This is a genomic window from Trichococcus sp. TS_SC_9, assembly GCF_056156325.1.
The window spans coordinates 1,426,875-1,542,217 of the sequence record NZ_CM149591.1; the positions used below are offsets into that span (position 1 = coordinate 1,426,875).

General features: G+C 49.3%; 105 protein-coding genes, 1 pseudogene and 1 other annotated feature (2 of these 107 cut by a window edge). Of the genes and pseudogenes, 76 read left to right on the forward strand and 30 right to left on the reverse strand.

Features of this window, described 5'->3' with window-relative positions; all coding sequences use genetic code 11:
• The 16 genes from AC0J5I_RS06950 to AC0J5I_RS07025 form a co-directional block, all read left to right on the forward strand.
• Window positions 1-90, forward strand: the 3' portion of a protein-coding gene (locus tag AC0J5I_RS06950) for a hypothetical protein (RefSeq protein WP_475305137.1). Its footprint begins 246 nt before the window's first position; 90 of the gene's 336 nt are visible here — the last part of the coding sequence; the start codon falls outside the window, past its left edge; it ends in the stop codon at window positions 88-90.
• 4 nt (window positions 91-94) lie between these two features.
• The gene (locus AC0J5I_RS06955; RefSeq protein WP_475305139.1) at window positions 95-766 is read left to right on the forward strand and encodes a DUF3159 domain-containing protein; all 672 of its coding nucleotides are present in this window, start codon (window positions 95-97) and stop codon (window positions 764-766) included.
• Window positions 767-796: 30 nt separating this feature from the next.
• Window positions 797-1,498 carry a molybdopterin-dependent oxidoreductase gene (locus AC0J5I_RS06960; RefSeq protein WP_475305143.1) on the forward strand — a complete coding sequence of 234 codons (702 nt, stop codon included), beginning with the start codon at window positions 797-799 and terminating at the stop codon, window positions 1,496-1,498.
• Between the two features lie 198 nt (window positions 1,499-1,696).
• On the forward strand, window positions 1,697-2,290 hold the full coding sequence (locus AC0J5I_RS06965; protein WP_475305147.1) for an anthranilate synthase component II: 594 nt from the start codon (window positions 1,697-1,699) through the stop codon (window positions 2,288-2,290).
• The gene (gene pabB, locus AC0J5I_RS06970; protein WP_475305150.1) at window positions 2,290-3,669 is read left to right on the forward strand and encodes an aminodeoxychorismate synthase component I; all 1,380 of its coding nucleotides are present in this window, start codon (window positions 2,290-2,292) and stop codon (window positions 3,667-3,669) included. Before AC0J5I_RS06965 ends, pabB begins: the two co-directional genes overlap by 1 nt.
• Window positions 3,666-4,478, forward strand: coding sequence for an aminotransferase class IV (locus AC0J5I_RS06975; RefSeq protein WP_475305154.1), 813 nt, complete (start codon window positions 3,666-3,668; stop codon window positions 4,476-4,478). Before pabB ends, AC0J5I_RS06975 begins: the two co-directional genes overlap by 4 nt.
• Window positions 4,479-4,643: 165 nt before the next feature.
• Window positions 4,644-5,507, forward strand: a complete 864-nt coding sequence (locus AC0J5I_RS06980) for a tRNA 2-thiocytidine biosynthesis TtcA family protein (RefSeq protein WP_107994752.1) — start codon at window positions 4,644-4,646, stop codon at window positions 5,505-5,507.
• A 47-nt stretch (window positions 5,508-5,554) separates the two neighbouring features.
• Window positions 5,555-6,019, forward strand: coding sequence for a hypothetical protein (locus AC0J5I_RS06985; protein ID WP_475305157.1), 465 nt, complete (start codon window positions 5,555-5,557; stop codon window positions 6,017-6,019).
• 30 nt (window positions 6,020-6,049) lie between these two features.
• Window positions 6,050-6,610, forward strand: a complete 561-nt coding sequence (locus tag AC0J5I_RS06990; protein WP_475305159.1) for an NUDIX hydrolase — start codon at window positions 6,050-6,052, stop codon at window positions 6,608-6,610.
• A gap of 185 nt (window positions 6,611-6,795) precedes the next feature.
• Complete coding sequence (locus tag AC0J5I_RS06995; RefSeq protein WP_475305162.1) at window positions 6,796-7,680, forward strand: VOC family protein; 885 nt, start codon at window positions 6,796-6,798, stop codon at window positions 7,678-7,680.
• Between the two features lie 41 nt (window positions 7,681-7,721).
• The gene (locus AC0J5I_RS07000) at window positions 7,722-8,927 is read left to right on the forward strand and encodes a DUF8173 domain-containing protein (protein WP_475305164.1); all 1,206 of its coding nucleotides are present in this window, start codon (window positions 7,722-7,724) and stop codon (window positions 8,925-8,927) included.
• A gap of 101 nt (window positions 8,928-9,028) precedes the next feature.
• Window positions 9,029-9,283, forward strand: coding sequence for a DUF6718 family protein (locus AC0J5I_RS07005; protein WP_475305166.1), 255 nt, complete (start codon window positions 9,029-9,031; stop codon window positions 9,281-9,283).
• A gap of 209 nt (window positions 9,284-9,492) precedes the next feature.
• Window positions 9,493-10,404, forward strand: a complete 912-nt coding sequence (locus AC0J5I_RS07010; RefSeq protein ID WP_107994759.1) for a LysR family transcriptional regulator — start codon at window positions 9,493-9,495, stop codon at window positions 10,402-10,404.
• Between the two features lie 200 nt (window positions 10,405-10,604).
• Window positions 10,605-11,504 carry a methylenetetrahydrofolate reductase [NAD(P)H] gene (metF, locus tag AC0J5I_RS07015; protein WP_475305169.1) on the forward strand — a complete coding sequence of 300 codons (900 nt, stop codon included), beginning with the start codon at window positions 10,605-10,607 and terminating at the stop codon, window positions 11,502-11,504.
• Window positions 11,501-12,166, forward strand: a complete 666-nt coding sequence (locus AC0J5I_RS07020) for a vitamin B12 dependent-methionine synthase activation domain-containing protein (RefSeq protein ID WP_107994761.1) — start codon at window positions 11,501-11,503, stop codon at window positions 12,164-12,166. Before metF ends, AC0J5I_RS07020 begins: the two co-directional genes overlap by 4 nt.
• A gap of 16 nt (window positions 12,167-12,182) precedes the next feature.
• Entirely contained in the window at window positions 12,183-14,564 is a 2,382-nt protein-coding gene (locus tag AC0J5I_RS07025) for a homocysteine S-methyltransferase family protein (RefSeq protein ID WP_475305173.1), read from the forward strand.
• A 52-nt stretch (window positions 14,565-14,616) separates the two neighbouring features.
• Here AC0J5I_RS07025 and AC0J5I_RS07030 read toward each other — a convergent pair whose 3' ends face one another.
• A complete protein-coding gene (locus AC0J5I_RS07030) occupies window positions 14,617-15,858 on the reverse strand; it encodes an OFA family MFS transporter (protein ID WP_199902967.1) in 1,242 nt (413 codons plus the stop codon).
• A gap of 246 nt (window positions 15,859-16,104) precedes the next feature.
• Here AC0J5I_RS07030 and AC0J5I_RS07035 point away from each other — a divergent pair, with 246 nt between their 5' ends.
• Window positions 16,105-17,244 (forward strand): Maf family nucleotide pyrophosphatase, encoded by a 1,140-nt coding sequence (locus AC0J5I_RS07035; protein WP_475305175.1) that lies wholly within the window; start codon window positions 16,105-16,107, stop codon window positions 17,242-17,244.
• Between the two features lie 77 nt (window positions 17,245-17,321).
• On the opposite strand, the pseudogene AC0J5I_RS07040 reads toward AC0J5I_RS07035, so the two are convergent.
• Window positions 17,322-17,870, reverse strand: a pseudogene (locus AC0J5I_RS07040) (sugar O-acetyltransferase); the annotation flags it as partial.
• Window positions 17,871-18,126: 256 nt separating this feature from the next.
• On the opposite strand from AC0J5I_RS07040, the gene amrS reads away from it, so the two are divergent.
• The 4 genes from amrS to AC0J5I_RS07060 all read left to right on the forward strand — a co-directional run bounded on the left by amrS (window position 18,127) and on the right by AC0J5I_RS07060 (window position 21,650).
• Window positions 18,127-18,999 carry an AmmeMemoRadiSam system radical SAM enzyme gene (gene amrS, locus AC0J5I_RS07045; protein WP_475305180.1) on the forward strand — a complete coding sequence of 291 codons (873 nt, stop codon included), beginning with the start codon at window positions 18,127-18,129 and terminating at the stop codon, window positions 18,997-18,999.
• 16 nt (window positions 19,000-19,015) lie between these two features.
• Window positions 19,016-19,636, forward strand: a complete 621-nt coding sequence (amrB, locus tag AC0J5I_RS07050; RefSeq protein WP_475305184.1) for an AmmeMemoRadiSam system protein B — start codon at window positions 19,016-19,018, stop codon at window positions 19,634-19,636.
• Window positions 19,637-19,729: 93 nt separating this feature from the next.
• Window positions 19,730-20,962, forward strand: a complete 1,233-nt coding sequence (gene metK, locus AC0J5I_RS07055; protein WP_475305596.1) for a methionine adenosyltransferase — start codon at window positions 19,730-19,732, stop codon at window positions 20,960-20,962.
• Window positions 20,955-21,650, forward strand: a complete 696-nt coding sequence (locus tag AC0J5I_RS07060) for a methyltransferase family protein (RefSeq protein ID WP_475305189.1) — start codon at window positions 20,955-20,957, stop codon at window positions 21,648-21,650. The genes metK and AC0J5I_RS07060 overlap by 8 nt, the downstream gene beginning before the upstream one ends.
• An 88-nt stretch (window positions 21,651-21,738) precedes the next feature.
• Here the strand turns inward: AC0J5I_RS07060 and queC are convergent, their stop codons facing one another.
• From queC to AC0J5I_RS07075, 3 genes are read right to left on the reverse strand one after another with little or no spacing between them, the layout of a single operon-like run.
• Window positions 21,739-22,407, reverse strand: coding sequence for a 7-cyano-7-deazaguanine synthase QueC (gene queC / locus AC0J5I_RS07065; protein ID WP_475305191.1), 669 nt, complete (start codon window positions 22,405-22,407; stop codon window positions 21,739-21,741).
• Window positions 22,408-22,908: a preQ(1) synthase gene (queF, locus tag AC0J5I_RS07070; protein ID WP_475305195.1), complete on the reverse strand. Its 501-nt coding sequence runs from the start codon at window positions 22,906-22,908 to the stop codon at window positions 22,408-22,410.
• A gap of 18 nt (window positions 22,909-22,926) precedes the next feature.
• The gene (locus AC0J5I_RS07075) at window positions 22,927-23,424 is read right to left on the reverse strand and encodes a QueT transporter family protein (RefSeq protein ID WP_475305199.1); all 498 of its coding nucleotides are present in this window, start codon (window positions 23,422-23,424) and stop codon (window positions 22,927-22,929) included.
• A gap of 346 nt (window positions 23,425-23,770) precedes the next feature.
• Between AC0J5I_RS07075 and AC0J5I_RS07080 the strand changes: the two genes are divergently transcribed.
• The 3 genes from AC0J5I_RS07080 to mnmH all read left to right on the forward strand — a co-directional run bounded on the left by AC0J5I_RS07080 (window position 23,771) and on the right by mnmH (window position 27,066).
• Window positions 23,771-24,247: an SRPBCC family protein gene (locus AC0J5I_RS07080; RefSeq protein ID WP_475305203.1), complete on the forward strand. Its 477-nt coding sequence runs from the start codon at window positions 23,771-23,773 to the stop codon at window positions 24,245-24,247.
• 167 nt (window positions 24,248-24,414) lie between these two features.
• Entirely contained in the window at window positions 24,415-25,863 is a 1,449-nt protein-coding gene (locus AC0J5I_RS07085; RefSeq protein ID WP_107994772.1) for a DEAD/DEAH box helicase, read from the forward strand.
• A 153-nt stretch (window positions 25,864-26,016) separates the two neighbouring features.
• Entirely contained in the window at window positions 26,017-27,066 is a 1,050-nt protein-coding gene (mnmH, locus tag AC0J5I_RS07090; RefSeq protein WP_475305209.1) for a tRNA 2-selenouridine(34) synthase MnmH, read from the forward strand.
• Between the two features lie 143 nt (window positions 27,067-27,209).
• On the opposite strand, the gene AC0J5I_RS07095 is transcribed toward mnmH, so the two are convergent.
• From AC0J5I_RS07095 to selD, 4 genes are read right to left on the reverse strand one after another with little or no spacing between them, the layout of a single operon-like run.
• Window positions 27,210-28,370: an aminotransferase class V-fold PLP-dependent enzyme gene (locus AC0J5I_RS07095; RefSeq protein WP_475305213.1), complete on the reverse strand. Its 1,161-nt coding sequence runs from the start codon at window positions 28,368-28,370 to the stop codon at window positions 27,210-27,212.
• Window positions 28,363-28,635: a putative Se/S carrier protein gene (locus AC0J5I_RS07100; RefSeq protein WP_475305217.1), complete on the reverse strand. Its 273-nt coding sequence runs from the start codon at window positions 28,633-28,635 to the stop codon at window positions 28,363-28,365. The genes AC0J5I_RS07095 and AC0J5I_RS07100 overlap by 8 nt, the downstream gene beginning before the upstream one ends.
• Window positions 28,632-29,237 (reverse strand): sulfurtransferase-like selenium metabolism protein YedF, encoded by a 606-nt coding sequence (gene yedF, locus AC0J5I_RS07105; RefSeq protein WP_475305221.1) that lies wholly within the window; start codon window positions 29,235-29,237, stop codon window positions 28,632-28,634. Before yedF ends, AC0J5I_RS07100 begins: the two co-directional genes overlap by 4 nt.
• 43 nt (window positions 29,238-29,280) lie before the next feature.
• On the reverse strand, window positions 29,281-30,312 hold the full coding sequence (gene selD / locus AC0J5I_RS07110) for a selenide, water dikinase SelD (protein ID WP_475305225.1): 1,032 nt from the start codon (window positions 30,310-30,312) through the stop codon (window positions 29,281-29,283).
• Between the two features lie 266 nt (window positions 30,313-30,578).
• Here selD and recQ point away from each other — a divergent pair, with 266 nt between their 5' ends.
• The 3 genes from recQ to AC0J5I_RS07125 all read left to right on the forward strand — a co-directional run bounded on the left by recQ (window position 30,579) and on the right by AC0J5I_RS07125 (window position 35,696).
• On the forward strand, window positions 30,579-32,768 hold the full coding sequence (recQ, locus tag AC0J5I_RS07115) for a DNA helicase RecQ (RefSeq protein WP_475305227.1): 2,190 nt from the start codon (window positions 30,579-30,581) through the stop codon (window positions 32,766-32,768).
• A 219-nt stretch (window positions 32,769-32,987) separates the two neighbouring features.
• Entirely contained in the window at window positions 32,988-34,646 is a 1,659-nt protein-coding gene (locus tag AC0J5I_RS07120) for a L,D-transpeptidase family protein (RefSeq protein WP_475305229.1), read from the forward strand.
• A gap of 51 nt (window positions 34,647-34,697) precedes the next feature.
• Window positions 34,698-35,696, forward strand: a complete 999-nt coding sequence (locus AC0J5I_RS07125; protein ID WP_475305231.1) for an asparaginase — start codon at window positions 34,698-34,700, stop codon at window positions 35,694-35,696.
• 118 nt (window positions 35,697-35,814) lie between these two features.
• On the opposite strand, the gene AC0J5I_RS07130 is transcribed toward AC0J5I_RS07125, so the two are convergent.
• The 4 genes from AC0J5I_RS07130 to AC0J5I_RS07145 all read right to left on the reverse strand — a co-directional run bounded on the left by AC0J5I_RS07130 (window position 35,815) and on the right by AC0J5I_RS07145 (window position 40,679).
• Window positions 35,815-36,378: a DUF6512 family protein gene (locus AC0J5I_RS07130; protein WP_475305234.1), complete on the reverse strand. Its 564-nt coding sequence runs from the start codon at window positions 36,376-36,378 to the stop codon at window positions 35,815-35,817.
• A 188-nt stretch (window positions 36,379-36,566) separates the two neighbouring features.
• On the reverse strand, window positions 36,567-38,453 hold the full coding sequence (locus AC0J5I_RS07135; RefSeq protein WP_107994782.1) for an ABC transporter ATP-binding protein: 1,887 nt from the start codon (window positions 38,451-38,453) through the stop codon (window positions 36,567-36,569).
• A complete protein-coding gene (locus tag AC0J5I_RS07140; RefSeq protein WP_107994783.1) occupies window positions 38,443-40,182 on the reverse strand; it encodes an ABC transporter ATP-binding protein in 1,740 nt (579 codons plus the stop codon). Before AC0J5I_RS07140 ends, AC0J5I_RS07135 begins: the two co-directional genes overlap by 11 nt.
• A gap of 56 nt (window positions 40,183-40,238) precedes the next feature.
• Entirely contained in the window at window positions 40,239-40,679 is a 441-nt protein-coding gene (locus AC0J5I_RS07145; protein ID WP_107994784.1) for a MarR family winged helix-turn-helix transcriptional regulator, read from the reverse strand.
• A 182-nt stretch (window positions 40,680-40,861) separates the two neighbouring features.
• On the opposite strand from AC0J5I_RS07145, the gene trxA reads away from it, so the two are divergent.
• The 4 genes from trxA to budA all read left to right on the forward strand — a co-directional run bounded on the left by trxA (window position 40,862) and on the right by budA (window position 43,847).
• On the forward strand, window positions 40,862-41,176 hold the full coding sequence (gene trxA / locus AC0J5I_RS07150) for a thioredoxin (RefSeq protein ID WP_107994785.1): 315 nt from the start codon (window positions 40,862-40,864) through the stop codon (window positions 41,174-41,176).
• Between the two features lie 90 nt (window positions 41,177-41,266).
• The gene (locus AC0J5I_RS07155) at window positions 41,267-41,950 is read left to right on the forward strand and encodes a helix-turn-helix domain containing protein (protein ID WP_475299477.1); all 684 of its coding nucleotides are present in this window, start codon (window positions 41,267-41,269) and stop codon (window positions 41,948-41,950) included.
• Complete coding sequence (locus AC0J5I_RS07160; protein WP_475299478.1) at window positions 41,947-42,849, forward strand: IS3 family transposase; 903 nt, start codon at window positions 41,947-41,949, stop codon at window positions 42,847-42,849. The genes AC0J5I_RS07155 and AC0J5I_RS07160 overlap by 4 nt, the downstream gene beginning before the upstream one ends.
• Before the next feature lie 284 nt (window positions 42,850-43,133).
• Window positions 43,134-43,847: an acetolactate decarboxylase gene (gene budA / locus AC0J5I_RS07165; protein ID WP_107994786.1), complete on the forward strand. Its 714-nt coding sequence runs from the start codon at window positions 43,134-43,136 to the stop codon at window positions 43,845-43,847.
• 104 nt (window positions 43,848-43,951) lie between these two features.
• On the opposite strand, the gene pfkB is transcribed toward budA, so the two are convergent.
• The gene (pfkB, locus tag AC0J5I_RS07170; RefSeq protein ID WP_107994787.1) at window positions 43,952-44,866 is read right to left on the reverse strand and encodes a 1-phosphofructokinase; all 915 of its coding nucleotides are present in this window, start codon (window positions 44,864-44,866) and stop codon (window positions 43,952-43,954) included.
• A 235-nt stretch (window positions 44,867-45,101) separates the two neighbouring features.
• Here pfkB and AC0J5I_RS07175 point away from each other — a divergent pair, with 235 nt between their 5' ends.
• Window positions 45,102-47,492, forward strand: coding sequence for an AAA family ATPase (locus AC0J5I_RS07175; protein ID WP_475305239.1), 2,391 nt, complete (start codon window positions 45,102-45,104; stop codon window positions 47,490-47,492).
• Between the two features lie 54 nt (window positions 47,493-47,546).
• Here AC0J5I_RS07175 and AC0J5I_RS07180 read toward each other — a convergent pair whose 3' ends face one another.
• Complete coding sequence (locus AC0J5I_RS07180) at window positions 47,547-48,413, reverse strand: DegV family protein (protein WP_107994789.1); 867 nt, start codon at window positions 48,411-48,413, stop codon at window positions 47,547-47,549.
• A 135-nt stretch (window positions 48,414-48,548) separates the two neighbouring features.
• Here AC0J5I_RS07180 and AC0J5I_RS07185 point away from each other — a divergent pair, with 135 nt between their 5' ends.
• On the forward strand, window positions 48,549-48,887 hold the full coding sequence (locus tag AC0J5I_RS07185; protein WP_475305242.1) for a hypothetical protein: 339 nt from the start codon (window positions 48,549-48,551) through the stop codon (window positions 48,885-48,887).
• A gap of 47 nt (window positions 48,888-48,934) precedes the next feature.
• On the opposite strand, the gene rlmN is transcribed toward AC0J5I_RS07185, so the two are convergent.
• Window positions 48,935-49,999 (reverse strand): dual-specificity RNA methyltransferase RlmN, encoded by a 1,065-nt coding sequence (gene rlmN, locus AC0J5I_RS07190; RefSeq protein WP_107994791.1) that lies wholly within the window; start codon window positions 49,997-49,999, stop codon window positions 48,935-48,937.
• 240 nt (window positions 50,000-50,239) lie between these two features.
• Window positions 50,240-51,517: an Nramp family divalent metal transporter gene (locus AC0J5I_RS07195; protein WP_107994792.1), complete on the reverse strand. Its 1,278-nt coding sequence runs from the start codon at window positions 51,515-51,517 to the stop codon at window positions 50,240-50,242.
• A gap of 240 nt (window positions 51,518-51,757) precedes the next feature.
• Between AC0J5I_RS07195 and AC0J5I_RS07200 the strand changes: the two genes are divergently transcribed.
• From AC0J5I_RS07200 to AC0J5I_RS07215, 4 genes are all read left to right on the forward strand, one after another.
• The gene (locus AC0J5I_RS07200; RefSeq protein ID WP_475305245.1) at window positions 51,758-52,138 is read left to right on the forward strand and encodes an iron chaperone; all 381 of its coding nucleotides are present in this window, start codon (window positions 51,758-51,760) and stop codon (window positions 52,136-52,138) included.
• Window positions 52,139-52,181: 43 nt separating this feature from the next.
• Entirely contained in the window at window positions 52,182-52,517 is a 336-nt protein-coding gene (locus tag AC0J5I_RS07205) for a DUF1622 domain-containing protein (RefSeq protein WP_475305247.1), read from the forward strand.
• Between the two features lie 145 nt (window positions 52,518-52,662).
• Window positions 52,663-53,205, forward strand: coding sequence for a DUF2202 domain-containing protein (locus tag AC0J5I_RS07210; protein WP_475305249.1), 543 nt, complete (start codon window positions 52,663-52,665; stop codon window positions 53,203-53,205).
• Window positions 53,206-53,307: 102 nt separating this feature from the next.
• Window positions 53,308-54,027, forward strand: coding sequence for a 16S rRNA pseudouridine(516) synthase (locus AC0J5I_RS07215; RefSeq protein WP_475305251.1), 720 nt, complete (start codon window positions 53,308-53,310; stop codon window positions 54,025-54,027).
• A gap of 36 nt (window positions 54,028-54,063) precedes the next feature.
• Here AC0J5I_RS07215 and AC0J5I_RS07220 read toward each other — a convergent pair whose 3' ends face one another.
• On the reverse strand, window positions 54,064-54,450 hold the full coding sequence (locus tag AC0J5I_RS07220) for an MmcQ/YjbR family DNA-binding protein (RefSeq protein ID WP_107995068.1): 387 nt from the start codon (window positions 54,448-54,450) through the stop codon (window positions 54,064-54,066).
• A 154-nt stretch (window positions 54,451-54,604) separates the two neighbouring features.
• On the opposite strand from AC0J5I_RS07220, the gene AC0J5I_RS07225 reads away from it, so the two are divergent.
• The 6 genes from AC0J5I_RS07225 (at window position 54,605) to AC0J5I_RS07250 (ending at window position 63,742) form a co-directional block, all read left to right on the forward strand.
• Window positions 54,605-55,084: a MarR family winged helix-turn-helix transcriptional regulator gene (locus AC0J5I_RS07225; RefSeq protein WP_475305253.1), complete on the forward strand. Its 480-nt coding sequence runs from the start codon at window positions 54,605-54,607 to the stop codon at window positions 55,082-55,084.
• A gap of 24 nt (window positions 55,085-55,108) precedes the next feature.
• On the forward strand, window positions 55,109-57,337 hold the full coding sequence (locus tag AC0J5I_RS07230) for an ABC transporter ATP-binding protein (RefSeq protein ID WP_475305257.1): 2,229 nt from the start codon (window positions 55,109-55,111) through the stop codon (window positions 57,335-57,337).
• Window positions 57,334-59,199, forward strand: coding sequence for an ABC transporter ATP-binding protein (locus AC0J5I_RS07235; protein WP_475305262.1), 1,866 nt, complete (start codon window positions 57,334-57,336; stop codon window positions 59,197-59,199). The genes AC0J5I_RS07230 and AC0J5I_RS07235 overlap by 4 nt, the downstream gene beginning before the upstream one ends.
• Before the next feature lie 426 nt (window positions 59,200-59,625).
• Window positions 59,626-61,149 (forward strand): MFS transporter, encoded by a 1,524-nt coding sequence (locus tag AC0J5I_RS07240; RefSeq protein WP_475305266.1) that lies wholly within the window; start codon window positions 59,626-59,628, stop codon window positions 61,147-61,149.
• A gap of 250 nt (window positions 61,150-61,399) precedes the next feature.
• Entirely contained in the window at window positions 61,400-62,875 is a 1,476-nt protein-coding gene (locus AC0J5I_RS07245) for an MFS transporter (RefSeq protein ID WP_475305270.1), read from the forward strand.
• A 12-nt stretch (window positions 62,876-62,887) separates the two neighbouring features.
• Window positions 62,888-63,742, forward strand: coding sequence for a creatininase family protein (locus AC0J5I_RS07250; RefSeq protein ID WP_475305273.1), 855 nt, complete (start codon window positions 62,888-62,890; stop codon window positions 63,740-63,742).
• A 137-nt stretch (window positions 63,743-63,879) separates the two neighbouring features.
• Here AC0J5I_RS07250 and AC0J5I_RS07255 read toward each other — a convergent pair whose 3' ends face one another.
• On the reverse strand, window positions 63,880-64,212 hold the full coding sequence (locus AC0J5I_RS07255) for an iron-sulfur cluster biosynthesis family protein (protein WP_475305276.1): 333 nt from the start codon (window positions 64,210-64,212) through the stop codon (window positions 63,880-63,882).
• Between the two features lie 515 nt (window positions 64,213-64,727).
• Between AC0J5I_RS07255 and AC0J5I_RS07260 the strand changes: the two genes are divergently transcribed.
• Window positions 64,728-66,008 carry an O-acetylhomoserine aminocarboxypropyltransferase/cysteine synthase family protein gene (locus AC0J5I_RS07260; protein WP_107994803.1) on the forward strand — a complete coding sequence of 427 codons (1,281 nt, stop codon included), beginning with the start codon at window positions 64,728-64,730 and terminating at the stop codon, window positions 66,006-66,008.
• Window positions 66,009-66,328: 320 nt separating this feature from the next.
• Entirely contained in the window at window positions 66,329-67,555 is a 1,227-nt protein-coding gene (locus tag AC0J5I_RS07265; RefSeq protein WP_475305280.1) for an MFS transporter, read from the forward strand.
• Window positions 67,556-67,664: 109 nt separating this feature from the next.
• Here the strand turns inward: AC0J5I_RS07265 and AC0J5I_RS07270 are convergent, their stop codons facing one another.
• Window positions 67,665-68,183 carry a DNA-deoxyinosine glycosylase gene (locus AC0J5I_RS07270; protein WP_475305282.1) on the reverse strand — a complete coding sequence of 173 codons (519 nt, stop codon included), beginning with the start codon at window positions 68,181-68,183 and terminating at the stop codon, window positions 67,665-67,667.
• 161 nt (window positions 68,184-68,344) lie between these two features.
• Window positions 68,345-68,587 (forward strand) — a binding site (T-box leader).
• A 51-nt stretch (window positions 68,588-68,638) separates the two neighbouring features.
• Between AC0J5I_RS07270 and trpD the strand changes: the two genes are divergently transcribed.
• From trpD to gpmA, 6 genes are all read left to right on the forward strand, one after another.
• Entirely contained in the window at window positions 68,639-69,706 is a 1,068-nt protein-coding gene (gene trpD / locus AC0J5I_RS07275; RefSeq protein ID WP_234402542.1) for an anthranilate phosphoribosyltransferase, read from the forward strand.
• On the forward strand, window positions 69,703-70,485 hold the full coding sequence (gene trpC / locus AC0J5I_RS07280; protein ID WP_475305285.1) for an indole-3-glycerol phosphate synthase TrpC: 783 nt from the start codon (window positions 69,703-69,705) through the stop codon (window positions 70,483-70,485). Before trpD ends, trpC begins: the two co-directional genes overlap by 4 nt.
• Window positions 70,485-71,096, forward strand: a complete 612-nt coding sequence (locus AC0J5I_RS07285; protein ID WP_475305288.1) for a phosphoribosylanthranilate isomerase — start codon at window positions 70,485-70,487, stop codon at window positions 71,094-71,096. The genes trpC and AC0J5I_RS07285 overlap by 1 nt, the downstream gene beginning before the upstream one ends.
• Complete coding sequence (trpB, locus tag AC0J5I_RS07290) at window positions 71,093-72,274, forward strand: tryptophan synthase subunit beta (protein WP_475305292.1); 1,182 nt, start codon at window positions 71,093-71,095, stop codon at window positions 72,272-72,274. The genes AC0J5I_RS07285 and trpB overlap by 4 nt, the downstream gene beginning before the upstream one ends.
• Window positions 72,267-73,043, forward strand: a complete 777-nt coding sequence (gene trpA / locus AC0J5I_RS07295; protein ID WP_475305295.1) for a tryptophan synthase subunit alpha — start codon at window positions 72,267-72,269, stop codon at window positions 73,041-73,043. Before trpB ends, trpA begins: the two co-directional genes overlap by 8 nt.
• 74 nt (window positions 73,044-73,117) lie before the next feature.
• The gene (gpmA, locus tag AC0J5I_RS07300) at window positions 73,118-73,804 is read left to right on the forward strand and encodes a 2,3-diphosphoglycerate-dependent phosphoglycerate mutase (protein ID WP_107994809.1); all 687 of its coding nucleotides are present in this window, start codon (window positions 73,118-73,120) and stop codon (window positions 73,802-73,804) included.
• A gap of 48 nt (window positions 73,805-73,852) precedes the next feature.
• On the opposite strand, the gene AC0J5I_RS07305 is transcribed toward gpmA, so the two are convergent.
• Entirely contained in the window at window positions 73,853-74,629 is a 777-nt protein-coding gene (locus AC0J5I_RS07305; protein ID WP_475305302.1) for an NRDE family protein, read from the reverse strand.
• A gap of 229 nt (window positions 74,630-74,858) precedes the next feature.
• On the opposite strand from AC0J5I_RS07305, the gene AC0J5I_RS07310 reads away from it, so the two are divergent.
• Both AC0J5I_RS07310 and AC0J5I_RS07315 read left to right on the forward strand, forming a co-directional pair.
• Entirely contained in the window at window positions 74,859-75,581 is a 723-nt protein-coding gene (locus AC0J5I_RS07310) for a hypothetical protein (protein ID WP_475305306.1), read from the forward strand.
• Between the two features lie 43 nt (window positions 75,582-75,624).
• Window positions 75,625-76,623: a sodium:calcium antiporter gene (locus AC0J5I_RS07315; RefSeq protein WP_475305310.1), complete on the forward strand. Its 999-nt coding sequence runs from the start codon at window positions 75,625-75,627 to the stop codon at window positions 76,621-76,623.
• Between the two features lie 40 nt (window positions 76,624-76,663).
• On the opposite strand, the gene AC0J5I_RS07320 is transcribed toward AC0J5I_RS07315, so the two are convergent.
• Entirely contained in the window at window positions 76,664-77,935 is a 1,272-nt protein-coding gene (locus AC0J5I_RS07320; protein WP_475305314.1) for an AI-2E family transporter, read from the reverse strand.
• Between the two features lie 201 nt (window positions 77,936-78,136).
• Between AC0J5I_RS07320 and AC0J5I_RS07325 the strand changes: the two genes are divergently transcribed.
• The gene (locus AC0J5I_RS07325; protein WP_475305318.1) at window positions 78,137-78,742 is read left to right on the forward strand and encodes a cob(I)yrinic acid a,c-diamide adenosyltransferase; all 606 of its coding nucleotides are present in this window, start codon (window positions 78,137-78,139) and stop codon (window positions 78,740-78,742) included.
• Between the two features lie 308 nt (window positions 78,743-79,050).
• Here AC0J5I_RS07325 and AC0J5I_RS07330 read toward each other — a convergent pair whose 3' ends face one another.
• On the reverse strand, window positions 79,051-80,598 hold the full coding sequence (locus AC0J5I_RS07330; RefSeq protein WP_475305322.1) for an NAD(P)H-hydrate dehydratase: 1,548 nt from the start codon (window positions 80,596-80,598) through the stop codon (window positions 79,051-79,053).
• A gap of 249 nt (window positions 80,599-80,847) precedes the next feature.
• On the opposite strand from AC0J5I_RS07330, the gene AC0J5I_RS07335 reads away from it, so the two are divergent.
• Both AC0J5I_RS07335 and AC0J5I_RS07340 read left to right on the forward strand, forming a co-directional pair.
• Window positions 80,848-81,768 (forward strand): peptidase U32 family protein, encoded by a 921-nt coding sequence (locus AC0J5I_RS07335; protein WP_475305600.1) that lies wholly within the window; start codon window positions 80,848-80,850, stop codon window positions 81,766-81,768.
• Between the two features lie 36 nt (window positions 81,769-81,804).
• Window positions 81,805-83,043, forward strand: coding sequence for a peptidase U32 family protein (locus AC0J5I_RS07340; protein ID WP_107994817.1), 1,239 nt, complete (start codon window positions 81,805-81,807; stop codon window positions 83,041-83,043).
• A gap of 96 nt (window positions 83,044-83,139) precedes the next feature.
• Here AC0J5I_RS07340 and AC0J5I_RS07345 read toward each other — a convergent pair whose 3' ends face one another.
• Window positions 83,140-84,330 (reverse strand): MFS transporter, encoded by a 1,191-nt coding sequence (locus AC0J5I_RS07345; protein ID WP_159072118.1) that lies wholly within the window; start codon window positions 84,328-84,330, stop codon window positions 83,140-83,142.
• A 214-nt stretch (window positions 84,331-84,544) separates the two neighbouring features.
• Here AC0J5I_RS07345 and AC0J5I_RS07350 point away from each other — a divergent pair, with 214 nt between their 5' ends.
• Window positions 84,545-85,567, forward strand: coding sequence for a serine hydrolase domain-containing protein (locus AC0J5I_RS07350; RefSeq protein ID WP_475305328.1), 1,023 nt, complete (start codon window positions 84,545-84,547; stop codon window positions 85,565-85,567).
• A 363-nt stretch (window positions 85,568-85,930) separates the two neighbouring features.
• Here the strand turns inward: AC0J5I_RS07350 and AC0J5I_RS07355 are convergent, their stop codons facing one another.
• Window positions 85,931-87,049, reverse strand: a complete 1,119-nt coding sequence (locus AC0J5I_RS07355) for a 5-methyltetrahydropteroyltriglutamate--homocysteine S-methyltransferase (protein WP_107995071.1) — start codon at window positions 87,047-87,049, stop codon at window positions 85,931-85,933.
• A gap of 561 nt (window positions 87,050-87,610) precedes the next feature.
• Between AC0J5I_RS07355 and AC0J5I_RS07360 the strand changes: the two genes are divergently transcribed.
• The 13 genes from AC0J5I_RS07360 (at window position 87,611) to AC0J5I_RS07420 (ending at window position 99,875) form a co-directional block, all read left to right on the forward strand.
• Window positions 87,611-87,901: an ArsR/SmtB family transcription factor gene (locus tag AC0J5I_RS07360; protein ID WP_107994820.1), complete on the forward strand. Its 291-nt coding sequence runs from the start codon at window positions 87,611-87,613 to the stop codon at window positions 87,899-87,901.
• Between the two features lie 22 nt (window positions 87,902-87,923).
• Window positions 87,924-88,157: a thioredoxin family protein gene (locus tag AC0J5I_RS07365; protein ID WP_107994821.1), complete on the forward strand. Its 234-nt coding sequence runs from the start codon at window positions 87,924-87,926 to the stop codon at window positions 88,155-88,157.
• A gap of 198 nt (window positions 88,158-88,355) precedes the next feature.
• On the forward strand, window positions 88,356-89,360 hold the full coding sequence (locus AC0J5I_RS07370; RefSeq protein ID WP_475305334.1) for a permease: 1,005 nt from the start codon (window positions 88,356-88,358) through the stop codon (window positions 89,358-89,360).
• A 34-nt stretch (window positions 89,361-89,394) separates the two neighbouring features.
• The gene (locus AC0J5I_RS07375; RefSeq protein WP_068559151.1) at window positions 89,395-89,628 is read left to right on the forward strand and encodes a thioredoxin family protein; all 234 of its coding nucleotides are present in this window, start codon (window positions 89,395-89,397) and stop codon (window positions 89,626-89,628) included.
• A gap of 173 nt (window positions 89,629-89,801) precedes the next feature.
• On the forward strand, window positions 89,802-90,353 hold the full coding sequence (gene arsD / locus AC0J5I_RS07380) for an arsenite efflux transporter metallochaperone ArsD (RefSeq protein WP_475305341.1): 552 nt from the start codon (window positions 89,802-89,804) through the stop codon (window positions 90,351-90,353).
• A gap of 13 nt (window positions 90,354-90,366) precedes the next feature.
• Window positions 90,367-92,118, forward strand: a complete 1,752-nt coding sequence (arsA, locus tag AC0J5I_RS07385; protein ID WP_475305602.1) for an arsenical pump-driving ATPase — start codon at window positions 90,367-90,369, stop codon at window positions 92,116-92,118.
• Window positions 92,119-92,211: 93 nt separating this feature from the next.
• Window positions 92,212-92,556: an ArsR/SmtB family transcription factor gene (locus AC0J5I_RS07390; protein WP_475305345.1), complete on the forward strand. Its 345-nt coding sequence runs from the start codon at window positions 92,212-92,214 to the stop codon at window positions 92,554-92,556.
• Window positions 92,557-92,607: 51 nt separating this feature from the next.
• Window positions 92,608-93,693 (forward strand): ACR3 family arsenite efflux transporter, encoded by a 1,086-nt coding sequence (gene arsB, locus AC0J5I_RS07395; protein WP_475305349.1) that lies wholly within the window; start codon window positions 92,608-92,610, stop codon window positions 93,691-93,693.
• Window positions 93,694-93,722: 29 nt separating this feature from the next.
• Window positions 93,723-95,390, forward strand: a complete 1,668-nt coding sequence (locus AC0J5I_RS07400; RefSeq protein ID WP_475305354.1) for an FAD-dependent oxidoreductase — start codon at window positions 93,723-93,725, stop codon at window positions 95,388-95,390.
• 144 nt (window positions 95,391-95,534) lie between these two features.
• The gene (locus AC0J5I_RS07405) at window positions 95,535-96,734 is read left to right on the forward strand and encodes a MalY/PatB family protein (protein WP_475305358.1); all 1,200 of its coding nucleotides are present in this window, start codon (window positions 95,535-95,537) and stop codon (window positions 96,732-96,734) included.
• A 381-nt stretch (window positions 96,735-97,115) separates the two neighbouring features.
• A complete protein-coding gene (locus AC0J5I_RS07410; protein ID WP_475305362.1) occupies window positions 97,116-97,814 on the forward strand; it encodes a zinc metallopeptidase in 699 nt (232 codons plus the stop codon).
• Between the two features lie 215 nt (window positions 97,815-98,029).
• On the forward strand, window positions 98,030-98,635 hold the full coding sequence (locus tag AC0J5I_RS07415; RefSeq protein WP_475305366.1) for a TetR/AcrR family transcriptional regulator: 606 nt from the start codon (window positions 98,030-98,032) through the stop codon (window positions 98,633-98,635).
• Between the two features lie 49 nt (window positions 98,636-98,684).
• Window positions 98,685-99,875: a YcjF family protein gene (locus AC0J5I_RS07420; RefSeq protein WP_475305371.1), complete on the forward strand. Its 1,191-nt coding sequence runs from the start codon at window positions 98,685-98,687 to the stop codon at window positions 99,873-99,875.
• A 75-nt stretch (window positions 99,876-99,950) separates the two neighbouring features.
• Here the strand turns inward: AC0J5I_RS07420 and AC0J5I_RS07425 are convergent, their stop codons facing one another.
• Both AC0J5I_RS07425 and AC0J5I_RS07430 read right to left on the reverse strand, forming a co-directional pair.
• A complete protein-coding gene (locus AC0J5I_RS07425; RefSeq protein ID WP_475305373.1) occupies window positions 99,951-101,189 on the reverse strand; it encodes an MFS transporter in 1,239 nt (412 codons plus the stop codon).
• 248 nt (window positions 101,190-101,437) lie between these two features.
• The gene (locus AC0J5I_RS07430) at window positions 101,438-102,595 is read right to left on the reverse strand and encodes an ROK family transcriptional regulator (protein WP_107994834.1); all 1,158 of its coding nucleotides are present in this window, start codon (window positions 102,593-102,595) and stop codon (window positions 101,438-101,440) included.
• Between the two features lie 435 nt (window positions 102,596-103,030).
• Here AC0J5I_RS07430 and AC0J5I_RS07435 point away from each other — a divergent pair, with 435 nt between their 5' ends.
• Window positions 103,031-103,771 carry a sulfite exporter TauE/SafE family protein gene (locus tag AC0J5I_RS07435; RefSeq protein ID WP_475305380.1) on the forward strand — a complete coding sequence of 247 codons (741 nt, stop codon included), beginning with the start codon at window positions 103,031-103,033 and terminating at the stop codon, window positions 103,769-103,771.
• 73 nt (window positions 103,772-103,844) lie between these two features.
• Here AC0J5I_RS07435 and AC0J5I_RS07440 read toward each other — a convergent pair whose 3' ends face one another.
• Window positions 103,845-105,185: a DUF1576 domain-containing protein gene (locus AC0J5I_RS07440; RefSeq protein WP_475305384.1), complete on the reverse strand. Its 1,341-nt coding sequence runs from the start codon at window positions 105,183-105,185 to the stop codon at window positions 103,845-103,847.
• Window positions 105,186-105,542: 357 nt separating this feature from the next.
• Between AC0J5I_RS07440 and AC0J5I_RS07445 the strand changes: the two genes are divergently transcribed.
• Window positions 105,543-106,559, forward strand: a complete 1,017-nt coding sequence (locus tag AC0J5I_RS07445; protein WP_475305387.1) for a Gfo/Idh/MocA family oxidoreductase — start codon at window positions 105,543-105,545, stop codon at window positions 106,557-106,559.
• Window positions 106,560-106,918: 359 nt separating this feature from the next.
• Here the strand turns inward: AC0J5I_RS07445 and AC0J5I_RS07450 are convergent, their stop codons facing one another.
• Window positions 106,919-107,737, reverse strand: coding sequence for an aldo/keto reductase (locus AC0J5I_RS07450; protein ID WP_475305391.1), 819 nt, complete (start codon window positions 107,735-107,737; stop codon window positions 106,919-106,921).
• A gap of 198 nt (window positions 107,738-107,935) precedes the next feature.
• Here AC0J5I_RS07450 and AC0J5I_RS07455 point away from each other — a divergent pair, with 198 nt between their 5' ends.
• The 3 genes from AC0J5I_RS07455 to AC0J5I_RS07465 all read left to right on the forward strand — a co-directional run bounded on the left by AC0J5I_RS07455 (window position 107,936) and on the right by AC0J5I_RS07465 (window position 112,937).
• Entirely contained in the window at window positions 107,936-110,797 is a 2,862-nt protein-coding gene (locus tag AC0J5I_RS07455) for a DUF3427 domain-containing protein (RefSeq protein WP_475305394.1), read from the forward strand.
• A 205-nt stretch (window positions 110,798-111,002) separates the two neighbouring features.
• The gene (locus AC0J5I_RS07460) at window positions 111,003-112,166 is read left to right on the forward strand and encodes a M20 family metallopeptidase (RefSeq protein WP_475305397.1); all 1,164 of its coding nucleotides are present in this window, start codon (window positions 111,003-111,005) and stop codon (window positions 112,164-112,166) included.
• A 273-nt stretch (window positions 112,167-112,439) separates the two neighbouring features.
• Complete coding sequence (locus AC0J5I_RS07465) at window positions 112,440-112,937, forward strand: hypothetical protein (RefSeq protein WP_475305401.1); 498 nt, start codon at window positions 112,440-112,442, stop codon at window positions 112,935-112,937.
• 208 nt (window positions 112,938-113,145) lie between these two features.
• On the opposite strand, the gene AC0J5I_RS07470 is transcribed toward AC0J5I_RS07465, so the two are convergent.
• The gene (locus AC0J5I_RS07470) at window positions 113,146-113,742 is read right to left on the reverse strand and encodes a helix-turn-helix domain-containing protein (RefSeq protein ID WP_159072121.1); all 597 of its coding nucleotides are present in this window, start codon (window positions 113,740-113,742) and stop codon (window positions 113,146-113,148) included.
• A gap of 254 nt (window positions 113,743-113,996) precedes the next feature.
• On the opposite strand from AC0J5I_RS07470, the gene AC0J5I_RS07475 reads away from it, so the two are divergent.
• A protein-coding gene (locus AC0J5I_RS07475; protein WP_475305405.1) for a phosphoenolpyruvate carboxykinase (ATP) crosses the window boundary here: on the forward strand, window positions 113,997-115,343 show its 5' portion. Its footprint extends 297 nt past the window's final position; the window shows 1,347 of its 1,644 coding nt (coding positions 1-1,347); it begins with the start codon at window positions 113,997-113,999; its stop codon lies beyond the right edge, outside the window.

Sequence of the window (115,343 nt, forward strand, 5' to 3'; positions counted from 1 at the left end):
GGATTCGAAGATTTTGTCGGTTTTGCGGCAGGCATCGCTTATGGTGTCATCATTGAGTATGTCGCCTACAGATTCGCTGATAGGGGCTGATGATTTGAAATCCAGAATCAAGGAAATTTCGGAAGAATTGAAATTGGTCATCTCAGGAAAGACTTTCGATGCTTTATTGCCTCCCTTGTTGTTTGCCGTCGTCAACGGCAGCTATCAGTTGACTGTCGCAAGCATCTTGGCGATTGCTTTGGCTGTAATCTTGGGAATCATCCGTTTGGCACGGAAGCAACCGTTGCGTTATGCCGTGGGTGGTTTGCTGGGGGTTATGTTTGCTTCCGGAATCGCGTATTTCTCGAATAATGCCGCCAATTATTATCTTCCCAAAATAGCGAGCAGCGCGCTGCTCGTATTGGCGGCGCTAGTGAGCATCATCCTGGGGAAACCGCTGGCCGCGTTGACGAGCCATTTGACGCGCGGTTGGGATTTGGATTGGTATTGGCGCAAAGACGTGAAACCGGCCTATCAGGAAGTGACGGTCCTTTGGTTTCTGTTTTTTCTGATGCGCTTGGCTTTGCAAATCATTCTTTTCAGGCGCGGCGACATTGTCGAGTTGGCTTGGACCAATACGCTCCTGGGGCTTCCGTTCACGATTGCAGGATTGATCCTCAGCTATCTCTACGGCATTTGGCGCCTCCGCAACCTCAATGGACCAAGCGTGGAGGAACACAGGGAAGGAAAACCGCAGCCGTGGGAAGGGCAGACACGTGGATTTTAATCGGAAGGATTTCGGAAAGAAGGCATTTTGATGGATAAAAAGAGAACAACCGCAGTGAACGGCCGCCATGCCAATCGCATTCCCAGTAAATGCCTCTTTTTATTGATGAGTCTGTTGCTCTTTGGTTGTGGGACCTCCAATGATGGCGATACAAGTGAAACGGATCTGGAAGAGCTGACCAAAATCGAGGTGACCGAATACGAAGGACAAGATTTGTCTTCTTTGACCGATTTTCGGGAAAACTCAATCAAGGGCCCCCAATACATAGACAGTGATGCCTATACGCTGACGATCGACGGCTTGGTCGAACAGCCGGTTGCCTTAACCTACGATGAAGTGCTGGATAATCAGAAGTACACAAAGGTTGTGACGTTGCATTGCGTGGAAGGATGGAGCGTCGACATCCTTTGGGAAGGGGTTCTGCTTGCGGACCTGTTCGAAGGAGTGGACGTTCAGGCAAGCGCCGATACGGTCATTTTTTATTCAGAGGATGGCTACAGCACAGCCCTGCCGCTGCAGACAATCATGGACAGGCAACTGATGATCGCCTACAAGATGAATGGGGTTGTCCTGCCACCCGAAAGAGGCTTTCCGTTCCAGCTGGTAGCGGAAGATAAGCTGGGATACAAATGGATCAAATGGATCACCCGCATCGAACTGTCCGATGACGCGGACTATAAAGGCTATTGGGAACAGCGGGGGTTTGACAACGATGCGGATGTCGAACCCTAAGCAGAATGGCCGGGGCGGTTGTCCTGGTCATTTTTTCGTCCCAACTGAGTTTCTTCAAAACTATAGGCTGGAGTCCCGGCATTTGGTATGATGGGCTTATCATTTTCAGAAGGTCTGACGGGCTTGCTGGAAAGAGCGAACGACCTATGCAAAAGGCTACATGATCGAGAAAAAATAACAGTAATGATGAGGATACGTATGATACTTGTAATAGATAATTATGATTCCTTCACCTACAACCTCGTCCAATACCTGAGACAATTGGATGAGAACGTTGTGGTGAAACGGAACGATGAAATAACAATAGAAGAGATAGCGGCACTTAATCCGCTGATGATCCTGATTTCCCCGGGTCCGAAGACGCCAAATGAAGCAGGCATCAGTCTGGATGTCGTCAGACATTTCTCAGGGACTGTCCCGATTCTGGGAATCTGTCTGGGGCACCAGACGATCGCCGGGCTGTTCGGCGCGGCAATCGTGAAGGCGAAAGAGCCTGTCCATGGGAAGGTTCACGCCATTCAGCACACAGGGAAAGGCGTCTTCCAGGGATTGAAAAGTCCGCTGAATGTCACAAGATACCATTCCTTGATCGTGGAAAAGGAGAGCCTCCCGGAAGCGCTTGAGGTCACGGCTTGGACAGAGGATGGCGAAATCATGGGCTTTCTTCATCGGGAAGAGTTGATCGAGGGGGTCCAGTTCCATCCCGAGGCGATACTGACGGAGCATGGGCTGGATATGTTGCGCAATTTTTATGAGCGCGCCAAAAAAAAGCGGGAAGGGGGGCGGTTTTGATGAAAAAAAGCAAGACTGACATCGTGATCAAGGAAATCGTTACCGGACTTTCGAGCTTCGAACTGTTTTCTTTGTTCCGCGAACGCAAGCATTGTTTTTTCCTTGACAGCGGGATGGATCCGGAAAAGTTGGGACGCTATTCCTTCATCGGATTCGATCCTGAAATGACGCTGACTGTCAAAGCGGGCGTGGATGCTTTTGCAGAACTGAAAGCACTATTGGAAGAATATCAGCTGGACTATGCAGGCGAGCTTCCTTTCATCGGCGGAGCTGTCGGTTACTTCGGCTATGAGTTGCGCCATCAGGTGGAACGGTTGCCGAAGGAAGCGCACGATGATGTCCAGATTCCGGACAGCTTTTTTGGCATCTATGATGGGGCGATTGTGGTGGATCATCTTTTGGGAAAAGTCCATCTTGCCTCGCCGGGGTTCTTCGGCGATCCGGAAAAGTGGGTTACCGAGGTGGAAAAGGCTATTACGGCAGCGGAAGGGATGCATTTTCCGGCTGCGGACTTTGAATTGACAAGCGAAGCCAGACCGAAGCTCACTGCGAACATGACAAAGGATTACTATTTGACGGCAATCGCGCGCATCAAGGAGTATATCCGGTCCGGCGACATCTATCAGGTCAACATGACCCAACGCTTCCAATGCCGTACGGAAGCATCGCCCTACGAGCTGTACACGCGCTTGCGCAACATCAACCCGGCTCCCTTCGCCGCGTACATCGACTTCGGTATGGGGCAGCTGTTGAGCAGCTCGCCGGAGCGGTTCCTGCAGATCCGCAACGGCAAGGTGCAGACGAGGCCGATCAAAGGCACCCGTCCACGGGGCGCCACCGAACAAGAGGATAGCGCCAATCGCCAGGAGCTGCTGGAAAGCGAGAAGGACCGTGCCGAATTGCTGATGATCGTCGATCTGATGCGCAATGATTTGGGCCGTGTCTGCAAAACCGGCAGCGTCGAGGTTACGGAAATGTACCATATCGAGGAATACAGCACTGTTTTCCAGCTTGTTTCGACTGTCGAAGGGGAGCTGGAGGAAGGCATCCATGCGCTCGATTGCATCAAAGCCGCCTTTCCGGGCGGATCGATAACGGGTGCGCCGAAAATCAGGGCGATGGAAATCATCGATGAAATCGAGCCGACCCAGCGCAACGTCTATACCGGATCGATAGGCTATGTCGGCTTCAACGGCGATGCCGATCTGAACATCGTCATCCGGACGATCCTGCAGAAAGGCGACACCGCCTATTTTCAGGTCGGCGGCGGAATCGTCTGGGATTCGGATGCGGAAATGGAATACGAGGAGACGCTTGTGAAGGCAAAGGCACTCATCGAGGCGCTGCAGGCGGAATTGCCGGAAGGGGAAAACGAATGAAAGTATTTTTGAATACGGCCTATCTTGAGGAAGATGCAGCGCTGATCAGTCCGCTGTCCCCAGGCTTCATGTACGGATACGGAGTTTTTGAGACGATCCGCGTTTCCGGTAAACAAGCGCTGTTTCTGGACCAACATTACACACGCATGGTCCGTGCGCTGTCGGTTCTGGGGATGACTTGCCCCTATCAAGAAACCGACCTCCAGCCGATCATCGAAAAATTGCTGAAGCTGAATGGCGTTTCCGAAGGTTTCGTAAAGGTCGTCTGCAGCAAACCGACCCCGGAAAAACAGGCGCATCAGGAAGCGGATATCCTGATCCTGACAGGAATGAAAACCTACAAAGAGGAATACGCGACAGGCTTGAAAGTATGCCTGGCCGATGCGAGAAGGAACGAATTCTCCAAGCTTGTCAGCATCAAAAGCATGAACTATGCGGAAAACATCCTGGAAAAGGAGGCGGCCGTCCAGAGAGGCTTTGATGAAGCTCTTTTCTTGAATACCCAAGGACAGGTTGCCGAGGGATGCGTCGCCAATATTTTTTGGGTCAAGGCTCGCGAGGTTTACACACCCGCTGCGGCCTGCGGCATCCTTGAGGGGACAGCCAGGGCAAGGGTCATCCAACAGTGCCTGGAGTTGGGTATGCCGATTCATGAAGGCAGCTATCTTCAGGAAGAACTGTTTGACGCGGACGAGGTTTTTTTGACCAATGCGTTGATGGGGATCATGCCGGTCAGCCGTTTGGAGGACAAGTACTTCGGCCTAAGGGAATATCAAGTAGTGCCCCAGCTCCGGGGAAACGGGCGCTAAGCGGAGCACACCGTTGATTCCTAGCCGCAACTCCGATGAAGTTGTTTTTATCGGAGAAGGCATGCAAACTGTCGGGTGAACTCCTGCGAAGGCTCCGTTCACCGGAGCAAAAGAAAAAACCACAGTAACCACTCAGACAGCCCTCAAGAAAGGAAAATCGATTAGATGGAAAAATGCGATCAAATCGAAAGAAGCCTCATCAAAAAATACCGGAAATCCTTATGGCGGCCCTTCATCAAAGCGATCCAGGAATATGAACTGATCCAGAACGGCGACAAAATAGCCGTCTGCATCTCCGGCGGGAAGGATTCGATGCTGATGGCCAAACTGATGCAGGAGCTGCAACGGCATGGCACGATACGATTCGAGCTGGTCTTTTTGGCGATGAATCCGGGATACAGTGAACAGAACCAGCAACAGATTTTGGATAATGCCGCATTGATGGACATCCCGCTGACCGTTTTCGAGTCCTCCATTTTTGATGTCGTTGAGAATGTGGACTCGTCCCCCTGTTATCTTTGCGCGCGCATGCGCAGGGGCAGTCTGTACCAAAAAGCCCAGGAGCTCGGCTGCAACAAGATCGCTTTGGGCCATCATTTCGATGACGTCATCGAGACGATCTTGATGAATATGTTCTACGGCGGGACCATCGAGACGATGATGCCAAAGCTACACAGCCGGAACTTCGAAGGGATGGAGCTGATCCGGCCGCTTTATCATGTGAAGGAAGCGGATATCATCGCCTGGAAGGACTACCATCAATTGACATTCCTCCAGTGCGCCTGCCGTTTCACGGAAATGTACGATAATCAACCGAGCGATATCGGAGGTTTCAAGCGCAAAGAGATGAAGGCATTGATCGGCCAACTGCGCGAAACGAGTCCGCTCATCGACGCGAATATCTTCCAGAGTGTGCAGAGCGTGAACCTCGAAAAAATCATTTCTTCCCGAGATCGGGACGGAAGGCATCATTTTCTGGAAAAATACGCGGATGGGGCTGAAAGGCCGCAGCAAGATATGGTAGAATGAGTCGAACCTCCGCAAAATCGGAGAACATTATTAGGGAGTTGAAAGAAATGACCTTGTCATTCGAAGAAAAAAAAGCGATATTTGATGATTATAAAGAACTGACGGCTGTTCCGGTCTCGATGAACCGGATCAATTATCATTTCAATCCGAGTGCGGTGGACCACAAAATCGCTGTCCGCTTCCTGCATCCAAACGGCAATGCCTTCATTTATGCAGGCTACCTGCCGAAAGAAGAGACGGATAAAGGCTATATTTCCGTATTGGAAAGCGATGAAGGAAGGATCCGTTTCCTGTTGGAAAAGGCGATTTCCTTTCTGAAAAAAACCGAAGACGGCTATGAGGAGGGCTACTCGGAAAAATGGGTGGATCGGTCTGGAGATGTTCTGTTGCTGATCTACGATAATCCGATGTGGTCGGTTGCGTTGAAGAACGGTCAAATGGAAGGGATTTTCAAAACCCGTGATGCAGCTGTCGGTTATCTGAATGATGAAGGTTTCTCGCGAACCAATTAACCGCTAAAAGCATGCGAAAGGAAGGCTGGCATGGGAATCAGAAAAATGCTTGCGGACTATTTTCCCTTTAATGAACAGGAAGAAAAGGACCGTGAGCTGATGCTTCGCTATCTGGATCAATTCGATGATTTGTTCAAGCGTGAGAATGCGTTCGCCCACTTCACCGCTTCGAGTTGGGTCGTGAATCGCGACCATACCAAGGTGCTGATGGTCTACCATAACATCTACAGGTCCTGGTCCTGGATCGGGGGCCACATGGATGGCGAAACCGATTTTTTGGCGACGGCCATCCGGGAAACGATGGAAGAGACGGGTATCGAGCAGGTAAAGCCGATTTCGCAGAAGCTCTTTTCGCTCGAAATATTGAGTGTGGATGGGCACGTCAAAAACGGCAAACAGGTAGGGACGCATGTGCATCTGAATCTGACCTACCTGCTGGAAGCTGACGAGACGCAACAGACGAGCGTCAAACCTGACGAAAACAGTGGGGTCGCTTGGATGGGATTGGAAGAGGCGCTTTCCAAGTGCAGCGAACCTTACATGAAGGGCATTTACGCCAAGCTGAACGATAAATTGAAGACAATGCAATAACGAAAAAAATAGCCGCTCGGCGCCGATGGTTCTCATTTTCCATCGCCAACAAAAAGTGGCATAATGACAGGGGAGAGCATCGACTGCGCCGAATAACGGCTTCGGCGGGTCGGTGCAGCCGCTGTTTTTTTTGTCCATTTGCACTGTAGAGGCCGGCATGAAAGAGATCAAGGGGGAATTCAAATATGCAAAAAATTGTTCCGCATTTTTGGTTTGATACGCAAGCAGCAGAAGCCGCCGCATTCTATACCTCACTGTTCGATAATTCCAAAATCACAAACGTCAGCCAAATCCAGAATCCACCACCATATGGAACGGCCGATATTGTTTCGATGACGTTGGCCGGTCAGGATTTCATGGCGATCGCGGCAGGCCCATATTTCCGCTTCAATCCGTCCATTTCCATCCGGATCGATTGCACATCAATGAAGGAAATCGATTTTCTTTGGGAAAAACTTTCGGAAGGCGGCGCGGTGCTCATGCCGTTGGATGCTTATCCCTTCAGCAAAAGGTATGGCTGGACGGAGGACCGTTACGGCCTGTCTTGGCAAATCATGCATGTCGGCGAACGGAAGATAGAACAGAAATTGACTCCGACGCTGATGTTCACCAAAAAACAGTGCGGCAAAGCAGAGGAGGCAATCCTTTTCTATGAGGCTGTATTTTCAGATACCTCAATCGATGCAATGGATTACTACGGAGTGGGGGAGGAACCGGATGCGCCCGGGACGGTAAGGTTCGCTTCTTTCAAATTGGAAGACCAATCGTTCGCAGCCATGGACAGCGCTCAGGCCCATGATTTTGAATTCAATGAAGCCATCTCTTTCATCGTCAATTGCGAAACGCAGGAAGAAATCGATTACTATTGGGAAGCCCTGTCTTTCGTCCCGGAAGCGGAAAATTGCGGATGGCTGAAGGATAAATACGGGGTATCTTGGCAGATCGTTCCAACGGACATGAACGAGATGCTGCAGACCGCGGATCCTGAAAAATTGGCACGCGTCACAGAGGCGACTCTGAAAATGAAAAAATTGGATCTTGCGGAACTGAGAAGAGTTTACGAAGCCTAGTCACTGTTTTTTTGCATGGTTGTATGAAAGAAGGATGCAGGATGAAAAGAGTTAAAAAGACGGTTTGGTGGAAAGGTGTTTTTTGGAGCATCAACTTGTTATTTTTGGCGATTTTGTTGGGATTTTCTGGAGTAGCTTCGGCCACGACCCTAAATGAGGAGAATCTGGATCATTTGGCTGCCGGTGAGACGATTGAAGGACCGGGGTTCTTTGCGGGTAATGTAGTGAAGGTAGACGGAAATGTGGAAGGGACGACTTTTGTTTCCGGGCAGGATGTGCGGATCAATGGCAACATCAACGGTGATCTTTTTGTGGCTGCCCAAACAATTTCCATCAAGGGAACGGTGACCGGCAATATTTATGGAGCGGGGCAAGCGCTCACCTTTGATGGGCAATCGGAAAGCGATGTTTTCTTCGCCGGTCAGAATATTTCTATCGGACAGGATGCTTCTGTTGGCAGGGATCTCTTCGTGGCGGGTGCAACCATCCTGCAGGAAGGGATTATCCAACGCAACCTCTTCGGGGGCGGAGCCGAGGTTGTGCTCAGCGGACAGATTGGCGGGGATGCCAACTTGCAGACGGACAGCCTGAAACTCCAGGACGGCGCCAACATAGAGGGCGACCTCAACTACAAGGGTGAAAATGAAGCTGACATCGGGGCCGGCGCAACGATTGCCGGAGACACCGATTGGGAATTTGCCGAAACGATGGATAAGGGAACAACTGCCGTGAGGGAATCCAATAGGCCGTACATGAAGGTTGTCGGGTTCCTCTGGAGCTTGGCGAGCGCTTTGCTGATTTGGTTCCTGATCAGGATTTGGCGCCCCGCTTTTTGGCAAAACACAACCCGTCCCTTGGCTGAACAGCCGCTGAAGACGTTGGGTGTCGGTCTGCTGACATTGTTGGTGGTGCCGCCGATGATCATCTTGGCGATGGTCACCGTCATCGGGATTCCGATCGCGCTCATCCTGGGCGCCGTTTATCCGATTGCTTTGTATCTGTCGCGGATCATTGTGGCAGTGTTCCTCGGACAGTGGTTGGCGAATCGTTTCAAGTGGCCCGAGCTGCATAAAGGCGTCTGGCTGGTGCTTTTGGGATTGATCATCCTGGGTGTTTTGCGGATGCCTCCGTTCATCGGCTTCCTGAGTTCCTTGCTGATCGTGATGGCAGGGTTGGGATCGCTGGTGATGGCCTATCATCGGGCTACGCCTGAAACAGCAAGTGTGCAGACCGAATTGGATCTGTAGCCGGAACAGCAAAATGGAAGTCCGGGATGGAAATACGAACGCGTCATTTTCTTTTACCAAGAACGCGCTCCATTTGTTATAATGGACTTTGAGGTGAATGCATGAAATTCGTAGTGGCAAGGACATTCAAAAAGAACGGCAGTGCAGCGGTCGCAATCGATGCAGTACCATCCATTATGGGCTATTCGGAAGAGTTGGAGCAACGATTCGGCCGAAAAATCGAGGTGCTCCTCCTGAGCGGGGACTCCGCGGAAGCCCTTGAAGAGGCGTGGCCGGAATACGCGCCCATCGCGGTGGTTGACAACAAAGAAACATTCGAACGCACGATTGAAGAAAAAGTCAGCCGGAAAAAATAGCATCGGATCGGCGCGGAAGCATATGGGAATGCTGCCGCGCCGGTCTTTTTTTGTTTTAATTCTCCGTTGAACCTCAGTCTGGTATAATCGATTCAGAAGCAAAAAAGCCCAAACACAGGACCGCTTCGGTGGTCAAAGCAGCGAGAGGAGGGGGCCTTTTACCGCGCGTATCCGCCATTCAGGGGATCCGGACAGGTAAGGCAAGAAACATGACATTAAAACAATTAAGATATATGCTGGCAGTCGCCCAATACAAATCGATCAACGAAGCCGCCAAAAAATGCTTCATTTCGCAACCTAGTCTCTCGAATGCCATCAAGGATCTTGAGGAAGAAATCGGCCTGGAGCTGTTCATCCGGACCGCCAAAGGCATCACTTTGACCGCGGAAGGCAGTGAATTCCTGAAGTATGCCCAACAGGTGATCGAGCAAGCGGAGTTGCTGGAACAGCGCTACCTCGACAAGAAACCAGCCAAGCAATTGTGTTCCATTTCGACCCAACATTACGCGTTCGCCGTTAGTGCCTTCGTCAACATGATCAAAAAGAGCGGAGCCGATGAATACAAGTTCACCTTGCGCGAGACGCGCACGCATGAAATCATCGAGGACGTCAAAAGTTTCCAGAGTGAAATCGGCATCCTCTATCTGGATTCGTTCAACCGCAATGCGCTGAAAAAAATCCTGCAGGAGAGCCAATTGGAGTTCCATCCTTTGTTTGAAGCGGCACCGCACATCTTTGTTAGCGTCCGCAATCCGTTGGCGACCAAACAAAGCGTTACCTTAGCGGATCTCGAGGATTATCCCTACCTGTCGTTCGAACAGGGCGAGCATAATTCCTTCTATTTTTCGGAAGAAATCCTCAGCACCGTCTTCCATAAAAAAAGCATACTGGTCAGCGACCGCGCCACTTTGTTCAACTTGGTGATCGGTTTGGATGGCTATACCATCTCCACCGGCGTACTTAGTGAAGAGTTGAACGGCACGGATATCGTTTCCGTACCTTTGGATGTCGAAGACCGGATGGTGATCGGTTGGATCGCCAACAAGAAAGCCGGAATCAGCCGGCAGGCAGCAGCCTACATCAAGGAGCTGAAGGCAGTGATCCGAACCTATGGCAATTAATAGGTTCGGTCTGCTTGGGATATAGCCTGTTGCTATAACTAAATATATTTTTTTGGTGTTACTCTATATCTTCATTCCATGTCATACTATTGGAAATAAATGACTTCTTGCGGGAAGTCATCAACTAACATGATCAATTGTACACAAAGTAAGTGCGCTTGGAATTGGCCACTTTGAACAAATTGAAGGAGGACATGATTATGAAGATTAGAGATATGATCAGCAAAGGGGAACCAACCGTTTCGTTTGAAATTTTTCCGCCGAAGAGCAGCTATTCCCTCGACACCGTGTTCGATACTTTGCATGACCTGAAGGGCCTGCATCCCGATTTCATTTCCGTGACCTACGGCGCTGGCGGGACCGCCCAAAGCAACACGGTCGAAATCGCATCGCGCATCAAAAAGGATTTCGGCATCGAATCGATCGCCCATTTGACTGGCTGCACCTCGACAAAAGAGGGCATGAAACGGACGCTGGCATCGATCAAGGATAGCGGCATCGAAAACATCCTGGCTTTGCGTGGCGATATCCCGCAAGAAAAATTGGCGGACAAGAATTGGAATCCGGAATACCGTTATGCTTCCGAGCTCATCGACGACATCAAAGCAGCAGGCGATTTTTCGATAGGAGCTGCCTGCTATCCGGAAGGGCATGTCGATTCCATCAACAAAGTGGATGACCTGAAAAATCTGAAAAGGAAAATGGACCATGGTGCGGACTTCATGATCACGCAGCTTTTCTACGACAACGATCTATTTTATCAGTTCAAAGAGAAATTGGATCTTGTCGGCATCGAACAGCCGGTCATCGCCGGGATTTTGCCGGTGCTGAACATCAAACAGGTGAAACGGATCCAGGAAATTTCCGGCTGCAATCTGCCGCCGAAATTTCTGCGGATACTTGATAGATACGAACACGATCCGGCATCGCTGCAGGAAGCCGGCATCGCTTATGCAGTCGATCAGGTCATCGATTTGCTTTCTTCCGGGGTGGATGGCGTCCATATCTACACGATGAATAAGCCAGATGCGACAAGAAGAATCATGGAGAACATCTCCTGTGTCCGCAAGGCGGTCTGCCGAAAAGAGCCGCAAAGATGAAGACGGATCTGAAACTGGTCGCGAAGTACCTTGGCTTCGGCAACAAACAACCGGACGAACGGACAAGGAACGATATGGAGGCCATCGCCGCCCAGTTTGAGCAGGCAGTCAATGGGAAATGGACTTATGGACACTATCTCCTGGACCACTCAGTTGAGGGATTGATCACGCTGGAGGGGACCGCTGTGGTGCTGGAAGGGAAAAGCATCACCCGCACGCTTAAGCGATGCAAGGAGGTCTACATCATGGTCTGCACGTTAGGCGCGCAGGGGGACCTCCTCATCGAGCGCAATAAGATGATGTCGCCTACCTTAGGCATGATCGCGGATGCCTGTGCATCTGCATTCGTCGAGACGATCGCGGACAGTTGCCAGCAGGAAATCGAAAGCCAATTGCCAGCGGGAGCCGCATTGACTTTCCGGTACGCGCCCGGATACGGGGATCTTCCTTTGGCCACCAACAAAACGCTGCTCGGGGAATTACAGTCCGACAAGCGGATTGGGGTCCATCTGACGGACTCGATGCTGATGACGCCAAGAAAGTCAATCGTGGCGATTTTGGGCGTTCTGGAGGAAGGCACCTCCAAAGGCAAGAACCATCGCTGCGGAAACACCAGCTGCAGCGCGTGCGATCTGAACGACAGCTGCACAGCCAGAAGTTAAGCTAGGAGGCAAAGGAATGGATATCAGGAAACAAGTTGGAGAAGAGCTGCTTCTCTTTGATGGAGCGATGGGCACGATGCTCCAGACATACGGGATGAAAGCCGGCCAAAATCCGGAAGCGTTGAATGTGGAGGATCCCGAGCTGATCGGCCGGATCCATAGGGAATACGTCGAAGCCGGCGCGCGGTTCATCACGACCAATACTTTTGGTGCGAATGCCTACAAACTCAAGGAAACGGGCTACTCCGTCACGGAAGTGATCACTGCGGCAGTCGAAATCGCCAAAGCGGCAACGGCAGGGACCGTGGCGCAAGTGGCGCTTGATATCGGACCGGTAGGGAAGATGATGAAACCGATCGGATTGCTTGATTTCGACCAGGCTTACGATTATTTCCGCGAACAAGTGACGATTGGAACAGCGGCCGGAGCTGATCTGGTCCTCATCGAAACGATGTCGGATCTGGCAGAAATGCGCGCGGCCGTTTTGGCTGCGAAAGAACACAGCGACCTGCCGATCTTCGCGACGATGACCTTTACGGATGACGGCAATACGCTGACCGGAACCGAGCCGGAAATCATGGCGCTCTCCTTGGATGCATTGGGTGTGGATGTGCTGGGCGTAAACTGCTCATTGGGGCCAAAGGAACTGATTCCCATCATCAAAAGGATTCTGGCCTTCACGAACACGCCGGTGATGGTGCAGGCAAATGCCGGTATCCCTGTGACGGAAGCGGGCGTCGCCAAATATTCCGTCACTTCCGCGGACTATCTTGAGGTCGCGAAGGAGCTTGCCGGTTTGGGGGTTTCTGTGATTGGGGGCTGCTGCGGCACGACACCAGAGTATATTCGCGATCTGCAGCAGGCATCAACTTCTTTTGCGAAAAGGGAAGTCAATCATTTGAAACGGTACGTTTGTTCCGCGCAGAAAAAAGTTTGCCTGGACGGCCAGATCACCCTCATCGGTGAGCGGATCAACCCGTCAGGCAACAAGGCTTTGAAGGAACAATTCGTGGCAGGCAATCCATTGGCGGCCATCAAAGTCGCTTTTGAACAGGTCCAAAAAGGTGCGGATGTTTTGGATGTCAACACCTCTTTGCCGATGATCGACGAAACGGACTACATGACAAAAATCATCGATGGGATGAGCGGACTGGTGGAAGCACCGTTGCAATTCGATTCGACCAAACCGGAAGTGCTTGAAGCAGCTTTGAGGCGCTACAGCGGTGTTGCGATCGTCAATTCGGTCAATGGGAAAGAATCCTCGATGGCCGAGATTTATCCGATCGTCCAGAAATACGGCGCCTTTGTCGTGGCCTTGTGTCTGGATGAAGCCGGCATCCCGGATGACGCGGACGGCCGGACCAAGGTCGCCCAAAAGCTGATCGATCGAGCGGGAGAGTATGGTATCGGCTCTGAAAGACTGTTGGTGGATTGCCTTGTGCTCACTGCGGCTGCCCAACAGAAGGCGGTAATGGAGACGCTGAAGGCATTGCGCTGGGTCAAGGAAAACACGCAAGCGTTGACCACTTTGGGACTGAGCAACGTTTCCTATGGACTTCCTTTCCGAGCCTTGATCAACCGTACCTATTTTGCGATGGCCCTGACTTCGGGATTGGATACGGTCATCATCAATCCGGGAGCAGACGGAATCGTCGACACGATGCGCGCCTTCAATGTTCTGTCAGGACAGGACGAAGGTGCCATCGACTATATCGACTACAACAACAAAAAAGCTGTGGTCAAATCCGATGGGCCCAAGCAGGAAAACGTGGTCCGTTCCTACCGGGAAATGCTCTTGGAGGGCGACGAAACTGGGATCATGAAGGCGACCAACGCGCTGCTTAAAGACAATACGCCATTGGCTGTCGTTGACGATCACATCGTGCCGGCATTGGATGAAGTCGGCAAACTCTATGAGCAGAAGAACATCTTCCTGCCTCAGCTGATCCGCGCCGCCGAAACGGCCGGTAAGGCCTTCGAGACGATCCGGGCAAAACTTGCTGCAGGCAATGAGAAGCTGGAATCGAAGGGAACCATTGTGATGGCCACCGTAAGAGGGGATATCCATGATATCGGGAAGAATCTGGCGAAAGTGCTGCTTGAAAACTATGGCTACGACGTCATCGATCTGGGCAAGGATGTTCCAATCGAGGAGGTTGTGGCGGTCGCCAAGCAACATCAAGTCAAATTGGTCGGACTGTCTGCGTTGATGACGACGACCGTCACTGCGATGGAGGACACGATCACAGCCTTGCGCGAGGCTGGTTTGCCTGTGAAGGTGTTCGTCGGTGGAGCCGTACTGACTGAAAAGTACGCCAAGGCCATCGGTGCGGATTACTACTGCAAAGATGCCCGAGCCGGCGTCATGGTAGCCGAAGAAGTTTTTAGTAGAATGTAAAAAATCCCGGAAGAGACTCCATTCAAAATGGATCTCTTCCGGGATTTTTCTGTTAGGCTGGATGTCTCGTCTTATTCATGGCATCCGGTTTTGATCTTAAGATAACAGCACTGATAAGGAGCGCGACCGCATAAAGAGCCAACACAACGTAAAGTACGGTGTTATAGGAACCTGTCCTCGCAATGATGAAGGCACTCAATTGGTTCCCGGAAAGTCCGGCAAAAGCCCAAGCCGATAAAGCCAGTCCGTGGATGGTGCTGATGCTCGCCATCCCGAAGCGGTCGGCAAGCAATGGCGGAAGGCTGGAGAAGCCGCCACCGTAGCCGGCGTTGATGACACAAAGCGTGATGATGACTAAAGGAGCGATTGCGTTGTTGATGCCGTTCGCCAAAAGCGTCATTGCCGTAGCAGCGATAGACAGACTGAAAATCCAGATATAAATGGTGTTCCTGTCTTTCAACCGGTCACCGAACGATGCAAAGCCAAGCCTGCCGCTTGCGTTGAAGAGCGCCGTCAATGAGCTTATCGCTCCGACTGCACCGAAGCCGATGAAGTGCAGCAAATCCTTCTCCTGCGAGATGAGCGCCAAGCCGCAAGTGATGTTGATGAAGAACATCAACCAGATGCCGATGAAGGTTTTGTTCTTGAAGATGTCGAGGATATTCTCACCCTTCTTCTTCTGAATGGGCACTTCCACCCAATCTGCCGGTTTTTTCAACAGTAGATGGCCTAGGAACATCATGATGAAATAGACAACCGCCAGGATATAGAACAGTTTGTAAAGCCGAGTCGGGTCAACGAGCGTACCATCCGCGTTTGTCGTACCCAAAAGCATCTCGATGATCGGGCTGGCGATGACTTTTGCTAATCCGAATCCGGCCACCGCTATACCTGTGGCCAAGCCTTTATTGTTTTTGAACCACAGCATCAGGGTTTTGACTGGCGAGAGATAGCCGATGCCGCAACCGATACCCATCAGGACACCGTATGTCAAAAAGATGCCGATCAGCGATTTCTGTTGGATGAAAAATCCGGTTCCGGCCATCCCGGCGGCAAAACAAACGGCCGCAATCAGCGAAGATTTGTGGATATCCTTTTCCACGACCCTGCCCGCGAAGGCAGCCGACATGCCAAGGAAGAAGATGGCGATACTGAAAGCCCATTCGACCTCGCCTTTCGGCCTGCCGATGTATTCGGCGATGCCCCCCTTCAGCAAAGACCAGCAATAGACTGTACCGATGCTGCAGTGGATCAGCAGTGCCGGAACCGCGGCACGCATCCATTTATTTTCGATATTGTTCATTTTTAAAGCCCCCCTTTAGGATATATTATGATGGAATTAGTGAATATTCATTCAATCTATCGTCATCATACTATCGAATTGCCGTTTGTGCAATCGCTTTCTGACACAGCCGGGGAGAGGCAGTTTGTCTAATCCGGACAATGTTTTCCCCTGGGACGCTACGCAGACGGAATTTTCTGGAAAAATCGAAGATTTGTCGGTAATATGAACTATGGAAAGTAAAGGAGGCATCAGAAGATGCAAGTGAATATTAGAAAAGCTGAACTGCAGGATTTAACTGCATTGAAAATAATAGAGGATGCTTGTTTTCCGGAAGCCGAGGCGGCAACGCTCGAATCACTCAGCGAGCGGCTGCATCTGTTCCCTGATAGCTTCCTGGTTGCCGAAGTCAAGGGTGAACTGGTGGGATTCGTGAACGGCGCCGTCATCGATGAGCCGATCATCCGGGATGCCCACTACCATGATGCCGCCCTGCATAATCCAGAGGGTGCTTATCAAAGCGTATTCGGCTTGGATGTGGGTCCGACCTTCAGAAGGCAAGGAATCGCTGAAAAGTTGCTGACGGCATTGATCGATGCGGCCAGGCAAGCAGGCAGAAAAGGCGTGACGCTTTGCTGCAAAGAAGAAAAGATTCCTTACTACGAGAAGTTCGGGTTGGTGAACAGCGGCAAATCGAGCTCCACGCACGGGAATGCCGTCTGGTATGACATGATTCTGCATTTTGAAGGGGAATTGAATAGGGGGAAACGGATGGAGCCGAAAATCATATTGGCAAGTCAATCGCCAAGGCGCAGCGAATTGCTGGCCTTGTGCATCAAGGACTTCACAGTCCAGGCTGCGGATATCGACGAAAAAGCGATCGAAGAACGCATCCTGGCCGAGGCGGGCCAAAAAACGTTCCTGGACACTGCCACAGAGTTGGTCGAAACATTGGCGCGGGAAAAAGCGGCGGTCATCCATCGCGAAAACAGAGAAGCCATGGTCATCGGTTCGGACACTGTGGTCGTGTTGGACGAAAAGATCCTGGGCAAACCGGTTGATGAAGCCGATGCCTATGCGATGCTGCGCGCAATGGCAGGCAAGATCCATTCGGTCCTGACCGGCGTCAGCATTTTATGGGGCGAAAAGGAAGAGACCTTTGCTTCCGAGACGAAAGTCAGCTTCTTTGAGTGGGACGATCGGATGGAGGTGGAAGTGAAAGCATATGTGGCATCGGGCAAGCCGATGGATAAAGCCGGAGCATACGGCATCCAAGAGGAAGCAGCACTCTGGGTTTCCAGTATCGAAGGCGATTACAACACGATCGTCGGGTTTCCGGTCGCCTTGGTCGATAAAGCCATCCACCGCTTGCTGATAAAAGCACAGACAGAGAAGTAGTTGTTGAAAGCAAGAAAAAACGATCACGGTCAGCTGGATGCTGAGTGCGATCGTTTTTATTGTTACCGGTCGGTAAGTTCGATCTGGCGGATGACGCGCGCCGGATTCCCAGCAATCACGACATTGTCTGGGAAGGATTTGGTCACGACGCTGCCCATACCGACGACGACATTGTCCCCCAGCGTGACACCTGGACCAATCACGGAAGAGCCGCCGATCCAGACATTGTTCCCGATCGTGATCGGTTTGCCGTATTCCCAGCCGCTGTTCCGTTCGACAGGGTCAAGCGGATGGGTGGCGGTATAGAGGCTGACATTCGGCGCAATCATCACGTTGTCCCCGAAAGTGACCGGGCACGTATCGAGTATCGTGCAATTGAAGTTCGCATAGAAATTCTCGCCGACAAAAATATTGAAGCCGTAGTCCAGCGAAAATGTCGGTTCGATATAGATATTTTCCCCGGTTTTTCCGAACCAATTTTTCAACAGTTCACTGCGCTTGCGGGCATCCGTTTCGTTGTTGAAAAGGTGCATCTTTTCCCGGGAACTGTGTCGCATCGAGGAAAGCTCCGGATTGCTGGAAAAATAAAGTTCACCGGCGATCATTTTTTCTAGTTCTGATTTCATTTTATAGTCTCCTTACGTATAGGATGGTAAATTTTTTTGGTTATATTTACTAATTATAACCAAACATTTACTGATTTGATATACGAAATGAATCAGGTGCTATTTTATTTTTGCGTTAAAAAAAATCTTTTAACTGGAATAAGTCATTTTGAGTTTTTCAGAGATCCTTCTCATTTATTTTGGATTGTGGAACAAAAATGCAGTAAGATATGTGTAAGCGATAACATTTGCGAAGTGGATGATTGGGGTTGATGAGATGAAGGAAGCTATGTTGTACGAAAAACTGGGGGACGGCAGGGTCAGATGCGGCGTCTGTCCGCATCATTGCGTCATCGCGGAAGGCAAGCGGGGTATCTGTGCAGTCAGGGAGAATCGGGATGGGACGCTGTATGCTTTGAACTACGGGAAAGCTATCGCGGTCGCAATCGATCCCATCGAGAAGAAGCCGCTCAATCATTTCCTTCCCGGCACCACAGCCTATTCGTTTGCCACGATTGGTTGCAATCTGCGCTGTCTCTGGTGCCAGAACTGGGCGATTTCGCAGGCATCAAAACCGAATCGTCCGATTTATGGGGAGGACATCAGCCCGGAAGAGCATGTGCAGCGGGCTTTGGCTGCCGGCTGTCCTTCCATCGCCTATACGTATACCGAACCAATCATCTTTGTCGAATACGCGCTCGACACCATGAAGCTGGCCCGTGAAGCGGGATTAAAGAATATCTGGAAGACTGCCGGCTATGCGACGAAGGAGACATTGGATGCCATCATCCCATATCTGGACGCCGTCAATGTCGATCTGAAAGGGACCGATGACGAGGTCTACAAAGAATATTGCGGCGGAACGGCACAGCCGGTGCTGGATACGATCATACGATTTCATGAATCCGGCGTGCATCTCGAAATCGCTACGCTCGTCGTCCCTGGCGTGAATGACCGCGTCGATCAACTCGAACGGATGGCGCGTTTCATCGCCGAGGAGGTCGGCAAAGAAGTGCCTTGGCATATCAACCGCTTTTTTCCTGATTGGAAAATGATGGACACAGCCATCACGCCGATGGAGACTCTGGAAACAGCCGCAGCGCTAGGGAGAAAATTCGGTTTGCAGCACGTGCACATCGGCAACATCTAGAAAAGGGGGAAAACTCATGTTGGTTTTTGGCGTCATCAGTCCGCATCCACCGCTCATTATTCCTGAAATAGGCGGGAAGGACATCGAAAGGGTAAAACGCACAGTGGCGGCTTTGGAGATGGCAGCCGAAAGACTCGCAGCCGCAAAGCCGGACCGTCTGCTCATCATCTCGCCGCATGAAGGCCACGGTTTTGAAGTGCCAATGCATTATCTCGGCAAAAAACTGCCGCCCAACCTGGAAACGGAAAAGATTTTGGTGACGGTGCCTTCCTATGAGCACTACTATGAATGGGGAAAACGATATGGAGAAGCCTGCGATCAGTCGGATCTGCGCACAGCCATCATCGCCTCTGCGGACTTGTCGCACGTGCTGAAGCCGGAGGGGCCCTACGGCTACCATTCGGCGGGGCCTTTGTTTGATAAATTAGTGATCAAAGCCATCAAGGAAAAGGAAGCCGGGCAGCTGTTGCGGTTGGATGCCGGGTTCCTCGAAAGGGCGGCGGAATGCGGGCTGCGCTCCATCCTGTTTCTGATGGGAGCTTTCGAAGGCAGGGAATACGAAGCGGAAATGCTCTCCTACGAAGGGCCTTTCGGGGTCGGTTACCTTGTCGCAACCTTCACGCCTTCTGAGGCCTAGTCCAAAGCTCAAATAAAGCTCACATGAAGTTGATGAGAGAGCTTGTGCAGGGTTGCAAAAATAATTTTGCCAATCAATAAGAAGAGGCGATAGATTATGAAAAAAACATTTTTCACCTCAGAATCGGTCATGGAGGGGCATCCAGATAAACTCTGCGATCAGATAGCCGACGGGATTTTGGATGCCATTCTGGAAGATGATCCATTCGCGCGGGTGGCATGCGACGTTTCCGCCAGCACCGGTTTGATCACGGTTTTCGGCCAGATCACGACGGTCAGCAAGGTAGACATCCCGGCTATCGTCCGGACGATCATCCAGGATGTCGGCTATACGGACAGCGACTATGGCATCGATGGGAAGGCTTGTTCCGTTCTGATCGGTTTGGACAGGCAATCAGCGGATATCGCGGCAGGAGTCGGCTCTTCATTGGAAAAACGGCTCGGTTCAGTTGATGAAACGGACCAATTGGGCGCCGGCGATCAGGGGCTGATGTTCGGCTATGCCTGCAAGGAAACGCCGGAGTTGATGCCGCTGCCGATCACGTTGGCGCATAGGTTGGCCGAGAAGGTGGCGGAACTGCGGAAAACAGGGAAGTTGCCTTATCTGAGGCCGGACGGCAAAACGCAGGTGACTGTGGAGTATGCGGGCGACCGTGCCAAACGGGTCGAAGCGGTCGTCATCGCCTGTCAGCATGACGAATCGGTCGATCAGGAACAAATCAAAGAGGACATGCTCCGGAAAGTGATTCCGACGGTCATTCCGGCGGAGCTACTGGATAATCAGACGAAATATTTCGTCAATGCGACCGGCCGTTTCGTCATCGGCGGACCGGCCGGCGACTCGGGATGGACCGGCAAAAAGATCATCGTCGATACTTATGGCGGTTATGCGCGGCACGGCGGAGGCTCTTTTTCCGGGAAAGACCCGACCAAAGTAGACCGTTCCGCAGCCTATGCTGCCCGATATGTGGCGAAGAACGTCGTGGCAGCTGGCTTGGCCGACAGCTGCGAAATCCAGCTGGCCTATGTCATCGGGGTGGCCAGGCCCGTTTCCGTCCGCGTTGAAACGTTTGGGACGGCCAGCATCGCTGAAGAACAGATCGAAGAACTAATCGGAAAACACTTTGACCTGCGCCCAGCTGCAATCATCCGCGATTTTGACCTGCGGAAACCGATCTACCGAAAGCTTGCTTGCTACGGTCATTTCGGCAGACCCGAATTGGCTCTTCCATGGGAGCGGACCGATAAGGCCGCTTTGCTGGCGGAAGAAGCGATGGATTTGAAACGATTGCCGAAACGTCAGACAGGGGATGAGTTTCATGGATAGAAAGCAGCTTCGGCAGGAAAGGAGCAATTTGCTAAGGTTGGTCATTTACCGTCTTTTTTCAGGTTTGCTTGTGATCGGAGGCATCCTGTTCGCTTTGGCGGGCACCTTCCGTTATTGGCAGGCTTGGCTTTTTCTGGTGGCAATGATGATACCGCTTGTCGTGACGCTCATCTTTTTGTTGCGGAAGAATCCCTCTTTGCTGGAAAAACGGATGAACCTTAAGGAACCACGCAAAGCGCAACGCAAAATTGTCGAAATTTCAGGGATGTTCATGCTCTTGGGCTTTTTTCTGCCGGGATTGGACTACCGTTTTCAGTGGTCCGATGTCCCGATTTGGCTGATTGTTGGCAGCGTCATTGTGTTCGAATGCGCCTACTCGATGGTGGTCGCTGTATTAGCCCAGAACAGCTATGCCTCCCGGGTCGTGGAAATCCAGGAAGGCCATCAGTTGATTGACACCGGGCTCTATTCCATCATCCGCCACCCGATGTATTTGGCGTCCATCATCCTTTATCTGTCGATTCCGCTAATACTCGGATCCTACTATGCTTTGATTCCGATGGCATTGAGCTGCCTCGAAATCATCGCGCGGATCAAGGACGAGGAAGAAATGCTGAAGGAAGGGCTGCCGGGCTACACTGCCTATACCCAGCGAGTCAAATATCGTTTGCTTCCGCGTATATGGTGATCCGGAGAGTGGGCAGCTTGCCTTTAGCAAAAATAAATGACCCTCCGGCTGATCCGCAACAGCGGAACAGCCAGAGGGCTATTTTTTCTCATTTGTTCAGGTATTCGCCCAGTCCGGCGTTGCGGAGCTTGCAGGATGGGCACTCGCCGCAACCGCCGGGGGTGCCCATATAACAAGTATGGGTATGTTCCTCGATGTAGGCGAGGCAACCCAGCTGATCCGCCAGCTCCCATGTCTGCGCTTTGGTCAGGTACATCAACGGCGTTTCGACGTTGAAATTGTAATCCATGGCCAGGTTCATGGTCACGTTCATCGATTTGACGAACACGTCCCGGCAGTCCGGATAGCCGCTGAAGTCCGTTTCGCATACGCCCAGGATGATGATGCGGATGCCTTTTGACTTGGCAAAGATGCCGGACAACAGCAGGAACAGGGCGTTCCGGCCGTCGACGAAGGTGTTCGGGTAGTCTTCGGCATCGGCTTCCTTGATTGTCTGCGACTCGTCCATCAAGGCGTTCGTCGTGACTTTGCCCATGACACTCGCTTCAAGTGTGTGGTGTTCGACCCCAAGATCTTTGGCGATCCACGCCGCCCGTTCCAGTTCGATGCTGTGGCGCTGGCCATAGCTGAAGGAAAGGGCCACTGTGTTTGCCGCACCGTACTTTTGGATGGCTTGGATCAGGCAAGTCGTGGAATCCTGGCCGCCTGAAAAGACGACCAAGGCTTGTTTTTGTGTTGTCCCGTTTCCATTTTCCATCTAGCGGTTGTCGACTTTCTCAGGATAAAGATCGTGCTGCGACAAACGTTGCCAAGCCACGTCTGCCCACTTGGTGTCAGGCTTTCCGTAGTTGCAGTACGGATCGATCGAGATGCCGCCTCTCGGTGTGAATTTGCCCCACACCTCGATGTATTTCGGCGCCATCAACGCGATCAGATCCTTCATGATGATGTTCATGCAATCCTCGTGGAAGTCGCCATGGTTGCGGAAGCTGAAGAGATAGAGCTTCAGCGATTTGCTTTCGACCATGATTTCTCCCGGGACGTAGGAAATGTAGATGGTCGCAAAATCGGGCTGTCCCGTCATCGGGCATAAGCTTGTGAATTCAGGGCAGTTGAATTTCACAAAGTAATCATTGTCCGGATGCTTGTTCGGAAAAGTCTCGAGTACTTTCGGATCGTAGTCCTGCGGATATTTTGTCTGTTGGTTGCCCAATTGGGTGATGCAATTCAAATCGGCTTCATTTCGGCCAGCTGTCATTGTTGTTCCTCCTTGCGCTCAGGATTTCAGAAGCGCGCTTTTATAGAATCGTTTTTCCAGCGCCTGCACCAAAAAGTAGCCGACGAAAGCCGGTACCGATTGGCCAATGCAAAGGCTGACGACAAGCGGCAGGAATGGGATTGCTAACAGTTGTGACAGGTAAATCGGCACAATGATTCCAGGAATGAAGATGATCGGCAGAATCAGACACCACTTCGGCAAGTTGTATTTGCGGACAGCGTAGACGAGTGAAGCCGTAATGAAGCCTACGAGGGTTCCACCAAGCATGTCGATGATCCCCAGTCCGCCGAAGAACAGGTTCGACATAAGATTGGCGAGGCCTGCCGGGATGATCAGGAACGGGTTAAAATAAGCTAGGGCGTAAAGAGTTGTGGCGATGCGGATTTGATATTGTCCAAAAGCGAAAGATTGCGTCAGAGCCATGATGACGATGTACATAGCGATATACATTGCTGAGAAAGTCAATTTTTGTGTTTTTGTGAATGTTTTTTGCATCGGTCCACCTCCTAATATTTTTTTCAACGCCTTACAAGAATATGCACAAAAAAAGACGCACGGATGCCGAGAAGGTTGTCTCTAAGGAGAGAACAAGCCAACTCAAAAAACATTCCTGCGTTTTGATTGCATGATTCTATTACCCTAGTTTTATTTTACGACAGGATGGTTACGAACTGTCCCGAACAGTTTATCAGAGAATGGCGGAATTGCCAAGGGTGGTTTTCGAAGTTTATCAAGCCAAGTTTGTCTAAGGGAATTTATTTTATTATAATGAAGATAAAGATAACGCTATCACAGTCGCATATAAGGGCAGTAGGTTCAATCAGCAGGAAGGATGAATAAAATGGACTACATCAAGAGCCACATCAAGAAAAGCATTTTTATCGAAGCACCGTTGGGCAAGGTATGGCAATATGCCGCCAATGTGGGGAACTGGCAAGACATCCATGAGGGTTTGGAAATCGTCAAGCAGGTCAGTGGGGACGGCGGCCTGTCCAGTGTCTACAAGGCAGAATACGACATGTTCGGGAAAATGGTGCCGGTGAACATCGAAGTGCAGCAGGCGGAACTGTTCCCCGAGGAATTCGTCATGCGTGCGGCCATCCGGGTGGACACGGTCGATCCGGCCGAAGATTCTTTCGTGCGGCAAAATTACACGGCCAAAGCGGAGGAAAGCGGAACGACCTTGAATTTGGAAAGCATCCAGAACATCCCTTATGTCGATAATCATAAATCGTTCGACAAGGAAGCTTACCAGGAAAAACGGGATGAGATGGCGCAGCAAGCAATCGAGCGGATCAGGCTGTTCTGCGAAGAATGAACTGACGCAAACGATGATGGTGGAACTGGAAGCGGAACCCTTTGCGGGATTCAGATCCGGTTCCGTTTTTAATTCCGTTCCGCACACTCGTTTTCACAAAAACGCGGATTTATTAATGTTTTCCTGTTATACTGAGACGACAAATCAAAAAGTGAAAGTAGGACAAGATGAATTATACAACATTTGAAGACTTCGCAATCAGCGAAGAAATCGTTACGGCACTAAAGGCATTGCGTTATTTCAAACCGACGCAAGTACAACAGGAGGTCATCCCGATGACCTTAAAGGGCAAAGATATCATTGTCGAGTCGCAGACCGGCAGCGGCAAGACCGTCAGTTTCGGCGTACCATTGTGCGAAAGTGTAAGTTGGGAAGAGAACCGTCCGCAGGCGCTGATTTTGGTTCCTACAAGGGAACTGGCATTGCAGGTGAAAGAGGACATCACCAACATCGGAAGGCTGAAGCGGATCAAGGCCACTGCTGTCTTCGGCAAGACTTCCTTCGATACGCAAAAATCGGAATTGAGACAGAAAAGCCATATCGTAGTCGGCACACCGGGCAGGGTATTGGATCATCTGCAAAAAGGGACAATGAAATTTGACAAGATACGCTACCTGGTCCTTGATGAAGCGGATGAGATGCTCAATATGGGCTTCATTGAGCAAGTGGAAGCCATCATCGATTTCCTTCCGAAACAAAGACAAACGCTGCTGTTCTCCGCGACCATGCCGAATGAAGTGGTGCGTTTGGCCAGCTTCTATATGAAGAACGACCGCGTATCTGTGAAAATGGAAAGCGACGAGGCATCCAAGCCGAAGATTCTGCAATCCTTCATCCGTGTCCAAGAGTCGGGTAAACCCAAGCAACTATTGGATCTGCTGACCGTTGAGAATCCGGACAGCTGCATCATCTTCTGCAATACGCAGGAAGCCGTAAACGGACTGTACACATTCTTGAGCAAAGCCGGTTTGCCGATCGATAAGATGCACGGTGGGATGGTGCAGGATGACCGCACAGCCGTCATGGAAGATTTCCGCAAAGGCAGGCTGCGTTATTTGGTGGCTACGGATGTAGCTGCGCGCGGGATTGACGTCGATAACGTGACGCATGTCGTCAATTATGACGTTCCCGAGGAGAAAGAAAGCTTCATCCACCGTACCGGTAGGACCGGCCGCGCCGGTAAAACAGGGATAGCCTTGACCTTGGTTACGCCTAATGAGGAAAGAAGCTGGCAGGCAGTGAAAGACTTCGCTCAGCAGGACATCACCGAAATTAATCCGCCGAGCGCCCGCTTCGTGCAGCATCATAAAGCGACTTTCGAAAAGAAACTCCAGGAACGCCCCGTCATCAAACAGGCACGCAACCGGGAATTGAACAAGGACATCACCAAAGTCTATTTCAACGGCGGCAAGAAGAAAAAACTGCGCGCCATCGATTTTGTCGGCACGCTGACCAACCTTCCGGACGTCGATGCGGATGACATCGGCATCATCACAATCCAGGAAAACGTGACTTACATCGAAATCCTGAACGGCAAAGGGCCGCATGTGATTTCCGAGATGCAGAACCGCACCGTCAAAGGCAAAGCGTTGAAAGTGCATAAAGCAAAGAAATAGCTGGAGCAAATTTGAATGATTGAATGATTGAATGTGAAACGACCCGCATGTCTCCGTTAAACGAGGAGCTTGTCGGGTCGTTTTCATACGCTTGCCTCAAGATTTCGGGTGGCATTCCTGCCCGGCAGCGGCTATACTAAGAAGCAGAAAGTGGTGAACCAATTGAAACCAGTCGCAACATATGAAGAAATAGAACAGCAACGCGGAGACAAATCGATTCTGTATGTGGATGTCAGAAGTCCTTCCGAATTTGCGAAGTCAACCATACCGGGCGCCGTAAACGTGCCCGTCCTGGATGATGAGGATCGGAAAACTGTGGGAACGCTTTACGTCGCCGGCAAAATCGACGATGCAAAAAGCTATGGCATCCAAACCATTTCCCCAAGATTGCCGGAAATGTTCAGCCTCTTCCAGGACTACACGAAGGCCTACGACCAAGTCGTCATCTTCTGCAGCAGGGGAGGATTCCGCAGCAATTCGATTTTTTCCTTGCTCAAATCTCTGGGGATGAATGTTTACCGGATGGAAGGCGGCTACAAAAACTACCGCAGCACGATCAACAACCTGATTCCCGTATTGTTCGAAAAGGTCCAATTTGTGACCCTCTACGGCAATACCGGGACCGGGAAAACAGCCATCCTGGAGGAACTGAAGAAGCGCGGCGCCAATGTGCTTGATCTGGAAGCCTGCGCCAACAACAGAGGTTCTGTCTTCGGAGGCGTCGGCCTTAAGAAGAAACAACCGCACAACCAAAAAATGTTCGAAAGTCTGTTGGCCGAGAGCGCCGCTGGCTGGAAGGAGCCGCTGATCGTCTTTACAGAAGGCGAAAGTAAGCGGATCGGACAGGCCGTATTGCCGCCTTCTTTGGTGGATGCGATGAATAAAGGTCTGAACCTGAACATCGAAGCTTCGTTGTATTACCGGATCGGACAGATCAAAAAGGATTATCTCCACAGCAATGAAGCGGAGCTCCTTGCAGCGTTGGACCGATTGAAATCCTATTTGAACGAAGCGCGTGTCGAGGGATACAAGGAGCAAGTGCGCCAGCACGATTTCGATGCGGTCATCGAAGATTTGTTGGTGAAATACTACGATCCCCGCTACAACTTCAACAAGAAGGAATTTTCCGCCACCTTCCGGAACGAAGACGCCGCAGCAACAGCCGAAGCCATTCTGGAATGGATGAAGAACAGCAACGATTGATAAACAAAAAAAACAGAGCAGCAGCCCTTGATCGGGTTGGCTGCTCTGTTTTTTTGGATATTCTGCAAGAAGGCACTTATCATATCAGGCCGCTCGTGCTCTGGTTGTCCGATTCTTCCCGGTAATCGGACAATGATTTGGTTTTATCCTTCTTCCGCTAAAATTCTCAGCGCTTTGGCTGCATAGTCGATCTCCTCCACCGTGTTGAAGCTGGAGAAGCTGAAGCGGACCATGCCAGTTTTTTCTGTGCCGAAAGCTTGATGGATGAGCGGTGCGCAATGGGCGCCCGGGCGAACCGCGATCGCGTAATCCATGAAGAGCGCATCGCTGAGGTCGCCTGAGGACCAGCCCGCCAGATTCAGCGAAACGACAGGTGCGCGCTCCACATTTTCAGCGAAACTGCCGTAGAGGGTGATTCCCGGGATATCTTTGATCTGGTCATGGAAGCGGAAAGTCAGTGCCTGCAGTTGCCTACAGATTGTATCCAGACCTTTTTGCTGGATGTAATCCAAACCGGCGGAAACGCCCGCCAAGCCATGGACATTCTGCGTGCCCGGCTCGAACAAAGTCGGCATCTGCGCAGGATAATGCTTGTCGAAAGAATGGAAGCCGCTGCCGCCGGTGAACACCGGCACGAACGCCAATGGCCTGTCGCCGAGGCAGATGCCCCCGGTTCCTTGCGGGCCGTAGAGTCCTTTATGGCCGGTGAAACAGAGGACATCGATGTGCTGCTTCATCATATCGATGGCGAGGATGCCTGCGCTCTGGGAAGCGTCGACGATGAAAATCAGGCCGTGCTCCCGACAGAAGCTGCCGATCCGTTCCAAATCCACCGCATTTCCGGTGACATTCGAAGCATGGTTGACCACGACGGCACGGGTATCGGGTCGCAACAGTTGTTCGAAATCGGGATAGCGGAGCGTGCCAAATGCATCGACGCCGACAAAGGACAGGACAGCGCCTTGGTCTTCGAGTTGGTAAAGCGGACGCAGGACAGCGTTGTGCTCCGTCACAGTGGTAATGATGTGGTCTGCCGGCTTCAGCAAGCCCTTCAGGACCATGTTCAGCGAGGCGGTCGCGTTGGCCGTAAAGGCGACGTTTGCCGCATCCGGCACACCAAATAGTTTTGCTGTTTTCTGACGCAGCGTTTCCGTCAACCGCAATGCGTTCAGGGAAGCGGTATGGCTGCCGCGAGCCGGGTTGCCCAACTGACCGTCGGCGATGGCGTGATAGACAGCTTCAGCCACCGTAGCCGGCTTCTTCAGCGTAGTTGCGCTGTTGTCGAAATAATAGAGTTCAGTCATGCCAGACCTCCACGGATTTTTTCCGGTTCTCAAAACGGACCTCGTAGCAACCATCATTGGAAATGGAACGCTCCGACAGCAACAAACGGACAGCGTTCAGTTCATCGAGATGCGTCTGCAGCACCAATCCGCAACCGGCCGAAATCTGTTCCGGCATGGGGATCAAACGGCATTCCCGACCGGCATCCAGGACAGCGGCTTCCGCGGCTGCGGCGGCCTGGGAAGTCGGAAACGCGACGATGCCGTAATGTTTGCGGTCGATCATGGCGATACGGTCTTGGATGTGCGCAGGATTTCAACGATGCGGTACATGTTCGTGAAAGTGCCCACCGCCAATTTGTCCTTCATGCCGTAGAATTCCCCGCAGATGCCGCAAGTGAGGACCTCGACGCCGTCTTCCTCCAGCGCTTTTAGGTCGTCCAGGACGGCCGAGCCTTCCGTCGTCAGCAGCGCGCCGGCATTGTAGCAGAGCACTTTTTCGGGCAGGACTTCCTGCTCCGTCAGGGAGAAGAGGAAGCTTTTCATCAGCGTACGGCCCAATTCTTCGCTGCCGTTGCCGATGAAATCGCTGTTCAGTACGACGACATAGCTTGCGTCGGCGGCTTGCTCCGGAAGCGCGGGGTGTTCAGCGGCCGCGGGTTCATTGCCGGCGTTTGGATCGGAAAGCTGCACTTCATAAAGGGACTCATTGATTTTTTCGACTTGGACGGAAAGCTTCAGCTGCTCCGCCATCTTGGCAAGGTTCTGCGTCGCGATCTCATTGTCCACGCTGATGAGCACGGTCTCCCCCTTGCTCTCCTTCAAAGCCCGTTTGGTCAAAATGACCGGCATGGGACAAGCTTGTCCGACTGCATCTATTTTTTTCATGCTCTTTTCCTCCTGGTTAAATCATATTTTTGTCATTCTTTGCTCAATGGACGACCGTGATTTTCTTGGTGTCCTTTTCGGTCACCTCGCCGATGATGCCGCAGGGCAGGCCCAATGCTTCGATTTCGGCAAGCAGAGCGGCCTCCTCTTCGACAGGGACACTCACAAGCAGGCCGCCGGATGTCTGCGGATCGAAAAGGAGCTCCTCCATCGCGTAGTCAGCGATCTGGAAATCCACATCGACTTCCAGGTGATTCCGGTTGCGCTGTCCGCCGGCTGTGATCAGGAATTCCTGGGCTCCCTGATAGGCTCCGCTCAGGCAAGGCACGCTGTCGGCATAGACCGTTGCGGAACAGCGGTCGCTGACCATTTCCGAGAGATGCCCCAACAGGCCGAAGCCGGTGATATCCGTGCAGCTGTGGACGGTATATTTTTTCAGGACTTCCGCCGCATAACGGTTCAGCGTCGTCATTGAGACAACCGCCTGATCGAAGGCTTCCTGCGCCATTTCACCGGCGCTGTAGGCGGTCGTGATGATGCCTGTCCCCAATGGTTTCGTCAACAGCAGGACATCACCCGGGATGCACGTGTCATTCCGGTAGATGCGATCGGGATGGACTCTGCCCAATACCGATAGGCCGTATTTTGGCTGAGGGTCGTGGATCGAATGCCCGCCGACCAGCACGCCGCCTGCCTCCTGGACTTTCTTGAAGCCGCCCGCCAAGATTTTCCCGAGTGTATCGGTGCTTTTTGTTTCGGGCCAGCAGACGATGTTCATGGCCGTCAGCACTTCGCCGCCCATCGCAAATACATCGCTCAAGGCGTTGGCCGCGGCGATTTCCCCGAAAAGCGAAGCATCCGCAACCATCGCGGGAAAGAAGTCCAACGTCTGAATCATGGCCGTCTCGGCGTCTATCCGGAAAACAGCCGCATCATCGGACGAATCGAAACCGACCAAAAAATTCGGGTTCTCCTGTTTCGGAAACTGGCTGAGCAGATCGCCCAGAACGCCGGGGCCGATCTTCGCATTGCACCCCCCGCAGATAAATAGTTCATTTGATAATTCCTGTTCCATATTTCTCACTCCTGTAGGTCATGACGTGTTCACCTTACAATTATATACCACACGTCAAAACATAAGGCGGATAATCTGCATATTTAATAAGTAGGGGATTCAATCAGGTGCGCGGCGTACTATTTTTCTGTGAAAAAATAGGCCGCGGATGTGATATGATGAGGAGGTCATTTCTGACGGTTTGCCATGGCCTAATTGAGTGCAGGCAAGCCCGTCCAGGAATATTCGGTTCATAAGAAAAGATAAACAATTAAGGATGGATGCAAGTGGAGGCTAAAGAATTACTGTACGCGACGCTAAAAAAATATTTCGGATATGACAGTTTCCGGGAAGGCCAAGAGGAATTGATCACGAATACCCTGCAAGGGAAGGATGTGCTCGGGATCATGCCCACGAGCGGAGGCAAGTCGCTCTGCTACCAACTGCCGGCCTTGCTGCTGGACGGCATGACGATCGTCGTTTCCCCGCTCGTGTCCTTGATGAAGGATCAGGTGGACAGCCTGCGGGAAATGGGGATCCCCGCGGCCTACCTGAACAGCACGCTTTCCAGAGAAGAGTTCCTGCAATTGATGGACGACATGCGCTCCGGCCAGCTCAAACTGCTCTACATCGCGCCGGAACGGATAGACAACGAGTCATTCATGAATGCTTTGCGCTTTGTGAAGGTGCCGTTGTTGGTGGTCGATGAGGCCCACTGTATCTCACAATGGGGCAGCGATTTCCGTCCTGCCTACCAAGGCGTGGCCCGACTGTACGATCTGTTCGACAGACGTCCGATGGTTGCCGCCTTCACCGCAACGGCAACCGAACCGGTCCAGGACGATATCCTGGTCCAATTGCGCCTGCAGCATCCGTTCCGCTTGGTGACCGGTTTCGACCGCAGCAACCTGGCCTTCAGCGTGGAAAAGCCCGCCGACAAGTTCAAGTTCCTCGTGAAGGACCTCAACCCGAAGGAAGCGAGCATCATCTATTGTTCGACCAGAAAAAATGTGGAATCGGTCCAGAAGAAATTGGAACAAAAAGGCTTTGCCGTGACGCTTTACCATGCCGGGCTGCCGGAACACGAGCGCCAGCGGAACCAGGATGATTTCCTGTTCGACCGCAAACCGATCATGGTCGCAACGAATGCTTTCGGCATGGGGATCGACAAAAGCAATGTGCGGACCGTATACCATTACAACATGCCCAAAAACATCGAAAGTTATTACCAAGAAGCCGGAAGGGCGGGGCGTGACGGAGAGGAAGCGCGTGTCATCCTGCTGTTTTCGACGCAGGACATCATCATCAATCAGTTGCTGAACAGCAAGACCAATGACAGCGAAGCGACCAATAAATTGAACAAGATGATCAATTATTGTTACACGAACCAATGCCTGCGCCGGTACATTTTGGAATATTTCGGCGAAACGACAGCGGAGCTGAATTGCCAACACTGCTCCAATTGCCTGCGCCGCACGGAGCAGATAGACATCACGGAAGAAGCCCAAAAAATCCTGTCCTGCGTTGTGCGGGTGCGCGGACGTTACGGCGTCCAGAAAATCATCGGTATCCTGACGGGGAGCAAACAGAAGGGTATCACCGATTTCGGGCTGGATAAGCTGAAGACATACGGCCTCATGAGCGCCTATAATGATGGGGAAATCCGCGAAATGATCGGGGTATTGATTGCTGATGAATACCTGCAGGTGACGGGCGATCAGTATCCGTTGATCCAAGTCACTCCAAAAGCGCTGGAAGTCCTGAAGGAAGGGAAAAAAGTCGGGATGTCCTATGCGGTCGAAACCGGCAAGCGCACCGCGAAACAGAGTGGAGGCGGGGTGTACGATACCGAGCTGTTCGACCGGTTGCGCAGCTTGCGTACGGAAATGGCGAATGAGCATGGGATTCCTTCCTATATCGTCTTTTCGGACAGCACACTACATGAGATGGCCCGCAACTTTCCGACTGACGATGATTCCTTCTTGCGTCTATCTGGGGTTGGCGAATCGAAGCTGGAACGCTACGGCGAAGTATTCATGGGCGTCATTTCCGATTATCTGAAGGAATTTCCTGATGCCGAATCGGTTCTGCAGCAAAAACGAGTGGAGCAGAAAGAGCAAGCAGGCAGTCCGGAAACCGCGGAAAAACGCCCGAAACCGGCGCAGAAAAATTACGCCGGTACCACCTTTGAGGAAACCTATCGTCTGTATCAAGAAGGCAAGACGGTCGAGGAAATCATCGCCATCAGAGGCCTTGCCAGAATGACCATCGAAAACCATTTCCGCCATTTGGCCGAACTGTCGACCTACGAAATTCGTTTGACGGATTTCGTCACGGATGAACAGGCGGAAGCCATCGCCAGAGCGATCGAGGAAGCGGAGGATCAGCACCTGAAACCACTCAAGGAAAAGCTGGGTGACGAATACAGCTATTTCCAAATCGGGATGGTGCTGGCTTTTCGGAAAAGAGCACAGTAGAAAAAGTTTGGAGCCACTTCATTTTTTGAGGTGGTCCCAATCTTTTTTCAGTTATCCGGGAATTCCGGATTCTCGACGGAGGATTGCCTAAAGAAATCGCAATCCGCGCTGCTTGTGTTTTTTTTAACGGGGTATTGTTTGGTATAATGGAGGAAAGAGAGCGGTTACGAATGGATGCTCCATTATCTGTCGCTTACAGTCCTGCCGGGAGGGATTACCATGAGAAGGAACATTTTGTTTATTCTGTTGGGGTTGTTCATTGTTGCCGGATTAGCCCCTGCCCGCATTGCGGCTCCAGCATACTCATTGGAGAACGGTGCAATTGTCCAGAAAAGTTTGCTGGAACTTTACGATCCAGCGTACCTAAATATAGATGGAATTCGTGCCGAAACCGGCAAAAATTATGTCGCGCTGCAGACAAGAAGCGTTGCTGCCCTTTCGGGGGCGCAGGAAATCCCGCTATCCCCGACAACAGCCGGCAGCGCGGAATTGATTTATACGACTTACGTTCAGGACAGCGGGTGGCAGTCCGAAGTCCTGGAAGGCGCAATCAGTGGCGGAGCGGCATTGCCGCTCGAAGCCATCCAGGTGCGCTTGACCCACTTGGCCGAAGCGGGCAGCGTTTCATACCGGACCTACAGGCAGGACATGGGTTGGTCAAGCTATGTCTCCAATGGCGGGACGGCGGGAACGATAGGAACCAGCGAACCGATCGAAGCTGTGCAATTCAAACTGACTGGCGCTTTGGCCGCTCAGTACGATCTTTATTACCGGGTCCAAACGAGCCGCTTCGGTTGGCTGGATTGGGCCGGAAACGGCGAGACAGCCGGCACGGACGGTTTCCGCTATCCGATTGAAGGAGTTGAAATCGTTCTGATGAACAAGGAACAGATTTTCTTAGGCAAGCGTGAGCAAAGCTTCATCGAACGCATCGAGCCGGTCCTGTCCTACGGTAGCTATCTGACGGATTCGGGCTGGCAGGAGCCGGTCCTCAATCCAGCGCAAAGCGGCTCCCCGGATTCCTCGCAATCGCTGGAGGGTTTGCAGGCGAAATTGGACTCCCAGCCTTATCCGGGATCGGTCTCCTATCGCGCCGCCACAAGTGACAGTGGTTGGTTTGAATGGACGCAGGACGGATTGGAAGCGGGACTGCCAGGAACAGGTCAACGCATCGAGCGGATCGAGATGCAGTTGACGGATGAACTGGCTACGCATTATGATATCTATTATCAGGTACATGTGCCCGGAGTGGGCTGGCTGGATTGGGCCAAGAATGGCGAAACGGCAGGAACGCAAGGATACGACTATGAAGTCAGCGCCGTCCAGATGCACTTGGCTCAAAAAGACGGACAAGCACCAGGAAACACGGCTGTTGCCTTCATGAAATACGTACCGAAACCGCCGCCCGCTCTGGTTGTCCCGCCTGTCCCAACCTATCCGACAGGACCCGATTGGACGGTCCAGGAGGGCACCTTCAGGACGAATGCCGGCACCAACTATTATGTCGGCTCCAGTTACATCATCATCAGCATCGCTTACCAGCGCGTCTGGGCCTACATCGGTAACCAACGGATTGTGGATGCTCCTGTCATAACTGGACGACCTTCGATGCCGACGCCGAGAGGACTGTTCGCAATCCAACCATACAAGGAATCGCCGAGTGTCTTGGTCGGAGAGGATTACGAGTCACCTGTCCAATATTGGATTCCGTTTTTGGGGAATGCTTACGGCTTGCATGACGCCTCTTGGCAAACCCAAGGCTTCGGCGGCGACCTTTATCTTTCTTTGGGATCGCACGGTTGCGTCAATACCCCTTACTATGCGGTTCAAACACTTTACAATACCTATTCTGTCGGTACACCGGTCGTGGTTTATTGACCACCAGACGCGGAAAACCATGAAAAAAATAATGAACAAGCAGGTGAATGTGTGACTAAGAAGAAAATATTAATGATTGGAACGGGCGGTACGATCGCCTCCAAAATAACGCCGAATGGGCTCGATCCCCAACTGACATCCGAAGAGATATTGGCCTTTATTCCCGGTATCTCAGAAATATGCGAAGTCGATACCCTTCAGATCTGCAATATCGACAGCACTAACATCGCGCCTGATATCTGGGTGCTGATGACTGATACCATCCGGGAAAAGTATCAACAATACGACGGGTTTGTCGTCACCCATGGAACCGACACGATGGCCTATACGGCTGCCGCGCTGTCCTATATGATCCAGGATTCCCCCAAACCAATCATCATTACCGGTGCCCAAAAACCGATCAATATGGAAATCACCGATTCGAAGACGAATCTCTTCGACAGTTTCCTGTACGCATCATCCGATTCCGCCAGCGGTGTCCAGATTGTCTTCAACGGGAAGGTCATCCTCGGAACACGGGCAAGAAAGACGCATTCCAAGAGCTTCCAAGCTTTTTCCAGCATCAATTACCCTTATTTGGCGATTATCCAGGATGGACGCGTGATTTCTTACATCACAAAAGAAAAAGCGCAAGCACCGCGTTTCTATGACAGTCTGAATGCGAAGGTCGCGCTGTTCAAGCTGACGCCGGGAGTGGACTCGGATATTCTTTCTTACATGCTTGAGCGGAACGATGCCATCATCATCGAAAGCTATGGAGTGGGCGGTATTCCTTCAGCGCCCGAGTACGGATATTTCGAGGTCATCAATCACTGGATCGGAAAAGGGAAGACGGTGGTCATGACAACGCAGGTCCCTAATGAAGGCAGCGACATGGAAATCTACAAAGTCGGCCACGAACTGAAATCCCGGGTCAATATTTTGGAAGCCTACGACATGATCACCGAAGCTGTTGTATGCAAATTGATGTGGATATTGGGCCAAACCCAGGATCCGGCCCGGATCAAAGAACTGTTCTATACGACGATCAGCAACGATATACTCTATTAAAAGAGCGGAAAAGCCATCCTTTGCGAGGGCTTTTCCGCTCTTTTCTATTTTTCGGAAGTTTGGTTTTTGTTGGAGGTCTGAACGCAGTTGGCCCGAATAGGCTCCCTCCTTAAGCAATCTAAAACCCGTAGCTTCCGGTCGGTGTATCCAGAAAGAGCGGCAAGGCGGGTGGCTGGAAACTGAACAGCGCAAAGGCAATTGCGAAAAGAAGCCAGAGCACCGCTGCCATTCCAAGCCACATGCGGCTTGGCTCGACAGAGCGATAGGTGCGGAAAGCCAGCCGTTGGCCGCTGATGATACCGATAAAGAACAGCATCCCGTCAGTGAAAAGGGATTCGATGTCGAAAGCGCCTTGGAGCGTGTAGAATCCGGTGACGATGACGAGCAGGCAGAACAGCGTGGACACGCCCCCCGCCAGCAACCAGCGGGACGGCGAAAGCCGGTGCTTTTTACCGAAAGAGATGAAAACGAAGAGAAACCACAGGAAGGTGGACCAGTAACTCATTTTCAGATGTTCCCAGACACTCTCGTTCACTGGGACGAAAGGTGCTGCCCAGTTTGCTTCCTCGATCCATGCGAATGCGAAGTGGGAGAGGCCGCCGAACATCAGAATGAATGGGATGCCGGCAATAAAGGAACGGATGACGAATGCATCGGATTGGAGAACTCTCTTTTCAGTCATCGCAAGGACCTCTTTCTTTCGGCCGGTAATCATCAGGAATTTGGTGGATGAAGCATTCTTCGTGATCATTTTACCACGCGTCGGCCCTGGCTTCATTAAAATCGACTGCATACAAAAAAACCGCAGAATGGCCGCTCCAATTGGAACGGCCATTTTCTGCGGGGTGTTTCAATTTGATTCTAAAAGATCTATTCCAGCTCGAATGCTCCAGTATAAAGCTGATAATATTTCCCTTGCTCGCCGATCAATTTTTCATGATCACCGCGTTCGATGATTTGGCCTTGCTCCATCAGCATGATTACATCCGCATTTTGGATAGTGGATAAGCGGTGGGCGATGACGAAAACGGTCCGCCCTTGCATCAAAGCATCCATGCCGCGCTGCACGATCGATTCTGTCCGCGTGTCGATGCTGGATGTCGCTTCATCCAATATCATGACGGGAGGATCGGCTACAGCCGCACGAGCAATCGAAAGCAATTGTTTCTGACCTTGGGAAAGGCCTTCGCCGTCGCCGGAAATGACAGTCTGGTAGCCTTTCGGCAGACGGGAGATGAAGTCATCGGCATTCGCTAAGCGCGCAGCGGCATAAATTTCTTCATCGGATGCGTGCAGATTGCCGTAACGGATATTTTCCAGAATCGTCCCGGTAAAGAGATTGGTGTCTTGCAATACGATCCCTAAGGAACGACGCAGGTCATTTTTCTTGATGTCTGCAATGTCGATGCCGTCATAAACGATTTTTCCGTCTTGGATATCGTAGAAACGATTGATCAGATTTGTGATCGTCGTCTTGCCGGCACCCGTCGATCCCACGAAAGCGACCTTTTCGCCGGGATGGGCATAGAGGCTGATATCATGCAGAATCTGTTTGTCGGGATTGTAGGAGAAGTCGACATCAAAGAATCGGACATCACCGGTCAGTTGCGTATAGCGGACCGACCCATCTGCTTGAGGCACTTTCCATGCCCAAAGGCCAGTGTGGTTTTCGGCTTCCTTCACTTCATCACCGACCATGGTTGCATTCACCAAAGTTACGGTGCCTTCATCCAATTCAGGCTTTTCATCCATCAGTTCGAAGATCCGCTCAGCACCCGCCAAAGCCATCACGATCGATGAAACTTGTTGGGAAATCTGGTTGACCGGCATCGTGAAGGAACGGCTCAACTGCAGGAAGGAAGCAATCGCCCCCAAGGTAAGGCCGCCGATGCCTGAGACAGCCATGGCTCCTCCAAACATAGCGATCAGAGCATATTGCAGGAATCCCAGATTTCCTAGGATCGGCATCAGGATATTTGCGTAGATGTTTGCGTTCGTCGCGCTCTCGCGCAACTCGTCATTGAGTTTGTCGAAACGTTCCTTGGATTCTGTTTCTCGTCCGAAAACTTTCACTTCTTTTTGCCCGTGCATCATTTCCTCGATATAGCCGTTCACTTTACCGAGCGTTTGCTGCTGCTTGACGAAGTTGACGGAGCTTTTTCCGCCGATCGTCTTTGTGACTGTGATCGACAAGGCTACCATCAAGGCGACAATAAGCGTCAACGGCAAGCTGACTGCGAGCATCGCAGCGAATACGCTGACGATAGTGACCAAGGAAGAAAAGGCCATCGGGATACTTTGCGAAAGCATTTGGCGTAGAGTATCGATATCGTTTGTATAGCGGCTCATGACATCCCCATGCGCATGCGTATCGAAATATTTGATCGGTAAAGACTGCATATGCGTGAACAGTTCGTCACGGATTTTTTTCTGGATCCCCTGGGAAATGGAAACCATCAGGATATTGTAGACATAAGTAGCTATGACACCGATCATGTAAATGCCGGCCATCATCGCGATTGCGCGGTACATGTTGGTGAAGACCGGATTGGTTACGCCCAATAAAGGCGTGATGTAATCGTCAATCAGCGTCTCCAGAAATAGCGAGCCTGCGACATTGGCAAGCGCGCTGACCAGAATAAAGATCAATACAAGGCTAAAAGTGAATTTGTGCCCTTGGGCGATATAGGAGAGGAGACGTCTTGTCGTTTTGCCGGCATCTTTGGCTCCGCGTCGTTTTGGTTGATTAGGCTTCATAAGCAACTTGTCCCCCTTTCGTTTGTGAATAGTAAACTTCTTGATAAATGGTGTTTGTTGCCAGCAATTCATCGTGCGTTCCGATGCCATTGACGCTACCACTCTCCATCACGATAATCTTATCGGCATCCTGCACGGAAGAGACACGCTGAGCGATGATGAATTTGGTGGTGTTCGGGATTTCTTCCTTGAAAGCGGTCCGGATCAAGGAATCCGTCCGCGTATCCACTGCGCTGGTCGAATCATCGAGGATCAAGATCTTCGGTTGTTTGACCAAAGCGCGCGCGATGCAGAGCCGTTGTCGTTGGCCACCAGAAACGTTTGTGCCACCTTCTTCAATATAAGTGTCGTAGCCATCAGGAAGGCGTTGGATGAATTCATCGGCTTGAGCCTGTCGGGCCGCAAGCATCAGCTCTTCATCGGTAGCGGCAGGATTGCCCCAGCGCAGATTGTCTTTGATCGTTCCGGAGAACAGGATGTTTTTTTGGAGTACCATAGCGACTTCACCGCGCAATGTCTGCATATCATAATCGCGCACATTGACACCGCCGACTTTCACCGTACCACCAGTTGCATCATATAGACGCGGAATAAGGTGGACCAATGATGTTTTGGCACTGCCGGTACCGCCGATGATGCCGACCGTTTCCCCTGATTTGACGGAAAAACTGACATTTTTCAAGGCGAGCTTCTTCGGATCGTTGGTGTAACTGAAGTCCACCTGCTCGAAGGAGACCGATCCGTCAGGGATGACCGTGATTGGGTTGCTGTTGTTCTTCAGGTCGCTGTCCTCGCTCAGCACTTCTACGATCCGTTCCGCTGAAGCGCGGGAGATGGTGACCATGACGAATACCATCGAAATCATCATCAGACTCATCAGAATTTGGGAAGCGTATGTGATTAGACTCATCAGTTGACCTGTCGTCATCGAACCGGAGACGATCATGCGCGCGCCCAACAGAGACAATGTCAGAATGCTTGCGTACATCGTGAACTGCATCAAAGGGCTATTGAAGGCCAAGATTTTTTCGGCTTTGGTGAAATCAGTGTAGATTTTCTTGGAGACGGATTTGAATTTCTCAGTTTCATGCTCTTCACGCACAAAAGACTTTACGACCCGGATGCCATAGAGATTTTCCTGTACGACCCGGTTCAACTTGTCGTAGGTACGGAACACCCTCTGGAATATCGGGAAGGCTTGTGACATGATCAGATAGAGACCGAAGCCCAGGAATGGGATCGCTCCAAGGAAGACCATTCCGAGTTCGCTGTTGATGCTCAAAGCCATCATCAAAGAGAACACGAGCATGAGCGGCGCCCGGACCATGATCCGGATGATCATCTGGTAAGAGTTCTGGACGTTTGTGATGTCCGTCGTCAGACGGGTGATCAGACTGGATGTCGAAAACTGATCGATATTCGAAAATGAGAAATCCTGGATATTGTAGTACATGTCCTTGCGGATATTTTTGGCGAATCCGGCCGAAGCTTTTGCCGCATGCAAACCGGACAGGACTCCGAACCCTAATGAAAAGAGGGTGGAGACAATCAATATCAGTCCGATTCGGATGATGAACGGCATGTCTCCTTCTCCGATTCCTTTATCGATGATCATAGACATCAAATAGGGGATCAGCACTTCAAGGACGACTTCCAAAGTGACATATATAGGGGCAAGGATCGAATCCTTTTTATACTCGCGTATGCTGCCCATGAGTTTTTTTATCATAGCGTTAATCCTTTCCGTAAATAATGATTGGGTGACTTTTAAAACGGTTGAGGCAATCAGCTCTCTGCATTTTTTGATATTTTTTCGAGAATGCTCAAAAAAGTGGCGATTTCTTCTTCAGTTAAACCTTTGGACAATTGCCTCTCCACGGTATCAATCACTTGTTCCGAATTTTTTTTTGCCTGCAAAGCCTTATCCGTCAGTATCATTTTCCGCAGTCTGGCGTCGTAAGGAACGGTTTCCCGCAGCAGCAAGCCATCCCTTTCCATCGTATTCAGGATGCCTGTGACGGTCGATTTGCGGATGTCGAATTTCTGCTCGAGATCTTTCTGAAAGACGTCCCGCTCTGCAGATTCTTTGGCGATGTAGGAAACTATCGCGAATTGCATGCCGGTCAAGCCATAACCATCATTTTCGGTCAAATGCCTATTCATGAGACGCTTTATTTGTTGCCAAAGCGATCTGATCCGGAATCCCAGCAGGTCTGTGTTGCTCATTATTTTTCACCACCCATATAGTTCGTGCCCTAACTATATTATGCCCATTCAGACGGATTGTCAATCATCTTGCTTACTCACGGTACATTTTTATTTACTAATAATACCGGGTGGGGTATAATAATTTTTGTCGATAGGAAATTAAAGCAAAAATACACAGCAACAGGAAGGATAGATAAAGAATGAGCACACAAGTAACAGATACAACATGGCAGAGTGAAGTACAGGAAGGTTTGACGTTGATGGATTTTTGGGCGCCATGGTGCGGGCCTTGCCGCATGCTCGGACCCGTTTTGGAAGAAATCGAAGAAGAGATGGACAGCAAAGTGAAAATCGTCAAATTAAACATCGACGAAAACCAAGCGACGGCTTCACAGTTCGGCATCATGAGCATTCCGACAATGGTGTTGTTCAAAGACGGACAGCCGGTGGAAAAACTGACAGGCTACCATCCGAAAGATGTTTTGGTTGACTACCTGGAGACTAAATTAGCGTAATATAGTATGAATGGAGGGCTGTCTCGTTTTGATATGCTACCTCTATATAGGACATTGAATTATTTCAAGTCTTATATGGGGGTTTTTTCTATGTCTAAAAGAGCTATGAAATTATCTGTCGAAAACAGAGTCAACATTGTCGAGCAATATGTGAGAAATGAAATCGGTATATCAAGGGCAGCACAGAACGCTGGAGTATCTCAAGAGACCATTCGCAATTGGATTAGACTTTATGAGAACGGCGGTCCATCGGCCCTTTTACCGGTAAAGAAGAACAGTCATTACTCCAAGGAGTTAAAGTTGGCAGCCGTCACGGACTATCTGAACGGCCTGGGCAGCATGATTGAAATCGCCAAAAAATATGGTTTGCGGAGCAAAACGCCACTGCAGAACTGGCTAAAGGATTATAATACTCATAAAGACTTCAAAACAACCAGTGGAGGAAGTACTATGAGCAAAGGTCGGATAACAACCATAGATGAGCGTTTAAAAATTGTGTTGGACTGTTTAGAGAATGGAAAAGATTATGGTGCTATGGCTATAAAATATCAAGTCTCCTATCAAAACGTCTATCAATGGGTAAAGAGATATGCGGAATTGGGAGAAGCAGGGTTGGAAGACCGCCGTGGGCGCAGGAAAGGGACAATGCCCAGCCGGACTCCCGAGGAATTACTTCAAGACGAATTAGCACGTTTAAAACGCGAAAATCAACGTCTAAAAATGGAACTTGATGTAACAAAAAAATTCCAAGAATTAGAAAGGAGGAATCGTTGAGCGAAATAAGAAAACAAGCTGAGTACGAAACCATCAAGCAATTCCATACAGAAAAAGGTTATCCGGTGCAAGTTATGTGCGAAATCTTACATGTGACACGCTCCGCTTATTACCGCTGGCTTGAGCAACCACAAAGTCCAAGGGAAATTCGCAACAACCAAATCGCTGAAGTGGCAAAACAGATCCATGAAGAACATGACGATATGGGTCATCGTCGGATACGCGATGAGTTGGAATATACCCATGGCATGATCATCAGTGACAACCGCGCCCTTCGGTTATGCCGTAGTCAACAAATCCAATCCCGAATCAAACATCGTGCGAATAGCATCACCAAAGGTGCACAGAATCCGTATCATATCGCCGAAAATCGCCTCAACCGGAACTTTCGTGCAGACGCACCAAATGAAAAATGGTTGACCGATGTGACCGAATTCAAGTATTACGAAGGACCGGCAATCAAGAAAGTATATTTGAGTGCCATTTTGGATCTTTATGACCGTCGAATTGTCGCATACATAATCAGTGATCAAAACGATATGCCGCTAGTCCTCCAGACTTTTGATGCAGCCATACAAAATGAGCCAGAAGCTCAGCCGTTGTTCCACAGTGACCGCGGATTTCAATATACAAGTAAGCAATTCTGTGCGCGTTTAAGCGAGGCTGGTATGATACAAAGCATGTCCCGTGTCGCTCGTTGTATTGACAATGGCCCTATGGAAGGGTTTTGGGCGCTCATCAAGCGTGAAAAATATTACCGTCGCAAATTTACGAGTCGTTCCTCTTTGATTGATATGATTCACAACTATATGGAATATTACAATAATAGACGCATTCAAAGAAAGCTGCATATCATGACTCCGATGGAGTTCCATGACCAGTATTTCGAGGCAGCCTAATGACCCCTCACGTTTTGTGAGGGGAGCGGGTTGTGCTTCGCTCATAAAACGTGTGGGCCGCCAAGCGTAAGCGCGGCAGATATATATATGCAAAAAAACTGCCCCCACATTACGGGGAGCAGTCTGTAAAACTGTTTAAATATTTTACTGTCCTATTGACGGGTGGCATACCATTTTTGGTGCGGCCCTCATTGTTTGCCGCCTTCCCGCTATGATATAATGGGCTATCATGATCAGACAAAATAATAAATGATTGCGCAAGGGCACAGAAGGGGCGGGAGCAGATGGGCGAAAGTACATTGTATCAGCATCAGACGATGGGAGATCTGATGGCGGGGGTATTCGATGGAACCCTGACATTTGAGGAACTATTGAAGCATGGGGATATCGGGATCGGGACTTTCCATGATTTTGAAGGGGAACTGATCCTGCTGGACGGCATCGCCTATCAAGCGAAGGCGGACGGAACGATTTCGAAAGTCGATCCATCCCAAACGACGCCGCATGCCGCGGTGACTTTTTTTCAACCGGATCGCGAATACGACATCGACCGGCCGATGACGCTGAGGAAAGTCCGCTCGGATATCGTCAAGCGCGTCCGCAGCCGGAATGTGTTCTCCGTCGTCAAAATAACCGGACATTTCGAATATATGCATACACGGGCAGTGCCGAAGCAGCAAAAACCCTATCCACGCCTCATTGAAGCAACGCGTGTACAGCCAGAATTCGAGTCCTACAATATGCAAGGGACGGCAATCGGCATCTATACGCCGGAATTATTCGACGGGGTAGCCAAAGGGGGCTTCCATTGCCATTTCATCAGTGACGACCGCAAATTCGGCGGACACATACTCGATTACATCGTTGACGAAGCGAAATGCGAAATCCAAACCATTGAAAGCATCACGCAACATTTCGCCGTCCAATCTGATGATTTCATGGACAAAGAAATCGGATACCACAACTTGGCGGAAGAAATGGCCGAAGCAGAAGGCTAAGGAAGAAAAGCGGGCTTGGACCGCTAGCCATCATTTCAGATAAATAAAAAGCGTTGGATAGCCCCGGTTTCCGGAGGCTGTCCAACGCTTTTAAACTTTGTATTCTATTCAATTATTTCCAGAACAACTCGTCCCAATTGCGCCTCGATTTCTTCAGTGGTTGCGATATCCGGGGAGAAGGCTGTGGCAGTCCCGGCGGCTACGGCTACCCGGAAAGCTTCTGAAGCATCGCCCGTCCGGATGAAGGTACCGACGAACCCGGCCACCATGGAATCCCCGGCTCCAACCGGGTTGGCGACCTCGCCGGATAGCGGCGGCGCATAGATGACTTCATTCGGTGTGAAGAGTAGTGCGCCATCACCGCCGAGGGAAACAATGGCATGCTGGGCGCCCAATTCAACCAACTGCTTGCCGTAAGGGATAACTTCCTGCCAAGTGGTGAAAGTCCGGCCGAAAAATTCGCCGACTTCCTTCTGGTTAGGTTTCACGACCAATGGGTGGTACTGCAGGCTGTTGCGCAATTCATCTTTGGTGATGTCGCAGGCAAAAGGCACGCCTTCCTCATGCAGAGAGCGGATCAGCTGTTCATAAAAATCTTTCGGCATGGAAGGGAGCTTACTGCCTGACATCACAACGAAATCCTGCGTCGAAATGTCCTCGAAACCTTTCATGAAACGGGCAACTTCCTCGTCGGTTGCACTGGGACCGTAGTCGCTAATTTCGGTATCCTGGTCCGATTTCAGGACGAGATTGATGCGGGTGCGCTCCTTGATTATGGTGAATTGGTTGAGGATGTTCAGTTCCTCCATGTAGTCGCGCACAAAGTCACCGGTAAAACCCCCGCGGAAGCCCAACGCGATCGAAGGGATCCCGAGCGCTTTCAGGACGCGCGAAACCATGATGCCTTTCCCGCCAGGCGTGATCAGTTCATCCTGCATGTGATGGGAATGGCCCAAAGTTAATTGGGGGACAGTGACGATATAGTCGATGGTCGGATTCAGTGTGATCGTGTAAATCATAAATAACTCCTCCAGTCTGGATGGCACGCAGTTCTTTTTGCTTTCAATCAAAGTATAACCTTGTCGGCAAACAAACTCAAAAAATAGCCTTTTTGAGCTGAAGCCTCAGTAGGATTGGGAAAAGCCGCGAGCATAAACGCATGAAAAGGAACGGAATTGTGCTAAAATAAAGGGCATCATGAAAAGGTCCATATTAGATAAATAGAGTATAAGAACGGGAAGGAAGAAGCTTCGGATGACAGACGAGAACTTAACTGAAAACATAGACGAGAGGCTGAAAGGGATCGAGAACAACATCAGGAAAAACATGTCCTTGAGCAGCGTCCCGGTCTTGATGGAAGCCATCCGGACGCATCCGGATCATCCCCATGTGAATTACTTGCTGGGTCTCAGCCACTACAAGAACCGCAACATCGAAAAAGCGATGCATTACGCGCTGCGGGCGGTGGAATTGGACGGCACCGGCGATGCCTATTTGACGCTGCTGGCGAAGCTGTATGCGGAGGACGGCGATGACAAGGCAGCCGAGAGCTATGCGCAAGCCGCCTTCACCCGCAACCCCGCCAATTGGGAAGCGGCACTTGTCCTGGCGAAGATGGCCTTCGAAAAGAACGACCTCCCGCGAGCGTTGGAACTCGTCGATCAGGTGCTGAAGCACAGTCCGAAATCTTTCGCGGCTTTGCGTTTGAAGTCGAAGATCTACCTGCAGCAGGAAGAGGAGCTGGATACGATCCTGGCATCCATCGAAGAGTCCGAGAAATATGGCTATGACGATGCCATCGAGTACGACCGCGTCTATGCCTACTACATCCATGGCCGTTTCGATGAATGCCGCCGCATCCACAAGGAATTGGAACGGACACGACCGCTTTCGCACAGCACCGAAAAAGTCGGCAAACTGATTGCGACCATGCATTCGAGCCGGCTAGCAAGAAGGGCCCCGCATGCCGATTATTTCCATATGGATGCGACCCATTCCAACCGGAAAGTCAAAGTCTCTTTGGAAGAGTCCTTGGCTGAACTCAATGATCTGATCGGTCTGACTGAAGTGAAGGAAACCATCAACCGGATCGTGAAGCTAGTCGAATACGACAAGAAACGGGCCTACATGCTGTCGATCGAGAAGAATGAACAGCCTTCCTATCATTTTGCCTTTTCCGGCAATCCGGGCACAGGGAAAACGACAGTCGCCAGAATTTTGGGGGACATCTTCTATTCCTTGGGCATTCTCGAATCGGGTCAATTGGTGGAAGTGGATCGCTCGGATTTGGTCGGCGGCTACGTCGGCCAGACTGCCCAGAAGACCAAGGCTGTGATCGAGTCGGCCATGGGCGGCGTGCTGTTCATCGATGAAGCCTATGCCTTGGCATCCTCGGACAGCGATTCGCTCGATTACGGATCCGAAGCCATCGATACTTTGATCAAATCGATGGAAGATCACCGCAATGACTTCATCGTGATTCTTGCGGGTTATGACACCGGCATGAAGCAGTTGCTGAAATCGAATCCTGGCCTGTCGAGCCGGATCAATATGCAGATCGATTTCGAGGATTTTTCCGATCAGGAACTGTTGGAAATCGCCAAGGCGCAAGCAAAGGATAATCATTATACGTTGACTGAGGAAGCGGAGCAGGCATTCAGGGTCAAAATCAATCAGGAAAAAGTGGTCCCGCTGTTCGCCAATGCCCGTGCCGTCCGGAACATCATGGAGGAAGCGATGCGCGAAAGGGCCTTCCGTCTGAGCGAAAAGTCCGTGACGAAGGATGATCTGGTCATCCTCGAGCCGCTCGATTTCGGTATCGACCCGAACCAGCTGTTCGGAGATAATATTGAAGACTTGATGGCGCAGCTGCGCAATCTGGTCGGATTGAAGGATGTCAAAAAACAAGTCAGCTCGATCATGAACTATGTGCGCGCTGAAAAACGCCGCGAAAAGATGGGACAGCCGACGAACGATTTGTCCTTGCACATGGTCTTCACCGGCAACCCTGGCACAGGCAAGACCACGATCGCGCGATTGATCAGCCAAATCCTGAAATCCATCGGTGTGCTGAAGCGCGGACACATGATTGAAGTCACAAGGGAAGATCTGGTCGGGCAGTACGTCGGCCAAACCGGACCGAAGACATTGGAGAAAATCAAGGAAGCGTACGGCGGCGTCCTGTTCATTGATGAAGCCTATTCCCTTTATTCCGCTTCCGAAAATGACTTCGGCTATGAAGCCATCAGCGCGCTGATCAAGGAGATGGAGGACAACCGCGACAAACTGGTCGTCATCATGGCCGGCTATCCGAGCGAGATGGAGCAGATGCTCAGCATGAATTCCGGCATCCGCAGCCGGATCGCCTACACGGTCGATTTCCCGGATTACGACAGCGAAGAACTGACGGAAATCTTCCACATGGCCGCCACCCAGCAAGGTTTTGTGCTGACGGAGGAAGCCCAGGAGAAAGTGAAGAACCTGTTCGTGCAGTCCTATACGACGCGCGACAGTCATTTCGGCAATGCCCGCACGGCCAGGAGCCTCTTCGAGAAGGCAAAGCTGCACCAAAGCAACCGCTTAGCCGAAGATGAGGACGCGGATCTGTTCACGATCCTCCCAGAGGATATCGAAGAGAATAGTTAGACAAACAAAAAAACTTCTGCACTCGGAATTCCGTAAATGCAGAAGTTTTTTTATTTATTCGTCGTTGCCTGTTTTTTCAATCCCAGCAATCCCAAAAGCGCCAGGACCGCCATGGGAAGTGATGACCCCGCCGGTCTGGACCCAAGTGACGTCCTGGAAACCTTTTTCCTTCGCGTAATTTTCCATTTGGGTCATGATTTCTTCTTCCAAACCGAGTGAATGGATAAGGTACAGCTTTTTGTCGTCGATGGCGTAAGCCTTCAGGTAGTCATCAAAAAAATCGACAACGACGCGGCTCATCTTGCCGCGGTATTTTTTTGTGGAAACCAATTTGCCATCGATCAACTCGATCGTCGGTTTTATTTTCAGGAGCGATGCCCCCAGATAAGCGGCGTTGGAGACGCGGCCCCCTGCCCGCAGGAATTCGAGACCGGATGGCATGAACGAGAAGTGCGTGCGCGGCACTGCTGCTTCGATGGCGGCAACCAATCGCTCCACTGCGATGTCCGGCTCCTTTTCAAGTAGATCAGCGGCATAAAGCACGATTGCCGCCAAGCCACCGGATACGTTCAGGGCATCGATAAGGTAGATGTTCTCGAAATCTTCCGCCGCCAACACGGCACTCTGGAATGAGGAAGAGGCCTTGGAAGTGTAGCCAATATGTACGATGATGCTATCGGGCTGCTCAGAGCGGATCTTTTCGAAAAAAGCGGTATATTCGTTCGGATTGGTTGCGGTCGTGGAAGGCGTTTTTTTGGTTCGCTCGTAATAATCATACAGATCCGTGACCGGAAAAGATCCATCAAGATGATCGATATCATCCATGATGACGTGCATCGATACAATCTGGATATTGTGTTTCTTTGCCAAATCAGTGGGTATATCCGCGCCGCTTTCAGTCGTAAGGATTACTCTGCTCATACTATTCCTCCGTCTCCAATGGTCAAATATATTATTGCCAATGGACTTAATTTGTTGGTTCCAATATACCACACTTTTAGTGCCCGACCAAAAAGTGTTATGATGGAATCAGGACTAGGAAGGGAAGAGTGAGGCATGGACAAGAGAGGTAAAAACCGGAAATCGGACAGCGTCACGATGCTTGCGGTTGCGGGATATGTGCTGTTCTTGGTGGTTGGCTTTCCGGCGGCTGAGAGAGCAGGCGGCTTTTATCCGGCGCTGATGATTTTAGGGGGAATCGCGGTTCTATTCGCGATCGTCTACTACCATTCGCACGTGAATGCGTACGCCTGTCCACAGTGCAAGCGCCAATTCAAAATCAGCTTCCTGACTGATCTGTTGTCTTTGAACGGAGGCAAGCGAGGCAAACGGTTGACTTGCCCGCACTGCGGATTCAAAGGTTGGATGCAGGAGACAGCACCTGACGAAGAATAATTAAAAAAGCAACCTCATTTTACCGAGGTTGCTTAGTGAAAGGTCAATTATTTAGTTGCTTTTTCCAGGTGCTTACTGCGCAGTTGGCCACAAGCAGCATCGATGTCGGTGCCGTGTTCCTTGCGGATGACGCAGTTGATGTTGTTCTTTTTGAGGATATCATAGAATGCCAAAATATCCTTTTTGGTGCTGCGTTCGTATTTGATGTGTTCAGCAACCGGATTGTAAGGGATCAGGTTCACGTAGGACAGGTGACGCTTATCTTTCAATAAGGCGACCAATTCATGCGCCTGTTCCGGTCTGTCGTTCACGCCAGAGATCATGATGTATTCGAAAGTGATGCGGCGGTTCGTCTTTTCCAGATATTCGTCGATGGCGGACATGACTTCCTTCAGCGGGTGTTTGCGGTTGATGCGCATCATACGGCTACGGATTTCATCGTTCGGCGCGTGGAGGGACAAAGCCAAGTTGACTTGCAGTCCGTTTTCCGCGAATTCCCGGATCTTCGGAGCCAATCCACTGGTGGAAACGGTGATGTGACGCGCGCCGATTGCCAAACCTTTGGCATGGTTGACGATGTTCAGGAAGGCGATGACATTATCGTAGTTGTCGAACGGTTCGCCGATGCCCATCACAACGATGTGGCTGACGCGTTCGCCATTGCCTTTTTGATCCAAGTAGTGCTGGATCTGCATGATTTGCGCAACGATTTCGCCGGCAGTCAGATCGCGTTGTTTCCGTTTCAGGCCGCTTGCGCAGAACGTGCAGCCGATATCGCAGCCGACTTGCGTCGTAACGCAGACGGACAGGCCATATTCTTGACGCATCAGGACGGTTTCAATCATCAGTTTGTCTTCCAGCTGAAAGAGGTATTTAGTTGTGCCGTCCGCTGATTCCTGGACGACCACTTGATTCAGGGGCTGCAGCAAGAAGGTGTCGGAGAGAAGGGCAACCAAATCTTTTGACAGGTTCGTCATTTCCGAGAAATCGAGGACCCGTTTGATATATAGCCAGTCCCAGATCTGTTGGGCGCGGAATTTTTTCTGGCCTTGTTCCAACAACCAAGCTTCCAGCTGATCCAAAGTCAATCCATAAATAGAAGGTGTATTCATTTTACTTTCCTTTCTTTACCGTTCAAATTTTCATTCCATATCATAACACATTTTTATGAAAATGGAATCACATCCTTAAAATAAGTAACATGGTGCAAAAATGGCAACTTATTGGATCTTCCGTGAGTTGAGTCCGCGCAGCCTCACGGAGACTTATGACTTGCGCGGAAAATAGGCCCCGGATAACCTATATCCGAGACCCGATTCTTTTTTAGCCATTATTCACAGAAAAACAGCCCGCTAGAGGCCGAAGAAATCCTTCATGAAAAGCAAGCCGATGCCGAACATCACCAACGTCGCAATGCCGCCGACCACATTTCCCAAACGACGGTTCGTATGGCTGCCCATCACTTTTTTATTGTTTCCGATGAAGAGGATCAAGAGCATCAAGGGTGGGGCCATCAAGCCATTGATGGCTGCGGAATAGTACAAGGCCCTCATCGGATCGATCCCGATGAAATTGATCGTCAGTCCGATGAGCGTCGCGATGGTGATGACGCCGTAGAAACCATGCGCCTCCTTCAGTTTCTTCCCCAAACCCGTCTCCCAACCGAAAAATTCGGAAATGGCGTAGGATGAGGAGCCAGCCAAAACAGGCACACCAAGCAGTCCCGTTCCGATGATGCCCAAAGCGAACAACCAATAGGCAAAGTCTCCCACCAATGGCCGAAGCGCCTGAGCGGCCTCCGTCGCGGAGTTGATGGTGGTGATGCCGCTAAGATGAAGGGTTCCTGCCGTCGTCAACACAATCATGAAAGCAGTGACGGTTGTAAAAAACATCCCGACTATCGTATCAATTTTCATATTCTTGATATCCTTGACAAAGATGCGGGGTTTCCCGATGCCGATTCCTTTGATTTTATGCTCGACAATCTCTTTTTCCACTTCTTCATCCGCTTGCCAAAAAAACAGGTAAGGGGAAATCGTCGTACCTAAAAAGGCCACCACATTAAGCGTGAATTCCCGGGAAGGATAAAAGGTTGGGACAAGGGTGTGCTGAAGGACAGCCCCCCAATCTTGGCGGACCATGAATGCCGTGAAAAAATAAGCGAACAGAGAAAGCGTCAGTAGCATCAGAAATCTCGAATAATGTTTGTAGTCCATGAAAATTTCCAGAACCAAGGTCAGGGCCGTCATGACTAGGATCCAAAAAATGAACGGTAAACCGAGCACCATCTGAGCCACTGCGGCCATCGCGCCCAAATCGGCACCGATGTTGATCGTATTGGCGATGAACAGAAGGGAGATTGCCGGATAGCTTACCCACTTAGGATAGGACTGTCTCATGATCCCGGTCAGCCCTTTACCCGAAACCAGCCCGATCCGTCCGCACATTTCTTGAATAGCAATCGCAAAGATGCACGAAATCGGAGAAAGCCACAACAGATGAAGGCCGAACATGGCTCCTGTCTGCGAATAGGTGACGATGCCGGATGGATCATCATCAGAGGCTCCAGTGATGACGCCCGGTCCAAATTTTTTGAGGAATTTTTTGGTATTTTTGAGAATTTTACGCATCTTTCTCACTCCCTTGTTGGGTTGTACATCTGCAACCAGACTTTCCTAAAAATAGTTATGTTAGCCATCATCAGTGCCGGTCAGTAGTGGGTTAAGGGAGCGGCTTGTCCAGTTTTTTTATCCTCTTTGCCATCATCATACCTACTATTCGTTAAGCTTGCAAGCACTTGCATCGCTATATGATATACTATTTACAGGAACGCAAACAACAGAAAATCGAGATCATCGAGGTGGATTAAAATGGAAGAATCAGCTGAAAAAATTGAAACAATTGATGCATACATCAGCCGCTACGACGAGGATATTCGGGCAATCCTGCAGGAATTTCGTCGGCTGATAAAAGAAGAGGCACCTGATGCGACAGAAAAAATCAGTTATCAGATGCCGACCTTCTACCTAAACGGGAACTTGGTGCATTTTGCTGTGCAGAAAAATCATATCGGTTTCTATCCCGCACCAAGCGGCGTTGCGGCTTTCAAGGAAGAATTGACGGATTACAAGACTTCAAAAGGCGCCATCCAATTTCCACTGACGAAACCTATCCCATACGAGCTTGTGCGCCGGATCGTCCGCTTCCGGGTAGAAGAAGCGAAGGGGAAAAAGAAACAGAGCAAAAAATGAATGGTTCCGCTAGAGGATTTCAAGTACATAAAGGAGGAGTATTATGGATTTGCATGCTGTCTTAACCCAAGTCATCCCGACGCTTGCGAGCCTGATCGAGGGCATCGGCGTCCTGATCATCCTTTATGGGTGCGTCAAGTCGTTGTATCTGTTCATTCTGGACAGGCTGAATCTGAGCAACAACCAACCGAAACTTGAATTGGCCAAAGCTTTGGCGTATAGTCTGGAGTTCAAACTGGCCGCAGAAATATTGAAGACGGTCATCATCCAGACGATCGATGAATTTATTGTGCTCTCGGCCATCGTCATCCTGCGGGTCGTTCTGACGGTCGTCATCCATTGGGAAATCAAGAGCACCAATTCAGAAGAAGGGGAGTGACTTGCGCACTCTCTCTTTTATTATTTTTTTTTTGAAAAGCGTTCTCTTTTCGCCCCTGTTTTGCCATGCTTTCGACATACTTCTTTCCTATACTGAACTTGTAGAAAAGAAGATCACGAAGCATACAAAAAAGGAGCGGATAAAAATGAAAAAGTGGATGAACGGAGCAGTAGGCGGGGCTTTGGCAATCTTATTGTTCAGCGGCACCGGCGTCATGGCATCCGAAGATGAAGAGTTATATGGCGCAGCAGCGGTCAGTGAAGGAGAAACGTATACAATAGAAGAAATGTTGGTTTACGCTATCCAGGATGAATATATGGCCGAAGCGGCCTACGAAGCGATCATGGATGCATACGGAACGGTCAAACCATTCACGAGCATCGCCAAAGCGGAAGGCACACACATCTCCTTATTGTTGCCGCTGTTCGAAACTTATGGATTTGAGGTTCCGGAAAATGAAGCGGAAGCCCGTATTGAATTACCGGCGTCCTTGGCGGAAAGCTTTGAAAAAGGCGTGGCCGGCGAAATCGAAAACATCTCTGTTTATGGGCAATTCCTTGAGGCTGATGATTTGCCGGACGATGTCATAAGCGTCTTTGAACGCCTGATGGCCGCATCCGAAAACCATTTGGCAGCCTTTGAACGGGGTGTCAGCGGAAATCCCGACGGAGCCGGAAGAAAAAAATGATGCAAAACTATAAAACAAGTCCCGCGCATAATCAACTTGCGCCAAGTATCTTTTCCGCTTAGAATATAAGGACTGCAATAAAAACGGAAAGGATGACGATGGATGCGATTGGACAAACTGCTCAACGAATGCGGCTACGGTTCGCGAGGACAAGTAAAAAAAATGATCAGAAGCAAACAGGTCAGCATCGACGGGGAAATCGTGCTAGCGGACAATCACAATGTTGATCCACAGCTCCAGACGGTCATCGTCTCGGGGGAAACGCTGACGCAACACACCAATGTCTACTATATGCTGCACAAACCGGCTGGCGTTGTCACGGCGGTATCCGATGAAGGCAACCCGACCGTCATCGATCTGATCGACCCGTCCGACCGCAGACCGGGCCTCTATCCTGTGGGACGGTTGGACAAGGATACGGAAGGGCTGCTGTTGATCACGGACAATGGGCAGCTAGGATATCAGCTGCTGCTGCCGCACAAAAAAGTGACGAAGCGCTATGAGGTCGTCGTGAACGAGCTTGTGACAGCCGCCGATCAGGAAGCCTTCGCTGAAGGAATCGTCTTCCACGGAGGGACGACCTGCAAGCCGGCCTATTTGACCATCCTCAGCCACGGGGACGATGAAAGCCGCGTGCTGCTGGATATCAGTGAGGGGAAATTCCACCAAGTGAAGAAGATGTTCCTCTCGGTCGGCAAGAAAGTCACCTATCTGAAACGACTGACGATGGGACCGATTGAATTGGATGAATCGATTCCACTGGGGAGCTATCGGCCGCTCAACGAAGCGGAATTGGAACAACTGAAGCCGTATTTCCGCTAGAAAGAAGGCAAATCAACCAAAAAGAGGAGGAGCTAATCAAAGCTCTTCCTCTTTTTGGCGTACTATTGTTTTTTTCCTCGGTTTTGTCTGCGTCAACCGGTAGCTTTCCGTGATGATGCGGTCAGCAATCGGGAAAAGCTCTTCAGAAACGAGCCGCAGGGTGATCCAGTGGGTCTTGTTCATATGATAGGCGGGCATGATTTCCGGAATTGTCTCGCGCAGATAGTCGTTCCGCTCGGGGGTGTTCTTCACGTTCAGCCAAGTTTCACCGTTCCGTTCATAGATGTAGGCGAAGGTTTTCCGGTTGCCTTCGTGGCGCATGACGGTCCATTCCGAATCGCCGAAAGGGTAGTCTTCGATGACGTGCGCGTGTTCCTGGCAAAGGGCAATCAAGCGATTCCTGACAGAAATTATCTCTTCCATACTGATCCTTCTTTCCGGTTCATTTAATACTACAATCATTATATTAAATTTTCCTGAAAATGGCTCGTATTGTATCGAATCCATTGACATATGGATGGATAATGAGATAATAGATAGCGTGCTATGTATAACTGTTCGGAAAGGAGGAAACATTTTGATATCACGCGAGATGATGGGTGTATATATCCCGATGCTCCATAACCAATTTAAGGAACAGATGAACCGACTGGTGGGTAAAATCGACTTGACCACGTCCCAAATCCACATCCTTTTCTATCTGAAGGGCCGTGGTGACGAGGAAGTGATCCAAAAAGACATCGAGGAGACTTTCAACCTTACCAATCCGACCGTGACCGGAATCATCAAACGGTTGGAAGCGAAGGGATTCGTCACACGCACGGTCAGTTCGAAGGATGCCCGTTCCAAGAGCATTCATCTTACCGAAAAAAGCATCGCCGCCTCGGAAGAGATGAAGAGGGCGCTGCATGAAGCCAACAAAAAAGTTTTCGAAGGCTTCACCGATGAAGAACTGGACGTATTAGAAAGGTGCTTCAAAAGGATGCTGCACAACCTGGAAGGCGGCTGCGTCCACCAACACGGGCACGGGCATCTGCATAAAAAAGAAAACAACTAAATCAGGAAAGAAAAGGTAAAGCATATGAAAGTGATAATGAAATACTTAAAACCGTTTGCCGGTACGATCCTGATCAGCTTGCTGATTTTATTCGGACAAGCAATCGGGGAATTGAGCCTGCCGAATCTGATGAGTGACATCGTCAACACCGGCATCCAGAACGGAGGCGTCGAACAGGAAGCGCCTGAAGCTCTGCCGGCGGAAGGCTTCGCACTCATGACACTGTTCATGGATGAAGAGGACAAGGAAACGTTCCAGAACAGCTATCAGCTGATCGAGGGCGGATCGGCTGAAGCTGAGGCCTACAGCGCAGAATTTCCGGAAAGCCAACAAGCGGATTTCTACGTGCTTGATGAAACCGATCCGGAAAAAATGACTTCGTTGGAGAGCATCTTCAGCAAAGCCAGCTACAGCTTCGTGACGTTCATGCAGGAAATGTCTGCTCAGCAAGGCAACGCTGCGGCGGTCGATGCCGAGAGCGGCTTCGAGGATGCAGATATGAACCAACTTTACGCACTGTTGCCGCAATTGCAGCAGCTACCTCAGGAAGCTTTCACAGCTTCAATGGAGGTTGCTGATGCTGCCGAGCCGATGCTCTACAGCCAAATCGGGATCCTGTTTATGAAACTCTTCTATGAAGATCTGGGAGCGGATATGGATGCGCTCCAGAACCAATACATTATGACAAAAGGCGCACAGATGCTCGCCATCGCAGTGGCTGTCTCTGTTGCTTCCGTAGCGGTCGCATATTTCTCTTCGCGGATCGCCGCGAAAGTTTCCGGCCGGATGAGAAGGGATGTCTTCGCCAAAGTCGAAAGTTTTTCCAACACCGAGTTCGATAACTTTTCGACCGCATCCTTGATCACCCGCACGACCAATGATGTGCAGCAAATCCAGCAACTGATCACGATCGGTATCCGCATGCTTTGCTATGCACCGATTTTGGCAACTGGTGGTCTGATCATGGCGATTGACAAGAGTGTCTCGCTGGCATGGACAATCGCCGTTGCGGTCATTGCCCTTGTCGGCATCATGATGACGATCCTGTCGATTGCGATGCCGAAGTTCAAAGTGTTGCAAAGCTTGACGGACAGATTGAATCTGGTCAGCCGCGAGAACCTTTCCGGCATGATGGTCATCCGCGCTTTCGGGAATGAACCATTCGAAGAAAACCGCTTCAATGATGCCAATGAAGAGTACACCTTCACAAACCGCTTTGTTCAACGTTTGATGTCCCTTTTGATGCCGGCGATGATGCTCATCATGAACGGTGTTTCGCTGCTGATCATCTGGTTCGGTAGTCAGCAAGTCGCTGATTCTGCCCTGCAGATTGGGGATATGATGGCCTACATCCAATATGTGATGCAGATCATCATGGCATTCTTGATGATTTCAATGATGTTCATCTTCCTGCCGCGCGCTTCTGTATCGGCAATCCGGATCGGGGAAGTGTTAGATACGGATTTGAGCATCACGGATCCGATCGATGCGCAACCGAGCGGAAAGAACGAAGGACTCATCACCTTCAACCATGTTTCTTATCATTATCCGAAGGCGAACGAGAATGTATTGACCGACATTTCCTTTACCGCTAGACCAGGCGAAACGACTGCGATCATCGGCTCGACAGGTTCCGGCAAATCGACGTTGATCAATCTGATTCCGCGCTTTTATGACGTGACAGACGGCGCCATCGAAATCGATGGCATCGACATCCGGAAAATGACGCAAACCGATCTGCGCCGCAACATCGGCTATGTTCCTCAAAAGGGTATGCTCTTCTCCGGAGACATCGCTTCAAACGTTCTGTACGGAAAAGACGATGCGTCGATGGATGACATCATGAAAGCTATTGAAGTCGCCCAAGCGAAAAACTTCGTATCGGATATGGAAGACGGCATCGAAACGGCCATCGCACAAGGCGGAGGTAATGTCAGCGGCGGGCAGAAACAACGCTTGGCCATTGCCCGCGCGTTGGTAAAAAAAGCGTCGATTTATATTTTTGACGACAGCTTTTCAGCGTTGGACTTCAAAACGGATGCGGCACTGCGTTCTGCATTGCATGCCTACACGGACAACGCAACCGTCCTGATCGTGGCGCAACGGATCAGCACCATCATGGATGCGGAGCAGATCATTGTCCTCGATAAAGGCAAAATCGTCGGGATAGGGACTCACGATGCATTGATGAAAAACTGTGAGACTTATCAAGAAATTGCTAAATCTCAGCTTTCAGAGGAGGAATTAGCATGAGCGAAATGAAACAAAGAAGACCGCAAGGCGGCCCTGGCGGAGGCCACGGTCCGATGGCAGGAATGAGCGCACCGGTCGTGAAAGCGAAGGACTTCAAAGGCGGATTCAAAAAATTGGCCGCTTATCTGTCGCCCTTCAAATGGCTGATGGCAGTCGTCTTCATATTGGCGATCGCTTCCTCCCTGTTTGGGATTGTTGGACCAAAAATCATGGCTTTGGCCATCGACAAATTGGTAGCCGGAGTCATGCTGAAATTCACAGGCGGGGCCGGCGAAATCGATTTCGATTACATCGGAACAGTCCTGTTGGGGCTTTTGGGCTTGTACGTTCTGAGTGCCGCGTTCTCTTATCTGCAAGGTTTTCTGATGTCGGGTGTTTCCGCAAAAGTTTCCTATAAACTGCGCAAAGACATAATGGAGAAAATCAACAAATTACCGCTGGCCTATTTCCACAAGAATAGCCAAGGGGATGTTCTTTCCAGGATCACGAATGACGTGGATACTCTGAATACCAGCCTGAACCAGAGCCTTACCCAGATCATCACGTCGATCACGACTTTGGTGGGTGTCTTCATCATGATGCTGACGATCAGTTGGCCGCTGACGCTCGTCATTCTTGCTGTGCTGGTCGTTTCTATGATGCTCCTGATGCTGATCATGTCGAAGTCGCAGAAGCACTTCGCCAACCAGCAAAAATACTTGGGTGCGGTCAATGGCCATGTCGAAGAGATGTACGGCGGACATGTGGTCATGAAAGCCTTCAACGGGGAAGAAAAATCCGTTGCCGCTTTCGACAAAGAGAACGATCAATTGATCGAAGCCGGCTTCAAGGCCGAATTCCTTTCCGGTTTGATGATGCCCTTGTTGAGCCTGATCGGAAATCTTGGTTATGTCGTTGTCTGTATCATGGGTGGCGCGATGGCGGCTGCCGGAAACATGACAATCGGGGATATCCAAGCCTTCCTGCAGTACGTGCGCAACTTCACCCAACCTTTGACGCAAGTCGCTCAAGTGGGGAGTCAATTGCAACGGATGGTGGCTGCCTCCGAACGTATTTTTGAATTCCTGGAAGAGGAAGAAGAGACAGTGACCGAAGCGAAAATCGAAATGGCGACCGCTGATGTCAAAGGGAATGTCCGCTTCGAGCATGTTAAGTTCGGTTATGAACCGGATCATCTGGTCATCAAGGACTTCTCCGCGGATATAAAAGAAGGACAAAAAGTCGCGTTAGTTGGTCCTACCGGCGCCGGCAAGACGACGATGGTGAAATTGTTGATGCGTTTCTACGATTTGACGGGTGGAGCCATCTACATCGACAACCACAAACTTACCGATTTCACGCGCAGCGATCTGCGTACGGAATTCGGGATGGTGCTGCAGGATACGTGGCTTTACAATGGTACCATCATGGAGAACATCCGCTACGGGAAACTGGATGCGACGGATGAAGAAGTCATCGCTGCCGCAAAAGCTGCGCAGGTGGATCACTTTGTCCGGACGTTGCCGGATGGCTATGATATGATCCTGAACGAGGAAGCCAACAACGTTTCTCAGGGAGAGAAACAATTGCTGACGATCGCGCGCGCCATTCTAGCCGATCCGCAAATCATGATCCTGGATGAGGCGACAAGTTCGGTTGACACGCGGACGGAAGTGCTGATCCAGAAAGCGATGGATACGCTGATGCAAGGCAGAACAAGCTTCATCATCGCGCATCGCTTGTCGACCATCAAAAATGCCGACCTAATCCTCTGCATGAACAACGGGGACATCGTCGAACAAGGAACCCACGGAGAACTGCTGGCGAAAGGCGGCTTCTACGCCGACCTCTACAACAGCCAATTCGACGAAGGTGAAGAATAATAAAGAGAATAAAACTGCATCATGCAGCCTAAAGAAGATGATCCCGATACGCAATCGGGATCATCTTCTTTATTTTTTTTGCCCACTTCCCAAAGAATAGTCGTGAAAGCGGATTTGTCAATACTGAATATAAAAAAATCCTCATCGAAGAGTTCCCCAATGGTAATCAGATCATCCTCAAGAAGGATCTAAACCTTTGACGAATGCCATCGCAACACACTTACTTCAGCAAGGATAACAGCGTTCACAAAGTATTAACAATAAAAAAGTTGTAACCGGTTACCAGCGATGGTATTATTTCCTTAGTTATTACAACTCAGTTTTACCAATCGCATTTCGAATACTTTTAAACGCAACGTAGTTTCATAATGTGATAAAGATTATTGAATTGTAAGCGCTGGATTTCATGATATGGAGGGGATTTTTATGTCAAAAAATGATTCAATGATTCAAGGGGAAACGAAACTCAATCGCGCCAAACTATGGCAGATCGTTTTATTCACTTTGAATAACTCATCAACAAATATTTATATGTTCGCTTTTGGGTTTGTCACCTATTATTCAACGGGTCTTGTTGGTTTAGCCGCACTATTCGTAAGCCAAATTATGGGGTACATCCGTATCTTTGATGGGGTTATTGACCCGGCTATCGGCGTTTTGATCGATAAGACAGACACTAAATTCGGCAAATATCGTCCCATCATGGTTCTAGGTAACATTATTACTGTTATTTCATTCTTGATATTATTTAATATTCATAGCCTGGGCGGTGGAATGAAAATTCCAATTTTCCTACTTTCGTTAGTCGTGCATAAAATCGGTTATTCCTTGCAAGCGACGGTTACAAAAGCCGGTCAAGCAGCATTGACAAGCGATCCAAAACAACGTCCCATCTTCAATATTGTTGATGGTTGGGTAACGACTTTATTGTTTACTGGTGGTCAAATTGTTGTCGCAAACTTCTTGGTGCCAAAATATGGCGGTTTTACTCCGGAATTCTTCAAAGTGTTTATCCCAGGAGTTATGGTCATCTCAGCTATCCTCGGAATTTTGGCAGTTATCGGTATTGCAGAAAAAGACAACAAACAATACTTTGGTATTGGTGAAAAAACGACTAAAACATCATTTAAAGATTACTGGGAAATTGTCAAAGGTAACAAACCTTTGCAAATGTTAACCATGGCAGCAGCTTTTGTGAAGTTCAATTCAGCAATGTTCGGTGACCAAATTGTGTTGATGATCCTGTTCGGTATCATCTTTGGTAACTTCGGTCTATCCGGAACGATCTCTTTAGTGCTGATTTTGCCTAACCTTATGTTCACTACTTTTGCAGCAACCATTGCTCAAAAAAGAGGCTTGCGTTACTCATATGTTCGTTATTTGCAAGGTGGCGTTATTTCATTAATTCTATTAGGCGGCTTGCTTTTCTTTGCGAACCCAGGTGATTTGAGCTTCTCTAACCCATCCTTATGGACAGTTGCCTTCGTAATCATTTTTGCTTGCGCGAAAGGATTTACATCCACACCAACAGGCTTGGCCTTGACGATGGCAGCGGATGTCTCCGACTACGAAACAAGTGTTTCGGGACGTTATGTTTCCGGAATGTTGAGCACCATGTTCTCATTGACCGACTCAGTCGCATCCTCATTCGCGCCAATGTCAATTGGTTGGGTCTTGGCCGCTGTAGGTTTTGCAAAAGTATTTCCAACGGCTGACACGCCACTTTCGCCACAATTGCGCATGGCTGGTATTGTATTGCTTGCAGCTTTGCCTTTAGTCGGTACACTGATTGCTCTAGCGTTTATGAAATTCTACCCATTGAATAAAGAAACAATGGAAGGCATTCAAATAAAAATTGCAGAAATGAAACAGGGTGATCCAAGTGATCATGATAATGGAGCAGAAATACCTCAAGCAATCCCTAATACAATCCCTGCAATGAATGACTAAGCTATGACTTTTCATTCTTGAGCATGAGGAAAATAATAATGTTAGCGATTTCGTAGATAGTCAACCTAAACTAAACAGCAAAAATAGCTCTATCATGTAGCCCGAGAAGATGATGACGATAAACTATCGGGGTCATCTTCTCTTATTTAATAATATGGTGCTTAGCGGGAGAATTAGCTGATTTGAAAAATATAAATTTAACTTATATAGAATAGTTCAACCAGGAATATAGAGAAAAGAGGAATATCTTATGGCAGAAGAAAAAGCTGTTACGCAGCAAAATCCAGCAAACGATATGAAAAGTACCTTAACCCTGAAGCATAGATTGGGTTATGGTGCCGGAGATGCCGGTGGGGTTGTTACCCTTGTGTTAATCGGAACGTTTATGAACCGGTATATTACAAACATATTGGGAGTATCATTTGCAACTCTATCTATACTGTTGCTCGTCTGGAATATTTGGGATATGGTCAATGACCCAATGATGGGTACTTTTATGGATAAGTCTTTCTCCAAGGCCAGTGGCAAAAAAGATAAGTTCCGTCCTTGGATGTTACGCTCTATCCCTTTAATTGTTATCGGTCTTATTGCATTCTTCTCTGTACCATCAATGTTTGAAGGAACCACGCGTTTGGTAGCTATTTTTCTATTAAAAATTATTTACGAATTAGGTTACACCATGATGAATATTGCCATGGGATCAGTTCTTGGGGTAATGGCCTTAAATGATAAAGAGAGAACTACTTTATCTTCAGCTCGTGGTATGGGATCAACACTTGGTGGTCTGATTGGTTCAATGGCTATACCGGTGATTCTTGCGCGTTTAGGAGAAAATACAACAGGTTATATGGTTTCAGGTATCTTCGCAGCTGTATTAGGGGGGTTACTTATCTTCTTCCACTATTGGGGAACTGAAGAACGGAATGTTGCAGCAAAACTTGCCGCAGAAGAGCAAGCAGAACCAACAAAATTCACAGATATTTTTATTACATTAGCTAAAAATAAAGCTTTCTTGTCACTTTGCTTACACTCAATTGTGATTGTATTTGGTCAAAACCTATTCAGTGCAACTCTTCCTTATATTTACGGTGATGTATTTGGTGATCTGGGCTTAATGGCATATGCTTCTGCGATCGGTATGGGTTTACCAGTAGTACTATTGCTTATCGCTCCGTATTTGGTAACATTATTTGGATCTACTGTTAAGTTAATCCGTACGTATTTATTACTAAGCATCGTTATCTTTGTTGGTTTATACGTTTGGAAATTAGTGGGTGACTTATCACCTTTCTTCTACATGATTTTTGCCAGCTTAGGGATTGCCTTCATGATGATGTCCGTTCAACTTCAATGGGGTCTTGTTTCAGAATCTATTGACTACAACGAATACATCACAGGAAAACGTTCAGAGGGTTCAATCTATGGGAACTTCTCACTAACAAGACGTGTCGGACAAATGTTGGCTCAATCACTTGTTGTCTTGATGATTGGTTGGATTGGCTATAGCCAACAGGCCGCTCAAACTGGACAAGCACAATCAGCTGAAACTGTTGAAGGGCTTGTACTATTGAATCTTATTGGCCCAGCAATTTGTGCGTTATTATCATGGGCTTCATTCAAATTTATTTGGAATATTACCGATGAAACACGTATGGAGATGACAACAGCTCGTCAAGCAAGACTCGATGAATTTGCTAAGACTCATGATGAACCACAAGATAAATAGCGGGGTACACTTATGAAATTAAGAAGTCACTTATTAAATGCTTTAATTAATGATGAAGTGGAGGCTTACTTAAAGGGGAACGATGTCATCATCGTGCCTTTTGGACCAACCGAACTCCATGGGGGCCTACCCTTAGATTGCGAAACAATATTGGCTGAGGGGATTGCCTTATTGATGGCAGAAAGGACAAACTCACTTGTCCTTCCGCATGTGCCTTACATTTATTCAGGGGCAACCGCCTCAGGTAAGGGAACCATCCAATTAACCGTTAGGGAAAGTGCTGATATGTTGCAAGGTCTGGCACATTCCTTACTGCGATCAGGCTTCAAAAAGCAAATCTATATTAGCCTGCACGGCCCAGCCCATATCTCAATTAATCCGGTTGTTCGTGATTTCTTTGATGAAACAGGGATCGCTATTCTCTATATTGACGGCATGATAACAGCCCAGAAATCCGGTGTCTTTTCAGAACCGAAAGAGATGATGCTTCATTTAGATAAGATGATTCTTGGGGCTTATAAGTTACGTAAGCGTTTGGATGATATATTGCTGACTTCTGAATATGCAGAGCCGGTAACCCAGACACCATCAGTTTTTGGTAAACTAAGTGCCCAAGCCTTTCAATCTGGAGCAACAGGTTACTATTTCAAGGAACATTCAGACCATATGGCAACCTCTGCTATACCTGATATTGAAACGCGAGACCGCATGGCAGAAGAGGGACTAGTACTGCTTAATAAGATGGTGGATGCAATTGATTTTCCAACTTTACTTAAGGAAATGGCGATTCAAGAAGATTATCTTGAAGAGGTTTACAATCGTTACCCGCATGTTCCAGCTGCCTACAATCGACACAAAAACAGTTAAATAGTTTCACAAACTGCTCTCCGTAATGTGGGGCAGTTTTTTTTGATTTAAATTTATCCAAAAAATTCCCGGCGAAATCATGCTTCGCCGGGAATTGCTGCCAGAAGGAATGGACACTTTATCTGTTGCCGCTTTTCTCAATCTTTCAACTTCATATTTTTGTAGTTCATGTGCGGGTTCAACAGTCCACGGTTGCTTTTCAGGACGAAAGAAAAACTGCTGTCGTTGAAATCGATGGTGTTGTCCTCGTCCAGTTGCTGCAGGCTGTCCTTGGTGGCTTTGACCGCGCCGAAGTTGGTGTCCAGAACAGTGTCGTAATTCTGATTTTCCGTATCATACGCTCGGATCGTGAACATGCTGCTGTCCGGTCCGCCGCAGCCGTAGATGGTACTCATGTACAAAGAGAGTTGCTCGGTCATCCCCAATTTTTCCAACCGTTGCATGGCATTTTCTGTGAATGTCAATTTCATTTTTTCTCACCTCTTGCACTAATTATAGAGCATGCCCCCGCGAAACAAAGCGAATATGCTCATCCCGATAAAAATGTTTGACAAGGTTAGAAACAGATGTTATATTTAATTAAATTTTAATAGAAGAGCGATGAAGAGAAGAGTACCTTTCGATTGTCATTCCAGAGAGCCCCGGTAGGTGAAAAGGGGTATGATAAAAAAAAGCGAAGATGGTCTCGGAGCAAAGCAATGCAGATAGTGTTGCTTCGGTTTGTGCACGATAAAGCACAAGAGTATAACAAGCGGGAGCTTGCGTACTTTTTAAGGTATGGATCGCGAGGTCCCTACGAACATGGGTGGTAACACGAAGAGCTTTCGTCCCTGTATTTCAATCAGTTGGAATATAGGGACGAGGGCTTTTTTGCTTTTTGCAATATCAGAGTAACGAACAGAAGCAACCTCGGCTAATCGGAAATGACCCAGAAGAGCAACTGCCATGCAAGAATAGACCGAAAACCAGAAGGGAAAGATGACAAATGACAGAGAAAAATTACAGTTTTGAAACGTTGCAAGTACATGCAGGCCAAGTGCCGGACCCCGTTACCGGAGCCCGTGCGGTGCCGATCTACCAAACTACCGCTTTCGTCTTCGACAGCGCGGAACAGGCTGCGGGCCGCTTCGCTTTGACGGATGCCGGAAATGTCTACACCCGTTTGACGAACCCTACAACCGCAGTCGTGGATGCGCGGGTTGCAGCGCTTGAAGGGGGCACATCCGCAGTTACAGTCGCTTCAGGCTCGGCGGCTATCACGTACGCTATCCTGAACGTAGCGAATGCGGGAGATGAAATCGTGGCAGCCAGCACGCTCTACGGCGGAACCTACAATCTTTTCAGTGCGACTTTGCCTAATTTGGGCATCAAAACAACTTTCGTTGATCCTGAAGATGGAGCTAACTTCGAAGCTGCCATCACGGAAAAGACAAAAGCCATCTTCATCGAATCGATTGGAAACCCGAGCACGAACCTGATCGATATCGAAAAAGTCGCCGAAATCGCGCATAACCATGGCATCATCTTGATCGTGGACAACACATTCGGTACGCCATACCTGATCCGTCCTTTCGAATTCGGCGCCGATGTTGTGGTCCACTCCGCTACGAAATTCTTGGGCGGACACGGCACAACAATGGGCGGAGTCGTCATCGAATCCGGTAAATTTGATTTCGCTGCCAGCGGAAGATACCCTGGATTCACGACGCCGGATGCGCATTACAACGGGTTGGTCTATACGGATCTGGGACCGGGGGCATTCACGACCAAAATCCGCGTGCAATTGCTGCGTGACACGGGAGCCTGTATCGGACCAATCGATTCTTTCCTGTTGCTGCAAGGAATCGAAACTTTGTCATTGCGCGTCGAACGCCATGTCGAAAATACCCGCAAAGTTGTTGCATATTTGGCGAACCACCCGAAAGTGTCCTGGGTGAATTATCCGGAACTGCCTGATAGCAAATACAAGGCTCTTGCCGACAAATACTTCCCTAAAGGAGCCGGTTCGATCTTCACTTTCGGCATCGAGGGCGGCAAACAAGCCGGCATCGAGTGGATCGATAAGTTGGAATTGTTCTCGTTGCTTGCGAACGTTGCCGACGCAAAATCATTGGTCATCCACCCAGCCAGCACGACCCACGCGCAATTGAGCGACGAAGATCTTATAGCTGCCGGCGTTTCCGGGGACATGATCCGCCTGTCCATCGGGATCGAAAATGCCAATGACATCATCGCCGATCTGGAACAAGCTTTCGAACAAATCTAACAAAATGGAGGTGCAGCCTGATTTTCAAGGCTGCACCTCCATTTTGTACATTATTTGCTGACCAAATGACGGAATGATATACTGTTTCTAGTTATGATTAAGAAGAGAGGCGAGCGGTCATGAGCGCGAAATTGAGAATTTTTTTGACCTTGATGCATGGTATTTTTTCCGATGCGGCAATTCAAGGGGTAGAGTTTGCCCAAAAATCAAAAAAATTCAAACAACAATACGCTTCTTGCTGCTTATCCTGAACAAAGAGATAAGTCCGGCTATGGGGCCTCTCATAGCTTTTTTTGTGCAAGAAAAGAAGGGACTTTCAAATGGAAAATCACACATCATTACATAAAAATATTTCTCTGGCGAAAAAATATGCTTTCATCCAATACTTTGGCATCACCTCATTATGGCTCCTTTACCTGAGTTCATTCAAAGGGATGACCTTGGTGCAGATTGGATTTCTGGAGGCTATCTTCCATATAACGAGTTTTGTTTTCGAAGTGCCATCAGGTGCTTTGGCGGACCGTTTTGGCTACAAAAAAATCCTGTTGTTCGGGAAAGTGATGGCCATCATCAGCTCGATCGGGATGATTTATGGCCAGAGCTTCTCGCACTTTGCGGTTGCTTTCGCGTTTTCGGCGCTTTCCTACAATTTCAACTCTGGGACCTACGATGCTCTGGTCTTTGAAAGCATGAAAGGACTGGACGAGGAAAGCGGCTATCTGGACAAGCTGGCCCACATCAATTTTCTGATCGAGATCAGTGCCCAAAGCGGCGTGATCCTTGCCGGGATTTTAGCTGACACTTATTTTCAAGCCGTATATCTGGTTAATATCATGCTCTGCTTGCTGAATATGTTCCTGATTTACCGCATGGTAGAACCAATCAAGCGACTGGATCCGCAGTCGGATGAAACAGTCGGATTATCCAAAAAAGTGGGGCAGTCCTACACCCGGATTCTGGGGAATGCTTGGCAGTTGCTGAAGCAGCATAAAGAGCTTCGGGGCTGGATACTGTTTTTTGCTTTGCTGGACAGCTTTGCAGCGACTTATTATTTCTATTTCCAGAACTACCTGTCAGTGCTGGGTTACAATGGTAAAGCTACGAGCTTCTATCTGTTTGCGGCCGCCCTATTTGGCATCTTTGGAGCAAAATTTTCTCCATCCATCGAGCAGAAACTCCGTAAAAACCGCATTCCTTATGTCTTTCCGGTAGTTGTTGCGTTATCGTTGCTATTGTCATCTTTGGGGAATCAGCTGCTGATTTTTGTCGGATTTGTGCTTTCGATCATTTTTTCCGCGGTGTCGCCGACAATCGCGAGCGCCTACATCAATCAGTTGATCCCTTCCGAAGAACGGGCGACGCTTTTGAGTGCGAACAGCATGGCCTATAGCCTCTGCATGATCATCCTTTTCCCGGTGATTGGAGGCGTCATTGACCTGTTGGATTTTCAGATCGCCTATTTGACGATGGGACTATCGATCTTGGTTGTGGGAGGAACTTTCGCTGTAGTCGCAAAAAAACGATATTACCGAAAATCAGCGGATTGAGTAAGATGAAGAAGGAGGCTGTCTCTCGAGGCAGCCTTTTTGCATGGTAATTGAGCTGTGGATGTCCGATTCATCAGCGATATCGGATATCTTCCGACTTTCGTCTTCATCAAAGATACTCCTCCAACACCGACCAAGCCTCCAGTTTTTCCGGCAACGTTTTGACATGTTTGCCGCGCATGGGGCTGGTCGAAGGGAGCGGAAGGTAGGCCAAGCCGGATTCCTCATCCAGACCGAAGTGCTTTTTGTAGCTGCGGTGAGCTTTTCCGCCGTTGAAGGCGATGGCCTTGATCTGGGGATGTTCGCGCAGAAGAGTCTTCAGGTCATTGGGATATTCCTCTTTGATGGCCGAATCGAGGCTGCCTTCCCGGTAACAGGAGTGGATGACATCCCAGAGGGCGACATGATGCTCTTTCAGCAGCGATAGGCGGTCTTCGTAGGTCACCGGATCCTCTTCCCCGATCTGGGAGAAAATGATTATCCAGAAATGGTTCCTCGGGTTCCCGTAGTAGTGCTGTGCTTCCAGCGACTTCGCGCCGGGCAGCGATCCCAGAATCAGAACCTTGGCATGCGGATCGATAACGGGTGCCATCGAGTAAAGTTTGTCGGATTGTTTCAGTCGGAACACATCCTTTCAAAGTTATTGTGTATCCATTTTACCAAAATCGCGCCGGAGCAGGAAACATTCGAGCTTGCCAAATTTTTTGAATAAAACAGTTGACGGAAGGTTAGCGATGCGTTAAAATAATCCCAACATTAAGAAATCGTTAGAAAAATCATTTCCATCTAATTAAACCGATAATCAAGAGAAGTAAGCATCATACCTTGTTTCCAGAGAGTCGCCGCCAGTGAGAGTGCGATAGCGAAGGGGATGCCGAATGGACTTGAGAGGGTTGCCTTGAAAAGAGTAGGGGCAAACGGGGAACCTGATCCGTTAACAGACAGGCACATATGTTGGTATGTGAACGAGTGGGCGATTCATTTCGTCAATTTGGGTGGTATCGCAGGAGAATAAAAGCTCTTGTCCCTTTAAAGGGGGGACAAGGGCTTTTTTTGTACACAAAAAATGATGAGGTGAATGAAATGCTAGAGATAAAAGAGACGAAACTGACCGAAGAAATTCTCCCGCAAGACAGCATGAAAGCCGCTATCGATAAACTGGTGAAAAAAGAAGAACTTTCCCCGCAATTGACGAAGACCATCATGCACCAGATCATGAGCGGTCAAGCCAGTCCGGTCCAGATCGCATCTTATCTGACTGCTATGCGGATGAAAGGCGAGACGGCCGGCGAAATCAGTGCTTCCGCTGAAGTGATGCGGGATTTTTCAAATAAGGTGCGGACTAAGACTACGGCATTGGACATCGTCGGAACCGGCGGCGATCAAGCATTCACCTTCAACATCTCAACCGTCTCTTCCTTTGTCATCGCAGCCGCAGGGATTCCGGTGGCGAAACACGGCAACCGCAGCTCCTCAAGCAAATGTGGCAGCGCGGATGTGCTGGAAGAATTAGGTGTGAACATCGAAGCCAGCGCGCAACACAGCGAAACGATGCTGGAAGAAATCGGGATGTGCTTCATGTACGCCCAAAAATACCATCCATCGATGAAGCATGCGGCACCCGTCAGGAAAGAAATGGGTGTCCGGACGATCTTCAACGTTCTGGGGCCATTGGCGAACCCGGCCAACGCGAACATGCAATTGCTCGGCGTGTATGATGTCGCACTGGTGGACACGATGGCTGAAGTGCTGAACCAATTGCAGATGGAACGGGCGCTTGTGTTCGGCGGAAATGACGGATTGGATGAAATCACATTGACCACAACATCGGAAGTCGCTGAGCTCCGCGACGGCAAGATAACCCACTTCACGTTCGATCCGAAAGACTATGGTTTCGAGTACTGCACGAACGAAGATCTGGTGGGCGGGGAACCCGCTGAGAATGCGGCCATCGCCTTGGCTATCTTGAGCGGCGAAAAAGGGCCGAAGCGCGACACGGTGTTATTGAACGCCGGCATGGCCATCTATCTTGCTAATGACGACTATACGATCGCTGACGGCATCAAGCGCGCAGCCGAACTCATCGACAGCGGAGCGGCTCTGGCGAAATTAAAGCAATTCATCACTGCATCACAGGAGGCGACGAAATGATATTGGATGACATCATAGCAGCGACAAAGATACGCGTGGAAAAAGCCAAACAGGCCATCCCTTTGGAAGAAATGAAGCAAGCCGCTTTGGCATTGCCGATCAATCAGGGTTTCCCCTTCGAAAAGGCGCTGACCGGTGAAGGGGTCCGCTTCATCTGCGAATGCAAGAAGGCGTCCCCTTCGAAAGGCGTGATTGTGGAGGACTTCCCATACTTAGAAATCGCCAAAGCCTACGAAGAAGCGGGGGCATCCGCAATTTCGGTATTGACGGAGCCCGATTTTTTCAAAGGCGAAAACCGATTCCTGACGGAAATAAAACAGGCAGTATCGCTTCCAATCATACGCAAAGATTTTATCATCGATGCTTATCAGATTTATGAGGCGAAAGTCATCGGCGCGGATGCCGTGCTGTTGATCGCGACTATCCTGAACGAGGACGAGTTGGATGACTTCCAGCGTTTGGCTCGCGAACTGGGGCTTTCGGCGTTGGTTGAGGCCCACACCGAAGAAGAACTGCTGAAGGCTCTACGGACCCACCCGAAAATGATCGGCGTCAACAACAGGGACTTGAAGACCTTCAAGGTGGACATCCAGCAGTCCATCAGGCTCCGCGCACTGGTGTCGGATGACATTATCTTTGTGGCCGAAAGCGGCATCTCGGAAAGACAGCAAGTTATCGAATTGGAAGAGGGCAATGTCGACGCCATCCTGATCGGCGAAACGATGATGATCTCGCCGGATAAAAAAGGCATGCTGGACCGCCTACGGGGGATCGGCTGATGGTCAAGGTGAAAATTTGCGGCCTGAAACGAGTTGAGGATGCTGAAATGCTGAATGAGCTCCGCCCGGATTTTGTAGGCTTCATTTTCGCCCCCAGCAAGCGGCAGATTTCACTGGAGCAGGCGCTGAAAATCAGGGCAGCTTTGAAGGACGCCATTCCGGCGGTCGGCGTCTTCGTCAACGAACCAATCGAAAACATCGTTGCTATCGTGGAAAGCCGGGCGATCCAGATCGTGCAGCTCCATGGCGATGAGAATAACGCCTATATCGAGCAACTGGGTAAGCGGATCACACTTCCGATCATCAAAGCTGTCGCGGTCAAGGACGCCTCTGATGTCAAGAAGGAGTACGCTTCCGATATCCTCCTCTATGATACATACCAAAGAGGCGTGGCAGGTGGGACCGGAAAGACATTCAACTGGGACTTGCTGAAGGAAGCAACGCACCCATTCTTCTTGGCGGGCGGCCTGCATGCGGGGAACCTCGAAGCGGCCATCCAAAAGGTGCAGCCATACGCAGTGGACATCTCGAGCGGTGTCGAAACAGACGGCGTGAAGGATTTTGAAAAAATTAGAGCAGTAATGGAAATCATTGGGAGGTCAATAATATGAAAAGTTATTTTGGTGCACACGGGGGACAGTTCATTCCCGAAACCTTGATGAACGCTTGCTTGGAACTTACGGAAGATTTTTTCCGATTCAGTGAGGATCCGGAATTCAAAAAAGAATTGAACGATCTGTTGGACAACTACGCAGGCAGGCCATCCCGCCTTTATTTCGCGGAAAAGATGACAAAGAACCTCGGTGGAGCGAAAGTCTACCTGAAACGAGAAGACCTGAACCATACGGGCTCGCATAAGATCAACAATGCGCTCGGACAAGTGTTATTGGCCAAAAAGATGGGCAAGAAGCGGATCATCGCGGAGACCGGCGCCGGCCAACATGGCGTGGCAACCGCCACAGCAGCTGCGCTTTTGGATATGGAGTGCGTCGTCTACATGGGCGAAGAGGATACCCAGCGTCAAGCTTTGAATGTGTTCCGGATGGAATTATTGGGCACGAAAGTGATTCCCGTGACGAGCGGCACCGCCACCCTTAAGGACGCGGTCAACGAAGCGATGAAGGATTGGGCTTCCACGTTTGAAGAGTCGCATTACTGCATCGGGTCGGTTATGGGGCCGCATCCATTCCCGACCATGGTCCGCGATTTCCAAAAGATCATCGGGGAAGAGACCAAAGCCCAGATGGCCGAGGCGGAAGGCAAGCTGCCGGATGTCGTGATGGCTTGCGTCGGCGGCGGTTCGAATGCGATCGGGACCTTCTATGACTTCATCGGCGACGAGAGCGTGCGGCTGATCGGCTGCGAAGCTGCCGGCAGAGGAATCCACACGCAAGACACGGCTGCGACAATCGCGACCGGTACGCCGGGCATTTTCCATGGTATGAAATCCTATTTCTGCCAGGATGATTACGGCCAGATTGCACCCGTATATTCGATATCGGCGGGCCTGGACTATCCGGGGATTGGGCCTGAGCATGCGGATCTCTATGACCGCGGCCGCGCCGAGTACGTTTCGGTAACGGATGACGAGGCTGTCGCAGCCTTTGAATACCTGGCGCGGATGGAAGGAATCATCCCGGCTATCGAAAGTTCACATGCAATCGCGCATGCCATGGTTTTGGCGCCGACGTTGGATCCGGAAAAGATCATCGTCATCTGTCTGTCGGGCCGTGGGGACAAGGACGTCGCCGCAATCGCTAGATACAAGGGAGTGGACATTCATGAATAAAATTACAGCGGCCTTCAAGCACAAGGCATTCATCCCTTTCATGACGGCTGGGGATCCAGACCTGGAAACCACGAAGGAACTGATCAGGGAAATCGTTGCGAATGGAGCAGACATTGTTGAAATTGGCATCCCGTTCTCCGATCCGGTTGCGGAAGGTCCTGCCATCCAAAAAGCGGATGAGCGGGCTTTAGCGAACGGCATCAATACGGATGACATTTTCCAGATGGTTGCTGAGTTGCGCACCGAAATCGACACACCTTTCGTCTTTATGACCTACATCAACCCTGTTTTCGTCTACGGCATCGATAAATTCATGGCACGCTGCAAAGAGACAGGCGTAGATGGCATCATCATCCCAGACGTTCCGTTCGAAGAGAAGGGCTTCATCCAGAAATCCTGCCGGGAACATGGCATCACTTACATTTCCATGGTGGCACCTTCTTCTGCTGAACGGATTGCCATGATCGCTAAAGAAGCGGAAGGTTTCCTGTATGTCGTTTCTTCCTTAGGTGTCACCGGCGTCCGTAGCGATATCACCACCGATATTGGCAGTATCCTCGATGAAATCCGCAAAATCAGTGACATCCCTTGCGCCATCGGCTTCGGGATTTCCAACGCGCAACAAGCGAAAGCGATGAGTGAAATAGGGGATGGCGTCATCATCGGTTCCGCAATCATCAACATCATGGAAAAATACGGGAAAGATTCGCCCAAACCGGTCGGAGCCTTCGTGGCGGAAATGGTGGAAGCCATCCGCGGCGGTAACTGAAGTCCTTATACGTGAATCGTACTGCCTGTAGCAGTATAATGAAAGAAAATTACAGGCAGAAAGTGGTGACGGTGATGAGGAAAATCATTTTGATTCGTCATGGTGCAAGCGAGTGGAATTTACTGAACTTGTTTACGGGCTGGACAGATGTCGACTTGAGTGAACAGGGTGTCACGGAAGCGAGAGAAGCCGGCCGGAAACTCAAGGAAGCCGGGATTGAATTTGATATGGCGTTCACGTCCGTGCTGCAGCGAGCGATCAAAACCTGCCATATTATTCTGGATGAAATGGATCAATTATGGATACCGGAAGTGAAAAGCTGGCGGCTCAATGAACGGCACTATGGCGATCTGCAGGGGCTGAACAAACAGGAAACAGCTGAAAAATACGGAGAAGACCAAGTTCTGAAATGGCGACGCTCCTATAATACGTTGCCGCCGTTGATGGATCCTGATAATCCGCTGTCGCCGGTCAAGGATCGCCGCTACGCCAACCTGCAGAAACGGGTCATTCCGATGGGAGAAAATTTGGAGACCACGTTGGACCGTGTCATTCCATTTTGGGAAGATCAAATCGCTCCGGCGGTATTGGACCGTAAGACGATTTTAGTGGCGGCCCACGGGAACTCCTTGCGGGCTTTGATCAAGTACCTCGAAGAAATACCCGATGATGAGATCATGGCCTTGGAAATACCTACAGGGCAGCCGTTGGTCTATGAATTGAATGATGACTTGACGATCATCAGAAAATACTATCTATAATAATAGATGCGGCTGGGGTTCCGATTCCCGGCCGCATCTTTTGTTGCTTCATTTTTCTTCAGCCTTCAATTGAAAGTTGAAACGGACATCCTTGCTGGTTCCGTCCGGCAGGTAGGATCTTTCCACAAAAGTCACCTGATCGGAATAGTCGATGAGGATCAGTGTCGTGGAGCGGGTGCCGTAGCGTTCCGTCTGGATGAAATTGGCGGAAACAGCACGCAAAATCGGCAAATCCAGCGGCAAATCAGGCAGTTGGTCATCCGGTGGGGGCGTCCGATCAGACATGATGCGGAAGACGGCCTCTTCGTCAAGAGTCGCTGAACTAGCCAGTTCAGCCATTGCCGCTTTTGTGCGGGTGACTTTCGGCCAAGGCGTATCGAGCGTGGCATTGCTGACGGTGTGGTTGCCTGTTTGAAGGACGCTGCTTTCGTCCAAAATGTTGTTGTAATGATGGAGGCTATCGCTCGATCCGACAATCAGATTGAAGCCGTTGTAGTCGGTTCGTTGCTGTTTGACCAGGTTCAGGTAGTCCTGGGGTTCAGTACTGCCGGTCAAGTAATCCATCACAAGGTTGCCGCGGGACAGTTTTTGGTCGGACTCCTGATCGGTCGTCAGATAACTGTTGGTCACGGCAGCAATCCTGCCTTGTTTGGTGATTCCAAGCCAAGTGCCGTGAGCGCTCAAGTCTTTACCTGCCAACAGATCGGGATGGTCCAGCCAAAAGTGTGCAGCCAAGGAGGGACGGTCATACTGCTCGTCCCGATTGGCCACGAGCATCAATTTGTACGATGCGTGTTGACTGAGTTGCAATGAAATCAGACACATAGCTATTCCCCCAGTAAGATGTTGTTCTTTTGTTAAGTATAGCATGCGCAAGCTTCAAGTCTGAAATGGAGAACCCCTGCAGAGGCAGGCCCTGCTGAATGCAGCTCGACTGCTTATTCCAAATTTCAAAACGCGCTGGATATGAGCTATAATGAAGATAACAGTAACACCATCACGCCAATCGGAATTGCAGCGACAGGATCAACACTATTCGAAGGGGTTGTTAAGGATGCTAAAAGATAGAAAAAAATATTGGACAGTCCTGCTGGTCAGTCTTTTTCTGGCAAGTTGCAGCCAAACGCAAGAAACATCTGAAGAAAAAAGTTCCTCTCAAGCGATAGCGCAAAGCAGTTCGGCAGTCAGCACAGCGAGCAGCGAAACAAAAGCAACGTCGGCAGAATCCACGGAAGCCGGTGATAGGCTCGGCAAACTGTCGAAAAGCTACATTGATATCATGGAAAGCGGCAATTACTATATGGCTTTCCGCTCCACGACGACATTTGAAGGCGAAATGATGGAATCCGAGACGATGATGACCGTTTCGGGCGACAGGACCGCGATGCATTCTAAGTCCGTAGATACTGACACGGTAATGATGATGATGGATGGCAAAACGTATTTGATCGACCATGTCAACAAAACGGTAATGGTTATGCCTGAAACAATGATGGAAGGGGAAGAAACCTTACCGGAAATCCCGGAATCAAGCGAGCCGGTCGAAGTGGATGACATCGAATACATCGGCAGCGGTGAGGAAGACGGCTTGGTGTACGAGGAATATCGCACAGAGAGCGGTACACAAATCTTCTACTATTTTGATGGCGCCGACCTGAAGAAAATCAAGACGATCGATGAATCATTTGAATCGGTCATGGAAATATTGGAATTATCCGATAATGTGTCGGAGGATGCTTTTGAAATACCAGCGGACTATCAGCAAGTGACCTACTGAGCACATTAGCCAACCAGTTCCGGATGGAAGGAAGTGGAGGTTCTTGACGAATTTATTGGCTCCAGCAGCCAACTATGTGTTAGCGGGAGTGCTGATTTTCTGCATCTGGGTACTGTCCAAGGCAACGGATGTTTTGGTGGACGAAGCGATTTCGCTTTCGTTGGATTGGGGAATATCCGAATTGGTGATCGGTGCTACGATTGTTTCCTTAGGAACCTCTTTGCCTGAGTTGGCGGTGTCTATTTTGTCAGCTATCCAAGGGAACAGTATAGTTGCTCTTGGGAATGTCATCGGTTCCACGATTGTGAACACCAGCTTTATTCTCGGTATCGGTGCCATTTACGGCAGCATTCCCGTCAACCGGAAGACGGCAAATAAGCATGCCGTATTGTCCGGGCTCTCTTTGTTTTTGATTCTGTCCGCGTTGCCTATTTTCTACGCAGACGGGCAGGGCAAGATACCGCAGTGGATCGGATTTCTCCTGTTGCTGTTGAGCCCCTTGTATTTTGTGTGGATGCTGCGGGAAGGGAAGCAACAACCTCAAGAAATCACTGTCGACACATCCGATAAGGAAGACGGCAAGCCGATACTGATCAAACTCTTAAAATTATTTGTAAGCGCAGGTTTTGTGATTGCGAGCGCCTCAGTTATGGTGACAACGGTTGAAATTGGAGCTACCCGAATCGGCATCCCTGATTCGGTCATCGCTTCCACAGTTGTGGCCTTCGGGACGGGGTTGCCGGAAATCAGCACAACCATCGTTTCTGTAAAAAAAGGCTATGGCGCTTTGGCGATGGGGAACATCATGGGCTCTAACCTTTTGAACACGCTTTTGATCCTCGGTACGGCGATCAGTTTGACCCCTGGAGGAATTGTTGTCAGTCCGGATTTCTATCAGATCCATTTTCCGGCTTTAGGGGTTTTGTTGGTTGTTTTGGGTTATTTTTCCTACAATACTAAACGGGAAATCATCAGCAGAAAAGAAGGGCGCATTTTGGTGCTTTTTTACCTAGCCTATTTGGTATGGAATTACTTGATATAAAAAGGTTCGTGCCCTTACGGGAATCACGAACCTTTTTGTGTTATTCTTCTTTATCGTTTTCCGGAATATCCCTTTCCACATCAACAGTCGCGAAATCCTTAACGGGAGTGGAGCCGTTCACCAAGACGGGCTCTTCATCGTCCAGCTCGAATGGACCGGCCACTTCGCCAAAATAACGATTGTACCGCAGCTTGAATTTTTCGAGTACATGTTCAATCAGAATCTTCAGCATCGCGAATAGCGGCACACCTAAGATCATCCCGATAAAGCCAAGCAGATTGCCCATGATCAGCAAAACGATGATGATCGTCAGCGGGTGCATTTTCAAATTTCGGCCCATGATGTTCGGTTCGATGATGTTGCCTTGAACGAATTGCGCCAAAGCCCAGACGACGGCCATTTTTAGGAGCATGGCCGGAGACGTGAACGCAGCAACGAACAAAGCCGGGATTACACCGATTGTCGCACCGATGAAAGGGATGACCGCTGTCAAGGTAGCAATCAAGGCAAGGACGACGGCATAATCCAGGCCGATGATCAAATAACCAACGATCAGCAAGGCACCCAGACTCAAGGCAACAAGCAGTTGGCCTTGAACATAGGAACCGACCTGAAGCGACATCTGTCTGGAAATCTTTTCGATATCATTGCGGAAAACGGGCGGGATGTTGTTCATGACAAACGGTTGAAACTTCCCTTGGTCCTTCAGCATGAAGAAAAGGATGACCGGGAAAGTGACTGCCACGACCACTACGCTGGAAATGGTGGAAAAAATGTTCAGGATTTTTTCGCTAGAGTTGCCGACCCATGCCAGAATCATCTCAGGGATACTACCCACTGTGCTATCCAACCAACTTTGCGCCTGTTCATAATAGTCCTTGAAGGTACTGTTCGCGAGCAGCTTGTCGAAATAGGCATTCATCTGTTCAATGTAGGTAGGAAATTCATTGACTAGATTGGTGAGCTGGCTGGACAAGATCGGAACCAAAAGGACAACCCCATAGACCAGCATGAAAATGAAGAGGACAAAGACGATTGATGTCGCCATTCCTCGGTTGATTTTCCTACTTTCAAGGAAGGTAACCATCGGATTGAATATATAATAGAAGACGATTGCTAAAATAACGGGTGCCACAATGGTCGAAAAAATGACCTGCAGCGGTTTGAAAATGAATGAAATGGTATCCATCGTAAATATGAGTACACCGATCAAAATCAGGGTGGACAGGATATAGATGATTGTCTTGCCGCCCAAAAAGGAGATGAGGCGCGTGTCTTCGGGTACGGTTATTTTTGTTTCTTTCTTTTGCATATGCTGTCCTTTCTTATGCCATCCCCGGACTGGATCCGTAAAGCGACATAGCGGTTTTCTATTGTTAGTTTACCAGAGTTCCCTCTGAAAGCCATACTGCAAAGGTCTTATTTACGGAAAAATTCTGTCGTTTGATTGAGAGGGTGTGCTTGAAATGTGATAGAATGACAGAACAAGAAAATGCATTAAAGGAGGCAACCTATGAAATACAGCATCTATACACGCACTGGCGACAAAGGCAACACACGCATCGGAGGCGGGAAAGCTCTTCCGAAGAATGCCGAAAGGATCGAAGCTTTCGGCACGCTGGATGGGTTGAACTCATGGTTCGGGCTTGTCCGCACGAAGAATGATTGCGGCGAGGATATCCAGGAGGACATGGCGCTCATCCAGCAGTTCCTGTTCGATTGTTCCTCAGATTTGTCGATTCCGAAAGGGCACCGGGAGTACAAGCTCACGCAGGATCACATCGACTGGTTGGAGCAGAAAATCGACGGCTACAGCGAAGAACCGGAGGAAATCCAGTATTTCATCATACCGGGCGGAACGGAGTTGGCTAGCTGGTTTCACATTTTGCGGACGACGACCCGTGATGCCGAACGCCGGATCGTCACCTTCATGGAGCAAGAGCCGGATGAAGTGAATCCGTTTGTGCTGAAGTTCATCAACCGTCTTTCGGACTACCTGTTTGTCGTGGCCCGTGTAGTAAATGTACGCAAAGGCGTTCCCGACGTGCCGTACGAACGGAGCGAAAAAGTGTTCCGGATTTCAGGAGATAAGGACAGTTCCAAGGCGAAACCGGAATAAAAGGGTAGGGTAGAAATCGGGTTTTCCTGCGGTGAAGGGCACTTTCGCCGGAGAAGAGAATCCCACCAAAATGTCACCTCCGGTCCACGCGGCTTCACCGGAGTTGGGCTTCTGGAATTAAGTCTCCTCCGGCCATCAGGTCTCCCGCCGGAGCTGAGCGTACCCCCACAGGAGCATTTTCTCCGGCCACCCCCACCACGCCGCGCCGCGATGGTCATTCATACATTCATCCAATCAAAAACGCACAAGGAACCCGGCCGACCGCTGCCGGGTTCCTTGTGCGTTTCGTTCATTTTAACAGGAAAGAATCAGCGTAATACCGCTGGCAAAGCTTCGATGAGATCCGAAGCCATCAAGCTGTACTCCGATTTTTCTTGGGCAGCGATGTCCCCCGCCAAACCGTGGATGTAGACACCCAATTTGGCCGCTTCGGAAGGTACTAAGCCTTGAGCCAATAAACCGGCGATGATGCCGGTCAAGGCATCGCCTGAACCGCCCGTCGCCATGCCGTTGTTGCCTGTCGCGTTGATGTAGTGCTCATCCTGATGGGCCACGACAGTCCGGGCATCCTTCATGACAAAGGTCAGATCCGAATCAGCCGTGCAAAACGCAGCAGTCCCTAAGAGATCCGCTTTTATTTCCGCCAAGTCCTTATCCAAAAGCCGCGCCAGTTCCTTCAAATGAGGGGTAAGGATGCTCCCCACTGGAACGGACTGCGACACTGCGTTGATGCGGGCACGGGAATCGTTCCCCGGCAAAGCCGCGTCGTTGAAACGATCGGAAAGGATATTCAGAGCATCCGCATCGATGATCAGAGGGATCTGGCTGTTTTCCAGAACCAAATTGACTACCGTGCGGGCTGCATCGGACTTCCCCATTCCTGGTCCGACAACAATCGCATCTGCGCAGGAAACCGCGGCGATGATTTTAAGGCGTTCGCTCTCCTTATCCAATCCATCCGTTTGGTAAGTCGTCAGGATGGCTTCAGGCAGCTGCATCTGAAGGATGGCGCGGTTCTCATCCGGCGTGACGATCTGGACCAGCCCGGCGCCAGTACGGTAGGCAGCTTTTGCCGAAAGGAAAGCAGCCCCGCTCATGTTTGCGGATCCGGCGATGATCACGACCCGGCCGTAAGTGCCTTTGTTCGAATAGGCCGCGCGTCTCGGCAGCGAAAAAAGATCGCTCTCGTCATAGAACAGCACATTCGAAGAAATGACGTCCATGGCGCTCGGTGGGAAACCGATATCGCTGACAATCAGTTTGCCGGTATGCAAAGAACCGGGGTAGAGCAGCTGGCCGATTTTTTCGATCCCGAAAGTGATGGTCACATCTGCCCGGACAGCGGTCCCCAGCACTTGTCCATTGTCGGCGGAGATACCGGATGGGATGTCGACAGCAAAGACATATCCTTGGAACGCGTTCATGAGTTGGATCGTCTCCGCGTATTTCCCTTCTGCAGGTCTGTCCAAGCCGATGCCGAAAATCGCATCGACCAAGACGGTGTAGCCTTTGAAGTTGATTTCGCTGACGTCATCCCAGATGACCATGTCCAAGTTTTCGATGATGTCGAGTTGTTTTTTGGACTCAGCAGATAATTTGTCGTGTTCGCCGATCAAGAATACATCCACCTGGAAGCCGTGGTTCAATAAAATGCGGGCTGCCGCCATTCCGTCGCCGCCGTTGTTGCCTGAACCGCAGACCACGAGGATGATGTCCTCTCTTGAAATGCGTTCTTCCATGGCTGAGACGACCTGATTCGCCGCATTTTCCATCAGCACCAGGGCTGGGATGCCGATTTCATTGATCGTAAAGGCGTCGATTTTTTTCATCTGTTGGCTGTTGACAAGTTTTTTCATTGAATATTCCTCCTGATGGTTGGTGGATGTCATTCCATTTTCACATTTGCTATTATACCATTCTTGATGCGGGAAAGAATACGGGGAGCCTGATATAGCTCTATGCCAGGGGGAAACCAAATGATTGCTTTAACAAGCCGTGACTATTCTGCACAACAATTTTCTGAAAACTTAGGGAAAACAGTCATTCACTTTTTATAAGTAATGTGATAATCTTATCAAGGAACTCGAATAAGGGAGGAATGTATGATGATCGAGCTGATTGCAACAGCCGAGTCAGTAGCGCAAGCCAAGGAACTGGTGGATTGCGGCGTAGATATACTATATATAGGAGAGGATGAGTACGGCCTTCGTTTGCCGTATTCCTTCACCAGAGAGGAACAACGTGAGGTCATTGCCTATGCGCATGAGAAAGGCGCGCAGGTCAGTGCCGCGGTGAATGCGATCTTCCATAACGATCGGATCAATCAAGTGGCCGAGTATCTGGCTTTCTTGCGTGAAGCGGAAGTCGACAGCATCACGTTGGGCGATCCTGGCGTAGTGCAAGTGATGAGGGAACAGGATTTATTTATCCCTTACCGTTATGATGCACAAGTCATGGTGACCTCAAGCGGACAGATCAATTTCTGGGCGAAAAGGGGAGCGGTCGGTTCCGTGCTTGCCCGCGAAGTGCCTTTCGAGGAAATGAAGAAATTGGTCCCGGGTGCGTTGGTGCCGGTTGAAGTATTGGTATACGGTGCCACTTGCATCCACCAATCGAAACGCAATTTGCTTGAAAATTACTTCAATTTCATCGAGAAAGAGGAAGCCGTGAATAAAGAACGCGGATTGTTCATTTCGGAGCCGAAAAAAGTGGATTCCCATTATTCCATCTATCAGGACCGCAACGGAACACATATCTTCGCCAACAATGACCTTGATCTGATGCCTCATCTGGGCGAACTGACGGCTATCGGCGTCTCGCAATGGATGCTGGACGGTTTGTTCACCCCAGGAGAAAATTTTGTCGCAATCGCGAAACTGTTCGTGGAAGCGCGTGAAGCCTTCACGGAAGAGATCTGGACGGAAGAATTGGCGGAACGATTGGATGCCGAACTATATGCCTTGCATCCCGCAAACCGTGAGCTGGATACCGGATTCTATTCCAAGGACCCGAATGAAGTTGTCTGATACTTTGATACTGAAAGAAAGAGAGTGTACACACACATGCGAACAATAACAAAGAAGCCCGAGGTCTTGGCCCCGGGCGGAACATTGGAAAAATTGAAGACAGCCATCCACTACGGAGCTGACGCCGTCTATATCGGCGGAGAAGCGTACGGTTTGCGCAGCCGCGCAGGCAATTTCGACTATGAGGAAATGGCGGAAGCAGTCGCTTTTGCGCATAGCCACGGTTCGAAGATCTATGTCGCCGCGAATATGGTCACACATGAAGGCAACGAGGAAGGCGCAGGCGAATTCTTCCGCACAATCCGCGATATCGGCATCGATGCGGTCCTGATTTCAGATCCCGCGCTGATGGAAATCGCCGTAACCGATGCACCCGGCTTGCCGATCCATTTGTCGACCCAGGCTTCCGCGACCAACTACCAGACGCTTAACTTCTGGGCGAAAGAAGGCTTGGAGCGCGTCGTTTTGGCCCGTGAAGTATCGATGGCAGAAATTCAGGAAATGAACGAGAAGACCGATGTCGAAATCGAAGCCTTCGTCCATGGGGCGATGTGCATCTCCTACTCGGGCCGTTGTGTCCTGTCCAACCACATGTCGAACCGTGATGCCAACCGCGGAGGCTGCGCGCAGTCTTGCCGTTGGAAATATGGCTTGTACGATATGCCGTTGTTGGGGCAACAGAACCCTGTAGGTGCCGGCGAAGAAGGCATCGAAGAAAAATTCTCCATGAGTGCCGTCGATCTTTCGATGCTGGAGCACCTGCCCGATCTGATTGAGAGCGGCGTCGACAGCCTGAAAATCGAAGGGCGCATGAAATCGATCCACTATGTGTCGACGGTAGTCAACGTCTACCGCAAAGCCGTGGATGCCTACTGCGCCGATCCCGACCATTACGAACTGAAGCAGGAATGGGTGGATGAATTATGGAAAGTCGCGCAACGCGAATTGGCTACCGGTTTCTTCTATAAAGATCCGACCGAGGATGAACAACTCTTCGGCCAGCGCCGCAAAATTCCGCGCTACGGTTTCATCGGCCAAGTGATGGCCTACGATCCGGAAACGCAGATGGCTACGATCCAGCAGCGGAACAATTTCGGTGTCGGGGACGAAATCGAATTCTACGGACCGGGATTGCGCCACAACGTACTGACGGTGGAAGCCATCTGGAACGAACACGATGAAGCAATCGACCGTGCGCCTAACGCTATGATGACTGTGAAGATGAAAGTTCCTTTCGTGGTCGAACGTTTCGATATGATCCGCAAAAAAAAATAATACCGGAATGATAAAAAGAATGGCCCCGCGTGCTGATACAAGCTCGCGGGGCCATTCTTTTTATTTTCGATAAACGATGGTGCATTCAGCCATTCATCAAGAAAAGAGGCGTTCTTTCGGCTGAGCCGGTACTTTGAACAGCAAGGCGATCACTGCAGCGATGACCGTGAAGACGAAAAGCAGGAGATAAAGGTAATTCAGCCCGATTTGATCGATGATGGGGCCGGCCATCAATTGGAAGAAGATGGTGCCGATGTTCCTGGAGAACATGGCGACGACTGCCGTTCCTGTGGCGATCAGTTTCCGGTTCAACAAGGTGGAGACCATCTTGAGGTTCAGCATGATGAAGGTGCCGGAAGCGAAAAACTTGGTCAGGACGGTCGCGATGGAAAGCACCAGAAAGTCGTTCGAAAGGAAATTGATCAGATACTCTGTCCCCGATAGGAACAAAATGGCAAGAAGGAGCTGCTTGTTCGTGAAATGGTCCATGAAGCGGTGAGACAAAGCCATCGCGATGACTTCCGCAAACAGGGCCACTGTCAGGGTCGTGCTGACAAGTGCGACCGGAGCGCCCGTATCGGTCAAGAGCAACGGCAGATAACTAGTGTTGACTGTGTTCGTGCCGAAGATGATGAACGCCAAGAGCAGATAGGTGATGAACAGTTTGTTCTGGAAGATATTCTTGAGTGTGTTGCCGCCGGAAGTATCCTCCTGCTTCTCGGCTGCATGCTCTGGAGAGGCAGCCGCTTGCTCCGGTTTAGGCAAGAGATAAAGGAACACGATGCTTGCAAAATAACAGGCGAGATAGAGCACGAAAATGGATTTCGGCGATACAAAATCGTAAATGATTCCTGAAATCTGTTGCCCGGCAGCATAGCCGATTGTTCCCCAGAGGCGAATTTGGCCGAATCTGTAAGGGCTGTTGGCCGCAAGCACATCGAACAGCGGTGCGAGCCCTAAGGTGATGGCGTTCGCCAAACCATAAACGAGTCCGAAGAGCCAGTTGCCTGTGAAGAAAAAGAGTCCGCTGCTGATTACAGCGGAAATCAAAACATAAATGGTGACCGTTTTGCGGGTTCCCCATTTTTCATTTGAATACCCGATAAGTCCTTGGATGATGAGTGCGATTATGTTTGAAAGGATAAGGATGAATGAAATTTCCGACCCGCTTTTTCCCAGGTCGCGCATGTAGACGGTGATTAATGATGATAAAGCCGCCATGGACATAAAGTAGAAGATGAATAATATCACGTATTGCTGATACAGACGCTCCTTGAAATACCCCATCGAATTACATTCCCCCAATAAGTTCACTAGTATACAATATTCTAACACATGATCCGCTGATAAGGCTGTTTCTTTCTCAAATTGAAAAGTGCTTCGCAAATCTCGCGCCATTCTTCCCCAAAATTGTAAAAAGCGTTCGAAAGGTGCCGCGCATCAGGCTTCGGATGCGTTATAATGATAGATAACTATAGTAAAGGAAAGGAGGCGCTTGCTGATGTATCCGGAAACTCAAAAGAAGATCGCTGAGATGCTGGAAGGGAATGTTTTCCCCGGGGCGACTTATACCTTTATCGATAAGGATGAAACGGAAACCCAGCTGATCGGATCGGCGGCGATCTTGCCCGAGCGGGAAGACTTGCGGGAGGGCATGCTCTATGACGTGGCTTCTTTGACGAAGGTGATCGTCACGACGACGCTGCTGCTCCAACTCCATGAGGAAGGGGAAATCAGCTTCGAAGATCCGGTGCGGGCGTATCTGCCGGCATTCCCTTCTGATGCGGTGACGATCCGCCATCTGTTGACGCACACGTCCGACCTGAAAGGCTATATCAAAAACCGCGATGCGCTGCCGGCCGAAAAACTCGCCGCCGCCTTGACAGCCCTTGAGCCGGGAGAAAACCTCGGAGAAAAAGTGGTCTATACCGACACCGGATTGATCCTTGCCGGCTTCATCATCGAGAAGCTGACCGGGAAATCGGTAGCGGAAAACTTTGAGCAACGCATCAAGCAGCCGCTGGCCATGATGGACAGCAGCTATCAGCCAACTGATCCGATGCGTTGCGTTCCAACGCAAAACCATCCGACCAGAGGGGTGATTCGGGGTGTTGTGCATGATCCCAAAGCAGTGATCCTGGGTGGACACTGCGGTAGCGCAGGACTGTTTGCGCCGATGCAGGACCTGATTCGATTCAGCAAAATGCTGCTGCATTTTGGGGAGTGGGAAGGCCAGCGGATCTTGCGGAAAGAGACGGTCCAAGCCTTGCTGCGGGATTGGGGAATCGTTCCGGACCAGCCGCGCTCCTTGGGGTGGAACTTGTTTCAAGATGGGGAAGACTTTGTGTTGTGGCATACCGGCTACACCGGCACCTTCATGATACTGGATCCGAACCATCAAAAAGGTTTTTTGCTGCTTTCAAATCGGGTCCACCTCGAAGACCGCAGACCGGAATGGATTGCGGTCCGCGATGAACTGGTTGCCATCTACCTGAAGGAGGCCAAGGCAGAAAAAGCAGAATAACAAAAAAACGCCACTTTTGGGTGGCGTTTTTTGCTGTCCTTGGATGGACGAATTTCTTTAGAAAGTGGCAGATGAAGTTGCAGCTTCACCGAACCGGTTCGGAGGTCTAAAGAAAAAGAGTAAATTCTCTCAGTAACTTTAGAGTATACAGGGACAATCTGAATATAGTATGACAGCTTATTAAAAATTTGGAAAGTAGTAAATGAAAAAAATCACATGAAAATTAATCCTGGTACACTCGTGAACCGTCTACATCCACTAAATCTCATGCAAAAAAACGCATCGCCACTCAGGAATTGAGTGGTGATGCGTTTTTTGCTGTAGGGATTTTTGTGTGCTCGAACCTTAAGCCGCATCGAACGATCAGTCGCCCCAGACTTCGTCAGCGATTTGTTTGACCAAGGCCAATTTCGCCCATTGTTGTTCTTCCGTCAGATTGTTTCCTTCTTCAGTCGAAGCGAAGCCGCATTGCGGGCTCAGACATAATTGTTCCAAAGGCACGAATTTAGCAGCTTCAGCGATACGCGCTTTGACTTCGTCGATATCTTCCAATTCCGGTGTCTTTGAAGTTACAAGGCCTAGGATAATTTGGCCGTCGCCTTTGTAGTAGCGCAATGGTTCAAATCCACCAGCTCGGTCGGTGTCGTATTCCAGGAAGAAGCCGTCTAAGCCGGTTTCGCCGAACAGCTCTTTCGCAACAGGCTCATAAGCGCCTTCCTGCGAGTAGGACGAGCGGAAGTTACCGCGGCAGATATGCGTCGTGACGACCAAATCTTCAGGCAGACCGATTTGGATGTTTTTGACGTTATCAGTAGCGACGCGTTTCAATTCATCGTAAGTTTCCTGAGAACCGAAAATTTCCAACGCTTTGTCCGAGCAAAGATCGCCCCAGAAAGTGTCATCGATCTGGATGTAACGGTTCCCCAGCGAGTAGAAGTGCAGGATCGTGTCGCGGTATGCCTGTTGCAGATCAGCAGCATACTCTTCCAAGGTAGGATAGATTTCTTCGTTTCGGAAACCGAGGCGGATCAATTGGTTCGGGCTCGGAATCGATACTTTCGCAATGGCTTTGTCGCCGACTGCTTCAGCCAAGAAAGCATAGTCCGCAAAGAAGGGGTGTTCCGGATTAAAGGCGATCTTGCTGATATTGCGCACGCTGTGGGCGCTGGTCACAACATTGTGGAATTGTTTGCCTTGCGCCGCAAGGTAACCTTCAAAGCCCAACAGGTTCTCAAGAAAATCGAAATGCCAATAAGAGCGTCTGAATTCTCCGTCAGTGATGCCTTTGTAGCCAAGTTCAATCTGTTTTTCGACGATGCGTGTGATCTCAACATTTTCGATTTCGCGCAGGGCTTCCTTCGTGATTGTGCCTTCAGCCAGCTCTTTGCGGGCTTTTTTGATACTTTCGGGACGCAGGAAGCTCCCTACGTGGTCTGCGCGGAAAGGCGCTTTCGTTCTCCTTAAAGTTGCTTGGGTTGTCATGATCGTTTCCTTCTCTCGTTTGTTTTTTGGTAAAAAAATACGTCCTTGCGCATGATGCTGCGCAAGGACGTATGAAAGATTCATCGTGTTACCACCTTGGTTCAGAAAAACCTCGCGATTTTCCCCTTAACCAGTACGCCACAGCAAATCGCTGTTCAGGGATACTGTGATGCTGTAACGGGCATTCCCGTGGAGGGCTAAAGTTCTAAAAAGAGCGTTCGCCGTCCACTCACTCGAAGACCATTTTCCGGATAGCATCCCTGTCCTCTTCACAGCAGCCGAGGTTCTCTGTGCATTTCGTCCATCCGTACTTATCTTTTCAATGTGAATTTATTTTGAAATTTATATAAATAATAACAAGTGGATAAGAATCAGTCAAACTTTTTTCATCAATTTTTCATCTTTAGTCATTTTAACATGCTTTTTTTCTGTCCAAGATGGGAATTGCAATTCATGCTGTGAGGGTATATACTTCATATAGATAGATGTCTATGTGTGGGCGCCAAGAGCGATAGAGCGAGCTGAAGTGCCTTAAATGACAGCAGGAAAGAGGAACTGAATATGGCGATCGAATACAAAACATATGCGAAATGTCTGAAAGTATTATCGGACGAAACCAGATTGGAAATCATGGATTTATTGTCGGAAGGCGAAATGTGCGCCTGTGCGTTATTGGATCAATTTTCGATCACACAACCGACTTTGTCCTACCATATGAAGATGATGAAGGACTGCGGTTTGGTGGACAGCAGAAAAGACGGCATTTGGGTTAAATACTCCGTGAACCATGAAAAATTGGACGAGTTGAAGGATTTTTTCCAGATAATGGCCAAGCAAAATACCACTGTGTAATCATTCGAAAGTAGGGATGGAAATGGAAATCAAAATATTGGGTCCAGGCTGCCGCAACTGCGAGAAACTGCAAGTCAATACAGCCGAGGCGTTGAAGAAAATCGGTATGGAAGCAACCATAACCAAAGTGGAGGACCCGAAAGAAATCGCAAAATACGGCATTATGCAGACACCGGGGCTGGTCATCAACGAAAAGGTCGTCTCCTATGGGCGTATCCTGACGCCCAAACACATTGCAGAACTGCTGCAAAAGTGACAAAAAGAGAAAAGCCTATCCCTGAATGAATAAGCTGCGAAAACCGGAGTGCTGATCCGGCATTATCGCAGTTTTTTTGTAGGGCATCATCACCTGAAAACAACACATTGACATTCATCTATGTGTGGGCGTATACTAATACATAGATAAACGTCGATGTGTTATGTAAAAAATACAAACTAGAAGGTGCAGTTCATCATGGGAATTTTTCAATGGTTAAATGATCAGTTATTAAAAATGCAGTGGCTAAGCGATTTAGTCGTTGTGCTTGTCCAGGATGTCTTCGGATTGGACCTCGCCAGCAGGGTAGGCGGCAGCATCCACTTCTTCATCTACGACGTCATCAAAATATTCATCCTGTTGTCGGTGTTGATTTTCGGCATTTCTTACGTGCAAAGTTTCTTCCCGCCTGAGCGGACGAAGAAAATCCTGGGCCGCTTCGATGGGATCACCGCCAATATCCTGGCGGCATTGCTTGGGACGATCACACCTTTCTGTTCCTGTTCTTCGATTCCGCTTTTCATCGGCTTCACCGGATCGGGATTGCCGCTGGGTGTGACGTTTTCGTTCCTGATCTCTTCACCGCTGGTCGATTTGGCATCGATCATCCTCTTAGCCAGCATTTTCAACTGGAAAATCGCCATCGCCTATGTCGTTGTGGGACTTATCCTTGCGGTTGTCGGCGGAACCTTCATTGGGAAAGCGCATATGGAAGACCAGGTCGAATCCTTTGTGTTCGGCAGCCCTACGGTTGAACTGGAGGAAGCCGAGTTGACAAGGAAAGACCGTGTCGATTATGCATTCGATCAGGTGAAGGAAGTCGTCCAGAAAGTATGGATTTACGTGCTTCTTGGGGTCGGCATCGGGGCTGCCATCCACAACTGGATTCCCGAATCGGTCATCACAGCTCTGCTGGGCCAGGATAAATGGTATTCGGTATTGGTGGCAACAGTCGTCGGCATTCCGATGTACGCGGATATTTTCGGGACGCTGCCCATCTCCGAAGCGCTTGTCGCAAAAGGGGTCGGCTTGGGTACCGTACTTTCCTTCATGATGGGCGTGACGGCATTGTCCTTGCCGTCGATGGTCATGCTGAAGCAAGTCGTCAAACCGAAATTGTTGGGCCTTTTCTTCGGAATCGTGGCAGTTGGCATCATCATCATCGGCTATCTGTTCAATTTCTTGGGACCCATTTTTATGTAATCAAATCAAAATATGAAGCAGGAGGAATATCATCATGGAAATCAAAATCTTGGGCATTGGCTGCAAAAATTGCGTGAATCTGGCCAAAAACACGGAAGAGGCATTGAAGGAACTGGGGATGGAAGCGACCATCACAAAAGTGACCGACATGAAGGACATCGCGAAATACGGCATCATGCGCACCCCGGGATTGGTCATCGACGAGAAAGTCGTCTCCTACGGTAAAGTCGCCAGTACAGAAGAGATCACAGAATTGCTGAAAAAATAGAAATTTTCAGAAGTGCCGGATTGGAAAATGTTCTCCGCCGGCACTTTTTTTACGCATTTTCCATTTTATCATTGACTATAGATAGAAGGAATTCTATATTATAAAAGTGACTAAAAATATTTAGGCTTTGAAGAGCTGCTCCAAATAAAAAACAATCAAAGGGGAAATGAATCATGACAAACATCACTATTTTTGAACCAGCAATGTGTTGCAACACAGGGGTCTGCGGACCATCCATCGATCAGGATCTATTACGCATCACCGCTGTAATGGACGCTCTGGGAGGTTTGGAAAATTACGAAGCTTTGCGTTATAACCTGTCCAGCAATCCGGACCAGTTCGTTCTGAACAAAGCCGTCAGCGAAAAGCTACAGGCTGAAGGCATGGATGCTTTGCCGCTGACAGTGGTGGATGGACAAATCGTCAAAACCGGAGGCTATCCGACAAACGACGAAATCACTGAGTACATCGGTGTCCGCTTCATCGAAGAGACTGAAGATTCTTGCTGTGGTGGGGGTTGCAGGTGTGGCGGTTCAGAGGAATTTGACGAAGCAGAAAAAGTAGAAACCGAAGAAAAAGAAGAGTCAGGTTGCTGCGGCGGCAAGGGTAATAAAGGCGGCTGTGGCTGCGGTGGACAGAGTCGCCATCATCACCACCACGACCAACATGAGGAAGTGAGCCAAGAGAAAGGCTCTTGCTGCGGCCGACAATCAGGTTGCTGCTGAGGGAGACAAAATGATGGAATCTTTTAAACCGAGCAATCAGCATTTGACGAAATACCTTTTCTTCACTGGAAAAGGCGGGGTCGGCAAGACATCGACAGCCTGTGCCACTGCAGTTGACCTTGCGGACAGCGGCAAAAAGATCATGTTGGTCAGCACGGATCCGGCAAGCAACCTGCAGGATGTTTTCGGCAGGGAATTGACCAATAAGGGAACGGCCATCCCGGAAGTGCCGGGTCTTACGGTCGCCAATTTCGATCCGATCAGCGCAGCGAACGATTACATGGAAAGTGTGGTCGGACCCTACAGAGGCTTGCTTCCCGAAGCTGCCATCGCGAACATGGAGGAGCAACTTTCGGGATCCTGTACGGTAGAAATCGCTTCTTTCAACGAATTCGCAGGATTTCTGACCAACAACGAGACGAAAGAGCACTTCGATCATATCCTATTCGATACGGCCCCAACAGGTCACACATTGCGCATGCTGCAGTTGCCGTCCGCTTGGAGCGATTTCCTCGATAAGAACACGACCGGTACTTCTTGCATGGGCCAATTGTCCGGTCTGGGTGATAAACAGGAGATGTACCGCTTAGCTGTGCAGACGTTGGCTAACGAACAGGAGACGACTCTGCTTTTGGTGACGCGCCCTCAGATCGGTCCCATTTTGGAAGCGGACCGGGCATCACGGGAGTTGCGCGAAATCGGCATCCGCAATCAACGTTTGCTTGTGAACGGATTGTTGGAAGAACCGAATGATGATATCTCCATGAATATATTCGAAACCCAACAACAGGCTTTGGCTGCCATGCCGCCCCAGCTGAAGGGATTTCCGCAATTTGGGATTCCGCTGCGCACCTACAATGTGACAGGAATCGATAATCTGCGCATGTTGCTGCAATCAGATCAGCCGAAACAGCAAACTGAAGCCCACATCAAGCCCAATTTCCCGAATCTGCAGCAACTAGTGGACGATTTTGCGTCGAGCAACAAGAAAGTCATCTTCACGATGGGGAAAGGCGGCGTCGGTAAGACGACGATCGCCGCTGCCATCGCAACTGGCCTGGCAGCAGCAGGCAAAAAGGTCCATCTGGCAACGACCGATCCGGCTGCCCATCTGGAACAAGTCATTTCGGAGTCGGCAGACATCCGATTGAGCCGAATCGACGAGAAGAAAGAACTGCAGGACTATACGGAAGAAGTCCTGCAGCAAGCGCGCCTGACGATGTCGGAGGAAGATTTGGCCTACATCGAAGAAGATCTACGTTCGCCGTGCACCCAGGAAATCGCTGTGTTCCGCCGCTTTGCGGAAATTGTAGATACTGTTGATTGCGACGTGGTGGTCATCGATACAGCCCCGACTGGCCATACCTTGCTGCTGTTGGATTCCTCGCAGAGCTACGCGAAGGAAGTGGAACGCTCCTCCGGGGACGTACCTGCAGCTGTCCGCAATTTATTGCCGGTCTTGCAGGACCCGCTTCAGACTGAAGTTGTGATGGTTACACTGCCGGAAAATACGCCGGTTTATGAATCCTTACGGTTGATGAAAGATTTGGATAGGGCAGGCATCGCCCATACATGGTGGGTAGTCAACAACAGCATGCTGACAAGCGGCACGACCAATCCGGTATTGGCTGCCCGAGCACAAAGCGAGCAACCTTGGATCGACAAGGTCAATGATGTTTCACAAGGGCATTTTGCTGTGGTGGAGTGGTCACCGATTCCTTTGAAAGGCAAGGAAATCTCTTCCTTGCTTAAGAACGGAAAATAATAGAAAACCCAGAGATCAGCGTTTGTCTATCTCAGGGGTTTCATTTATACTATAAATAGAAAAACTTCTATATTAAAAGGGGCATCAGCAATCATGGATTATGAAAATTATGCAAAAGTCGCAAAGGCTTTGGCTGACCCGAAGCGCGTCAAAATTGTCGATATGCTTTCCTGCGGGGCCATGTGTGCCTGTGACATACTGGAACATTTCGATTTTACCCAGCCAACTTTGTCCCATCACATCAATCTGTTGGTGAAGGCGGGACTGGTGACGACGGAAAAATCCGGAACGTGGCATTATTACGACCTGAATAAAGACGCCTTCGAAAAATTCAAGGCGGACACAGCAGAACTGATGGCCAACACACCGGCATGCGTCTGTGAACCTGTCCGGTCAAAAGCGATGTGCGGAACAGAAGAAAAAGAACTGATCAAATGACGCAAAATAGTGCTGTAAAGAGCGCAAAACAATAAATGGGGGTATAATAAAATGAGTGGAAAAGAGCAAACAAGCATTTCGTTCTTCAATAAATACCTGAGTATCTGGGTAGCAATCTGTATGGTGGTGGGGGTTTTGGTTGGTAAATATCTGCCGGCCGTACCTGAGTTTTTCGGGAAATTTGAATATGCGAATGTCTCAATCCCGACGGCCGTATTGATTTGGGTCATGATTTATCCGATGATGATGAAAGTGGATTTCCAAAGTATCCGGGATGTGGGGAAAAATCCGAAGGGCCTGTATGTTACCTGGGTGGTGAACTGGCTGATCAAACCATTTACTATGTACGCTATATCCGCCTTTTTCTTCTTTGTCGTTTTCAAGAATTTCATTACGCCCGAGTTGGCGACGGAATATTTGGCCGGTGCTATCCTGTTGGGTGCCGCACCATGTACAGCTATGGTTTTTGTCTGGAGCCAATTGACAAAAGGGAATCCAGCGTACACAGTCGTCCAGGTTGCGACCAACGATCTGCTCATCTTGGTTGCCTTCATTCCCATCGTCAAATTTCTCTTGGGCGTAAGTAATGTTGTTGTACCATGGGACACTTTGATCCTGTCCGTCGTTTTGTTTGTAGTAATACCATTGGTCGGAGGCGTCTTGACCCGAATTTTCATCACAAAGAAAAAAGGAGTCACTTATTTCGAGAAGGACTTCCTTTCGAAATTTGATGGCGCGACTACCGCGGGGCTGTTATTGATGCTGATCCTGTTATTCTCTTTCCAAGGAGAGGTCATTCTGGAAAACCCATTGCACATTTTGATGATCGCCGTGCCTTTGACCCTACAGACTTTCCTGATTTTCTTCATTGCCTATTTTGCAAGTAAAGCTCTGAAACTTCCATATAATATTGCTGCACCGGCAGGCATGATCGGCGCATCGAACTTTTTTGAATTATCTGTTGCGGTTGCCATTGCGTTGTTCGGAATGGATTCTCCGGCAGCTTTGGCGACGGTTGTGGGCGTCCTGACGGAAGTGCCTGTGATGCTGATTTTGGTGAAAATCGCCAATTCGACAAGACACTGGTTTCCCGAAGAAGAAAAAAGTGTTGTGAATCCTGTAAAAACGGTAAAATAATCCATCTTATCTGAAAAGGAGAAATTATTATGAAAATCATCGTTATCGGTTCGGTAGCTGCGGGGACCTCAGTAGCAGCCAAAGCAAGAAGAAATACGGAAGAGGCAGAAATTGTCGTCTACGATCAAGGTAAGGACATTTCTTATTCCGTCTGCGGCATCCCTTACAAAATCGGTGGAGAAGTCGAATCGTTGGATAGCTTGACGCCGCGCAACGCAAAGTGGTTCAAGAAAAGATACAACGTTTCCGTATTCACGGAGCACCGGGTGACAACAATCGACCATGACGCAAAAAAAATTCAAATCAAGGATTTGGTGACAGGCGAAACGAAGCATGACGACTATGATGTGTTGGTCCTTGCGACGGGCGCTTCACCGATGACGCCGCCGCCGTTCAACCAAGCTGAATATGAGAATGTTTTCCACGTCCGCAATATCCAGGATGTGCGCGATATCGAAGGGTATGCAGCTGCCAAAAATCCGGAAAAAGCACTCATCATCGGCGCCGGGTTCATCGGTCTGGAAATGGCCGAACAGCTTGTGCATAAAGGCTGGGATGTCACCATCGTTCAGTTGGAAAATCAAGTAATGCCGCCGATGGATGCAGATATGGCTTTCCGAGTGGAAGAAGTGCTGATGGCCAATGGCGTGCATATGCATCTGGGCGATACGGTCAAGACCATCGAAGGTGATGGTACAGTCAAAAAAGTGGTGACGACAAAAGGCGCCACCATCGAAACGGATATCGTCATCCTGGCAGCCGGAGTGCGCCCGAATACCCAGCTGGCGAAGGAAATCGGCGTCACAATCGGAGCGACAGGTGCAATTGCCGTCAATAGCAAAATGCAGACAAACCTTGCGGATGTTTATGCGGTCGGTGATGTCGCAGAAAGCTTCTCCGTCATCACAGGCAAGCCAATCTACCGTCCATTGGGCTCTACGGCCAATAAAATGGGACGCATCGCCGGTGATGTGATTACAGGTGGAGATCTGGAACACCGGGGCGTATTGGGTACCGGGATTTTCCGCGTATTCAATCTGCATGTCGGTCAGACAGGCATGACCGAAAAAGAAGCGAAGGCAGCAGGCTATTCCGTGGAAATCCTTTACAATATCAAGCCGGACCACGCCGAATACCTTGGCGGCAAGGAACTGATCATCAAGGCATTGGCCGATAAGGCTACTGGACGCGTCTTGGGCGCTCAAATCGTAGGAACGCAAGGTGTGGACAAACGGATCGATGTCCTCGCAACGGCCATCACCTTCAAGGCGAAAGCGGAAGACCTGTTCCACTTGGATCTGGCCTATGCACCACCATTCGCAACGACAAAAGACCCTATCCTATATACAGGCATGGCCTTGGATAACGCCTTGCACGGAAATCCTTTGATGCCGCCGGCTCAGTTGGTCGAAACGCAGCATAAAGGCGAAACTATCCAGGTGGTCGATACACGTTCCGCCAAGGACTTCGAGAAGGGCCACGTCCAAAATGCAATCCACATCCCGTTAGGGGAACTAAGGACACGCGCCGGTGAGCTTTCCAAAGATATCCCGACAGTGACTTACTGCAACAAGGGCGTAACCGGAAATGCCGGTCAGAACGTCTTGATCAATTTAGGCTTCCAGGAAGTCTACAACCTTTCCGGCGGCAATAAGAATTATCAAAGTTACCTCAAAATGCTGAAGAGGAAAAGCTGAAAGATGAGCCGCTGAATGTATGTGAAAAATGGAGGATCCAAAACGGATTCTCCATTTTTATTGCATTAAAATCTGATTAGGGGTGGCAATTGTCAAAACGAGTGATAGAATGAAAAGTAAGTCAAATGTTGGGAGGATGCATTTATGAATTATGATTTTGAAACGCCCGTCAACCGGAGCAATACCGGGTCCGAAAAATGGGCAGCCATGTACAGAAGCAATCCGAATGTGAGGAAGGATGTTTTTCCTTTTTCTGTAGCGGATTTGGACATAAAGACAGCACCGCAGATCGTCAAAGGACTGCAGGAATATATCGAAACAGCCGTAATGGGCTATGATCTGCCGACCGAAGACTATTACCGCGCCATCATCAACTGGATGGGGAATCGCCATGCGTGGGAAATCAAGAAGGAATGGATCATCTGCACACCGGGCATCATTGCGGCGTTCTACTCCGCTATCCGAGCGTACACGGAACCGGGCGACGGAGTCCTTTACATGGGGCCGGTCTATTACCCGTTCATGAAGTCGATCAAGAACACGAAACGCAAGCTCATCAACAATTCGTTGGTCCGCAACGGCGATCGCTACGAAATCGATTTTGATGGTTTGGCGGAAAAAGCCAAAGAGCCGAACATCAAACTGATGCTCTTTAGCAATCCGCATAATCCGGTCGGCCGCGTCTGGACCAAAGCGGAACTGGAGAGAGTGGTCGACATCTGCGCCGCCAATGATGTCGTGATTTTGGCGGATGAAATCCACCACGATCTGATCATGCCCGGGCATAGCTTCACGCCGATGGCAGCCATATCGGAAGCAGCAGCGGACATCTGCATCACGGCAACCGCCGCCAGCAAGTCCTTCAATATCGCGGGACTCCGCAATTCCAATGTCATCATTTCGAATCCGGAGCTCCACACGGCATTCAAGATGGATATGGAAATGACCGGCATCGGCGGAGGAACCAATGTCATCGGCTTGAAGGCGACAGAAATCGCCTATACGGCAGCCGAGGACTGGCTGGAAGAATTCAAAGCCTTGATCTGGCATAACCACGAAGTGCTGAAAGATTTCCTAGCGAAGGAACTGCCGGAAGTGACCGTCTTTGATCTGGAAGGGACCTACCTGCAATGGATGGATTTCAGCGCCTTCGGATTGTCGCACAAAGAATTGGAAACCCTCACGGAGCAGGAGGCGCAAGTCTTCCTGGATGAAGGCTACATCTTCGGAGACGAAGGCCGTGGATACGAAAGAATCAGCCTGGGTGCCCCTACGAAAACGCTGATGGAAGCGATGCAGCGCCTGGTCACAGTCATGCAAAAATACCGGAAACACAATCAATAGAACTGGGGGCTGTCTCATTGCGGGGCAGCTTTTGGTTTGGAGGAAACGTAGGTTGCAGCAGCAATCCATCGAGCCGTAGCGTAGCGCGCTGCTCCGGTGATCGGAGGCTTGGCCGGAGTTCAGCCAACATTTTTTGTGTTCTCCGATGAGGCCAGCTTCCCCGGAGCTGAGGTCGGAATTCAGTCGCGTCCTCCGGCGGGCGGACCCTCGCCGGAGCAGGGGCTACCTCCAGCTGATTTCCTCTGGCCAACCAGAATCCGATGTTGCAAACAACGGATATCTAAAGAATTTGATAAAATTACACGACCGTAAGCATTCTTCACCTTTTCTTCATAATCGGATGCTATACTGTAGAGTAAATAAAAGAAAGGTTGATGAGACATGTTGTATCCATTCTTCGATAGCACCTATATATTGATCATCCTCGGTATCGTGGTTTCCATGATTGCTTCGGGATTCGTCAAACGTACCTTCAATACCTATAACAAAGTGAAAAGCCAAAACGGTTACACCGCTACGGATGCAGCACGCTTCATCCTGGAGCAATCGGGCATCCATGATGTGCAGATCGAACGCGTCCGTGGGGATCTGACGGACCACTACGACTCGCGCGCCAAAGTGCTGCGTCTTTCTGATACGACAGCCAACTCGACTTCGGTTGCAGCTATCGGTGTCGCTGCCCATGAAGTCGGTCACGCGATCCAGGACCAAAAAAATTACATTCCGTTGCGCATGCGTGCAGGTTTGGTCCCGGCCGCCAATTTCGGCCAGATGCTTTCCATGCCGATGATCATGATTGGCATGTTCGCAGGCATGAACCAGACGTTCCTCAATTTTGGGATCCTCTTCTTCTCGTTCAGCTTCTTGTTCCAAGTGGTCACATTGCCTGTCGAATTCAATGCATCCGGACGCGCGCTGAAGATCCTGTCGAAAGGTGGCATCCTGAACGCGCAAGAAGTGCCGAAAGCCCGCAAAGTTCTTGTGGCAGCAGCCATGACATATGTCGCGGCTGCCTTCATGAGCTTCCTACAACTGCTCCGTCTGCTGTTGCTTTTCGGCGGCGGAAGCAACGACGATTAACCAACAGGAGCGCGATTAGTCCGCCTTCCATCCGAAAAAGCTGCTTCGGTCCATTCCAACGGACCAGAGCAGCTTTTTTTTTGTTGTGCTGGATCCCCTGAAAGGCGGCCATTTAACTTGTTATCTTGGGGTGGCTATACTATAATCATGTTAGCATTTTGGAAGTCTATATCAAGAAAGAGTTCCAAATCAGACTCTGGAAGCAGGAGCTACTAATGAATCCTAATAAACAATCGCAAGACAAGCGCGTCATAGCCACAAAGAAAAATCTTTTGCATGCATTGATAACACTGCTGGAAGAAAAATCCATCGAAGAAGTGACGGTGAGGGAACTTACCGGACGGGCAAAAGTGAATCGGGGAACTTTTTACCTGCATTACGTAGATAAACATGATCTGTTGGAGAAAAATATCGATGCGCTGATCCTGGAACTCCAGGACAGAGGGAAAGCCATCACGAAAACGGTTTTATCCGATGCAGCAGAAATAGAATTCAGGCAAATAACGGTTGAGGCGTTCACGGATATATTCAGCTACATCAAACAAAATGAGCGCTTCTTCAGCGTTCTTTTCAACGGGCGAAGCAGCTACTCCTTTCCGCTCAAATTCAACACCTATTTGAGGGGACGTTTGGAAGATCAGCTCCGGTCGAAAAAAAACGTCATACCTTATGAACACTGGATCACAGCCGTTTCCTTCGCCTATCAGGGCATGATCTACTCCTGGGTGACGAACGGCATGAAAGACTCGCCGGAGCGGATGGGGGAGTATGGGTATTATTTCATTTCCCAAAGCGTGGTGGAAATAACCAGAGGAACGTGATCGTTCCGTAAATTAGCATGTTTGTGTTTGAGCGACAGGAGGAAGCGTCATGGGAAGAGGAAACCTTGATTTGAATGTGGTCCAGGAGATACTGAACAAGACAAAAGAAGAAGTGGAAAACATGCACCCTGTCAATATCCTGCTGGCGGGGAAGACGGGTGTCGGGAAAAGTACGCTGATCAACAATGTCTTCCGGGAACGGATGGCTGAGACCGGCATCGGAAAACCTGTCACGAAACATCTACGGCGGATTGCGAAGGAAGGCATGCCGATCGTGCTGTACGATACGCGCGGGCTGGAATTGGGCCATCCGATCCAAACCGAAGTCAAGAGGGAAATCATCGAGACCATCAAGCATAGCCAAAAGGAAGGGTCCGATAAGGCGATCCATTTGGTCTATTATTGCATCAATGCGCATTCCTCCCGCATCGAGGAATCCGAGATCGCCTTCATGGAAGAATTATCCGGTCTGCTGCCGGTGCTGGTCGTCCTGACGCAATCGATCGGACAGCCTGCTACCGAGCTGAAGAAATACATCGAAAACCTAAATTTGCCGATCGCCGGGGTGCTGAACGTGATGGCGGAGCCCTATGCGATCACGGATGCGCTGGTGCTTCCGCAGAGCGGATTGAAGGAATTGATCGAGCGGACGTTTGCGGTGCTGCCGGAGGAGACGAAAGAGGCTTTTAACAACGCCCAACAAGTGGATATTGCGCGTAAAGCGAAAGCATCCCGAAGTTGGGCGACCAAATATATCGTGACCACATTCGGTGTCGGTTTCACGCCGATTCCTTTTTCCGATGCGACTGTCTTGGTGCCGATGCAGATCGGCATGCTGGCCCACATCACCGCCATCTTCGGCATTTCGATGGACAAAGCCACCATCACCAGCGTGATCGGCGCGGTTGGCGGAACAGGGGGAGCCACTTATTTGGGGCGGTACATCGTGTCCAACTTGCTGAAGTTGATCCCTGGTGCGGGGACGCTCGTTGGAGGGATCATCAGCGGCGCCACGGCTGCGGTGCTGACGACCGCGTTGGCGATGAGCTACATCGAGGTGCTGTCGGTCGTTGCGAAAGGCGAAAAGGACGGAAAGTATCCGGACCTCAGCAACATCGAGACGCTGATGCGCGAAAAAATGCAGGAACGGCTCAAAATGGGGACCAAGGATCAGGACGTCAAAGAGGTCCTGGACAACCTGAAGAAGAGCAATCCATTGAAAAAATGGCTAAAAAAATAGAAAAAACAAAAACGCGGACAAATTTGTCCGCGTTTTTGTTTTGGGGCCGGAACTCCGGCCAAGACATACCTTATTTTAGATGCCTGTTACGTTAAGCGGCTGTTTTAACGGGCCATTTTTCAGGGCGAAAAGGTAACAGAATCCGTAAATGACGCTGAGCGCCATCATCGCATACATCCCAATTGCATATGAACCAGTCACATCGTAAACGGCTCCCCAAAGCGGGCCAGAGATGGACATTCCGATGGAAGGCGCCATACCAAGGATGGACCAGATGCGCGGATAATCCCCGATACCGAAGACTTCACTCACGACCAAAGGGGTCAACACTGCGGGTCCGCCGAGCCCGAATGCGAGGATGAACATGACGATCGACAAGGCCAGGAAAGAGCGGGTGGTCGCAAGGAAGAACAAGGCGATCACCATGCAGAAAACGACAACTGTAAGGGTGATGGTCGAATCGATTTTGTCATTGATGGCTCCCACCGAAATGTTGGCGATGATCATGCCAGCCATGACGAGCGAAAACAATGTGCCAACCTGTCCGGATGTGAACTCCAGGCCACTGAAGTGCGCCGGCAGATGTTGCATCATTCCGCCTCCGAAAGCGGAAAGGAAAATGCCTATGAATAGGATGTGAAACGGTTTCATCTTTTTGGCTTCTTCATAAGGGATGGACAGATCATGTAGAGGTTGATTATTTTCGCTTAGAGCCGACAATTCATTTCCATAAGCGGTCAACCCGATGCTGTCCGGCTTTTCAACCAACAAAAAGAGGGCGTTTGGTACAGTTAAGAGCGCGAAAAGTCCTGCAATCAAAAAATAACCCATGCGCCAACCGAAATTATCCAGAAATGTCGGCATGATCATCGAAACGATGGCTCCCGCAAGTCCTCCAGAGGCATTCAACAAGCCCATCATCAATCCTTTTTTGGCGGTGAACCAATTGTTGATCAACAAAATCGCCAGAAACATGGTGATCGGCATCATGAACAGACCGAGGAAGATGCCGCCCAGATAAAATTGCCATAAACGGGTGGCGAATGCCAACCAAACAAATCCAAGCGAAACCCAGAGACCTCCTCCGATCAGCAAGCGCTTTGCGCCAAATTTAGGTAGAAATTGTCCGATCAGGGGAAGCACGAAGACACCGGTCAAAGTCGACAGGCTGATGTAAAGCGAAAAGGCACTGCGAGTGAAACCTAATTCCGTGGTGATCGGCTCAACGAAGAAACCAACCGCATTCCCGGCAATGTACATGGCCATGATCAAAAAGGCTGCAGATAAAAAAGATAGATAGTGGCGTAAGGTCATATAATAGTTCCTCTCTACATTAAAATTAATGAAATATGATCCATGTCAGGTTTTTCATATAATAAAAAGGCATTCCACGATATGGAATGTCGTTTCGTGAAACCGAATACATGTATCTGCATATAAAATTCTATATTAATAATCAACAAAAAGCAAGAGACTGTCAAAAAAAACGTCACACCCCGAAGGATGTGACGACAGAAAGAGCTATTCAATTTGTTGGGATTACGCTCCAGGCATCCCAAATTTCAATCCTCAAAATGCAACTGCAATTGCGGAACCTGGAAGAAATGCTGGAGGGCCAATGCGATTCCGCCCAGAAGTGCGCCGTTTTTCCCCAGTGTGGACAAACTTACCGGAACGTTTTGTCCGGATTTTCGGTTCAATTCCGTTTGGATTGCGGTCACACATTCCGGCAATGCCCTGAAGAGATCGCCATTCAGATAGACTTTTTCTGGATCGAACAGGCTGACGACGTTGCTGATTGCGATGCTCATATGCAGCACGAGATGTTCCACTACGTTTTTGGCATCTTCATCGCCTGTTTTGTACAAGGCAATCAGATCGGCTAGCTTAAGTGCGGGATCCTTCTTCAGGTCCCTGATTTCCGCAACCAAAGCACCCGTTGAACAATATTGGTTCAGGCAACCTTGTTTGCCGCAATCGCAGTCTTTTCCGAATGGATAAAGGATTGTGTGCCCCAGATTGCCTGCCAAGCTGTTTTTGCTTCGGAACAACCGGTTCTGCAGTAAAATCCCGGAACCAATGCCTTCATCCAGATCGATACTGATGATGTTCCCCGGAGAATGAGCGAATACCGCTTCGGCTATAACAGCCAGATTATTCTGGTTCTCCAGAAAAATCGGGCAGTCGATGGCGTCACTCTCCAAGTGTTTGGCGGTCAGATGCTCTAACATTTTGTTAGTTGATGCTACTATCTCATCTTCATGCACAAAGCCGTCGATGGAGACAACAATACCCACGAAGCGAAATGGCGTCTTATTGAGGTTCTTCCGGTGGTAGATGACCACTTCCTCGATGCTGTCGATGATATTGCTGGCCTCAACTTTTCTGACCAAATCGTATTGCGCGACGATTTTACCTTGAAGATTGCAGACGAGAGAAGAAATCTTTGTTTGTGTAATGGTCAAACTCATCGCGTATCCGCCATTCGCGTTCACCTTCAATAACACCGGTTTTCTCCCGCCAACAACAGAACTTTGACCTGTACCGAGTTCGACGACAAGTTTTTCCTTAAGCAGTTTTTTGACAATTTCAGATACGGTTGCCTTATTGAGTCCGGAATCATGAGAGATGGCTGCTCTGGAGGTATTGGGATGATTGATGATTGCTGTCAAAACGATGGTTTCATTCTGTTCCCTGATTGTGTTACGGTTGACGATCATGGTGTGTCACACCCTTTACAGATTTTTTTTGAGTTTTGGGCGCAAGAAAGGTGATGGATCTGAAAAATATACAAGGAAAGGCCATCCTGAAGCAAGGTCGAACACGTTTCAGAAAGTCTATCGGATGTGGGAATATCTTGCATAGTCGTCAGAAGTGTACTGGTGAAGGCGGTTATAAAAATGGTTATGAAGGAAGTGGGCTCGGTGAAGAGCGATGGTGGGGGGAACAGTCATTGTGGGCATAAGTCTTTGGTTACATTTTAACACTTTTTGCTGTTGAGTGCGAGGTTTGGATGACCGCCAAACCCAATTCACACGTACTTTTTTTCTAGTAACCGAAGTGATTAAGCGTTTTCCGGATTGTGGTCTCTGAGTCATTGTCATTTTTGGGGATAATCGGTAAAATGAAAGAATCGTTGGAGGGGGGGTTACAGAATGTTGGGTTTGAACGGGATTGAATGGGTGATGTTGATCATTGCCGCGATCATCATCGGTTTTTCGAAAACAGGCATACAAGGTGCGACAATACCGGCAGTGGCACTCGTTGCGGTTTTGTTCGGCGGGAAGGCGTCAGCCGGAATTATGTTGCCGATGCTGATGCTGGGAGATCTGATCGCCATCTTTCAGTACGGCAAACAAGGTAAATTCAGTGACGTCCTGAAATTGTTGCCTGCAGCCGTACTTGGTATTGCCATAGGAGCCATCACGGGCAATTATCTCGATGACAAGCAGTTTAAAGCTTTATTGGGTATCGTCGTGTTGATTTGCTTGGGGCTGTTGGTCTACAGAGAGGTGGCCAAAAGAGTTTTACCGCTTCCGAAAAATCCAATCTTCCACTGGATGGTCGGGGCTGTCAGCGGTTTTTCATCGATGGTCGGGAATGCGGCCGGGCCTATTTTCAACGTCTATTTGCTGTCGCAGGACATCTCCAAGAACAAGATGATCGGAACAACGGCCTGGTTCTTCCTGCTGATGAATATCGTGAAATTGCCTTTCCATATCTTCATGTGGGGCACCGTCACCTGGGGAACGCTCCGGTACATGTTGCTGATGATTCCGTTCATCGCATTCGGCAGTTGGATGGGAATCACTTTCGTCAGGAAGATAAACGAAGTGTGGTACAAACGCATCATCATGATCATGACCGCGATTGCGGCGATTCGTCTGTTCATATAAAAGTAAAAAGCGATGCCTTATGAACGAGTTTGCTCCGTTCATAAGGCATCGCTTTTGTTTTCCAAAAAATTAGCTACTTAATGTGTTCGACTTCTACTTCATCAGCCGGATCGACTGGCCCACGCAAAGCGCGTTGGTTGGCCCGGTGAAGGTGGAAAGCTTCCAGGATCGGAACCAATATCGAAGCGACGAGTCCGCCCGAAAAGCCATTATTGTAGAGGTTGACGCCGCCATGGAGATAGCCGATATTCATGACCAACGTCAGATGCATGGCCCCCGCGATGATGCCCGCTATGTTCCCATAGCGACCCGCCAACGGTGCCAAGGTTGTACCGAACAGTGCCGAAATCAAGACGATGGTTGACTGATTGTCCTGATAGTTGAGTCGGCCCATCAGTGTGACCCCAATCAGAATCGGCAGGACATTCTTGACGTTTTTCCCGAAGGCTCCAAAGCCTATGACTGTGAAGATTCCGCCCAAAACGGGACCGTTGATTTCTCCACCCATTAAAAGAATGTAAGTCGTAGATAGGAATCCAAGCAAGGACATGTTAATGAGCGTCGCACCCAAACCGCCAAGCTCCAGGTAATCAGTGGACAATTGGCCCGAATGACGCATGATTCGCTTTAACCCCTTGAAGCTCCATCCGTTGAGCCACAAGCCAATCAGGAACATGCCGCTGAACAGTGAATAGAGCATCACTGAAAATGGGCCGTTGTAGCCGCTGGCAAGGATATTTGCTGTTTTGATCTCGAAACCGAAGTTGCGCATCAAAGAGATGAAGACCGTTCCGATGATGCCGCAGGTGAAGCCGACGTTATAGAGGCTGAATCCTCTTGTGAAGGTAACGAAATGATGCGCTAGTGGGGGAATCAGGAAGCCGGAAATGAAACCGGCGCCAAGCCCCAGAAGCACACCATAGGGTTGACCGATGCCGAGGCTGAAGGAGAGTTCACTGACCAACGGTGCCAAGGCAGTCCCGAAAAGGGCGGCCAGCAACGATTTGTGCATCGGGACTTTTGTGACTCTTGCATAAGTGAAGGCACCGATGCTGATCGGCATGGAATTGAATAAGTTCTTACCAAAAAAGGCGAATCCCGCTATCGTCAAAATGCCGGCTATAACCGGACCGTTAATCTTGGCATCCGCCATCCGGACAATCCAGATGGCCTGCAGCGTCATCAACGAAACGTTGAATAATGCCGCTCCGACGTTCGTCAATGCCATGTAATCCGTAAACAGATTAGCCGGAGAGGCCAAGATGGTGAGGTTGCCTTCATAAATTTCCCGTGGGCTGTTGAACAGGAAGGCCACACCACCCATCAATAAGGCAAATCCTATCAATAAGCCGAATTTTAATTGCTCGGAGAGTTCCTCTTCGCCACTCATAGTAGGCTGTCTTTTCTGTATCATTAGTGTCCCCCAATCTTATAGTGTTGAAACTGATAAATGAAAACGGAATATGGAAATTGCTGTTTGTCGTGACTGAAAGAACCTAATCTGACAAACTCATGTAAACGTTAACTTACATTTAATTATACAGGGCCGGAGCGACTCTCACAATATTTATTTTCAACTTTACTAAAATCAACTAATATTGCAACAGGAAATACACAAATGGAACAATCTGCGCTGAACATTTGGTCCAAAAGAAAGCACCCCATCTAAAAAAGGGCGCACTTTTGTACCGATTCAGCCCGGATTGGTTTACATTCGGATATATACCGCTACAATATAGAGAGAAGATACAATCATTTAGGGGGAAGAAATATGCTGACAATCGGATACATCGGAAACGGAAAAAGCACGAATCGTTATCATCTGCCGTTTTCTTTATCAAGAAGCAACATTAAAGTCAAAACAATCTACAGCCGGAATCCGGAGAAGAGCGATTGGGAAAAAATCGAAGGCATCCAGTATACAGGAAATATTGCAGATGTACTGGAGGATGATGACATCCAATTGGTGGTAATCTGCACGCATACGAATTCCCACTACGAGTTCGCTAAACTGGCTTTGGACCACGGCAAAAATGTGCTGGTCGAAAAACCGTTCATGCCAACTTCCGAAGAGGCCGCCGCTATTTTTGCCTATGCGAAAGAAAAGGGTTTGCTGGTCCAGTGCTACCAGAACAGACGCTATGATTCGGATTTTCTGACCACGCAGAAAGTCATCGAAAGCGGCAAATTAGGCGATCTGTTGGAAGTCGAGATAGCAATCGATTATTATCGCCCGGAAATCCCTTTAGCGATCGACAGTTTTACGAAGGATACAAGTTACCTTTACGGAATCGGCAGCCATACAATCGATCAAGTCCTTTCCTATTTCGGCAAGCCGGACAAAATCCACTATGATGTGCGCCAATTGTTGGGGCCGGGCCGGATGAACGATTACTTCGATTTGGATTTCCACTATCAGAATCTGAAGGTTTCCATCAAATCCAGCTTCTTCAGACTGAAGGAGCGTCCGAGCTTCGTCGTTTACGGCAAAAAGGGTATGTTCGTGAAACAGACCCGAGACCGTCAAGAAGAGCACCTGAAAATATTCCACATGCCGAACAATTCCGATTTCGGTGTCGACCTGCCGGAACATTACGGGGTTCTGACATATATGGATGATGAAGGCGTCTACCACGAAGAAAAAGTTGTCTCCGAAAAAGGCGATTACGCCAGAGTCTATGACGATCTGTACAACGCAATCGTGAACGGTGCGGAAAAAGTCACCAAGGATGAAGAGACCCTGCTGCAGATGGATATCATCGAAACAGGCATAGAGGGTATGGTCTAAAGAGTATGATAGTGAAAGAACCCAGTGTCGGCCTCATAGGGGGCGGACACTGGGTTCTTTGTTTTTTTGATTGTCCGGTAACCGTCTTTGCGGACGTTTTGAGTCTGGGTAGGGAACCGCAACTCCGGCGGGCGGCGCCTCTCCGGAGTTAGGCCAACATTCCGTTTGCGTCCTCCGATGAGGGAAGCCTCGCCGGACTTGCGGCTGAAAATTACCGAAGAACTTCGGTGAGCGTACGCCTCACCGGAGCTGCGCACTCGCATTGATTGCTATTTTTCGTAAAAATTATCACCTGTAAAAATAGAAAAAACCTTAAAATGGGTATGAACGCCCACTTTAAGGATTTTTTTGTTGAGTATTTAGTTTGCGCGGACATCCTTCATTGCATCCAAAATCGCCACATCTTCCGGTGAAATGGTGAAATCAAGCTGTGCATTTTCGATGATGCGGGCCTCATGCGTAGACTTCGGCAAAGGCAAAGTATCCTTTTCCAAACAGTAACGGATGGATAACTGCGCCGGCGTTACATCGTATTTTTCAGCCATTTGCTTGATTTCCGCGCTATCCAGAATCGCACCGGTAGCTAAAGGTGAATAAGCTTCAACCACGATTTTGTGCGTTTTGCAGAAAGTCAGCAGGTCTTTTTGGTCGCGGCCGATGTAGAAAGGAATCTGGTTCGCCATCGGGATGATGTCGCAGTTGTCCAGGATCGCTTGCAAGTCTTTGATGGAGAAGTTCGAAACCCCGATTGCGCGGATCCGGCCTTCGTCATAGAGCTGTTCCATGGCTTTCCAGACTTGGATGTTGCCTTCGGTGCAGTCTTTGCCGATCTCGTCCCATGGCCATGGTGCATGGATTAAGTAAAGGTCCAAGTAATCCAGACCAAGATTGGTCATAGTTTCTTCGAAGTGTTGCAGCGCGCCGTCGAAATCCTTGATTTGCGCAGGCAATTTGCTGGTCACGAACACTTCTTCGCGCGCAATACCGAAATCGCGGATCGCTTTTCCCACATTTTCTTCGTTGTGATAGGCATGTGCCGTATCGATGTGCGTATAGCCGTTCTTCAAAGCCATCGTCACCGCCGCATGGGCTTCTTCGTTGGGGATTTGCCATGTCCCGAAACCGATAGAGGGAATCGTCACACCGTTGTAAAAAGTGAATACGTCTTTATTTGTCATTAAATAACCTCCTGATATGATAACGTTTACTATTATTCAGTTTAGAGTAGTTGAGGGCAGATGTAAAAGAATACACCTCGCAATCCAAAAAACGATATAAATCAGATATGCGTAAATAGAATAATTATTGCGACATGATCTAGTAAAATATTATCGGTATGATAAACTGGTGAGTAAAGACACAAGTGAGGTGGAGCCATGTATTCGTTGATTACCAACAGCAAAAAAGGGACCTTGTTGGATGAATTAGTCCAATCGTTGGAAACGTGCCAACGCTTTTACCTGAACGTGGCCTTCATCAACTTTTCCGGACTGCAATTGTTGCTGGATCCGATCCGAAAAGCGGCAGAGAATGGTGCGTCCGGAAAAATATTGACCGGGACTTACCTGAACTTTACGGAACCGTATGCGTTGACCCGATTAAAAGCATTCCAGCATATCGATACCCGCATCTTTGTCGCCACTAAACAAACCGGATTTCACCCAAAAGCCTACATTTTTGAATATACTAATTACTACAAAATCATCGTCGGCTCTTCCAACATTACCCAAAGCGCCTTGAAAAGCAACATCGAATGGAATCTTCAGATCATCACCAAGGACGGCGATGAGGACGAGCAATTCATTTCGGAAATTATGGAAGCCTACAACCTGATTTGGGAAAGCAGCGAAATATTGGATGATGCCTTCATCAATGATTACGCAAGTTTCTTGATGGATCGCAAAAAAGATCTTGTTGTCCAAGAGTCTTATCCTATGGTTTTCCAATTCACGCGCGGACCGTCGATCAAACCAAATATGATGCAGGAATTAGCGATAGAAAAGCTGATGCGGCTGCGGGAAAAGCACCAGGAGAAGGCGTTAGTGGTGGCTGCCACTGGAACCGGTAAAACGTTCCTAGCTGCTTTTGATGTGAAACAGGCAAAACCAGAGCGGCTTTTATTTCTGGTGCATCGAGAAGACATCCTGCATAGTGCGATGTCTTCCTTCAAAAAAATCATCAATCTGAAGGATAAATCGACCGGGATTTTATCCGGAACATCCAAAGAGCATCAGTCTGATTATTTGTTTGCGACGATCCAAAGCATGAAGAATATTTATGCAGAATATGATCCGGGGCACTTCGACTATATCATCGTGGATGAGGCGCATCATGCGACCAGTCCGAGATATATGGAGGTTCTCGAGCATTTTAATCCCAAATTCCTGTTAGGGATGACTGCGACTCCGGAGCGGACGGATGGCGGTAACATCTTTGACCTGTTCGATAACAATGTACCGGTTGAAATCCGGTTGCGCGAGGCTTTGGAATACGATTTGTTGGTGCCGTTCCACTATTTTGGCATCACCGATGAATCGGGTGTCGATTTAAAGGATTCGGAAAATCTGACGCCTGATCAAATTGCAAAGCGCCTCAGTGTTCATCGAAGGGTAGATTTTATCATCGAAAAAATGAACTACTATGGGCATGATGGCTTGAAACGAAAAGCGTTAGGCTTCTGTATGACGATTGCGCATGCAGAATTTATGGCGGAGGAATTCAATAAACGGGGTATCCCAAGCATCGCCTTATCCGGTGGCGATAAAGTATCCAGAAGAGAAGCCTACACGAAGTTACTGGAAGCGGAAGATTCTGATCTGGAAGTGATCTTCACCGTGGACATTTTCAATGAAGGAATCGATATTCCCGGCGTCAATCTGGTCATGATGCTGCGGCCGACCCAATCTTCCATTGTGTTCACACAACAATTGGGACGTGGCTTGCGCAAAAAAGACAACAAGGAATTCCTGACGGTCTTGGATTTCATCGGCAATTACAGCAAAAGCTTCCTGATCGCGATCGCTCTGAACGGGCGCCGCTTTTACGACAAGGACAGCGTCAAGACGTCAGTGAAACGCAATTTCTCGGATTTGCCGGGAGCGACCCATATCCAGTTGGACGAAATCAGCAAACAACAGATTCTGGAGCAAATTGATTTTGAGAACTTTTCTACTCTGGCCTATTTAAAGAATACGTACAATGAATTCAAAAACTTGAATAACGGAAGAATTCCTTGGCTATTGCAGGATTATTTAAAAGTCGATGCCGCACCAGACCCGGTTAAATTCTTCTCCAGATCGGGTAAATTTAAAGCGAAGAACTACATCGAATTTTTGGATAAAGTCGAGCCGAATAATGAACTAGTGATGGAATTGCAAGGTAATCCTTTATTCATGGCCATGTTGACTGATTTGTCTCAAAAATTACCTTTAGTTCGGCTACATGAAAATATGATCTTAAACTATTTGCTGACAAGTGAAACATGTAGTTTGGAGACAGCAAGAGCAGAATTACTAGAGTATTTGGATACAGTCGATGACGAGACCATTCTGCATGCTTTCCGTACCTTGAATATGGAATTTTCTGATAAAGGGGAATTGAAATCTGCAAGACCATTGGTGACTTTGGATGATAGGAATATGTTGCATCGGACGGAAGAATTTTCAATCATCTTGGCAGATGAACAGTATCGTCCTTTTATCGAAGATGTCCTGCATTACGGCAGAATGCGCTATTTAAAAACATTTGGCTCAATAAATTATGGCATCCCGCATTTGAAACTCTACGAAGAGTACACAATGAAGGACATCGCCATTGTTTCAAACTATAAAAAAATACATTCTTCCTTCCGAGGACAGGGCGTGCTGAAAAATGATGAAATCAATCATTACTTCTATTTTGTGGACCTTCATAAAGGTGACGACGTAGAAGAACGCGTGAACTACAAGGATAAGTTCATCAACACCAAGCAGTTCCAATGGGAATCGCCTAACTCCACAAAAGTAGACTCTGACCGAGGGCAAGACTTCATCCATGCGGAAAAACGAGGCGTAACCTTGCATTTGTTCGCGCGGAAATTCAAACAAATCGATAATGTGACATCCAAATTCATCTATTTAGGTAAAATAAATCCATTGTCATACCGAAATGAAAAACCGATTGAGATTCAATATAAGCTGCAAAACGAAGTGCCGTGGGAGTTATATCAAGAGTTTGAACCGGAACTTCCCATCAAGTAAATACATTTGGTGCAAGACTGCCGGGAACTGTAGCTGTGATTCTAGGCGAGCTACAGCTTCCGGTATTTGTCTGCACACATGCGAATGAATCTGGTTTCGTCAGGAATGGCGACAACCAATGTCAGGGTTAATTTGAGAACGCTTTTAAAAAACGGTATATTTTAGACAGGGGTGAATGTTATAATTTCGCCAAGGGGGAATGTTCATGGGCTTCGATAGGAATCAGTATTTACGTGAATTGGAGACGATTGTCAATATCGACAGTGGCAGCAGAAATTCTGCGGGCACACGAGAAGTGGCGGCGTTTTTGGAAGAGAAATATAGGCAGCAAGGTTTTCTGACTGAGCTGGTTTCGGTCGGTCCGGAAGTTGGGCCGGTGCTGGTGGCGACGAATGCTCCGGACGAACCCATCGATTTACTCTTCATCGGCCACACTGATACTGTGTTCCTGGATGGGGAAGCGAGCAGACGGCCTTTCAAGATAGAGGGAGAGCGGCTTTATGGGCCTGGCGTCTATGACATGAAGGGCTGCAGCCTGTTGACGGCTTATTTGCTGGAAAACTTGCCCGAAGAACTGAAGGGGAACCTCAATATCTGTGTGATCCACAATCCGGATGAGGAGATCAGTTCCTTTTATTCCCGCGAAGTGATCATCGAGAAAGCGAAAACTGCCAAGTTCGCCTTCGTCATGGAGCCGAGTTCAGCGGACGGTTCGATGATCAAGGAAAGGAAAGGCATCGAAAAACTGAAGATCCATTTCAAGGGCCGGCCCTCCCACGCCGGTGATGCTCCCCAGGAAGGGCGCAGTGCCATCAACGAACTGGCTCATTGGATCGTTCGCATGAATACCTTGATCGATTACGCTGCCGGTGTGTCTGTCAATGCGGGCACGATCCAGGGCGGCAGCGTACCGAATGTCGTTCCCGAGCACGCCCAGATGGAACTGGACTACCGTTACTCAAACCCCGCGGACGTCACGGCCTTCTTTGATATGCTGGAGGAACTGCAGGCTCATGCTGCCGAAATGGAGATTGGCATCGACATCGAAGTAATTGGCAAGCGTCCGCCTATGGTCGACGTTCCCGGAGCGAAAGCTTTGCGGAGCGTCTTCGAGGATGTCGGCAAGCGAATGGGCACATTCGTTTCGTTCAAGAAATCGGGAGGCGTATCCGACGCTAACTTCACGACTAGTGTCGGGGTTCCGACGGTCTGCAGCATCGGTCTGATCGGCGGTGCTTTCCATACCGATCATGAATATGTGGAGCTGAATTCCATTTTGCATCGCTTGGATCTTTTGACGGCAGTCATAGCAGAAATGAGTCAGCGGAAGATGTTCTGCGAAAGCGCAGATCGGCTTTCCATTATGTGAACCCCAACGATTCAGACATGAAAAAATATAAATTGAACAGCAGCGCGAAGGCCATTATCTGGTCCTTAACGCTGCTGTTTTTTTTAATGGAAGGCGCAGTGTTCCGCGGCGGAAATACTTGCCGAAGCACACCGGAAGAACAGCACTTTTACCGCTCCAGATGCGATAATAGAGGTATAGCATTTCAGCCGTAAATACCGATTTGTGCAGACTGCAGTTCGTGCAAATCAGTGATTGGATAATTCCGGGGGATTAAGCAGAAGGAGTGGTAACATGGTGAAGATTGGTGAGAAGACAGTTGTGTCCGTAACGTGCCAAGATGTTATTCTGCAATTAGCTGAGCAATATTGTTCTGAAGGCGAGTACCTTCATTTCGGGATGAAAGAGAATCCGAAAAAATATGTGTTGGTGACCGATGAAAAAATATATCTGATCAAATCCAAAGAGATGGCGGATGATAAGCATAAAGAGGATGTTTTCAGTATCCAATATACGCAGATGCGAAAAGAGGAATTAAGGATGAAGTTTGATGGCTGGTTTGTGGAAATGTCCACCAACAGCCCCACGAAGAAGGAGCCTCATTTTCATGTCATTTTGGACAAAATCCAAGGCTTGCATCCTGAAGAAAAGGAAATTTCCAACGAGAGTCCGCAACCCGTTTTGCCGGATTATCTGGATGCGGAAATCAGCTGCTTAAAAGAAATATTGGCGGAAGGCCTCATCACGCAGGAGGAATACGAGAGTGTGAAGGACAGACTTTCGGAAATGTGACCAAGCAGTCTGTTTCGCGGAGTCGCGATACAGAATATATAAAAGAAAAACATGGATCTGCCTCGTTTCGAGACAGATCCATGTTTTTTGGAGTAGCGTGTTACTGGTGTTGTCCGATACTTATGGATTATCGGACAACTACGGGTGAAAGCAAGCTATGATTGTCCGATACTTAAAGGTTATCGGACTCCTTATTATGAAATTAAACTCAGACTGCCAAGCTTGTTCTTTTGAATGTGTTGAACTGGTCGCGCAGAAGGGCGCGCGTCAGGTGATCTTCAAAAGTCACGTTCAGATTCGGCAGTTTTGCGATATTGTAGATGTCGTTTGTATCTTCCACGAGCACCCAATTATTCAATACTTTTACGACGATGGAGGAAAGTGGTTCTGCATGGCTGCACTTGAACAATGTATCATCCACAAATTTTTTGAAAGGATTGGCCAGTTGCGTTTCCGGCAGCATGTTCTCCGCCAAGTCCAAGGCATTATCCCGATAAATTGTGAATTCTTTCTCATAAACAGGTGGGGATTGTTTGATGAGTTCGTAATCCCGTTCCTTAATGTAGGCCAAGGCATCCTGATAACCTTTGCGGTATTCCTTAGTCGATTTGATGCCGCTGTTCATGTAGGTTTTGGCTGCGATGACTTCTTCCAATGAATCTTCAGGGATCAACCAGCCCTCTTTGTTGCTGAATTTCACGGCATCCTTGATTTTTCCTTTGCGGATCCATCTGCGCACCATTTCTTCTGAATGGGTAATATTTTTTTTGCTGAGTATTTTGACTGCTTCGGCTACGGTAAGCATTATTCATTCCTCCGTTATTACTTGTTTAGTTGACTCTATAGTAGCATTAAGCTTTCGGGATGTGGTGTTTCTTTTGTGTACTCCCAAACATAGTACAGTGAAAAAACACTTCTCGGATGCAAAAAAGTCTAATGCACCAGTACAGTGTTTTTTTACTGTTCAAAATATCAAGCACATCATAAGTACACCTCAATATCGGCACAAACACAGAAAAGCATACTATAATGAAGTCATCAAAAATACGGAGGTCGAGTATGGCAACAATTGAAACGTACCAAAGATCTGCATTGAATAAAACCAATCCATTGTTAACTAAATTACGCACTACAGTCGAAACTGCTTTCTACGGCAGCAATATGCATGAAGTGACGACACTTGCCGAAGCCTATGAGTTGGCGAAAACATCCCCAGGGGTCATCGTGACCGACCTTCCCATCAAAGAGACGGAAAAATTGGGCCTGCCTGAAGATGCCAAAGTGCTGGTCGAAAATGGCGGAAAGATAGTCGGACGTACCGCTAAAGCAAGAAAAATCGTAGGCGAGGACAAAGCAGAAGACGAGCAATTGATCGCACTGGTCCGTGACGTCATCTACCAGAACCGTACCAAGAAGTACCACCATGCAACCGGCTATGTCGGATTGGATGAAGCGTTCATCATTAAAGCGCATATCGCATTTCCGGAAGGGAACGAAAATAATCTATATTCTTGGTTGTTGAACTTCCAGTGGGCCAATGACATGTACAACGAATTGTACGCGCATTCAAAGAAATATGATGAAGGGGATATCTACATCTATGCAGATCCTGATTGGCGCCATCCCGATTATCCGCTTGGCCTTGCTTACTTTGAACCCGATCATAACGTCGCCTGTATTTTGGGTATGCAGTATTTTGGGGAATTCAAAAAAGGCACGCTATCATTGGCCTGGGGTACCGCGCATCGCAACGGGTACGCTTCCTGCCACGGCGGCCTGAAGAAATTTGTGTTGGAAGACAAGAAACGCGTCTTTGCATTCTTCGGCTTGTCCGGTTCGGGTAAATCGACTCTGACGCATTCGAAGCACAACGGAAAGTACAAAGTGAAGGTATTGCATGATGATGCCTTCATCATCGATCTGGTTGACGGCTCATCGATTGCATTGGAACCGGCTTACTTCGACAAGACGCAGGATTATCCGGCTGACCATCCTGAGCAAGAGTATTTCCTGACGGTGCAGAACGTAGGCGTGACGAAGGATGTGGAAGGAAAACGCGTCTTGGTGACGGAGGATATCCGCAACGGCAATGGCCGCACCGTCAAATCGCGTTACGTGACGCCGGACAGAGTGGACAAATTCCATTCGGCGATCGAGGGCGTCTACTGGATCATGAAAGATGATGCCTTGCCACCGCTTGTCAAAATCGAGAATCCGATCCTTGCCGCCACTTTCGGAGCAACATTGGCAACGAAACGCTCAACAGCGGAAACCGCAAGAAAGGGCGAAGATAGAGACCGATTGGTTATCGAACCTTATGCCAACCCATTCCGCGTCTACCCGTTGATCGAAGATTACGAAGATTTTAAAGCCTTGCTGAGCAAAGAAGCAGTGGATTGCTATATC

What these genes read in the sequence shown, in the direction of transcription:
- AC0J5I_RS06960 (WP_475305143.1), top strand. Translation starts at nt 797, where the DNA reads ATGGATAAAAAGAGAACAACCGCAGTGAACGGCCGCCATGCCAATCGC.
- AC0J5I_RS06965 (WP_475305147.1), top strand. Translation starts at nt 1,697, where the DNA reads ATGATACTTGTAATAGATAATTATGATTCCTTCACCTACAACCTCGTC.
- pabB (WP_475305150.1), top strand. Translation starts at nt 2,290, where the DNA reads ATGAAAAAAAGCAAGACTGACATCGTGATCAAGGAAATCGTTACCGGA.
- AC0J5I_RS06975 (WP_475305154.1), top strand. Translation starts at nt 3,666, where the DNA reads ATGAAAGTATTTTTGAATACGGCCTATCTTGAGGAAGATGCAGCGCTG.
- AC0J5I_RS06980 (WP_107994752.1), top strand. Translation starts at nt 4,644, where the DNA reads ATGGAAAAATGCGATCAAATCGAAAGAAGCCTCATCAAAAAATACCGG.
- AC0J5I_RS06985 (WP_475305157.1), top strand. Translation starts at nt 5,555, where the DNA reads ATGACCTTGTCATTCGAAGAAAAAAAAGCGATATTTGATGATTATAAA.
- AC0J5I_RS06990 (WP_475305159.1), top strand. Translation starts at nt 6,050, where the DNA reads ATGGGAATCAGAAAAATGCTTGCGGACTATTTTCCCTTTAATGAACAG.
- AC0J5I_RS06995 (WP_475305162.1), top strand. Translation starts at nt 6,796, where the DNA reads ATGCAAAAAATTGTTCCGCATTTTTGGTTTGATACGCAAGCAGCAGAA.
- AC0J5I_RS07000 (WP_475305164.1), top strand. Translation starts at nt 7,722, where the DNA reads ATGAAAAGAGTTAAAAAGACGGTTTGGTGGAAAGGTGTTTTTTGGAGC.
- AC0J5I_RS07005 (WP_475305166.1), top strand. Translation starts at nt 9,029, where the DNA reads ATGAAATTCGTAGTGGCAAGGACATTCAAAAAGAACGGCAGTGCAGCG.
- AC0J5I_RS07010 (WP_107994759.1), top strand. Translation starts at nt 9,493, where the DNA reads ATGACATTAAAACAATTAAGATATATGCTGGCAGTCGCCCAATACAAA.
- metF (WP_475305169.1), top strand. Translation starts at nt 10,605, where the DNA reads ATGAAGATTAGAGATATGATCAGCAAAGGGGAACCAACCGTTTCGTTT.
- AC0J5I_RS07020 (WP_107994761.1), top strand. Translation starts at nt 11,501, where the DNA reads ATGAAGACGGATCTGAAACTGGTCGCGAAGTACCTTGGCTTCGGCAAC.
- AC0J5I_RS07025 (WP_475305173.1), top strand. Translation starts at nt 12,183, where the DNA reads ATGGATATCAGGAAACAAGTTGGAGAAGAGCTGCTTCTCTTTGATGGA.
- AC0J5I_RS07035 (WP_475305175.1), top strand. Translation starts at nt 16,105, where the DNA reads ATGCAAGTGAATATTAGAAAAGCTGAACTGCAGGATTTAACTGCATTG.
- amrS (WP_475305180.1), top strand. Translation starts at nt 18,127, where the DNA reads ATGAAGGAAGCTATGTTGTACGAAAAACTGGGGGACGGCAGGGTCAGA.
- amrB (WP_475305184.1), top strand. Translation starts at nt 19,016, where the DNA reads ATGTTGGTTTTTGGCGTCATCAGTCCGCATCCACCGCTCATTATTCCT.
- AC0J5I_RS07060 (WP_475305189.1), top strand. Translation starts at nt 20,955, where the DNA reads ATGGATAGAAAGCAGCTTCGGCAGGAAAGGAGCAATTTGCTAAGGTTG.
- queC (WP_475305191.1), bottom strand. Translation starts at nt 22,407, where the DNA reads ATGGAAAATGGAAACGGGACAACACAAAAACAAGCCTTGGTCGTCTTT.
- queF (WP_475305195.1), bottom strand. Translation starts at nt 22,908, where the DNA reads ATGACAGCTGGCCGAAATGAAGCCGATTTGAATTGCATCACCCAATTG.
- AC0J5I_RS07075 (WP_475305199.1), bottom strand. Translation starts at nt 23,424, where the DNA reads ATGCAAAAAACATTCACAAAAACACAAAAATTGACTTTCTCAGCAATG.
- AC0J5I_RS07080 (WP_475305203.1), top strand. Translation starts at nt 23,771, where the DNA reads ATGGACTACATCAAGAGCCACATCAAGAAAAGCATTTTTATCGAAGCA.
- AC0J5I_RS07085 (WP_107994772.1), top strand. Translation starts at nt 24,415, where the DNA reads ATGAATTATACAACATTTGAAGACTTCGCAATCAGCGAAGAAATCGTT.
- AC0J5I_RS07095 (WP_475305213.1), bottom strand. Translation starts at nt 28,370, where the DNA reads ATGACTGAACTCTATTATTTCGACAACAGCGCAACTACGCTGAAGAAG.
- AC0J5I_RS07100 (WP_475305217.1), bottom strand. Translation starts at nt 28,635, where the DNA reads ATGATCGACCGCAAACATTACGGCATCGTCGCGTTTCCGACTTCCCAG.
- yedF (WP_475305221.1), bottom strand. Translation starts at nt 29,237, where the DNA reads ATGAAAAAAATAGATGCAGTCGGACAAGCTTGTCCCATGCCGGTCATT.
- selD (WP_475305225.1), bottom strand. Translation starts at nt 30,312, where the DNA reads ATGGAACAGGAATTATCAAATGAACTATTTATCTGCGGGGGGTGCAAT.
- AC0J5I_RS07120 (WP_475305229.1), top strand. Translation starts at nt 32,988, where the DNA reads ATGAGAAGGAACATTTTGTTTATTCTGTTGGGGTTGTTCATTGTTGCC.
- AC0J5I_RS07130 (WP_475305234.1), bottom strand. Translation starts at nt 36,378, where the DNA reads ATGACTGAAAAGAGAGTTCTCCAATCCGATGCATTCGTCATCCGTTCC.
- AC0J5I_RS07135 (WP_107994782.1), bottom strand. Translation starts at nt 38,453, where the DNA reads ATGAAGCCTAATCAACCAAAACGACGCGGAGCCAAAGATGCCGGCAAA.
- AC0J5I_RS07140 (WP_107994783.1), bottom strand. Translation starts at nt 40,182, where the DNA reads ATGATAAAAAAACTCATGGGCAGCATACGCGAGTATAAAAAGGATTCG.
- AC0J5I_RS07145 (WP_107994784.1), bottom strand. Translation starts at nt 40,679, where the DNA reads ATGAGCAACACAGACCTGCTGGGATTCCGGATCAGATCGCTTTGGCAA.
- trxA (WP_107994785.1), top strand. Translation starts at nt 40,862, where the DNA reads ATGAGCACACAAGTAACAGATACAACATGGCAGAGTGAAGTACAGGAA.
- AC0J5I_RS07155 (WP_475299477.1), top strand. Translation starts at nt 41,267, where the DNA reads ATGTCTAAAAGAGCTATGAAATTATCTGTCGAAAACAGAGTCAACATT.
- budA (WP_107994786.1), top strand. Translation starts at nt 43,134, where the DNA reads ATGGGCGAAAGTACATTGTATCAGCATCAGACGATGGGAGATCTGATG.
- pfkB (WP_107994787.1), bottom strand. Translation starts at nt 44,866, where the DNA reads ATGATTTACACGATCACACTGAATCCGACCATCGACTATATCGTCACT.
- AC0J5I_RS07175 (WP_475305239.1), top strand. Translation starts at nt 45,102, where the DNA reads ATGACAGACGAGAACTTAACTGAAAACATAGACGAGAGGCTGAAAGGG.
- AC0J5I_RS07180 (WP_107994789.1), bottom strand. Translation starts at nt 48,413, where the DNA reads ATGAGCAGAGTAATCCTTACGACTGAAAGCGGCGCGGATATACCCACT.
- AC0J5I_RS07185 (WP_475305242.1), top strand. Translation starts at nt 48,549, where the DNA reads ATGGACAAGAGAGGTAAAAACCGGAAATCGGACAGCGTCACGATGCTT.
- rlmN (WP_107994791.1), bottom strand. Translation starts at nt 49,999, where the DNA reads ATGAATACACCTTCTATTTATGGATTGACTTTGGATCAGCTGGAAGCT.
- AC0J5I_RS07195 (WP_107994792.1), bottom strand. Translation starts at nt 51,517, where the DNA reads ATGCGTAAAATTCTCAAAAATACCAAAAAATTCCTCAAAAAATTTGGA.
- AC0J5I_RS07200 (WP_475305245.1), top strand. Translation starts at nt 51,758, where the DNA reads ATGGAAGAATCAGCTGAAAAAATTGAAACAATTGATGCATACATCAGC.
- AC0J5I_RS07205 (WP_475305247.1), top strand. Translation starts at nt 52,182, where the DNA reads ATGGATTTGCATGCTGTCTTAACCCAAGTCATCCCGACGCTTGCGAGC.
- AC0J5I_RS07210 (WP_475305249.1), top strand. Translation starts at nt 52,663, where the DNA reads ATGAAAAAGTGGATGAACGGAGCAGTAGGCGGGGCTTTGGCAATCTTA.
- AC0J5I_RS07215 (WP_475305251.1), top strand. Translation starts at nt 53,308, where the DNA reads ATGCGATTGGACAAACTGCTCAACGAATGCGGCTACGGTTCGCGAGGA.
- AC0J5I_RS07220 (WP_107995068.1), bottom strand. Translation starts at nt 54,450, where the DNA reads ATGGAAGAGATAATTTCTGTCAGGAATCGCTTGATTGCCCTTTGCCAG.
- AC0J5I_RS07230 (WP_475305257.1), top strand. Translation starts at nt 55,109, where the DNA reads ATGAAAGTGATAATGAAATACTTAAAACCGTTTGCCGGTACGATCCTG.
- AC0J5I_RS07235 (WP_475305262.1), top strand. Translation starts at nt 57,334, where the DNA reads ATGAGCGAAATGAAACAAAGAAGACCGCAAGGCGGCCCTGGCGGAGGC.
- AC0J5I_RS07240 (WP_475305266.1), top strand. Translation starts at nt 59,626, where the DNA reads ATGTCAAAAAATGATTCAATGATTCAAGGGGAAACGAAACTCAATCGC.
- AC0J5I_RS07245 (WP_475305270.1), top strand. Translation starts at nt 61,400, where the DNA reads ATGGCAGAAGAAAAAGCTGTTACGCAGCAAAATCCAGCAAACGATATG.
- AC0J5I_RS07250 (WP_475305273.1), top strand. Translation starts at nt 62,888, where the DNA reads ATGAAATTAAGAAGTCACTTATTAAATGCTTTAATTAATGATGAAGTG.
- AC0J5I_RS07255 (WP_475305276.1), bottom strand. Translation starts at nt 64,212, where the DNA reads ATGAAATTGACATTCACAGAAAATGCCATGCAACGGTTGGAAAAATTG.
- AC0J5I_RS07260 (WP_107994803.1), top strand. Translation starts at nt 64,728, where the DNA reads ATGACAGAGAAAAATTACAGTTTTGAAACGTTGCAAGTACATGCAGGC.
- AC0J5I_RS07265 (WP_475305280.1), top strand. Translation starts at nt 66,329, where the DNA reads ATGGAAAATCACACATCATTACATAAAAATATTTCTCTGGCGAAAAAA.
- trpD (WP_234402542.1), top strand. Translation starts at nt 68,639, where the DNA reads ATGCTAGAGATAAAAGAGACGAAACTGACCGAAGAAATTCTCCCGCAA.
- trpC (WP_475305285.1), top strand. Translation starts at nt 69,703, where the DNA reads ATGATATTGGATGACATCATAGCAGCGACAAAGATACGCGTGGAAAAA.
- AC0J5I_RS07285 (WP_475305288.1), top strand. Translation starts at nt 70,485, where the DNA reads ATGGTCAAGGTGAAAATTTGCGGCCTGAAACGAGTTGAGGATGCTGAA.
- trpB (WP_475305292.1), top strand. Translation starts at nt 71,093, where the DNA reads ATGAAAAGTTATTTTGGTGCACACGGGGGACAGTTCATTCCCGAAACC.
- trpA (WP_475305295.1), top strand. Translation starts at nt 72,267, where the DNA reads ATGAATAAAATTACAGCGGCCTTCAAGCACAAGGCATTCATCCCTTTC.
- gpmA (WP_107994809.1), top strand. Translation starts at nt 73,118, where the DNA reads ATGAGGAAAATCATTTTGATTCGTCATGGTGCAAGCGAGTGGAATTTA.
- AC0J5I_RS07305 (WP_475305302.1), bottom strand. Translation starts at nt 74,629, where the DNA reads ATGTGTCTGATTTCATTGCAACTCAGTCAACACGCATCGTACAAATTG.
- AC0J5I_RS07310 (WP_475305306.1), top strand. Translation starts at nt 74,859, where the DNA reads ATGCTAAAAGATAGAAAAAAATATTGGACAGTCCTGCTGGTCAGTCTT.
- AC0J5I_RS07320 (WP_475305314.1), bottom strand. Translation starts at nt 77,935, where the DNA reads ATGCAAAAGAAAGAAACAAAAATAACCGTACCCGAAGACACGCGCCTC.
- AC0J5I_RS07325 (WP_475305318.1), top strand. Translation starts at nt 78,137, where the DNA reads ATGAAATACAGCATCTATACACGCACTGGCGACAAAGGCAACACACGC.
- AC0J5I_RS07330 (WP_475305322.1), bottom strand. Translation starts at nt 80,598, where the DNA reads ATGAAAAAACTTGTCAACAGCCAACAGATGAAAAAAATCGACGCCTTT.
- AC0J5I_RS07335 (WP_475305600.1), top strand. Translation starts at nt 80,848, where the DNA reads ATGATCGAGCTGATTGCAACAGCCGAGTCAGTAGCGCAAGCCAAGGAA.
- AC0J5I_RS07340 (WP_107994817.1), top strand. Translation starts at nt 81,805, where the DNA reads ATGCGAACAATAACAAAGAAGCCCGAGGTCTTGGCCCCGGGCGGAACA.
- AC0J5I_RS07345 (WP_159072118.1), bottom strand. Translation starts at nt 84,330, where the DNA reads ATGGGGTATTTCAAGGAGCGTCTGTATCAGCAATACGTGATATTATTC.
- AC0J5I_RS07350 (WP_475305328.1), top strand. Translation starts at nt 84,545, where the DNA reads ATGTATCCGGAAACTCAAAAGAAGATCGCTGAGATGCTGGAAGGGAAT.
- AC0J5I_RS07355 (WP_107995071.1), bottom strand. Translation starts at nt 87,049, where the DNA reads ATGACAACCCAAGCAACTTTAAGGAGAACGAAAGCGCCTTTCCGCGCA.
- AC0J5I_RS07360 (WP_107994820.1), top strand. Translation starts at nt 87,611, where the DNA reads ATGGCGATCGAATACAAAACATATGCGAAATGTCTGAAAGTATTATCG.
- AC0J5I_RS07365 (WP_107994821.1), top strand. Translation starts at nt 87,924, where the DNA reads ATGGAAATCAAAATATTGGGTCCAGGCTGCCGCAACTGCGAGAAACTG.
- AC0J5I_RS07370 (WP_475305334.1), top strand. Translation starts at nt 88,356, where the DNA reads ATGGGAATTTTTCAATGGTTAAATGATCAGTTATTAAAAATGCAGTGG.
- AC0J5I_RS07375 (WP_068559151.1), top strand. Translation starts at nt 89,395, where the DNA reads ATGGAAATCAAAATCTTGGGCATTGGCTGCAAAAATTGCGTGAATCTG.
- arsD (WP_475305341.1), top strand. Translation starts at nt 89,802, where the DNA reads ATGACAAACATCACTATTTTTGAACCAGCAATGTGTTGCAACACAGGG.
- arsA (WP_475305602.1), top strand. Translation starts at nt 90,367, where the DNA reads ATGGAATCTTTTAAACCGAGCAATCAGCATTTGACGAAATACCTTTTC.
- AC0J5I_RS07390 (WP_475305345.1), top strand. Translation starts at nt 92,212, where the DNA reads ATGGATTATGAAAATTATGCAAAAGTCGCAAAGGCTTTGGCTGACCCG.
- arsB (WP_475305349.1), top strand. Translation starts at nt 92,608, where the DNA reads ATGAGTGGAAAAGAGCAAACAAGCATTTCGTTCTTCAATAAATACCTG.
- AC0J5I_RS07400 (WP_475305354.1), top strand. Translation starts at nt 93,723, where the DNA reads ATGAAAATCATCGTTATCGGTTCGGTAGCTGCGGGGACCTCAGTAGCA.
- AC0J5I_RS07405 (WP_475305358.1), top strand. Translation starts at nt 95,535, where the DNA reads ATGAATTATGATTTTGAAACGCCCGTCAACCGGAGCAATACCGGGTCC.
- AC0J5I_RS07410 (WP_475305362.1), top strand. Translation starts at nt 97,116, where the DNA reads ATGTTGTATCCATTCTTCGATAGCACCTATATATTGATCATCCTCGGT.
- AC0J5I_RS07415 (WP_475305366.1), top strand. Translation starts at nt 98,030, where the DNA reads ATGAATCCTAATAAACAATCGCAAGACAAGCGCGTCATAGCCACAAAG.
- AC0J5I_RS07420 (WP_475305371.1), top strand. Translation starts at nt 98,685, where the DNA reads ATGGGAAGAGGAAACCTTGATTTGAATGTGGTCCAGGAGATACTGAAC.
- AC0J5I_RS07425 (WP_475305373.1), bottom strand. Translation starts at nt 101,189, where the DNA reads ATGACCTTACGCCACTATCTATCTTTTTTATCTGCAGCCTTTTTGATC.
- AC0J5I_RS07430 (WP_107994834.1), bottom strand. Translation starts at nt 102,595, where the DNA reads ATGATCGTCAACCGTAACACAATCAGGGAACAGAATGAAACCATCGTT.
- AC0J5I_RS07435 (WP_475305380.1), top strand. Translation starts at nt 103,031, where the DNA reads ATGTTGGGTTTGAACGGGATTGAATGGGTGATGTTGATCATTGCCGCG.
- AC0J5I_RS07440 (WP_475305384.1), bottom strand. Translation starts at nt 105,185, where the DNA reads ATGATACAGAAAAGACAGCCTACTATGAGTGGCGAAGAGGAACTCTCC.
- AC0J5I_RS07445 (WP_475305387.1), top strand. Translation starts at nt 105,543, where the DNA reads ATGCTGACAATCGGATACATCGGAAACGGAAAAAGCACGAATCGTTAT.
- AC0J5I_RS07450 (WP_475305391.1), bottom strand. Translation starts at nt 107,737, where the DNA reads ATGACAAATAAAGACGTATTCACTTTTTACAACGGTGTGACGATTCCC.
- AC0J5I_RS07455 (WP_475305394.1), top strand. Translation starts at nt 107,936, where the DNA reads ATGTATTCGTTGATTACCAACAGCAAAAAAGGGACCTTGTTGGATGAA.
- AC0J5I_RS07460 (WP_475305397.1), top strand. Translation starts at nt 111,003, where the DNA reads ATGGGCTTCGATAGGAATCAGTATTTACGTGAATTGGAGACGATTGTC.
- AC0J5I_RS07465 (WP_475305401.1), top strand. Translation starts at nt 112,440, where the DNA reads ATGGTGAAGATTGGTGAGAAGACAGTTGTGTCCGTAACGTGCCAAGAT.
- AC0J5I_RS07470 (WP_159072121.1), bottom strand. Translation starts at nt 113,742, where the DNA reads ATGCTTACCGTAGCCGAAGCAGTCAAAATACTCAGCAAAAAAAATATT.